This window comes from Streptomyces sp. SCSIO 75703 (assembly GCF_036607905.1).
In the GTDB taxonomy this organism is placed as follows: Bacteria; Actinomycetota; Actinomycetes; order Streptomycetales; family Streptomycetaceae; genus Streptomyces.
This window is the reverse complement of record NZ_CP144555.1, coordinates 6,292,621-6,407,963: the sequence shown is the minus strand read 5'-3', so window position 1 is coordinate 6,407,963 and position 115,343 is coordinate 6,292,621. Positions and strand designations below refer to the sequence as shown.

General features: G+C 74.9%; 78 protein-coding genes and 1 pseudogene (2 of these 79 only partly in view). 32 read left to right on the top strand and 47 right to left on the bottom strand.

From position 1 onward, the window contains the following. Positions 1–60 carry the 5' portion of an NAD(P)/FAD-dependent oxidoreductase gene (locus VM636_RS28170; RefSeq protein ID WP_338485960.1) on the bottom strand. The gene continues 1,503 nt to the left of window position 1, outside the view, so the window shows 60 of its 1,563 coding nt (coding positions 1–60); it begins with the start codon at positions 58–60; the stop codon falls past the left edge of the window. Between the two features lie 129 nt (positions 61–189). After that, positions 190–564: a four-helix bundle copper-binding protein gene (locus tag VM636_RS28165; protein WP_338485959.1), complete on the bottom strand. Its 375-nt coding sequence runs from the start codon at positions 562–564 to the stop codon at positions 190–192. Between the two features lie 152 nt (positions 565–716). On the opposite strand from VM636_RS28165, the gene VM636_RS28160 reads away from it, so the two are divergent. Next, on the top strand, positions 717–1,073 hold the full coding sequence (locus VM636_RS28160) for a DUF6479 family protein (protein WP_338485958.1): 357 nt from the start codon (positions 717–719) through the stop codon (positions 1,071–1,073). Between the two features lie 138 nt (positions 1,074–1,211). Next, the gene (locus VM636_RS28155) at positions 1,212–2,843 is read left to right on the top strand and encodes a ubiquinol-cytochrome c reductase cytochrome b subunit (protein ID WP_053913107.1); all 1,632 of its coding nucleotides are present in this window, start codon (positions 1,212–1,214) and stop codon (positions 2,841–2,843) included. Here the strand turns inward: VM636_RS28155 and VM636_RS28150 are convergent. Together VM636_RS28150 and ctaD are read right to left on the bottom strand one after the other, a co-directional pair. After that, positions 2,756–3,229, bottom strand: a complete 474-nt coding sequence (locus VM636_RS28150) for a cytochrome c oxidase subunit 4 (protein ID WP_030419172.1) — start codon at positions 3,227–3,229, stop codon at positions 2,756–2,758. The genes VM636_RS28155 and VM636_RS28150 overlap by 88 nt on opposite strands. Further along, positions 3,226–4,905 (bottom strand): cytochrome c oxidase subunit I, encoded by a 1,680-nt coding sequence (gene ctaD / locus VM636_RS28145; RefSeq protein ID WP_051821232.1) that lies wholly within the window; start codon positions 4,903–4,905, stop codon positions 3,226–3,228. The genes VM636_RS28150 and ctaD overlap by 4 nt, the downstream gene beginning before the upstream one ends. A 174-nt stretch (positions 4,906–5,079) precedes the next feature. Between ctaD and VM636_RS28140 the strand changes: the two genes are divergently transcribed. From VM636_RS28140 to VM636_RS28120, 5 genes are all read left to right on the top strand, one after another. Continuing rightward, positions 5,080–5,475 carry a helix-turn-helix transcriptional regulator gene (locus tag VM636_RS28140; RefSeq protein ID WP_030419170.1) on the top strand — a complete coding sequence of 132 codons (396 nt, stop codon included), beginning with the start codon at positions 5,080–5,082 and terminating at the stop codon, positions 5,473–5,475. 541 nt (positions 5,476–6,016) lie between these two features. Next, a complete protein-coding gene (gene modA, locus VM636_RS28135; RefSeq protein WP_053913109.1) occupies positions 6,017–6,847 on the top strand; it encodes a molybdate ABC transporter substrate-binding protein in 831 nt (276 codons plus the stop codon). 65 nt (positions 6,848–6,912) lie between these two features. Further along, positions 6,913–7,698, top strand: coding sequence for an ABC transporter permease (locus VM636_RS28130; protein ID WP_199809350.1), 786 nt, complete (start codon positions 6,913–6,915; stop codon positions 7,696–7,698). Continuing rightward, entirely contained in the window at positions 7,695–8,789 is a 1,095-nt protein-coding gene (locus VM636_RS28125; protein WP_053913110.1) for an ABC transporter ATP-binding protein, read from the top strand. The genes VM636_RS28130 and VM636_RS28125 overlap by 4 nt, the downstream gene beginning before the upstream one ends. A 146-nt stretch (positions 8,790–8,935) precedes the next feature. Then, on the top strand, positions 8,936–10,066 hold the full coding sequence (locus VM636_RS28120) for an alpha/beta hydrolase-fold protein (RefSeq protein WP_338485957.1): 1,131 nt from the start codon (positions 8,936–8,938) through the stop codon (positions 10,064–10,066). A gap of 37 nt (positions 10,067–10,103) precedes the next feature. Here VM636_RS28120 and VM636_RS28115 read toward each other — a convergent pair whose 3' ends face one another. From VM636_RS28115 to VM636_RS28065, 11 genes are all read right to left on the bottom strand, one after another. After that, positions 10,104–11,804: an ABC transporter ATP-binding protein gene (locus tag VM636_RS28115; protein ID WP_053913112.1), complete on the bottom strand. Its 1,701-nt coding sequence runs from the start codon at positions 11,802–11,804 to the stop codon at positions 10,104–10,106. After that, complete coding sequence (locus VM636_RS28110) at positions 11,791–22,746, bottom strand: amino acid adenylation domain-containing protein (RefSeq protein ID WP_338485956.1); 10,956 nt, start codon at positions 22,744–22,746, stop codon at positions 11,791–11,793. The genes VM636_RS28115 and VM636_RS28110 overlap by 14 nt, the downstream gene beginning before the upstream one ends. A gap of 58 nt (positions 22,747–22,804) precedes the next feature. After that, positions 22,805–24,601: an ABC transporter ATP-binding protein gene (locus tag VM636_RS28105; protein WP_338485955.1), complete on the bottom strand. Its 1,797-nt coding sequence runs from the start codon at positions 24,599–24,601 to the stop codon at positions 22,805–22,807. Continuing rightward, the gene (locus tag VM636_RS28100) at positions 24,598–25,653 is read right to left on the bottom strand and encodes an iron-siderophore ABC transporter substrate-binding protein (RefSeq protein ID WP_338485954.1); all 1,056 of its coding nucleotides are present in this window, start codon (positions 25,651–25,653) and stop codon (positions 24,598–24,600) included. Before VM636_RS28100 ends, VM636_RS28105 begins: the two co-directional genes overlap by 4 nt. Positions 25,654–25,751: 98 nt before the next feature. Beyond that, complete coding sequence (locus tag VM636_RS28095; protein ID WP_338485953.1) at positions 25,752–26,645, bottom strand: ABC transporter ATP-binding protein; 894 nt, start codon at positions 26,643–26,645, stop codon at positions 25,752–25,754. 50 nt (positions 26,646–26,695) lie between these two features. After that, on the bottom strand, positions 26,696–27,760 hold the full coding sequence (locus VM636_RS28090) for an iron ABC transporter permease (RefSeq protein WP_338485952.1): 1,065 nt from the start codon (positions 27,758–27,760) through the stop codon (positions 26,696–26,698). Then, positions 27,757–28,812, bottom strand: coding sequence for an iron ABC transporter permease (locus VM636_RS28085; protein WP_338486473.1), 1,056 nt, complete (start codon positions 28,810–28,812; stop codon positions 27,757–27,759). Before VM636_RS28085 ends, VM636_RS28090 begins: the two co-directional genes overlap by 4 nt. A 105-nt stretch (positions 28,813–28,917) precedes the next feature. Further along, positions 28,918–30,270: a lysine N(6)-hydroxylase/L-ornithine N(5)-oxygenase family protein gene (locus VM636_RS28080; RefSeq protein WP_078855792.1), complete on the bottom strand. Its 1,353-nt coding sequence runs from the start codon at positions 30,268–30,270 to the stop codon at positions 28,918–28,920. Between the two features lie 426 nt (positions 30,271–30,696). Further along, positions 30,697–32,127, bottom strand: coding sequence for an amino acid permease (locus tag VM636_RS28075; RefSeq protein WP_078855791.1), 1,431 nt, complete (start codon positions 32,125–32,127; stop codon positions 30,697–30,699). A gap of 104 nt (positions 32,128–32,231) precedes the next feature. After that, the gene (locus VM636_RS28070) at positions 32,232–33,377 is read right to left on the bottom strand and encodes a M20/M25/M40 family metallo-hydrolase (protein ID WP_030419156.1); all 1,146 of its coding nucleotides are present in this window, start codon (positions 33,375–33,377) and stop codon (positions 32,232–32,234) included. 94 nt (positions 33,378–33,471) lie between these two features. Further along, positions 33,472–34,398, bottom strand: a complete 927-nt coding sequence (locus VM636_RS28065; protein WP_159042103.1) for a LysR family transcriptional regulator — start codon at positions 34,396–34,398, stop codon at positions 33,472–33,474. 350 nt (positions 34,399–34,748) lie between these two features. Between VM636_RS28065 and VM636_RS28060 the strand changes: the two genes are divergently transcribed. From VM636_RS28060 to VM636_RS28040, 5 genes are read left to right on the top strand one after another with little or no spacing between them, the layout of a single operon-like run. After that, on the top strand, positions 34,749–35,348 hold the full coding sequence (locus VM636_RS28060; RefSeq protein ID WP_030419154.1) for a flavin reductase family protein: 600 nt from the start codon (positions 34,749–34,751) through the stop codon (positions 35,346–35,348). Next, positions 35,345–36,802: a 4-hydroxyphenylacetate 3-hydroxylase family protein gene (locus VM636_RS28055; protein WP_030419153.1), complete on the top strand. Its 1,458-nt coding sequence runs from the start codon at positions 35,345–35,347 to the stop codon at positions 36,800–36,802. Before VM636_RS28060 ends, VM636_RS28055 begins: the two co-directional genes overlap by 4 nt. A gap of 35 nt (positions 36,803–36,837) precedes the next feature. Continuing rightward, positions 36,838–37,515 carry a DUF1028 domain-containing protein gene (locus VM636_RS28050; RefSeq protein ID WP_030419152.1) on the top strand — a complete coding sequence of 226 codons (678 nt, stop codon included), beginning with the start codon at positions 36,838–36,840 and terminating at the stop codon, positions 37,513–37,515. Further along, on the top strand, positions 37,512–38,681 hold the full coding sequence (locus tag VM636_RS28045) for a M20 family metallopeptidase (RefSeq protein ID WP_338485951.1): 1,170 nt from the start codon (positions 37,512–37,514) through the stop codon (positions 38,679–38,681). Before VM636_RS28050 ends, VM636_RS28045 begins: the two co-directional genes overlap by 4 nt. Then, a complete protein-coding gene (locus VM636_RS28040) occupies positions 38,678–40,090 on the top strand; it encodes an aspartate ammonia-lyase (protein WP_030419150.1) in 1,413 nt (470 codons plus the stop codon). The genes VM636_RS28045 and VM636_RS28040 overlap by 4 nt, the downstream gene beginning before the upstream one ends. Before the next feature lie 100 nt (positions 40,091–40,190). Here the strand turns inward: VM636_RS28040 and VM636_RS28035 are convergent, their stop codons facing one another. Next, positions 40,191–40,754, bottom strand: a complete 564-nt coding sequence (locus VM636_RS28035) for an EF-hand domain-containing protein (RefSeq protein WP_030419149.1) — start codon at positions 40,752–40,754, stop codon at positions 40,191–40,193. Between the two features lie 61 nt (positions 40,755–40,815). Beyond that, complete coding sequence (locus VM636_RS28030; protein WP_234340383.1) at positions 40,816–42,531, bottom strand: aldehyde dehydrogenase family protein; 1,716 nt, start codon at positions 42,529–42,531, stop codon at positions 40,816–40,818. A 304-nt stretch (positions 42,532–42,835) separates the two neighbouring features. Here VM636_RS28030 and VM636_RS28025 point away from each other — a divergent pair, with 304 nt between their 5' ends. Next, complete coding sequence (locus tag VM636_RS28025; protein WP_053913119.1) at positions 42,836–43,624, top strand: aminoglycoside adenylyltransferase family protein; 789 nt, start codon at positions 42,836–42,838, stop codon at positions 43,622–43,624. 66 nt (positions 43,625–43,690) lie between these two features. Here the strand turns inward: VM636_RS28025 and VM636_RS28020 are convergent, their stop codons facing one another. The 4 genes from VM636_RS28020 to VM636_RS28005 all read right to left on the bottom strand — a co-directional run bounded on the left by VM636_RS28020 (position 43,691) and on the right by VM636_RS28005 (position 48,363). Next, on the bottom strand, positions 43,691–44,269 hold the full coding sequence (locus tag VM636_RS28020) for a helix-turn-helix transcriptional regulator (RefSeq protein ID WP_053913120.1): 579 nt from the start codon (positions 44,267–44,269) through the stop codon (positions 43,691–43,693). Between the two features lie 11 nt (positions 44,270–44,280). After that, positions 44,281–45,366, bottom strand: coding sequence for an arginase family protein (locus VM636_RS28015; RefSeq protein ID WP_158786388.1), 1,086 nt, complete (start codon positions 45,364–45,366; stop codon positions 44,281–44,283). Positions 45,367–45,395: 29 nt separating this feature from the next. Next, positions 45,396–46,790: an FAD-dependent oxidoreductase gene (locus tag VM636_RS28010; RefSeq protein WP_030419144.1), complete on the bottom strand. Its 1,395-nt coding sequence runs from the start codon at positions 46,788–46,790 to the stop codon at positions 45,396–45,398. A 97-nt stretch (positions 46,791–46,887) separates the two neighbouring features. After that, positions 46,888–48,363 (bottom strand): sodium:solute symporter family protein, encoded by a 1,476-nt coding sequence (locus tag VM636_RS28005; RefSeq protein WP_030419143.1) that lies wholly within the window; start codon positions 48,361–48,363, stop codon positions 46,888–46,890. A 723-nt stretch (positions 48,364–49,086) separates the two neighbouring features. Here VM636_RS28005 and VM636_RS28000 point away from each other — a divergent pair. After that, positions 49,087–49,667: pseudogene (locus VM636_RS28000) on the top strand (DNA polymerase III); the annotation flags it as partial. Positions 49,668–49,967: 300 nt separating this feature from the next. On the opposite strand, the gene VM636_RS27995 reads toward VM636_RS28000, so the two are convergent. After that, positions 49,968–50,210: a DUF5302 domain-containing protein gene (locus VM636_RS27995; RefSeq protein WP_030419142.1), complete on the bottom strand. Its 243-nt coding sequence runs from the start codon at positions 50,208–50,210 to the stop codon at positions 49,968–49,970. Positions 50,211–50,698: 488 nt separating this feature from the next. On the opposite strand from VM636_RS27995, the gene dhaK reads away from it, so the two are divergent. Genes dhaK through VM636_RS27980 form a run of 3 tightly spaced genes read left to right on the top strand, consistent with a single transcriptional unit; the run spans position 50,699 to position 52,744 of the window. Continuing rightward, the gene (gene dhaK / locus VM636_RS27990; RefSeq protein ID WP_053913121.1) at positions 50,699–51,691 is read left to right on the top strand and encodes a dihydroxyacetone kinase subunit DhaK; all 993 of its coding nucleotides are present in this window, start codon (positions 50,699–50,701) and stop codon (positions 51,689–51,691) included. 50 nt (positions 51,692–51,741) lie between these two features. Next, positions 51,742–52,341: a dihydroxyacetone kinase subunit DhaL gene (gene dhaL, locus VM636_RS27985; protein ID WP_030419140.1), complete on the top strand. Its 600-nt coding sequence runs from the start codon at positions 51,742–51,744 to the stop codon at positions 52,339–52,341. Further along, positions 52,334–52,744 carry a PTS fructose transporter subunit IIA gene (locus VM636_RS27980; RefSeq protein WP_053913122.1) on the top strand — a complete coding sequence of 137 codons (411 nt, stop codon included), beginning with the start codon at positions 52,334–52,336 and terminating at the stop codon, positions 52,742–52,744. Before dhaL ends, VM636_RS27980 begins: the two co-directional genes overlap by 8 nt. A 19-nt stretch (positions 52,745–52,763) precedes the next feature. Here the strand turns inward: VM636_RS27980 and VM636_RS27975 are convergent, their stop codons facing one another. After that, positions 52,764–53,615 carry a glycoside hydrolase family 75 protein gene (locus VM636_RS27975; protein ID WP_053913342.1) on the bottom strand — a complete coding sequence of 284 codons (852 nt, stop codon included), beginning with the start codon at positions 53,613–53,615 and terminating at the stop codon, positions 52,764–52,766. A 446-nt stretch (positions 53,616–54,061) separates the two neighbouring features. Here VM636_RS27975 and VM636_RS27970 point away from each other — a divergent pair, with 446 nt between their 5' ends. Next, complete coding sequence (locus VM636_RS27970; protein ID WP_030419137.1) at positions 54,062–55,021, top strand: fibronectin type III domain-containing protein; 960 nt, start codon at positions 54,062–54,064, stop codon at positions 55,019–55,021. Between the two features lie 159 nt (positions 55,022–55,180). Then, complete coding sequence (locus tag VM636_RS27965; RefSeq protein WP_030419136.1) at positions 55,181–55,738, top strand: hypothetical protein; 558 nt, start codon at positions 55,181–55,183, stop codon at positions 55,736–55,738. Positions 55,739–55,821: 83 nt separating this feature from the next. On the opposite strand, the gene VM636_RS27960 is transcribed toward VM636_RS27965, so the two are convergent. From VM636_RS27960 to VM636_RS27945, 4 genes are all read right to left on the bottom strand, one after another. Continuing rightward, positions 55,822–56,463 (bottom strand): PadR family transcriptional regulator, encoded by a 642-nt coding sequence (locus VM636_RS27960; RefSeq protein WP_078855788.1) that lies wholly within the window; start codon positions 56,461–56,463, stop codon positions 55,822–55,824. 113 nt (positions 56,464–56,576) lie between these two features. Beyond that, the gene (locus VM636_RS27955; protein ID WP_030419134.1) at positions 56,577–58,592 is read right to left on the bottom strand and encodes an NADPH-dependent 2,4-dienoyl-CoA reductase; all 2,016 of its coding nucleotides are present in this window, start codon (positions 58,590–58,592) and stop codon (positions 56,577–56,579) included. 110 nt (positions 58,593–58,702) lie between these two features. Next, entirely contained in the window at positions 58,703–59,074 is a 372-nt protein-coding gene (locus VM636_RS27950) for a hypothetical protein (RefSeq protein WP_030419133.1), read from the bottom strand. A 126-nt stretch (positions 59,075–59,200) separates the two neighbouring features. Then, complete coding sequence (locus VM636_RS27945) at positions 59,201–60,085, bottom strand: hypothetical protein (RefSeq protein WP_030419132.1); 885 nt, start codon at positions 60,083–60,085, stop codon at positions 59,201–59,203. Between the two features lie 253 nt (positions 60,086–60,338). Here VM636_RS27945 and VM636_RS27940 point away from each other — a divergent pair, with 253 nt between their 5' ends. Then, the gene (locus VM636_RS27940; protein ID WP_234340405.1) at positions 60,339–62,393 is read left to right on the top strand and encodes a SpoIIE family protein phosphatase; all 2,055 of its coding nucleotides are present in this window, start codon (positions 60,339–60,341) and stop codon (positions 62,391–62,393) included. A gap of 24 nt (positions 62,394–62,417) precedes the next feature. On the opposite strand, the gene VM636_RS27935 is transcribed toward VM636_RS27940, so the two are convergent. Next, complete coding sequence (locus VM636_RS27935; protein ID WP_030419130.1) at positions 62,418–63,221, bottom strand: putative protein N(5)-glutamine methyltransferase; 804 nt, start codon at positions 63,219–63,221, stop codon at positions 62,418–62,420. 417 nt (positions 63,222–63,638) lie between these two features. Here VM636_RS27935 and VM636_RS27930 point away from each other — a divergent pair, with 417 nt between their 5' ends. Together VM636_RS27930 and VM636_RS27925 are read left to right on the top strand one after the other, a co-directional pair. Then, positions 63,639–64,220, top strand: a complete 582-nt coding sequence (locus VM636_RS27930) for a hypothetical protein (RefSeq protein ID WP_030419129.1) — start codon at positions 63,639–63,641, stop codon at positions 64,218–64,220. 129 nt (positions 64,221–64,349) lie between these two features. Then, positions 64,350–65,318, top strand: coding sequence for an acetylxylan esterase (locus VM636_RS27925; RefSeq protein WP_030419128.1), 969 nt, complete (start codon positions 64,350–64,352; stop codon positions 65,316–65,318). Positions 65,319–65,343: 25 nt separating this feature from the next. On the opposite strand, the gene VM636_RS27920 is transcribed toward VM636_RS27925, so the two are convergent. Further along, the gene (locus VM636_RS27920; RefSeq protein WP_030419127.1) at positions 65,344–66,069 is read right to left on the bottom strand and encodes a class I SAM-dependent methyltransferase; all 726 of its coding nucleotides are present in this window, start codon (positions 66,067–66,069) and stop codon (positions 65,344–65,346) included. A 115-nt stretch (positions 66,070–66,184) separates the two neighbouring features. Between VM636_RS27920 and VM636_RS27915 the strand changes: the two genes are divergently transcribed. From VM636_RS27915 to VM636_RS27905, 3 genes are all read left to right on the top strand, one after another. Then, a complete protein-coding gene (locus VM636_RS27915) occupies positions 66,185–67,141 on the top strand; it encodes an IS481 family transposase (RefSeq protein ID WP_338482875.1) in 957 nt (318 codons plus the stop codon). Positions 67,142–67,491: 350 nt separating this feature from the next. Next, positions 67,492–68,622 carry a transcription termination factor Rho gene (gene rho, locus VM636_RS27910; RefSeq protein ID WP_030423000.1) on the top strand — a complete coding sequence of 377 codons (1,131 nt, stop codon included), beginning with the start codon at positions 67,492–67,494 and terminating at the stop codon, positions 68,620–68,622. Positions 68,623–68,737: 115 nt separating this feature from the next. After that, positions 68,738–70,039 (top strand): D-alanyl-D-alanine carboxypeptidase, encoded by a 1,302-nt coding sequence (locus VM636_RS27905; protein ID WP_053913123.1) that lies wholly within the window; start codon positions 68,738–68,740, stop codon positions 70,037–70,039. Between the two features lie 10 nt (positions 70,040–70,049). On the opposite strand, the gene VM636_RS27900 is transcribed toward VM636_RS27905, so the two are convergent. The 4 genes from VM636_RS27900 to VM636_RS27885 form a co-directional block, all read right to left on the bottom strand. Next, the gene (locus VM636_RS27900; protein ID WP_030423002.1) at positions 70,050–70,982 is read right to left on the bottom strand and encodes a glutaminase; all 933 of its coding nucleotides are present in this window, start codon (positions 70,980–70,982) and stop codon (positions 70,050–70,052) included. A 103-nt stretch (positions 70,983–71,085) separates the two neighbouring features. Next, the gene (gene crcB, locus VM636_RS27895) at positions 71,086–71,460 is read right to left on the bottom strand and encodes a fluoride efflux transporter CrcB (RefSeq protein WP_053913344.1); all 375 of its coding nucleotides are present in this window, start codon (positions 71,458–71,460) and stop codon (positions 71,086–71,088) included. Then, on the bottom strand, positions 71,457–71,843 hold the full coding sequence (locus tag VM636_RS27890) for a DUF190 domain-containing protein (RefSeq protein WP_030423004.1): 387 nt from the start codon (positions 71,841–71,843) through the stop codon (positions 71,457–71,459). The genes crcB and VM636_RS27890 overlap by 4 nt, the downstream gene beginning before the upstream one ends. After that, positions 71,840–72,301 carry a CrcB family protein gene (locus VM636_RS27885; RefSeq protein ID WP_053913124.1) on the bottom strand — a complete coding sequence of 154 codons (462 nt, stop codon included), beginning with the start codon at positions 72,299–72,301 and terminating at the stop codon, positions 71,840–71,842. Before VM636_RS27885 ends, VM636_RS27890 begins: the two co-directional genes overlap by 4 nt. A 279-nt stretch (positions 72,302–72,580) precedes the next feature. Between VM636_RS27885 and VM636_RS27880 the strand changes: the two genes are divergently transcribed. Beyond that, positions 72,581–72,973, top strand: coding sequence for a MarR family transcriptional regulator (locus VM636_RS27880; protein WP_030423006.1), 393 nt, complete (start codon positions 72,581–72,583; stop codon positions 72,971–72,973). Positions 72,974–72,985: 12 nt separating this feature from the next. Here the strand turns inward: VM636_RS27880 and VM636_RS27875 are convergent, their stop codons facing one another. Next, positions 72,986–73,387: an SseB family protein gene (locus VM636_RS27875; protein ID WP_030423007.1), complete on the bottom strand. Its 402-nt coding sequence runs from the start codon at positions 73,385–73,387 to the stop codon at positions 72,986–72,988. 426 nt (positions 73,388–73,813) lie between these two features. On the opposite strand from VM636_RS27875, the gene VM636_RS27870 reads away from it, so the two are divergent. Beyond that, complete coding sequence (locus tag VM636_RS27870; RefSeq protein WP_030423008.1) at positions 73,814–75,259, top strand: glyceraldehyde-3-phosphate dehydrogenase; 1,446 nt, start codon at positions 73,814–73,816, stop codon at positions 75,257–75,259. 73 nt (positions 75,260–75,332) lie between these two features. On the opposite strand, the gene VM636_RS27865 is transcribed toward VM636_RS27870, so the two are convergent. The 6 genes from VM636_RS27865 to VM636_RS27840 all read right to left on the bottom strand — a co-directional run bounded on the left by VM636_RS27865 (position 75,333) and on the right by VM636_RS27840 (position 81,518). Next, positions 75,333–76,013 carry a putative N-acetylmannosamine-6-phosphate 2-epimerase gene (locus VM636_RS27865; protein WP_030423009.1) on the bottom strand — a complete coding sequence of 227 codons (681 nt, stop codon included), beginning with the start codon at positions 76,011–76,013 and terminating at the stop codon, positions 75,333–75,335. Continuing rightward, positions 76,010–76,957, bottom strand: a complete 948-nt coding sequence (locus VM636_RS27860) for an ROK family protein (protein WP_030423010.1) — start codon at positions 76,955–76,957, stop codon at positions 76,010–76,012. The genes VM636_RS27865 and VM636_RS27860 overlap by 4 nt, the downstream gene beginning before the upstream one ends. Further along, complete coding sequence (locus tag VM636_RS27855; RefSeq protein ID WP_030423011.1) at positions 76,954–77,913, bottom strand: dihydrodipicolinate synthase family protein; 960 nt, start codon at positions 77,911–77,913, stop codon at positions 76,954–76,956. Before VM636_RS27855 ends, VM636_RS27860 begins: the two co-directional genes overlap by 4 nt. Before the next feature lie 95 nt (positions 77,914–78,008). Beyond that, a complete protein-coding gene (locus VM636_RS27850; RefSeq protein ID WP_053913125.1) occupies positions 78,009–79,505 on the bottom strand; it encodes an exo-alpha-sialidase in 1,497 nt (498 codons plus the stop codon). 26 nt (positions 79,506–79,531) lie between these two features. After that, the gene (locus VM636_RS27845) at positions 79,532–80,548 is read right to left on the bottom strand and encodes an acetylxylan esterase (protein WP_030423013.1); all 1,017 of its coding nucleotides are present in this window, start codon (positions 80,546–80,548) and stop codon (positions 79,532–79,534) included. 223 nt (positions 80,549–80,771) lie between these two features. Further along, a complete protein-coding gene (locus tag VM636_RS27840; RefSeq protein ID WP_234312813.1) occupies positions 80,772–81,518 on the bottom strand; it encodes a FadR/GntR family transcriptional regulator in 747 nt (248 codons plus the stop codon). 181 nt (positions 81,519–81,699) lie between these two features. Here VM636_RS27840 and VM636_RS27835 point away from each other — a divergent pair, with 181 nt between their 5' ends. From VM636_RS27835 to VM636_RS27815, 5 genes are all read left to right on the top strand, one after another. Then, positions 81,700–83,253, top strand: coding sequence for an ABC transporter substrate-binding protein (locus VM636_RS27835; RefSeq protein WP_051821571.1), 1,554 nt, complete (start codon positions 81,700–81,702; stop codon positions 83,251–83,253). Between the two features lie 82 nt (positions 83,254–83,335). Then, entirely contained in the window at positions 83,336–84,286 is a 951-nt protein-coding gene (locus tag VM636_RS27830) for an ABC transporter permease (protein ID WP_030423016.1), read from the top strand. Continuing rightward, entirely contained in the window at positions 84,286–86,253 is a 1,968-nt protein-coding gene (locus tag VM636_RS27825) for a dipeptide/oligopeptide/nickel ABC transporter permease/ATP-binding protein (RefSeq protein ID WP_053913126.1), read from the top strand. The genes VM636_RS27830 and VM636_RS27825 overlap by 1 nt, the downstream gene beginning before the upstream one ends. Further along, positions 86,250–87,293, top strand: coding sequence for an ABC transporter ATP-binding protein (locus VM636_RS27820; protein WP_030423018.1), 1,044 nt, complete (start codon positions 86,250–86,252; stop codon positions 87,291–87,293). The genes VM636_RS27825 and VM636_RS27820 overlap by 4 nt, the downstream gene beginning before the upstream one ends. Positions 87,294–87,350: 57 nt before the next feature. Further along, entirely contained in the window at positions 87,351–89,579 is a 2,229-nt protein-coding gene (locus VM636_RS27815; protein WP_053913127.1) for a PI-PLC domain-containing protein, read from the top strand. 31 nt (positions 89,580–89,610) lie between these two features. On the opposite strand, the gene VM636_RS27810 is transcribed toward VM636_RS27815, so the two are convergent. The 7 genes from VM636_RS27810 to VM636_RS27780 form a co-directional block, all read right to left on the bottom strand. Continuing rightward, a complete protein-coding gene (locus tag VM636_RS27810; protein ID WP_030423020.1) occupies positions 89,611–89,802 on the bottom strand; it encodes an acyl-CoA carboxylase subunit epsilon in 192 nt (63 codons plus the stop codon). Between the two features lie 13 nt (positions 89,803–89,815). Then, positions 89,816–91,405, bottom strand: a complete 1,590-nt coding sequence (locus VM636_RS27805; protein WP_053913128.1) for an acyl-CoA carboxylase subunit beta — start codon at positions 91,403–91,405, stop codon at positions 89,816–89,818. 64 nt (positions 91,406–91,469) lie between these two features. Further along, the gene (locus tag VM636_RS27800; RefSeq protein WP_030417535.1) at positions 91,470–92,177 is read right to left on the bottom strand and encodes a hypothetical protein; all 708 of its coding nucleotides are present in this window, start codon (positions 92,175–92,177) and stop codon (positions 91,470–91,472) included. Further along, positions 92,174–92,923 (bottom strand): ABC transporter permease, encoded by a 750-nt coding sequence (locus tag VM636_RS27795; protein ID WP_030417536.1) that lies wholly within the window; start codon positions 92,921–92,923, stop codon positions 92,174–92,176. The genes VM636_RS27800 and VM636_RS27795 overlap by 4 nt, the downstream gene beginning before the upstream one ends. Then, the gene (locus tag VM636_RS27790; RefSeq protein WP_053913129.1) at positions 92,920–93,771 is read right to left on the bottom strand and encodes an ABC transporter ATP-binding protein; all 852 of its coding nucleotides are present in this window, start codon (positions 93,769–93,771) and stop codon (positions 92,920–92,922) included. Before VM636_RS27790 ends, VM636_RS27795 begins: the two co-directional genes overlap by 4 nt. Positions 93,772–93,866: 95 nt before the next feature. Beyond that, the gene (locus VM636_RS27785; protein ID WP_053913130.1) at positions 93,867–105,479 is read right to left on the bottom strand and encodes an SDR family NAD(P)-dependent oxidoreductase; all 11,613 of its coding nucleotides are present in this window, start codon (positions 105,477–105,479) and stop codon (positions 93,867–93,869) included. Continuing rightward, positions 105,476–115,343, bottom strand: the 3' portion of a protein-coding gene (locus tag VM636_RS27780; RefSeq protein WP_053913131.1) for an SDR family NAD(P)-dependent oxidoreductase. 3,560 nt of this gene lie beyond the right edge of the window; only the last 9,868 of its 13,428 coding nucleotides appear in the window; its start codon lies off the right edge, out of view; its stop codon occupies positions 105,476–105,478. Before VM636_RS27780 ends, VM636_RS27785 begins: the two co-directional genes overlap by 4 nt.

Genomic DNA, 115,343 nt, shown 5'->3' with positions numbered 1-115,343 from the left:
GTTGTGCCCGCCTCCGACGACGACGGCGTCATGGCTGCGCGATACCCGCGGTGCGCTCATGGCTCTTGGTAGCACGGGGGCGCCGTCCCGGGCCAGGGCGCGGGGCGTGCGCGGTCGGGGGCGAGGAGGTCCGGGCAGGGCGGGCGGCCCGGGGCGGGCCACCGGGGGCCCGGGGCGCGCGGGGGCCGCTCAGCGCAGGGTGGCCAGGAAGGCGCCGCAGGCACGGGCGCAGTCCCGGCAGGCCCGCGCGCTGTCCTCGGCCCCCGGGTGGGCGTCGAAGACGTGCGCGCTCTCCAGGCAGACGCCCCTGCACCATTCGAGCTGGGCGCGGATCACGTCCTCGTCCACCTGGTTCTGGTCGGACAGCACCCGGCACGTGGCGTCGCACACCTCGGCGCACGTGATGCCCTGGTGCCGGGCGTGGTCCCGGCTCTCCGTCCCGTCCGGGTCCACCAGACTGGCCCGCAGCGCACTGGTCCTGGCGCACTCGCCGCACGCCTGGGCGCAGGCGAACCGGTCCTCCAGGAAACGGAAGAGGTCCTGCTGGGAAGTCGTCGGGTTCACACCGGGCGGGTTGCCGGGAGCCCCGCCGGGTAAACCCGGCGCGGGCCGCGCGCCCGCGGCCGGGGTGCGCGCGGCCGGCGGCGGCCGGCCGGGCCGGCCCGGTGTGGGCCGGGGGCGGGTTGGCCGCGGTCGCGGAGGGTACCCGCGCCCCCATGAACGAGGCATGGAGGGATCTCGCGGCAGGGTCCGGCGCGGCGAGCGTGGGGCTGGTGGTGGCGGCCGTCGTGGTGGTGGCCGTGCTGATCGGGGCCTTCGCGTTCGGTATCCGCCTCAAGCGGAGGGAGCCGCCGCCGCCGTCGCCCGCTGAGCAGCCACGCCTGCCCGACGAGGGGCCGGTCGGGGAGGTCCGGGAGCGGCGCGAGCCGGACGAGGTGCCCCGCGACGACGACCGGACGCTCCCGCACGAACTGCGGCACCAGGGCAGCCGGACCGCCTCCGCGCAGGAGCGGCGCCGCTGGGACGAGGGCAGCAGCGGCTCGTTCGGCAGCGGCGGTCCGGGCGGGCGCTGACCCGGCGTCGGGGTCCCGGCCGGGGGACGCGCCGGAGGGGCGCCGGCGGGGCCGGAGGAGGACCCGGCGCGCGGGCCGGGTACTCCAGCCGGGGTGGGGGCGTAGTTTCCCACGGTGGGGTGCGGGAACCCATGCGCCGTGGTGTTGAAGAGGAGGAGGGCCCGTGCCGGCGCGCGGGCCCGTCGCACGGCCGAGCGCACCGTCACCTGGGCCGACGGCCGCCTCCCCGTGTCCGAGGGCGGGGTGCTGCTGCGCAAGGCGTTCCCCGAGCACTGGTCGTTCCTGCTGGGCGAGATCGCCCTGTACAGCTTCGTGGTCCTGCTGCTGACCGGCGTGTGGCTCACCCTGTTCTTCCACCCGTCGATGACGGACGTGGTCTACGACGGCTCGTACCGGCCGCTGGTCGGGGTGACCATGTCGGAGGCGTACCGGTCGACGGTGGACATCAGTTTCGACGTGCGCGGCGGGCTGCTGATCCGTCAGGTGCACCACTGGGCGGCGCTGGTGTTCCTGTCCGCCATCGGGGTGCACCTGCTGCGGATCTTCTTCACCGGGGCGTTCCGCCGTCCGCGTGAGGTCAACTGGATGATCGGCGTGACGCTGTTCCTGCTGGCCCTCGCCGAGGGGTTCGCCGGGTACTCGCTCCCCGACGACCTGCTGTCCGGGACGGGGCTGCGCATCGCGCAGGGCATCATGCTCTCGATCCCGGTCGTGGGGACGTACCTCAGCATGTTCGTGTTCGGCGGGCAGTACCCGGGGCACGATCTGGTGCCCCGGCTGTACTCGCTGCACATCCTGCTCATCCCGGGCCTGCTGCTGGCGCTGGTCACCGTCCACCTGATCCTCGTCTTCTACCTGAAGCACACCCAGTGGGCGGGCCGGGGCCGCACCCGGCACAACGTGGTGGGCAAACCGCTGTTCCCGCAGTTCGCGGCGGGTTCCACGGGCCTGTTCTTCATGGTGTTCGGGGTCCTCACGGTGTTCGCCGCGCTGGCGCAGATCAACCCGATCTGGGTGTACGGCCCCTACCGGCCCGACACCGTCTCCGCGGGGTCGCAGCCGGACTGGTACGTCGGCTTCCTGGAGGGCGCGCTGCGGCTGATGCCGCCGTTCGAGACGTCGCTGGCCGGGCACACCCTGATGTGGAACGTGCTGGTTCCGGCGGTGCTGCTGCCCGGGGCCCTGTTCACGGTGCTGTACGCGTACCCGTTCTTCGAGCGGTGGGTGACGGGTGACCGGGAGGAGCACCACCTGTGCGACCGGCCCCGGGACGCGCCGGTGCGGACCGGGCTGGGGGTGGCCGCGATCTGCTTCTACGCGGTGCTCACCGCGGCCGGCGGCAACGACGTCCTCGCCCGGACCTTCGGCCTCTCGCTGAACCTGCTGACGTGGGTGTTCCGGGTCTGCCTGGTGGTGCTGCCGCCGCTCGCCCTCATGGTGACCAAGCGGGTCTGCCTGGCGTTGCAGGAGCGCGAGCGGGAACGGCTGGAGCACGGTGAGGAGACCGGCGAGCTGCGCCAGACGCTGACCGGCGGCTACGTGGAGAGCAGTACGCCCCTGGACGGGGAGGAGCGGCACGTGCTGCGCTCGCGCCGTGAGCCGCTGCCCCTGGCGCCCGCCCCGGCGGCGGGCGAGGAGTCGCCCGAGGTGGGACGGCTGCGGGCGACGCTGAGCGAGTGGTACTACGGAGACCGGGTGGACCCGGAGGACTCGGCGGGCGCGGAGGCGGCGGAGCCGGGCGAGGCGCCGGCGGCCGGTCCCGAGCGCTGAGCGCCCCGGTCGGCGTACTGGAAGACCAGCCCGCAGACGGCGAAGGCGAGCAGGCCGAAGCCCATCAGGACGAGCCAGAGGCCGAAGACGATGCCGTTGGCGAGGACGATGGCGCCGAGGGCGACGGTGATGGGCCACGGGCTGTGCGGTGCGAAGAACCCCAGCGGGCCGACGGCGTCGGCGACCTCGGCGTCGCCCCGGTCCTGCGCGCGCGATCCCCGCTTGCGGTACTGCACCCGCAGGAAGAAGGAGACCAGGGAGGCCATCAGGCAGGCGAGCGCGAGGGCGACGGTGCCCGCGGGCTCGGCGGAGAACCAGCCGTAGCCGGTCGCGGTGGTGGCGAAGAAGGCGGCGACTCCGGCGAACAGACGGGATTCGGTCCTCACTGGTCCTGCCTCTGGTCGGTCCGGCTGACGGCGGGGTGGTGCAGGTCGAAGGCCGGGGATTCGGAACGGACGCGGGGCAGCGAGGTGAAGTTGTGGCGCGGGGGCGGGCAGCTCGTGGCCCATTCGAGGGAACGGCCGTAGCCCCAGGGGTCGTCGCGCTCCACCCGCCGGCCGTACTGGTGGGTGTGCCACACGTTGTAGAGGAAGGGCAGGGTGGACACGCCGAGGAGGAAGGCGCCGGCGGAGCTGACGGTGTTCAGGGCGGTGAAACCGTCCGAGGGCAGGTAGTCGGCGTACCGGCGGGGCATACCGCCCTCGCCGAGCCAGTGCTGCACGAGGAAGGTGGTCTGGAAGCCGGCGAACAGCGTCCAGAAGTGGATCTTCCCGAGGCGTTCGCCGAGCATCTTCCCGGTGAACTTCGGCCACCAGAAGTAGAAGCCGGCGAACATGGCGAAGACCACCGTGCCGAACAGCACGTAGTGCAGGTGGGCGACGATGAAGTACGAGTCCGTCAGGTGGAAGTCGAGCGGCGGCGAGGCGATGAGGACACCGCTCATGCCACCGAGCAGGAAGGTCACCAGGAAGCCGCAGGACCACAGCATGGGCGTCTCGAAGGAGAGCGAGCCGTGCAGCATGGTGCCGATCCAGTTGAAGAACTTCACCCCGGTCGGCACGGCGATGAGGAACGACATCATCGAGAAGAACGGGAGCAGCACCGCGCCGGTGGCGAACATGTGGTGGGCCCAGACCACCGCGGAGAGCATGGTGATGGCGATGGTGGCGCCGACCAGGCTGACGTAGCCGAAGATCGGTTTGCGGCTGAAGACGGGGATGATCTCGGAGACGATGCCGAAGAACGGCAGCGCGACGATGTACACCTCGGGATGGCCGAAGAACCAGAACAGGTGCTGCCACAGCAGCGCCCCGCCGTTCGCCGGGTCGAGGATGTGCGCGCCGAACTTGCGGTCGGCCTCCAGCGCCAGCAGCAGCGCGGTGAGCACCGGGAACGCGGGCAGCACCAGGATCGAGGTGAACAGCACGTTCCAGGTGAAGATCGGCATCCGGAACATGGTCATGCCGGGGGCGCGCAGGCACAGGATGGTGGTGATGAAGTTGACCGCGCCGAGCGTGGTCGACAGGCCGGCCACCACCAGCCCCATGGTCCACAGGTCGCCGCCGGGCCCCGGGCTGAAGACGGCGCTGTTCAGCGGGGCGTAGGCGAACCAGCCGAAGGCCGCCGCTCCCCCGGGCGTCAGGAACCCGGACAGGACCATCAGCCCGCCGAAGAGGTACAGCCAGTACGACAGGGCGTTCAGCCGGGGGAAGGCCACGTCGGGGGCGCCGATCTGCAACGGCATGACCGCGTTGGAGAAGCCGGCGAAGAGCGGGGTGGCGAACAGCAGCATCATGATGGTGCCGTGCACGGTGAAGAGCTGGTTGTACTGGATCGCCGTGAACAACTGGAGCCCGGGGCGGGCGAGTTCGGCGCGCATCAGCAGGGCGAGGATGCCGCCGGCGAGGAAGAAGCCGAAGGACGTCGTCATGTAGAGGTTGCCGATCACCTTGTGATCGGTCGTCGTCGTCCACCGCACCAGGGCCCGCCCGAGCGTGCGCCCCGTCCGCTGCCGCGCCGGCGCGCGGCGCGGCGGCTCCTCGGTCCTGCTGTCCACCGCCATGCGGCGGAGGCTACCCACGCCCCCCACCCCGGTCCGGGGGCCACGCCGCCCGCTCCGCCACCTGGCGGTCACGTGCCGATGCGTCGGGACGGGGCCGGGGCGCCGGGAGGGGCCGGGGCGCCGGGAGGGGCCGGGGCGCCGGGGCGGGGCCGGGGATCGCCTATCTTGGCGGGCATGCAGTCGTACACGATCGGCCAGGCCGCCCGGCTCCTCGGCGTCAGTCCGGACACCGCGCGCCGGTGGGCGGACGCCGGGCGGGTGGCGACCCACCGGGACCAGGGCGGGCGCCGCCTCATCGACGGGCGGGCCCTGGCCGCGTTCTCGGTGGAGCTGGCCCAGGGCGGCGGCGCCGAGGAGGACGCGTCCTACACCTCGGTGCGCAACGCGTTCCCCGGCATCGTCACCGCCGTGAAGCTCGGGGACGTCGCCGCCCAGGTGGAGATCCAGGCGGGCCCGCACCGGCTGGTGTCGCTGCTGACCCGGGAGGCCGTGGAGGAACTGGGGCTGGAGGTCGGCATGGAGGCCACCGCCCGGGTGAAGTCGACCAACGTGCACATCGACCGCGCCTGAGCGCGCTCGGGGACCGGGGCGCGCCGCGCGGGCCGGGAAGCGGCCCGGGGCGCCCTCGTGAGGACGGGGCCCGGCAGCCCGCGGCGCGGACCACGGGCGGGGCTCGGCGAGGAGGCTGCCGGGGCCGGCAGCGGCCGTGGCGGGCGGCGCGTTCGGCGCGGCCGGAGGGAGGGGAGAAGGTGACCCGCGCCCCGGCCGGGAGAGCGGCGCGGCGACGGGCGGGCGGGCGGGCCGGGCGGCGCAGGTCGCCGGTGGGGGCGACCGCGGCCGGCGCACCGGGGGCCGTGGGTGAGCGGCGCACGGCCACCACCTCCCGGGGGCGTTGCCCAGCGGCACTCCGTGTTCCGCACATGCGAAGGCCGTCGGTCACAGACCGTGCCCATGCAAGGTGACGGGTGTCTTTCTCCTGGCATCTGCGGCATCATCGTCAGCGCGTACGCGGCCTCCGGGCCCGCCCGGCGCCGGCCGTGGTCCGGCCGGGCCCAGCCGGCGCGCGACCGTGGACGTGTGTGCCCGTCAGGACCCGTAGGAGTGAGCCGTGATGACCCGAACCGCGCGCAGGACCCGACGGACGGCGCGGAGGGCGGGCATCGGCGCCGCCGCGCTGCTGGCCCTGAGCGCCTGTTCCTCGTCCGGTGACTCCTCCGACGCCGACGCGGACTCCCCGCGCTCCGGCTCCTCCTCCGCCGGGCGGCTCTCCGGGACGGTGACCGTGTTCGCCGCCGCCTCCCTCACCGAGAGCTTCACCACGCTCGGCGAGGAGTTCGAGAAGGCGCACCCCGGCACCGAGGTCACCTTCAACTTCGGCGGCAGCGACAGCCTCGCCGCGGGCATCAACAGCGGTGCCCCGGCGGATGTGTTCGCCGCCGCCAGCACCACGACGATGAAGCTGGTCACGGACGCGGGGGCCGCCGCCGGCGAGCCCGTCACCTTCGTCCGCAACCGACTCGAGATCGCCACCCTGCCCGGCAACCCGGACAAGGTCACGGCGCTCGCGGACCTCGCCGGGCCGGATCTGAAGGTCGTCCTGTGCGACAAGCGGGTGCCGTGCGGGGCCGCCACCCAGAAGATCCTGGAGGCGACCGGTCTGGAGGTGACGCCGGTCTCCTACGAGCAGGACGTCAAGGGCGCCCTGACCAAGGTCGAGCTGAAGGAGGCCGACGCCGCGCTGGTCTACAAGACCGATGTGCACGCGGCCGGTGACAGGGTGGAGGGCGTGGAGTTCCCCGAGGCGTCCGGGGCCGTCAACGACTACCCGATCGTCCTGCTCGGGGACGCGCCGAACGCCGACGCCGCGAAGGCGTTCATCGACCTGGTCCGCTCCGAGACCGGCCGCAAGGTCCTGTCCGGAGCCGGCTTCCTGACGCCGTGACGGCCGGACCGACGGCCGCCCCGCCCGCGGGCCGCAAGCGTCATGAGCGGACGCGGACGTGGGCGGTGGGCGGCCGGGGCGTGCCGCTGCCGCTGCTGCTGCCCGCCCTGCTCGGACTGGCGTTCCTGCTCGTGCCGTTGCTCGCGCTGCTGGTGCGGGCGCCGTGGAGCGGGCTGCCCGAGCAGCTCACCAGCGCCGAGGTGTGGCAGGCGCTGCGGCTCTCCCTGGTCTGCGCGACGGCGGCCACCGCGGTGAGCCTGGTCGTCGGCGTGCCGCTGGCCTGGGTGCTGGCCCGGGTGGAGTTCCCCGGGCGCGGGCTGGTGCGGGCGCTGGTGACGCTGCCCCTGGTGCTGCCGCCGGTGGTCGGCGGTGTGGCCCTGCTGACGGCCCTGGGCCGCAACGGCGTCGTCGGCCGGTGGCTGGACTCCTGGTTCGGCGTCACCCTGCCCTTCACCACCGCCGGGGTGGTGCTCGCGGAGGCGTTCGTGGCGATGCCCTTCCTCGTCATCAGCGTCGAGGGCACCCTGCGCGCCGCCGACCGCCGTTTCGAGGAGGCCGCGGCGACGCTCGGCGCCTCCCGCTTCACCGCGTTCCGCCGGGTCACGCTGCCGCTGATCGCCCCGGGCATCGCGGCGGGCGCGGTGCTGGCCTGGGCGCGGGCGCTGGGCGAGTTCGGCGCGACGATCACCTTCGCCGGGAACTTCCCCGGCCGCACCCAGACCATGCCCCTGGCGGTCTACCTCGCCCTGCAGAGCGACCCGGAGGCCGCCATCGCCCTCAGCCTGGTCCTGCTCACCGTGTCCATCGCGGTCCTCGCCGGCCTGCGCGACCGCTGGATGACCGCCTCATGACGACCCGTGACCGCACCGATGCCCCCGCCCCCGCCCCCGGGACCACGGCCGGGGCGGGCCTGGACGCGCGGCTCGTCGTGGACCGCGGCTCCTTCCGGCTGGACGTGGCGCTGACCGCCGCGCCCGGTGACGTGGTCGCCCTGCTCGGCCCCAACGGCGCGGGCAAGACCACGGCGCTGCGCGCCCTGGCCGGCCTGGTGCCGCTGGACGGCGGCCATCTGCGGCTGGACGGCACCCCGCTGGACCGCACCCCGCCGGAGGGCCGTCCGGTCGGCGTGGTCTTCCAGGACTACCTGCTCTTCCCGCACCTGACGGCGCTCGACAACGTGGCCTTCGGGCCGCGCTGCCAGGGGCTGGCCAAGGCGGAGGCCCGCGCGCGGGCGGCCGAGTGGCTGGACCGGATGGGCCTCGCCGCGCACGCGGGTGCCCGGCCCCGCCGGCTCTCCGGCGGGCAGGCGCAGCGGGTCGCCCTGGCCCGCGCGCTGGCCACCCGGCCCCGGCTGCTCCTGCTGGACGAGCCGCTGGCCGCGCTGGACGCCCGGACCCGGCTGGAGGTGCGCGCCCGGCTCCGGCGCCACCTGGCCGGCTTCGAGGCGGTCGCGGTGCTGGTCACGCACGATCCGCTGGACGCCATGGTGCTGGCGGACCGCCTGGTCGTGGTGGAGGGCGGCCGGGTGGTGCAGGAGGGAACGCCCTCGGACGTCGCGCGCCGCCCCCGCACGGACTACATCGCCCGGCTGGTCGGCCTGAACCTCTACCGGGGCCGGGCCGAGGGGCACGCGGTGCGGCTGGACGGGGGGCCGTCGGTCACGACCACCGAGGAGCTGTCCGGGCCGGTCTTCGTGGCGTTCGCGCCGAGCGCCGTCACCCTGCACCGGGAGCGGCCGACCGGGTCCAGCGCCCGCAACCTGTGGCACTGCGAGGTCGCCGGGCTGGAGACCCACGGCGACCGGATCCGCGCGGACCTGGACGGGGACCTCCCGCTCGCCGCCGACCTCACCACGGCCGCCGCCGCCGAGCTGGACCTGTTCCCCGGCACGGAGGTCTGGGCGAGCGTCAAGGCGGTGCAGACGCACGCCTATCCGGCCTGAGTAGGCGGCCGGGGGCGTGCGCCCGGCCCGCCGGCGGGCGCCCGGCGGGCCGGGCTTCACCCCACGCCCCCGCGGTGACATGATGAGGTGAGGCTCACCTTACCTGTGGGCCGTCCGTGTGTGCCGTGTGCCGCGAGGAGACGTCCGTGCGCCTGGAGGGGAGAACCGCGTTCGCCGCGTTCGGGCTGTCCGGTGCGCCGGGCACCGACGCCTTCTGGGCCGCCGCGGGCGGACCCGTGTCGGTGCCCGCCGAGGGGGGCGGCTGGACGACGCTGTTCCTGTGGCGGGGCTCCCCGGCGACCCTGGAGTTCGAGAGCTGGTCGGGGCCGGTGCCGCTGCGCCGCTTCGGGGAAACCGACTGCTGGTACGCGCGGGTGCGCATGCCGGCCCGGCTGCGGGTGACCTACCGGTTCCTGGCGGGGGACGCGGGGCACGCCGACCCGTTCAACCCGGCCGGCGCCGGCGGTGACCGGTCCGTCGCCGCGACCCCGGACGCGCCGGCCCAGCCGCACTGGCCGGACCTCGGCCCGGACGCCGTCCTGCCGCTGCCGCGGACCCGGCTGCGCTGGACGGGCGGGCGGCTCGGCGGGCGGCGTACCGTACGGGTCCATCCGGTGGGCGGCGGCGGGCCGGTGGTGCTGCTGCTCGACGGGGACGACTGGCTGTACCTGCATCCGGCGGCCACCGCCTTCGACGCGGCCCACGCGGCGGGCGAGATGCCGCCGGTGACCCTCGTCCTCCTCCCGGCCCGGGACCGCGAGGCCGAGTTCGCCGGCCGGCCGGAGCTGTGGGAGGCGGTCCGCGACGAACTGCTGCCGCTGGTGGCCGCGTCCGGCGTGCCCGCCGACCCGGGCCGGCTCGTCGTCGCCGGGCAGAGCCTCGGCGGGCTCAGCGCCCTGTACGCGGCCCTGGAGTTCCCCGCGCTCGTGACGCGGGTCGCCTGCCAGTCGGGCTCCTTCTGGTGGGCGCCCGGTGCCGGACGGGCGGCGGACCCGCTGGGCGGCCCGCCCGGCGGCGCCCTCGCCGGGCGGCTGCGCGCGGGCGCGGACCTCTCCGGGCTGCGGATCGCCTTCGACGTCGGGGAACACGAGCGGCGGATGCTGCCGCACTGCGAGCTGGTCGAGACGCTGACCGAATGGGCCGGCGCGACGGTACGGGTCTCACGCTCGGCCTCGGACCACGACCGGGCGGGGTGGCGCCAGGCCCTGCTGCGGGACGTCGCCTGGACCCTCGCCGCGCCGGACGGGCCGGACGCGCCGCCCGCGCCGGGCCGCTGACCGGACACCGGCCCCGACGGCGCGGCCGGGCCCGACGCTACCGGGCCACGGCGCGGCGGTAGGCGTCGTCGCGGGCCAAGAGGTCGCGGTGGGTGCCCTCGGCGGTGATCGTGCCCTCGTCCAGGACCAGGACCCGGTCGGCGGCGTCCAGGAGCGCGGGGCTGCTCGTGAGGACGAGGGTGGTGCGGCCCCGGCGCAGCTTGGCCACGTTCCGGGCGATCAACTGCTCGGTCACCGCGTCGACGGCGGTCGTCGGGTCGTGCAGCACGAGGACGTCGGTGTCGGCGGCCAGGGCGCGGGCCAGCGAGAGCCGCTGGCGCTGGCCGCCGGAGAGGTTGGCGCCCCGGTCGCGCACCTCGTGGTCGAGCCCCGCCCGGTGCAGGGCCACGACGTCGGTCAGCAGGGACGCCTCGACCGCCTCGGGCACCGAACCGCTGGTGCCCGAGGGGTCGATGTTGGAGCGCAGGGTGCCCGCGAAGATCTCCCCGTCGTACGGGTTGACCAGCAGGTGCTCGCGGACGCCCGCCACCGACAGGCCGGCCAGTTCCCGCCCGCCGACCCGCACCGCTCCCCCGTACGCCTTTGGCGGCACGCGCAGCGCGAGCACCGCCGCGAGGTCGGCCGCCGCACGCGGCTGGTGGGCGGCGACGGCGACGAACTCGCCCGCGCGCACCCGGAACGTCAGGTCGCGCAGGGCGCCGTGGCGGACTCGGTCCAGTTCCAGGTCCCCGCCCTCGGGGGGCCTGCCGGTGCCGGGGACGGTGACGGGCGGGGCGGCCAGCACCAGCGCCATCCGGTCGGCGGAGGCGCGCGCGGTCATCACGTACTTGGGCATCTCCGAGAAGAGCTTCAGCGGTTCGATGATGAACTGGGCGAGTCCGACGGCCATGACGAGTTCGCCGAGGGTGATGTCGCCGCGGAAGGCGAGCCGGCCCGCGGTCAGCGTGACGGCGGCGGCCAGGGCGGCGTTGAGGGCGAGCGCGGTGCCCGCGTACACCCCGTTCACCCCGGCGACGGTCACCGCCTGCCGCCTCGCCTCCGTGCTGACCCGGCGGTAGGAGCGGAACGCCGCGTGGTTGCCGCCGAAGCCGTGCAGCGGGCGCAGCCCCGTGATCAGGTCGGCGACCTTGGCGCCCGCCCTGGCCACCCGCGCCTGCTGCTCGCGGGTGCTGTCGCCGATGCGCCGTGACATGACGCTCAGGACCGACAGGATGGCCACGGTGCCCACGATGACCAGCAGCCCGAGGTGGACGCTGGCCAGGCCGAGGGCGACCGCGGCGACCGCCACCGCGACGAGCGAGCTGATGAGCAGCGGCACCACCTCGATGATGTCGGCGGTCTGGTCGGCGTCCTCGGTGGCGATGGTCAGCACCTCGCCGGACTTAAGGCCGGTGTCCCGGGCGACCGGCTGGAGGGAGGCGGAGGCGACCCGCACCCGCCAGCGGTGCGCCTCCGTGGTGTTGGCCTTCTGCAGGACGCGCATGCCGAACCGCCAGGAGTACGAGACCGTCGTGATGATCACCGCCAGGGCGGCGATCGACAGGCCGAGGGAGCGGGGGCCGCGGTCCCGCATCGTGTGCTCCACGATCAGGCCCAGGGCGATGGGGAAGGCCGTCTCCCCCGCCTGGTACAGGCCCATGAGGAACGTGCCCCCGGCCATGGCCTTGATGTTGCGGCGCAGCGCGGTGCGCAGGATGTGGGCCCCCCGGAGGGGGCGCTGGGTGTCAGGCGTGGTCATCGAGATGGCGGGCAATCGCTTCCGGGGTTCGCAGGGTCAGCAGGTCGCGGATGGTGATCACGGGTCCGTACGCGCGGCGGAGCAGGCCGGTCAGCCGCACCGCCAGCATGGAGTGCCCTCCGAGGGCGACGAAGTCGCCGACCGCGCTCACCTCGTCGTCGTCGAGGTCCAGCGCCTCGGCGAAACACTCGCACACCCGGCGTTCGGTGGGGGTGCGCGGTCCGCGCTCGCCGTCGGTGGACAGCGCGCCGAGCGGCCGGGCCGGCGGCAGCGCCCCGGTGTCGGCCTTGCCGTTGACGGTGAGCGGGATCGCCTCCACCTCGGCGTAGAGGCTCGGGCGCAGGAAGTCGGGCAGGGCGGCGCAGACCTCGGCGGCGACCGTGGCCAGGTCGGCGCCGTCCAGCACCAGGTACGCGGCGAGCCGGAGGGTGCCCTCGGCGTCCGGGTCGGGCCGGGCGACCGCGGCGGCGAAGCGCACCGCCGGGTGCGCGGCGAACGCGGCCTCCACCTCGCCGGGTTCGACCCGGTGCCCGCGGATCTTGACCTGCCGGTCGGTGCGGCCGAGGTACGTCAGGTGTCCGTCGGGGCGGCGGACGACGAGGTCGCCGGTGCGGTACACCCGCGCGCCGGGCGGGCCGAAGGGGGCGGCGACGAAGCGCTCCGCGGTCAGCCCCGGGCGGCCGAGGTAGCCGCGGGCGAGGCCGGCGCCGGCCACGTACAGCTCCCCCGCCACGCCGTCCGGCACGGGACGCAGCCAGGGGTCGAGGACGTACGCGTCGGTGTTGTCGATGGGCACGCCCACCACCGGGTCGGCGCACTCGAAGGTGCCGGCGCCGAGGGCGTTGATCGTGTACTCGGTGGGTCCGTACAGGTTGTAGCCCGCCGTGCCCTCGGTCTCCGCGAGCCGCCGCCACAGCGCCGGGGTGACGGCCTCGCCGCCGAGCAGGACGAGCGCCGGCCGCCGGTCCGGGTCGTCGAGGAGCCCCTCGGCGACGAGCTGCTGGGCGTAGGTCGGGGTCACGTTGACGACGTCGATGGCGTGTTCACGGCAGTAGGCGACCAGCCGCGGGGCGTCCCGGCGCAGTTCCTCGTCGCAGATGTGCACCTCGTGGCCGTCGGCCAGCCACAGCAGTTCCTCCCAGGACATGTCGAAGGCGAACGAGACGGTGTGGGCGATCCGGAAGACCCGGTGTCCGTGGTCGGCGAGCACCGGTGCGAAGATCCGGCGCTGGTGGTTGACGAGCATGTTGGTGAGCCCGGCGTACTCGGTGACGACGCCCTTGGGCCGGCCGGTGGAGCCGGAGGTGTAGAGGGTGTACGCGGGGTGGCGCAACCGGTCCGGGTCGTCGGGGGCGAAGGTCGTGTACGGCTCGGCCGCGGGCAGCGGCCGGTCCAGTTCGACGAGGTCCCCGGTCAGCCGGGGCGCCACCCCGGAGACCGTCAGGACGACCTCGGGACGGGCGTCGTCGACGATCGCGGCGATCCGCTCGTCGGGGTGGTCGAGTTCCAGCGGTACGTAGGCGGCGCCGACCCTCAGCACGGCGAAGAGCGCCACGATCGAGTCGAGGGAGCGGGGGACGGCGAGGCCGACGGTGGTCTCGGGGCCGATGCCGCGCCCGGCGAGGACCCCGGCCAGCTCCCGGCTGCGGTCGCGCAGTCCGGCGAACGTGAGGGTGGCCCCGTGGGCGACGAGGGCGGTGCGGTCGGGGGCGCGGTCGGCGGCCCGGTCGAAGCGGTCCACGACGGTGTCCGTGCCGAAGTCGGTGCGCGGCGCGGGCTCGGGCCGGGGGGCGGGACCGGGCAGGGTGCCGAGCGGGCCGTCCCGGTGGGCCAGGTCGTCCAGGACGCGGAGGTAGTCGTCGAGGAGGCGGCGGGCCGCGGCGTCGTCGCCGTCGCGGTGCTCCAGCTTGACGACGAGCCGTTCGCCGGGGGTGACGACCCAGGTGAAGGGGTAGTGGGTGGAGTCGTCGGCCGTCACCGAGGTGATGCCGTGCCGGGTGTTCATCGCGTCGAACGCGTCGTGGTCGAGGAAGTTCTGGTACACGAACAGGTTGTCGAAGAGGGTGTCGTGGCCGCCGGCGCGCTGGATCTCGCCGAGCCCGAGGTGTTCGTGGTCCATCGCCTCGACGCGGGCGGCCTGCACCTCGGCGAGGTACGTGCCGGGGGTGGCGTCGGGCCGGGCCCGGGTCCACTGGGGCACGGTGTTCAGGAGGACGCCGACGAGGCCGGACAGGCCCTCGCCCTCACGGCCGGAGACGGTCACGCCGAACACGGCGTCGGCGCGGCCGGTACGGGCGGCCAGCAGCAGACCGAAGGCGCCGGTCAGGAGGGTGTTGAGGGTGACGCCGTGGGCGCGGGCGGCCTCTCGCAGCCGGTCCGACCGCCGGGCGTCGAGGGTGCGGACGTGGGCGTGCGGGGGACCCTCGTCGAGGGTGGGCGCGGGTCCGGCGAGCAGGGTCGGGCCGGGCAGCCCGGCCAGGTGCCGGGCCCAGAACCGCTCGGCGGGGCCGGTGTCGCGGGCGGCGAGGTCCCGCGCGTACTCCTCGAAACCGGGCGTGGCCGGGCCGGGCCGCGGGGGCCGCCCGTCGAGGACGTCCTGGTAGGCGTCGAAGAGGTCCCGCAGCACGATCTCGCGGGACCAGCCGTCCCACAGCAGCAGGTGGTGGCTGAGGAGCAGTCCGTCGCGGCCGTCGGGCCGGCGGACCACGGTCAGCCGCAGCAGCGGCGGCTCGCCCGCGTCGAAGCCGGTGTCCCGGTCCCGGGCGCGCAACTCCTCGACCTCGGCGTCGGCGGCGAGGTCGACGGTGCGCACGGGGACCCGGAGGCCGGCGCGGAGGACCTGGACCGGGTCGCCGTCGTCGCCGGTGGTGAAGCCGGCGCCGACGACGGGGTGCCGGGCGGTCAGCCGGGCCGCCGCCTCGGCGAGCGCGTCGGGGTCCAGGCGCCGGTCGAAGGCGAAGTAGCTCTGGGCCACGTACTGCGCGGCCCGGCCGGTCATCTGGGCCTGGAAGTACAGGCCGCGCTGGAGCGGGGTGACCGGTGCGGTGCGCACGGCGGTCGCGGCGGCCGCCGCGAGCCGTTCCAGGGCGTGCAGCCAGTGGCCGGTGATCTCGTCGGGAACGCCCTCGGCGAGGGTGAAGGAGGCGTGCAGGCCGCCCGTCCCGGTGTCGGTCCAGGCGTTGACCTCGACGGCGTACGGGCTCTCCTGGCCGGCTCCCGCGAGGTGCAGGGCGCGGTCCTCGGTGGCCCGGCCGAGGTAGTTGAGGAGCACCTGGGGGCGGGCGGTGAGCAGCGGCGCGGTCTGCGGGTCGAGGTACCTGAGGCGGCCGTAGCCGGCGTGTGCGCGCTCGTCGGGCATGCGGTCGGCGGCCTCGCGCGCGGCGGCGACGGGGTCGGTGTGCGCGGTCAGGCGCAGGGGGGCGATGGCGGTGAACCAGCCGACGGTGCGCGTGTAGTCGTGGTCGGGCCGGGCCGGGACGCGGCCGTGCCGTTCCAGGTCGACGGCGAGGTCGGTGGGGTCGGGCTGGATGCGGGTGAGGGCGGTGCGCAGGGCTCCGCAGAGCAGTTCGGTCACGCCGAGGCCGAGCGCGGCGGGCGCGGTGCGGATGACGGTGTGGGCGGCCGGGGGCGGAAGGACGACGGTGGTCTCGCGCAGCCCCCGGGCCGGGGGCAGCGGGGCGGGCGCGGCGAGGGTGGTGATCCAGCGCCCGAGGTCGGCGACGGGGTGGCCGGCCGGGTCGGCGAGGGCGGCGGCGTAGGCGGCGTACGGGGTGGTGGCCGGGGGCGGGGCGGCGCCGTCGAGGGCGGCGGCGAGGTCGTCGAGGAGGATCACCCAGGACACCGCGTCGACGGCGAGGTGGTGGACGGTGACCACGAGGGTACGGCTCCCGGGGAGCCAGGTGAAGGCGGCGGTGTGCCCGGTGGTGGGGTCGAGGCGGTCGGCGGCCTCCTCGGCGGCGCTCTGCGGGTCGGCGGTGTCGTCGTGGACGACGGTGGCGGGGCCGGCCGGATCGGTGCGCAGGGTCCACACGCCGTGGTCGGTGGCCAGCCGCAGCCGGAGCGCGGGGTGGGCGGCGAGGAGGGCGTCGGCCGCGCGCCGGACGTCGGCGAGTGCGGTGCCCTCGGGGGTGGTGAGGGTGCGGGCCTGGGCGAAGCGGGCCAGGGGGCCGCCGAGTTCGCGCCGGCGCAGGATGATCGGCGTCGGGGCGAGGGGGCCGTCCCCGGCGGGGGCGGACGCCCGCGGTGCGGGGGCCGGGGCGCTGCGGGCCAGGTGGGCGGCGAGGGCGCGCGGGGTGCGGTGCAGGAAGACGTCGCGGGGGGCGATGGGCAGGCCGAGGGCGCGGGCCCGGTTGATCAGGCCGATGGCGACGATGCTGTCGCCGCCGGCGGCGAAGAAGTCGGTGCCGGGGCCGACGTCGGTGCCGGGCAGCGCGGCGGCGAAGACGCCGACCAGGGCGTCGAGGGCATCGGCGCCGGGGGCGGCGGACGGCGCGTCGGCGGCGGTGGTGCGGGGGGTGTCGGCGGCGGCGCGTTCGGTGAGTGCCCGGCGGTCGAGTTTGCCGTTGACGGTGAGCGGCAGGGCGTCGGCGGGCAGGACGCGGGCGGGCACCATGTGCCGGGGCAGCTTGGCGGTGAGCCGGTCGGTGAGGTCGCCGGGGACGCGTCCGACGACGTGCGCGACGAGGTGGTCGCCGCTGCCGGCGACCACGACGGCCGCGTCGGCCACGCCGTCGACCTGCCGGATCGCGGTCTCCACCTCGCCGAGTTCGACGCGGAAGCCGTGCAGTTGCACCTGGTCGTCGGCGCGGCGGGTGAACTCCAGCTCGCCGTCGAGGGTGCGGCGGGCGAGGTCGCCCGTGTGGTACATGCGGGAGCCGTCGCCGGCGAAGGGGTCGGCGACGAACCGGGAGGCGGTCAGTCCGGGCCGGGCCAGGTAGCCGAGGGCGACCTGGTCGCCGGAGACGTAGATGGCGCCCTCGCGGCCCGGCGGCACCGGCCGCAGCCGCTCGTCGAGCAGGTGGGTGACGAGGCCGGGGAGGGGCCCGCCGATGGGGCTGGCCGCGCCGCCGGAGGCGAAGTCCTCGTCGGTCAGGACGCGGTGGGTGACGTGGACGGTGGTCTCGGTGATGCCGTACATGTTCACCAGCTCGGGCGAGCGGGTGCCGTGCCGTTCCACCCAGCCGCGCAGCCGCCGCGGGTCCAGCGGTTCCCCGCCGAAGATGATCCGGCGCAGGGCGCGGGCCGGGCCGGGGGCGAGCCGGTCGGCCTCGGCGAACTGGTGGAAGGCGGACGGGGTCTGGTTGAGGACGGTGACGCCGCGGTCGCGGACCAGGCGGTGGAAGTCGGCCGGGGAGCGGGTCAGCGCGTACTCGGGGACGAGGAGTTCGGCGCCGTGCAGCAGGGCGCCCCACAGTTCCCAGACGGCGAAGTCGAAGGACGCGGAGTGGAACTGCACCCACACGTCCCGCGGCCCGAAGTCCATCACGGGCCGGGTCCGCTCCAGCAGGGTCACGACGCTGGAGTGCGGGACGACGACGCCCTTGGGGCGGCCGGTCGAACCGGAGGTGTAGATGACGTAGGCGGCGTCCCGCGGGCCGGCCTCGCGCGCCGGTGCGGGCGGGGCGGCGGCGCCGTCCGGGGCCTCGCCGTCGGGGCCCTCGCCGGGGACGAGGAGGCGGGCGGGCGATCCGGCGCGGGCCAGGAGCCCGGCGAAGCGGTCGCGGTGGGCCGGGTCGACGAGGACGACCCGCGGCGCGGCGTCGGTGAGGACGTACTCCAGCCGCTCGTCGGGGTAGGCGAGGTCCAGCGGCAGGTAGGCGCCGCCCGCGCCGACGACGGCGACCAGGGCGACGACCTGTTCCAGCGAGCGCGGGAGGGCGACGGCGACCCGCTCGCCGGGGCCGGTGCCGGCCGCGGCGAGGGCCCGGACCAGGCGGTCCCTCTCCGCCGCCAGCTCGCCGTAGGTCAGGGAGCGGGTGGTGCCGTCGAGGGCGCACTGGGTGACGGCGGTGGCCTGCGGGTCGCGGCGGGCGGCGGCGTCGAACAGCGTGCCCAGGGTGGCCGGCGCGGTCCGCGCGGGTGCCGGGGTCTCCTCGTCGCGGGCCGCCTCGGCGGCGGGGCCGCCGGGCCGGGCGAGCAGCCCGGTGAGGGTGCGGGTGAAGGTGCGCAGCAGGGCGCGGGCGCCGCTCTCGCGCAGCAGGGCGGCGTCGTGGATGAGCCGGAAGCGGGGGCGGCCCTCGGGGGTGCGTTCCACGACGAGGGTGAGCGGGTAGTGGGGGGCGCCCTCGTTGGCGATGTGGGTGATGGCCAGGGTGTCGCCGGGTGCGCGGAGGGTGGCCGGGTCGGTGGCGACGTCGAAGACGACGAGCGTGTCGAAGAGGGGCCCGCCGCCGGCCAGCCGGCCGACGCGGGCGAGGGAGACGTGCTGGTGGGCGAGGACGGCGCGCTGGTGCTCGCGTACCGAGGCGAGCAGGTCGCCCGCGGTGGTCGTGGCGGTCCAGCGGACGCGGACGGGAAGGGTGTTGATGAAGAGTCCGACCATGTCCTCGATGCCGGGCACGTCGGCGTCGCGGCCGGAGACGGTGGAGCCGAAGACGACGTCCGTGCGGTGCAGGATGCCGCCCAGGGTGAGGGCCCAGGCGCCGTGCACGGCGGCGCTGAGCGGTACGCCGGCCGAGCGGGCGGCGGCGTCGATGTCGGTATCGTCCCCGGCCGTCTCCTCCCCCGCCTCGACGGTGACGTCGGCGAACCGGTCGCAGGGGGTGTGGTCCTCGGCCACCAGACAGGGGCCGGGCAGGCCGGCCAGCCGTCCGCGCCAGAAGCGGTCGCTCTCGGCGTCGTCGGCGAGGGCGAGCCGGCGCGCGTGCGCGGCGAAGCCCCCGTCGGGCAGGGTGCTGCCGGGGGCGTGGTACTCGGCCAGCAGGGTGCGCAGCATGGGCGGTACGGACCAGCCGTCGGCGACGATGTGGTGGACGGTCTGGACGAGGACGTGGCGGCCGGAGCCGGCCCGGACCAGGGTGTAGCGCATGAGGGGGCCGACGGCGGGGTCGAAGCCGGCCCGCCGGTCGCGTTCGGCGAGTTCGCGCAGTTCTGCGTCGGTGATGCCGGGACGGTCCAGGACGGTGAAGGGCGCCTCGGCGCCGTCCTCCAGGACGGAGACCACCCGGCCGTCGGCGAGCGGGACGAAGCGGGCGGCGAGGCCGGGGTGGACGGTGAGCAGGCGGGTGGCCGCCGCGGCGAGGCGCCCGGCGTCCGGTTCGCCCTCCAGGGTGAGGAGTTGCTGTTCGACGTAGCTGCCGGTGGCGTCGCCGTCGTACACCGAGTGGAAGTACAGGCCCTCCTGGAGGGGTGTCAGCGGCAGGATGTCGCGCAGGGCGGGTCCGTCGAGGGCGTCGACGTCGGCCTGCGTGAGGCGGACGGCGGGGAAGTCGCTGGGGGTGTGGCCGCCGCCGTCGAGGGCGGCGAGTCCGGTGAGGGCCTGGTGGTAGGAGCCGGTGAGGGCGGTGATGTCCTCCTCGGTGAAGAGGCCGTCGGGCCAGGAGACGGTGGTGACCAGCTCGTAGCCGCCGCCGGGGGCGGGTTCGGCGATCGCGTTGAACTCCAGGGCGCGCGGCAGGCGCATCCGGGGGTCGCGGCGCTCGCCCAGGTGGCGGGTGCTGCCGGCGGGGCGCCACTCCTCCGTGCCGCCGGCGTCGTGGCGGCCGAGGTAGTTGAAGAGGACCTGGGGTGCGGGGGTGTCGAAGGCGACGCCGTGCACGTGGCGCAGGACGCCGTAGGGCAGGCCGTTGCCCGGTACCGCGGCGAGGTCCTCCTTGACCGCCTTGAGGGCGGCGGCCAGGTGGGCGGGCTCGGTGGGGTCGGTGGCCGTACCGGGGTCCACGGTCACCGGGAACAGCGTGGTGAACCAGCCGACGGTGCGGGAGAGGTCGGGTGCGAAGCCGGCGCCGGGGGCGACGAGCTGGGGCTCGCGGCCGTGGCCCTCCAGTTCGATGTGGGCGTGGGTCTGGTCCTGGCCGAGGTCGCGGCGCAGCCGGGCGAGGGCCACGGCGAGCGCGGTCAGCAGGACGTCGTTGACCCGGGCGTGGAAGCGGGCCGGGACCTCCCCGAGCAGCGCGGCCGTCGCGGCGGGAGCGACGCGCACGGTGCGCAGCCGTTCCCGGGCGACGGTGTCGGAGGCGGCGAGGGGGCGGCGGCCCAGGAGGGCGTCCGGCAGGTGCCGGGAGCGGCGGAAGGCATCGGCGTGCGCGTCCAGGGGCGTGCGGGCCAGGAGCTGGGTCCAGCGGCGGAACGAGGTGCCCACCGGGGGCGGGGAGACCGGCGAGCCGGAGACGAACTGCCGCCAGGCGGTGGCCAGATCGTCGGTGAGGATGTGCCAGGAGACGCCGTCGACGACCACGTGGTGGGCGACGAGGACGAGTTGGCGGGCGGCGGGGCGCCAGACGGCGCGCAGCATCACGCCGGCGTCGGGGTCCAGCGCCTCGGTGGCGAGGGCGACGCAGGTGTCGAGGGGGGCGTCGCTCTCCTGCCACAGCGGACCGGGGGGCGTCCCCTTCTCGGGCACGTGGAATCCCCAGTGCTCGCCGCGCACCAGGCGGGCGCGGAGCATGTCGTGGCGGGCGACGACGGCGGCCAGGACGGTGTCGAGGGCGCCGGCGGTGAGTCCGGCGGGGGTGTTGAGCACCAGGGACTGGACGAAGCCGTCGACGGCGTCGGTGGTCTCGCCGAGCCAGCGCACGACGGCCGAGCCGGTGATCTCGCCGGCGGGGACGTCGCCGGGGTCGCCGGGGGCGACCTCCTCGCGGCTCGCCACCGCCGCCAGTTCGCGGACCACGGTGTGGGTGAGGATCTGCCGTACGGTGACGTGCAGTCCGGCCGCGCGCAGGGCGCCGAGCAGGGAGATGGCGAGGATGCTGTCGCCGCCGAGGCGGAAGAAGTCCTGGTCGGCGCCGACCCGGTCGAGGCGCAGCACCGCGGCGACCGCCTCGCACACCAGGCGCTCCTCCTCGGTGGCGGGCGGGGCCGCGGCCTCGTCGGCGGCCACCGGTTCGGGGAGCGCGGCGCGGTCCAGCTTGCCGTGGGCGGTGAGCGGGAAGGCGTCCATCACGACGATGTGGGCGGGCACCATGTACGCGACCATGTGCCCGGCGGCCCAGTCGGTGACGTCCTCGGCGCGCAGCCCCTCGGCGCCGGACGCCGGGATGACGTAGCCCACGAGGTAGGTGCCGCCGGCGGTGTTCGTCCGGGCGACGACGCAGGCGTGCCGGACGCCGGGGTGTTCGGTCAGGCCCGACTCGACGTCCTCGATCTCCAGCCGCATGCCGCGGATCTTGACCTGGTTGTCGGCCCGGCCGAGGAAGTCCAGCGAGCCGTCCGGGGCCCAGCGGGCGAGGTCGCCGGTGCGGTAGAGGCGGGAGCCGTCGGCGGCGAAGGGGTCGGCGACGAAGCGGGCGGCGGTGAGGGCGGGCGCGTTGACGTAGCCGCGGCCGAGCAGGAAGCCGCCCGCGTACAGTTCGCCGCCGACGCCGACGGGGACGGGGCGCAGTTCGTCGTCGAGGACGTAGAGCCGGGTGTTGGGGTTGGCGCGGCCGATGGAGGTCGACAGGCGTTCGGCCGCGCCCCGGTAGACGACGTGGGAGACGCCGATGGTCGTCTCGGCGGGGCCGTAGCCGTGGTAGAGGGGGATGCCGAGCCGGGCGCGGAAGCGTGCGTACAGCTCGGGGGTGAGCACCTCGCCGCCGCACCACACGTGGCGCAGGCTGTCCAGGCGCCCGGTGTCGCCGACGAGTTCGAGCAGGACGTCGAGCATGGAGGAGACGAGGTAGGTGAAGGTGACGCGGTGCTCGGCGATGACGCCGAGCAGGTGGTGCGGGTCGCGTTCGCCGCCGGGGCGCAGGACGACCAGGCGTCCGCCGCGCACCAGGGGCAGGAAGATCTCGTTGACGGAGATGTCGAAGGACAGGGGCGCCTTGAAGAGGGAGGCGTCGTCGGGGCCGAAGCGCAGGATCTCCCCGGCCTGCCACAGCAGGCGTTCGCTGATCGCCTCGTGGCGGATCATGGCGCCCTTGGGCCGGCCGGTGGAGCCGGAGGTGAAGATGACGTAGGCGAGCGCGGCGCCGGGGATCGGGAGGCCGGGGCCTTCGGCGGGCCGGTCGGCGTAGCGCCAGTCGGCGAGGTCGACGGCGGCGGCCTCGGGCTCGTCCGGGGCGTGGTCGCCGGTGGCGTTGAGCTGGAGGACGACGCGGGCGTCCTCGATGACGGCGGCCCGGCGGGCGGCGGGCCAGCACGGGTCGAGCGGGACGAATGCGCCGCCCGCGCGGAGCACCGCGAGCAGGCCGATCACCAGGTCGGCGCTGCGGTCCAGGGAGACGCCGACGACCTGTTCGGGGCGGAGCCCGCGGGCGAGCAGGTGGTGGGCGAGCTGGGCGGAGAGGGTGTCCGTCTCGCGGTAGGTCAGGGTGCGGTGCTCGTCGACGAGGGCGACGGCGTCGGGCCGCGCCTCGGCCTGGGCGCGGAACATCTCGACGAGGGTGGGGCGTTCGCGCTCGGCGTCGGTGTCGTTCCAGGCGGCGAGGTCGGCGAGCCGCCGGGCCGCGTCGCAGGGGGCGATGGTGCCGAGGGGCCGGTCGGGGAAGTCGGCGAGGTCGTCCAGGGCGAGCTGGGCCTCGGCGGGGTCGACGCCCTCGGGCACGGGGATGTCGAGGCCGTCGCCGCCGGTGTCCGGGGCGTGGTCCGCGCCGCCGTGGTGGGCCCAGCCGAGGACGTCGGCGAACAGGGTGCCGGGGGTGAGGTCGATGCCCTCGGGGCTGTCGCCGTGCGCCCAGTGGGCGAGCGCGGCGGCGCAGGCCCGGGTGATGGTCCGGTCGTCGTAGTCGCCGGCCCGGCGGCGGACGCCGTCCAGGCGGGCGGGTGAAAGCCGTACGTGTCGGTCGGTCGGTTGCCTCATGGGAGACTCCACACCCCTCCGGGGCCGGGGTGTCCGGCCCCCTCTCACGGCGGTTCGCCTAACTTCCCTCGCGCCACGCCCGCCACAGCCGGGCGTACCGGCCGCCGAGGGCGACCAGTTCGTCGTGGGTTCCCTCCTCCACGACCCGCCCCGCGTCGAGCACGGCGATCCGGTCGGCCGCCATCGCCTGGGTGAGCCGGTGGGCCACGAAGAGGGTGGTCCGGCCGGCGCAGGCGGCCCGTACGGCACGTTCCAGCCCGGCGGCGCCTTCGCTGCCGGCCTCCGCGGTCGACTCGTCGAGCACCACCACCGGGGTCCGGCCGAGTACCAGCCGGGCCAGGGCGATACGGGCGACGGTCGTGGTGTCCAGCCGCTCCCCGCCCTCGCCGACCCCGGTGGCGAGTCCGTCGGGAAAGGCGTCGAGCCATTCGCCGGCGCCGACCGTGCGCAGGGCCGCGGTCAGTTCGGCGTCGGTGGCCCGCGGCGCGGCCAGCCGCAGGTCGTCGGCGAGCGGTCCGGAGAACACGTGGGTCTCCTGGGTGAGGATGCTCACCAGGGCGCGTGCGCCGGCCTCGTCGACGTCGGCGAGGTCGGTGGTGCCGATGCGCACCGAGCCGGCCTCGGGGGTGCCGAGGCCCGCGATCAGGGCGGCCAGGGTGGTCTTGCCCGCGCCGGTGGCGCCGACCAGGGCGAGGGAGCCGCCCGCCGGGATGGTCAGGTCGACGTCGCGCAGCACCGGTTCCTCGGCGCCGGGGTAGCGGAAGGTCAGCCCCCGGACGGTCACCGGGTGGGGCTCCGGCCGGGCGGGGGCGACGGCCGCGTCGCCCACCAGGCGCTCCTGCGCGGGCTCCGCCAGGACGCCGACCAGCCGGACGAGGCCGGCGCCGGACTTCTGGGCCTCGTCGAAGGTGAACATGATGGAGCCGAGCGGGGTGAAGAGCCGGTGGAAGAGGAGCGGGGCCGCCGAGACCTCGCCGAGGGTCGCGGCGTCGGCCTCCAGCAGGGCGTACCCCACGAGGATGATGAGGACGAGGCCGATGAACTCGGCGCGGTTCTCCCGGCCGACGAACCGGCCGAAGAAGCGGAAGACCTCGACGCCGAGGTCGCGTACCCGCCAGGACTCCTCGGTGACCCGGGTGCGGAAGGCGTCCTCCAGGCGGTAGGCGCGGACGGTGTCGACGCCGTCGAGCCCGCTGATCAGGGCTTGCGCGCGGTCGGCCTGGGCGGCGCGCTGGCGCCGGTAGAGCGGGGCGGAGCGCGGCAGGTACCAGCGCAGGGCCAGGGCGTAGGCGGGCAGCGCGCCGGCGCCGGCCAGGCCGAGCCGCCAGTCCAGTCCGAACATGCCGGCCGTGGCGATGAGGACCAGCACCCCGGCGGAGAACACGGTGGGCACGGCCGTGCGGATGCCCTTGGAGAGCACGGCGACGTCGTCCCCGACCCGGGAGAGCACGTCCCCGCGGCCGACCTGCTCGATCCGGGCGCTCGGCATGCCGAGGACGGCGCGTACGGCGCCCTCGCGCAGCCGGGCGAGGAGATCGGCGCCGAGACGGCCCACGAGGCAGGCGGAGGCCGCCGTCGCCGCCGCGCCGAGCACCGCCGAGGCGACGAGGAGCGCGCCGACGGTGACGAGGACCGAGCGGTCCTCGCCCGCGACGACGGCGTCGACGACCCGGCCGAGCAGGAGGACGGGGAGCACCTGGAGCGCCGCGCCGGCCACCGTGGTGAGCACGGTGGCCGCCGTCAGCCAGGGCACCCGGCGGCAGTGGGCGGCGACCCAGCGCACGCCCTCGCGGGCGGTGGCGGTGCGCAGCGTGGCGGGCGGGGCGGGCGCTGCCCGCGTCTCGGTGGCCGTCACATCCGCCCGGCCGACTCGACGAGCTGGTCGATGGCGTACGGCAGGGAGAGCAGGGTGCTCTGGGACATGGCCGCGCCGACCGCCGGGCCCTCGCTGTCGAGGAGGTAGGCGACCTTGCCGTCCTTGACGGCCGACAGGTTGGTGAACAGCGGGAACTTCTCGAGCGCTTCCTGGTCGGCGCGGTCGCCGATGACGAAGATGCGGTCGACGTCGACGAGGTCGACGCGTTCGGGCGAGAGCACGGTGTAGAAGCTGCCGTCGGCGATCTCGTCGATCTCGGTCCGTCCCTCGTAGCCGATGCCGGTCAGGAGCCGGCCGCGCACGTCGGTGGTGGTGAAGGGTGCCACGGAGTCCTTGTACCAGGAGAGCGCGACGGCGGTCTTGCCGGCGAACTCGGGGTGGTCGCGCCGGGCCGCGTCGAGCTTGGCCTGGACGGCCTGGACCTGCCGCTCGCCCTCGTCGGCCTTGCCGAGGGCCTTGGCGATCTGGAGCGCGTTGTCCTGCCAGGGGGCGCTGAAGGGTTCCTTCTCGGCCTTGGTGCGGCCCACGGTCGGGGCGATGCGGGTGAGCTTGTCGTAGGCGGCCTGGTCGATCTCGGAGTAGACCGCGATGATCAGGTCGGGCCGCAGGGTGGCGATCTTCTCGTAGTTGGGGCCGGAGTCGCCGTTGCTCATGACGACCTCGGGGCGGGTGTCGCCCCACTTGTCCTTGACCCAGGGCCACTGGGTGTTGATGTCGGGGCTCCGGCCCGACGGGTTCGGGTACTGGTCGACCATGCCGACCGGCTTGACGCCGAGGGCGAGGACGGCCTGGTCGTCGGTGTAGCCGACGGAGACGACGCGCTGGGGGGCCTTGTCGACGCGGGTGGTGCCGAAGGCGTGCTCCACGCTGACCGGGAAGGTGCCCGCGGCGGCGGTGGACCTCGCGTCGTCCGTGTCGTCCGCGGAGCCGGACCCGCATCCGGCCAGGAGGCCGGCGCCGAGGGCCGTGGCGGCCAGCACGGCCGCCGTCCGCCGCCAGGACTTCACGAGCGTCGTTCTCTGAAGGAGCATCCCGCAATCCCTTGTTCGCGCAGGTCCGTCGCGCCCCCGTGCCGGGGGCAGGCACACCATATCCAGGTCAAGTAAGGCTAGGCTAGCCTTACTTGACGTTATCTTGATCCCGTTTGGCCCGACCGGACGTGCGTACGGCCAATGGGGACGACCAACGGCCGCTCCCCCACCGGGTCGTCGAGCACCGCGGCCCGCAGACCGAACGCCTCGTACAGCACATCGGCGGTGATCACGTCCCGGGGATGGCCCTGGGCGAGGATCGCGCCGTCCCGCATCACGATGAGGTGGTCGCTGTAGCGCGCGGCCAGGTTGAGGTCGTGCAGCACCATCACCACGGCGCACCCCGACTCGTGCAGGTCGTCGACGAGGTCCAGCACGTCGACCGCGTGCGCGAGGTCGAGGTAGGTCGTCGGCTCGTCCAGCAGCAGCAGGTCGGTCCCCTGGGCCAGCGTCATCGAGATCCACACCCGCTGGCGCTGGCCGCCGGAGAGCGAGTCGACGGGGCGGTCGGCGAGGTCGGCCACCCCGGTCAGGGCCAGGGCGCGTTCGACCACGGCGGCGTCGTCCGAGGACCACTGCCGCAGCCAGCTCTGGTGCGGGTGCCGGCCCCGGGCGACCAGGTCGGCGACGGTCAGCCCGTCCGGCGCGACCGGCGCCTGCGGCAGCATCCCGAGCCTCCTCGCCACGTCCCGGGTGCGGAGGGTGGCGATGTCCTCGCCGTCCAGCACGACGGTGCCCTCGGTGGGTCTCAGCAGCCGGGCCAGGGTCCTCAACAGCGTCGACTTCCCACAGCCGTTGGGGCCGATGATGGTCGTGACCACCCCCGGCGGGATCTCGGCGTCGAGGCCGTCCAGCACGGTCCGGCCGCCGTAGCCGACGGTGACGCCCCGGGCCCGGAGCCGGGCGGCCCCGGCGGTCCCGGCGGCCGGGGTCCCGGCGGCCGGGGTCCCGGCGGCCGGGGTCCCGGCGGTGGTGAGGAACTCGGCGACCACGTGGCCCCCTTCGTCGAGTGGTGTCCGGACGGCTCCGTCCCCGTCCCGTCTCATCGGAGATTGGCCCGGACGAGCAGGTACACGAGGAACGGCCCGCCGATCGCGGCGGTGACCACGCCGACCGGCAGGGTGACGGGCAGCGCGGTGCGCGCGATCAGGTCGGAGCCGGTCAGCAGCACCGCGCCCACCAGGCCGGAGGCGGGCAGCGGTGGTGTCGGGCACCGCGCCAGCCGCATCGCCACCTGCGGCGCGACCAGCGCGACGAACGGCACCGGACCGGCGGCGCTCACCGCCACCCCGGCCAGCAGCACCGCGCAGAGCAGCAGCACCGCCCGGACGCGCGTGTGGCGGACGCCGAGCCCCGCGGCGACCTCGTCGCCCAGGTGCAGCGGCTTGAGCGGGAAGGCGGCGCAGACGACGACGGCCAGCAGCCCCAGGGCGCACCAGGCCGCGATGCCCACCTCGCCCCAGGACCGGTTGTCCAGCGAGCCGACGAGCCACGCCTGGGCGCGGGCCACGTCCCGGATGTCGGCGGTGACCAGCAGCCAGGTCGTGATCGCCTCGGTCACGGCGCTCACCGAGACCCCGATGAGGATGAGCCGGAAGCCGTCGACGCCGCGACGCCAGGCCAGGAAGTACACCAGCAGTCCGGTGCCGAGCCCGCCGGCGAGGGCCGCCGCGGAGACGCCCAGGGCGCCGTTGACCGCCGCGGCCGTCCCGCCGGAGACCGTCACGAGGAAGACCGCGACCATGCCGGCGCCGCCGGTGATCCCGAGGACGTCCGGACTGGCCAGCGGGTTGCGGGCGAGGGACTGGGTGAGGGCGCCGGAGACGCCCAGGGCGCAGCCCACGACGAGTCCGGCCAGGGCGCGCGGCATCCGCAGGTCCATGATGACGAACTCGTCGACCCGCTCTCCGGCGCCGAACACCGTGGCGACGACGCGGGGCAGTGCGATGGGGAAGTCCCCCGCGCCGATGGAGAGGCAGAAGACCAGGAAGGCCGCCCCCGCGAGCAGCAGCGTGACCAGGACGGGCCAGGGCCGCCAGACGAAGGACACCGTCCCGAGCCGTACGCCGGAGGGCGTCACCGAGCGCTTCACGTCCGTCGCGTTCATGCCTTCCCGAGCTTTCCGCGCCACACGAGCACCGCGAAGAAGGGGGCGCCCAGCAGGGCGACGACCACACCCGCGTCCAGTTCGCCCGGCCGTACCACGAGCCGCCCGGCGATGTCGCAGACCAGCAGGACGGCGGCGCCGAGCAGCCCCGCGTACGGCACCAGCCAGCGGTAGTCCGGGCCGGTCAGGTACCGGGCCACGTGGGCCACCATCAGGCCGAGGAAGGCGATCGGGCCGCAGGCGGCCGTGGCGGCGCCGGCCAGCACGGTGACGGCGACGACGCCGGCGGTCCGGCTCCGGGCGATGTCGACGCCGAGCGCGCGGGCCACGTCGTCGCCGAGGTTGAGGAGGTTGACGGAGGGCAGCACGGCCAGGGCGACCACCAGGGCCGGCGCGACACAGACCGCGACCGGCCCGATCACGTCGAAGCCGGTGCCGGCGACCGAGCCGGCGTTCCAGAACCGCAGCGCGTTCAGCGCCGTCTGGTCGAAGAGCGCGATGGCCGTGGTCATCGCGGCGAGGAAGACCGCGATGCCCTGTCCGGCCAGCACCAGGGTCAGCGGGTTCCCGGCTCCCCGCCCGATGCTGGCCAGCCCGAAGACCACCGCCCCGGCGGCGCCCGCGCCGAGGAAGGCGAACCAGACGTACTGCAGGGGGTCGGTGAGCCCGAACAGGGTGATCGCCGACACGACGGCGAACGAGGCGCCGGAGTTGACGCCGAGCAGGCCGGTGTCGGCGACCGGGTTGCGCGTGTACCCCTGGATCAGCGCCCCGGCGACCCCGAGGGCGGTGCCGGCCACGACCGCGAGGGCCGTGCGGGGGACGCGGACGGTCCGCACGATGAGCCTGATCTCGGTCAGGCGCCGGTCCGGGTCGGGCGGCGCGAACAGCCCGTCCCACACCTCGCCGGGGCCGAGCGCGCGGGCGCCGACGGCGAGCGACGCCGTGACCGCGGCCAGCAGGACCAGCACGAGCGTCACCAGTCCCACGACCCGGCGGCGCCGGACCGCGGCGGCGGGAGGTGCCGGACGCTCCACCCCAGTCGTGCTCATCTCGTCGTACGTCATCCCTTCGCTCCGCCGGGGCGGCGGAGGGTGGCGGACGGGTGCGGGCGGAGTGAACCGCCCGGTGGCGGGGGGCCGTTGCACGGTGCGCGCCTAGCGGCCGGGAACGGTGTGGCCGCCGACGGCGCCGGCCTCGTCGGCGGCTTCCTTGAGCGTGCGGTCCAGCAGCGAGTCGAGGATGTCGCCGACGCGGATCGCGGTGTTGGAGAGCAGGGACGAGGTGATCCCGTGGGTGTGCTCGGTGCCGCCCTGGAGGTAGATGCCGCAGCGCAGTTCGGGGTCGGTGGTGACCCGGTAGTCGCGTTCGACGCGGACGCGGCCCTCGGCGTCGCGCAGGCAGTGGGCGGCGAGCGGGCCGAGCAGCGGGAGGGGGTCGGCGGGTTCGTATCCGGTGGCGAAGACGACGGCGTCGGCGTCCAGCGGGGTCTCCTCGCCGGTGGCGAGGGAGGTCACGGTGGTGTGGACGGTGTCCGGGGTCTCGGTGACGCGGGTGAGCCGGGAGACGTTGAGGAAGCGCAGGCGCGGGGTGCCGAGGACCTTCTCCTGGTAGCTCTGCCGGTAGAGCTGGTCGATGAGGTCGATGTCCACCACGGAGTAGTTGGTGTTGGCGTGGTAGTCCATCAGCCGGCGTTTGACCGGCTCGGGCGCGGAGTAGTACGTGTCGACGGCCTCGGGGTCGAAGATGCGGTTGGCGAAGCCGCTGTCGTCGGCGGGGCTGTAGCCGTAGCGGGAGAACACCGCGCAGACCTCGGCGCCGGGGAAGCGGCGGTGCAGGTAGGCGACGTTCTCGGCGGCGCTCTGGCCGGCGCCCACGACGATGAACCGGCCGGTCCCGGCGGGGTCCAGCGTCTCGGCCCTGGTGAGCAGTTCGCAGGTGTGCCAGACCCGGTCGCCGCGGTCGACGCCCTCGGGCATCCGCGGGCGCATCCCGGTGCCGAGGACCAGGTTGCGGGTGCGGTGGACGGCGAGGCCCCGGGCGGAGCGGACGGTCACGTCCAGGTACCGCACGGCGCCGTCGTCGGTGACCGGGGTGACGCCGACGACCTCGTGCCCGTAGGAGACCAGGTCGTCGACCTGGCCCGCGGCCCATTCGAGGTAGTCGTGGAACTCCGCGCGCAGCGGGAAGAGGTTCTTGTGGTTGATGAAGTCGATCAGGCGGCCGCGGCTCTTGAGGTAGCACAGGAAGCTGAAGCGGCTGGCGGGGTTCCGCAGCGTCACCAGGTCCTTGAGGAAGGACACCTGCATGGTGGCGTCGTCGATGAGCATGCCGCGGTGCCAGCCGAATCGGGGCTGCCGCTCGAAGAAGTGGGCGGTGAGGCTCTCCCGTTCTCCGGCGCGTGCCCGGTGCTCGCTGAGCGCGAGCGCCATGGCCACGTTGGACGGGCCGAAACCGACCCCTATGAGGTCGTGGACCGTTGGTACGTCGCCGGGTAGGGCCTGTGCCATGTCACTCCCATCGTGCGGTGTGATCCGCCGTGCGCGGCGGGCGTGCTTCGGCCGGTGCGGGGTGGGGCATGCCGAGGAACCACCGACTGGACTTAGGTAAGGCTAAGCTCATATTGCGCGCGCTGTCGACAGGCAAAACGGACGCCCCGGGAGCTGAGTGTCCGTCACCACAAGTGTGCGGAAGCCGCGTTGACACCAGGCCGGGGGCGCATCGGGTGTCGCCGTCGCATGCCGAAGGGGCGGTGCAGGCGTCACCGCGACGCCTGCACCGCCTCTGACAGCCGCCCCCGGCGGCCCTTCGCCCCTCCCCCTCGTCTGCCCTCGTCTCCTTCCCCCGCCCTCGTCGGCCTCGCCCCCTCGCGGGCCTCGCCGGCCCCGTTCGGCGCGGTCCCCGGCCGGCCGTCCCCACGGCCGGGGACCGCGGTCTCACCCGGCGTCCGCCCGCCGCCGGCCCCGCACCCGGTAGGCGTAGGCGGCCAGCACCACGGCGAGGCTGAGGAAGCTCATGCCCACCTGGGCCCGCGTCTCCGGCATGACGACCATCACGATCAGCACCCCGGCCATCCACGCGATGGTCACGTACGACAGGTACGGGAAGCCCCACATCTTCAGCTTGATCGGCTCGCTGCCCTCGCGCTCCACCCGCTTGCGCTGCCGGATCTGCGCCGTGACCAGGACGATGTAGTAGATGAGCTGGATCGCGCCGGAGGAGTTGATGAGGAAGAGGAACACCTCCTCGGGGAAGAAGTAGTTGGCGACCACCGCGAGGTACCCCATCGACGTGCCCGCGAGGATCGCCCGGACCGGGACGCCGCGCTGGTTGACCTTGGCCAGGAAGGCGGGCGCCTCCCGCTGCTCGGCCAGTGTCAGCAGCATCCGCGAGGTGATGTACAGGCAGGAGTTGAGCGAGCTGAGCACCGCGGTCAACACGACCACCTGCATCATCTGCCCCGTGTAGGGGATGCCCGCGGTGTCCAGGGCGACCGCGAAGGGACTCTTGATGATCTTCCCGGAGAAGGAGAAGTCCCACGGCACGACGCAGACGATGAGCAGCACCGAGAGCACGTAGAAGGTGAAGACCCGGTACATCACCTGCTTCGTCGCCTTGGCCGCGTACTCGGCCGGCTTCTCCGACTCGGCGGCGGCGATGGTGGCGATCTCCGCGCCGCCCATGGAGAACAGCACCGTCACACTGCCGACCACGGCGGCCATGATGCCGAGCGGGAAGAAGCCGCCCGCGTCGAACAGGTGGTTCAGCCCGGGGCTCGGCCGGCCGGTGCCGCCGAGCAGGAAGACCACCGCCACGCAGGCGAAGAAGATGATGGCCACGATCTTGACGGAGGCGAGCCAGAACTCCGACTCCCCGTACGCTTTGACCGAGAGCAGGTTGATCGCGGTCATCACCAGCATCAGGCCCAGACAGAGCGCCCAGGTGGGCACCGTGGGCAGGTAGTTGGCCAGGATGCCGGCGCCCGCCACCGCCTCGATGGCGGCGACGACCACCCAGAAGTACCAGTAGAGCCAGCCGATGGTGAACCCGGCCCAGTCGCCGAGTCCGTGCCGGGCGAAGTTGGCCACCGAGCCGGCCGCCGGCCGCAGCACCGCCATCTCGCCGATGGCCCGCATCACGAAGATCATCAGGACACCGCTGGCCGCGTAGCTCAGCACCGCGGCCGGGCCGGTCCTGTTGATCACCGCACCGGAGCCGACGAAGAGTCCGGCGCCGATGATGCCACCCAGCGCGATCATCGTCAGATGGCGGTTCTTCAGGGATTTCTTCAGTTGTCCGCCGGGCGCGGGAGCCTGCCGGGACTCGGGTTCAACGGTCGAAGCGGGTCGATCACTGGTCGTTGCCATGGTGGACCTCGTTCTTCTGCGAAGAGGACGAAGAAGGGGGATAAGTGGGAGCCGTCCCGGGGGGCGCCCCGGTCGGGGGCGCCTCGCGTCGCGCGGACCACGGCTCAGGCGCACCACGCGTCGGCGGCTGCCGCGTAGATCTCGACGATCTCCAGGTACTTGCTCGTCTCGACCCATTCGTTCGCCCAGCTGTAGGGGGGCGTGCCCGGACCGATGTTGACGGCGTCGATACCGGCCTGCTTCAGGGGGACCATGTCGGTCCAGAACTGGATGCCGCGGAAGGCGGGCTCGCCGCCGGCGGTGCGCACCGCGTCGGCCACCGTGCGGGCGATGGGCGCGTCGGTGCCGATCTCGTAGGGCAGCCGGGGCCCGCTCAGCCAGTGCGGGCTGAACTCGACCGTCGCCTTGATGCGGGGATCGTCGGCGCTCAACTTGTCGATCATGGCGATGACCTGGCGCCGGACCTCGTAGGGGTCCTGGGAGGGCAGCAGCCTGAGGTCCAGGGAGATGGTGCAGCGGTCGGGGACCTGGTTGTGCTTGGTGCCGCCGCGGATGGTGCCGATGTTGAGGATCGGGCCGCCCGGCAGCTCCGGGTGCGGCTCGTAGGGCAGGGTGCCCTCCAGCTCGCGCAGGGCCGCGAGGATCGGCTCCATCGTCTCGATCGCGTTGAGCCCGAGGTGCTTGCCCGCGGTGTGGGCCTGCCTGCCGTGGGTGGTGATCTCCAGGTAGGCCGCGCCCCGGTGGACCGCGCCGATGGTGTTGTCGGTCGGCTCGCCGCAGATCGCCGCGTCGGCGGTGAAGCCGGCGTCCAGCAGGGACCGGGTGCCGACCCCGCCCTCGAAGTGGCAGGACACGCCCTGGAAGACGAGGTCGCCGCGGGGCCGGGTACCGGATTCCAGCACCCGGCGCATGACGGCGAGGGAGGCCGTGGTGGCGGCCTTCATGTCGGCGATGCCGGCGCCGTACACGCGGCCGTCGGCGACGAAGGGGGCGAAGGGGTCGGTGTCCCAGTCGTCGGAGACCTCGTAGATGTCCAGGTGGCCGTTGAGGATGAGGGACCTGCCGCCGCCGGTGCCCCTGATGCGGGCGCCCACGCTGGGCCGGCCGGGCATGGACTCCACGAGGCCGACCTCGTCCGCGCCCCATTCGCGGAGCCGGTCGGCGAGGAACTCGGCGAGTTCCCGCTCCCGGCCCCAGGTGGAATCGATGGCAAGGGTCTGCATCAGAAGGTCGAGATCGCGCTGCGACATGGACTCGCTTCTCCGTCCGGGCTGAGGTGGTGGGCTGGAGTGCAGGTCATTCAGCCAGGAAACACGGAGTTAGAACAAACAGAATTATTCGAAGTCACCCATGGAAGGAATCGATGGCTGCGCCGAGGGTGCGGGCGCACTGCTCGGCGAAGGCGACGGCCCGCCGGCTGGGCGTGAGATCGGCCAGCCGCACCAGTCCCACGGGGAGCCCGGGACGGCGCGGCGCGAGCGGCAGGGTGACCAGTTCCAGCCCGTCGTAGCTGATCGGGATGGTGGGGCGCTGGGTCAGTACGGCGTAGCCGAGGCCGTGGGCGACCAGGGAGCGGACCATCTCGAAGTTGGTCGACCGGTAGCGCACGTCCGGCGTCAGGCCCGCCTCCTTGAAGAGGGACAGGAAGTAGGTGGCGCCCGGCGGCAGGTCGAAGAGGATCATCGGCTCGGCGGCCAGGTCGGCGACGCCGACGGCGTCCCGCTCCGCCAGCGGATGGTGCCGCGCGAGCAGGACGTACGGTTCGGCGGCGTACAGGGCGGTCATCCGCAGGTCCTTGGCCAGCCGCAACTCGTCCGCCTCGTACATCAGGGCGAGATCGCAGCCGACGCCCCGCAGTTGGCTCACGAGGTACTGGCCCGAGCCCTCGATGAAGCCGAGGTCCACGTCCGGGTACCGGGCGACGAAGTCGGCGATCACCCGGGGCAGCAGCACGGCGGCCAGGGTGCTGTAGCAGCCCACGACGAGGCTGCCGGAGAGGGCGGACTGCACCTCCCTCGCGGAGTCGCGCAGTTCGTCCACGCCGGAGAGCAGCCGCCGGGCGTCGGCCAGCGCCTGGCGCCCCGGGGTGGTCAGTTTCAGGCCACGGGCGTGCCGCAGGAAGAGCTGCACGCCGAGGTTGTCCTCCAGTTCGGACAGGGCCGTGGAGACCGCGGACTGGGTCAGGTGCACCTTCGCGGCGGCGGCGGTGACGCTGCCGGTCTCGGCGGCGGCGACGAAGTACTCGAGCTGTCTGAAACTGATCTCGTTCATGCCCACAGGGCGTTTCCCCTCTCGTCCGGCACTCGGCACGGACCTCGTCCGGCATGCGTGGCGGGTCCCGTCCCGGCACGCGCGGCGACTCGTGGCGGGCCCCGTCCCGGCACGCGCGGCATTCGCGGACGGCCCGCCTCCCCCGCGTCCGGGTCGGGCCCACCACGTTCACGGCGAAGCGCGGGCCGGCGCGCGTTCCCGCCCGCGTCCCGGCCCGGCCGCTTCCCGCCCGGTGAAGGTATAAGCGAAATCGAAGGCTGTCCACAGAAACTTCTGTTGGTCCTATGGCTGCGCCCGCTCACATACTTCTCGGCAAGTCAGCACGGCACTTCCCCGAAGGAGTCGACGTCGTGACCATTCCCGAGGCAGACGTGCGGAGCACCACCGCCCCGCCGGTCCCCAAGGACCGGTTCCGGGCGGCCATGGGAGCCGCGGCCACCGGTGTCACCGTGGTCGCCACCGGCGGCCCGCTGGGCCGGTTCGCGCAGACCGTCAGCGCGATGTGCTCCGTATCCGAGGAACCCCCGACCCTCCTGGTCTGCGTCAACCGGCGCAGCCCGCTGAACGAGGCGATCCGGGCACACGGCACGTTCGCGGTCAGCGTGCTCGGCAGACAGCACGACCACGTCGCGGACACCTTCGCGGGCCGCCCCTGGCCCGGCAAGGAACGCTGGGACTTCACCTGCGGCGAGTGGACGCACGCCCCCTCCGGGGCGCCGCGGCTCGCGGACGCCGTCGCGTCCTTCGACTGCGCCGTGGACACCCGGCTCACCGTCGGGACCCATCACATCTACGTCGGGCTCATCCACGAGGTGACCGCGGACGGCGGCACGCCGCTGGTCTACAGCGACCGCCGCTACGCGCGCCCCGAGGCGGTCGCGCCCTCGACGTTCCCCGCCTTCCCCGGGGCCGGACCGGCCCACCGAGACCAGCAGAGGATGCCACGATGATCCGTACAGGCGACGAGTACCGCGAGTCCATCCGGGACGGCCGGCAGGTCTGGGTGGACGGGGAGAAGGTCGACGACGTCACCCGGCACCCCATGTTCAAGCCGATCGTCGACGTCCGCGCCCGCATCCACGACCTGGCCCACGAGGAGGCCACCCGGGAGCGGATGACCTACCGGGACGAGGAGACCGGCGAGCTCAACGCGATCGCCAACCGGCTGCCCCGCACCCGCGAGGACTGGCAGGACAAGCGGACCGCGGTCGACCTGGTGCAGCGCGCCGCGGGCGGGGTCGCCACCCGCGTCGGCGACGAGACCATCGGCGAGATGTGGTCCCTCTACGACGGCCAGGACGTGCTCAACGAGGTCGACCCGCGCTTCTCCGAGAACATCCGCCGGCACCTGGCGAAGGCCATCACCGCGGACCCCTTCCACGTCTCGGCCAACACCGACCCCAAGGGCGACCGGTCCAAGGCGCCCAAGGACCAGGACCCGGACATGCTCCTGCACGTGGTGCGGGAGACCGACAACGGCATCGTGGTCCGCGGCGCCAAGTACGAGACGGCGGCGGCCTACGCCAACCAGGCGTTCACCAAGCCGACCATCGCCAACTGGGGCAACGACACGATGTCCGACTACGCGGTCGGCTTCGTGCTGGACATGGGCTCCCCGGGCCTGAGGTTCGTCTGCCGCAACGGCTTCGCCGGCCGCGCCCCGGCGAGCGACTACCCGCTGGCCAACCGGGTCGACGAGGTCGAGTCCCTGGTCATCTTCGACGACGTCGAGATCCCCTGGGAGGACGTCCTCTTCTACCAGCACACCCGCGCCGCCTCCTTCATCCGCGCCACCCTCCACCGTTACAGCGCCTTCCCCTTCGTGCAGCGCACCCTGCACCTGGCCGACCTGATGATCGGCTCGGCGCTGTGGAACGTGAAGCAGACCGGGCTGGAGAAGCAGCCTGCCGTGCAGGAGAAGCTGGCCCAGCTCGCCTGCTACCGCGAGACGGTCAACGCCCACCTGACCGCCGCCATCGCCATGGCCGAGCCGAGCCCCGGCGGGCTGCTGATGCCCAACCAGTCACTGCTCTACACCGGCCGCGTGGTGGCGCTCTCCCAGCTCCCGACGATGATGCACACCGCCCGCGAGCTGTGCGGCGGCCAGATCTGCATCACCCCGGACGCGGCGACGTTCGCGGACCCGGAGGTCGCGCCGTGGCTGGAGAAGTACTACACGGTCAACGAGAACTGGGTCGCCGAGGACCGGCGCCGGCTGCTCGCCTTCGCCCGCGACCTGCTCAACAGCGACTACGCCGGGCACCGGCTGACCTTCCAGCTCTTCGCCCAGTCCCCGCCCTTCGCCCAGCTCGGCGCGGTGTACCGCACCTTCGACTTCGACGGGCCGCTGGACCTGGTCAAGGCGGCGGCGGACCTGTCCGACAAGGTCGACGGCTCGCGCTGACCGGCGCCCGGCACCCCGCACAGTGAGGATCAACAATGACGTTTTCCCTGATCGCCCGAGACGCGGCGACCGGCGCCTTCGGAGTCGTGGTCACCTCGTCGAGCCCCGCGGTCGCCGCGCGGTGCGCGCACGTCCGTAGCGGCGTCGGCGTCGCCGCCTCGCAGAACGTCACCCTGCCGGCGCTCGGCCCGCGACTGCTCGGGCTGCTCGCCGAGGGCGTGGACGCGGCCCGCGCGCTCGCCGCCGTCACCGCCTCCGAGGAGCACATCCGCTACCGCCAGCTCGCGGTGGTGGACGCGCGCGGCCGGACCGCTGCCTTCTCCGGCGAGGGCACGCTCGGCACCCACCGCACCGTCGAGGGCGACGGCGTGGTCGCCGCCGGCAACCTGCTGTCCGACCCGGGCGTCGTCGACGCCATGCTCGCCGCCTACGAGCGGTCCGCCGGCGCCGAGTTCGAGGAACGGCTGCTGGCCGGGCTCCTCGCCGGCCGGGACGCCGGCGGCGAGGAGGGGCCGGAGCACTCGGCGGGCCTCGTCGTCGTGGACGAGGTGAGCTGGCCCGTCACCGACCTGCGCGTCGACTGGGCCGACGACGACCCGATGGGCGAGCTGGAGCGGTTGTGGCTGCGGTGGTCCAAGGAGAAGCGGGACTACCTCTCGCGGGCGGTGAACCCGGCCGCGGCACCGAGCTACGGCGTGCCGGGCGACCTGTGAGCACGCTCAAGGACCGGGCGGCGGCGCGGCTGCCCGGCCTCTCCCCCCTCCTGCTCGGTCTCTCCCACCGGCTGCACGCCCACCCGGAGACGGCCTGGGAGGAGCACCGCGCGGCCCGCTGGACCGGCGAGGCGCTGGAAGGGCTCGGCTTCACCGTCGAGCCCGGGTACTGCGCGCTGCCGACCGCGTTCCGGGCCCGTGTCGTCAACGGCCCGCTCAACGTGGCGATCTGCGCCGAGTACGACGCGCTGCCGGGCCTCGGCCACGCCTGCGGCCACAACATCATCGCCGCGGCGGCGGTGGGCGCGGCCGGGCTGCTCGCCCCCCTCGCCGACGAGGCGGGGCTGACCGTCACGGTGCTCGGCACCCCGGCCGAGGAGGGCGGCGGCGGCAAGATCCTGCTGCTGGACCGGGGCGCCTTCGACGACGTGCACGCCGCCATGATGATCCACCCCGGCCCGCTGGACGTGGCCCGCGCCGAGCCGTTCGCCGTGGCCCACAACAAGATCCGCTACCACGGCCGGGCCACCCACGCGGCGGCCTACCCCGAGCGGGGGCGCAACGCCGCCGACGCCTTCACCGTCGCGCAGACGGCGATCGGGCTGCTGCGCCAGCACCTGGACGCCGGGACCCGGGTGCACGGCATCGTCACCCGGGGCGGCGAGGCGCCCAACGCGGTCCCGGAACTGACCGAGGGCCGCTGGTACGTCCGGGCCGGGAACCTGGACGAGCTCACGGAACTGGAGACCAGGGTGAACCGATGCTTCGAGGCCGGGGCGCTCGCCACCGGCTGCCGGCTGGAGATCGAGCCGGAGAGCCCGCCCTACGCCGACTTCGTCACCGACGAGGACCTGCTCGCGCTCTACCTCGGCAACGCCACCGCGCTGGGCCGAGAGTTCCCCGAGCCGAGCGAGGCGTCCCGGATGAACCGCGCCTCCACGGACATGGGCAACGTCTCGCACCGGGTGCCCGCCATCCACCCCTACCTGGGCATCGACTCGCTGCCCGCGGTCAACCACCAGAAGGAGTTCGCCGCGCACTGCGCCGGACCGGCCGCCGACCGGGCGGTCCTGGACGGGGCCCTCGCCATGGCCTGGACCTGCCTGGACCTCGCCGCCCGCGACGACCTGCGCACCCGGCTGCTGGGCGGCGGTGAGGCGGCGTGAGCGGGGACGTCACGACGGTGCGCACCGAACGCGACCTGATCGGCTCGCTGCCGATACCGGCGGACGCGTACTGGGGCGTCCACACCGCCCGCGCGCTGGAGAACTTCCCGGTCTCCGGCACCCCGGTCTCCCGGCACCCGCACCTGGTGGCCGCGCTCGCGGCGGTGAAGCAGGCGGCGGCGCTCGCCAACCGGGACCTCGGTCTGCTCGACGGGGAGCGGGCGGGGGCGATCGCCGACGCCTGCGAGGAGATCCGCCAGGGCAAGCTGCACGAGGAGTTCGTGGTCGACCTGGTGCAGGGCGGCGCGGGCACCTCGACCAACATGAACGCCAACGAGGTGATCGCCAACCGGGCGCTGGAGATCCTCGGACGGCCGCGCGGCGACTACGGCCACCTCGATCCGCACGCCCACGTGAACCTGGGCCAGAGCACCAACGACGCCTATCCGACGGCGCTGCGGGTGGGCCTCGGGGACGCCGCGGACGGCCTGTCGGCCGCGCTGTCCCTGCTGGAGGACGCCTTCCGGGGCAAGGCGGCGGAGTTCGCCGGGTTCCTGAAGACGGGCCGCACCCAGTTGCAGGACGCGGTGCCGATGACGCTCGGCCAGGAGTTCGGCGCGTTCGCGGCGATGCAGGCCGAGGACCGGGAGAGGCTGCGGGAGGCGCAGGCGCTGCTGCTGGAGGTGAACCTCGGCGGCACCGCGATCGGCACCGGTCTCAACGCCCATCCCGACTACGCCCGGCTCGCCACCCGGCACCTGGCCGTGCTGACCGGCCGGCCGCTGGTGCCGGCGGCGGACCTGGTGGCGGCCACCCAGGACGTGGGGGCGCTGGTGCAGCTCTCCGGCGTGCTCAAGGGGATCGCGGTCAGGCTGTCCAAGACCGCCAGTGATCTGCGTCTGCTCTCCTCGGGCCCGCGGTCGGGACTGGGCGAGATCGCCCTGCCCGCCGTGCAGGCCGGGTCGAGCATCATGCCGGGCAAGGTCAACCCGGTGATGGCGGAGATGGTGAACCAGGTCGCCTTCTCCGTGGTCGGCAACGACGTCACGGTGTCGCTGGCCGCCGAGGGGGGCCAGCTCCAGTTGAACGCCTTCGAACCGGTCATCGCCCGCTGCCTCTTCCAGGGGCTGGCGGAGCTGACGGCGGCCTGCACGCTGCTGGCCACTCGGTGCGTGCACGGCATTTCCGCCGACCGGGAGCGGCTGCGGGCCGGCGTGGAGCGGTCGGTGGGGCTGGTCACCGCGCTCGTGCCGCACCTGGGGTACCACCGGTCGACGGAGGTCGCGCAGGCGGCCCTGCGCAACGGGACGGGGGTGGTCGAGGAGATCCGGGTGCGGGGGCTGATGGACGACGCGTCCCTGCTCGATCTGCTCGGCGACCCGGCCCGGCTGGTGGGCCCCGGCGCCTGACCCGCCCGGCAGCCGGGGTCACGGCGCCCGTGCGGGGGCGCCACGGAGGGCGGGTCCGCCGAGGACCCGCCCTCCGCCCGTGTCCGTGTCCGTGTCCGTGTCAGGCGACGGGTCCGTAGAGCCAGTTGCCGGCCGCGCCGGCGTCCGGACTGACGTAGAACTCCCGGACGGCGGTGAGGAGTTCGTCGACGGTGAGGCTGCCACTGCCGTCGGTGTCGAGCCGCTGGAAGGCGGCGGCCCGGTCCTCGGGCGCGGTGCGGAAGACCTCCTGCCAGGCCCGGAACTCCCCCTCGTCCACCTCGCCGTCGCCGTCGGTGTCGAGCAGGGTCACGACCGCCTCGGCCAGTGGCCGGAAGGAGGTCTCGAAGCCGTCGGGCGAGGTGACGAACGCGCCGGTCATGCACGCCCGGTACTCCTCGCGGGAGAGTACGCCGTCGCCGTTCTCGTCGGCGACGGCCACGAGGGCGTCCCAGAAGCGCGCCATGCCGTCCATCAGGGCGGTGCCCTTCGGGGAGGTGACGGGCTCGCCGAACCGGGAGAGCAGGTGGGCGCCGAGGGTGAGCAGGTCCTCGCGGTCGATCACGCCGTTGTCGTCGGTGTCGAAGTGGCGGAAGCAGAGGTCGATCTTGTGGTGCAGCAGGTCGGTTCCGGACAGCGTGGTCATGGTCGTTGCCTCTCTGGTGGGCGTCGTGGTGAGGAAGGGGGCCGGGCCGCCGACACCCGGCCTACGGGTGCCGGGCCGGCCCGGCGGTGGCGAGGTGGTCGAAGTGGTCCGGACGGCCGGTGCCGATGCTGATGCCCTGGAGCCGGGTGGTCCGCAGGAAGGGCACGTTGGCCTCGCCGAACACCCCGCCGGACAGTCCGGTGCCACCGATGACGGGCAGGACGGGGAGCGTCCCGATGTGACTGTCGTTGACCTTGAGGACTCCCCCGTTGGTGACCTCGTCCGTGAACCGGTCGACGACGTACGGGTCGCGCGCCCACAGGGAGTTGCGCAGCCCGTAGCGGTTGGCGTTGACGAAGGCGAGGACGGTGTCCAGCAGGGCCCGGTCCGCGTCCGGCGGGCCGGCGGTGTCCCCGACGGGGGTGTCCGGTGCGCCGGAGGTGTCCGTGGCGGGGGTGTGCGGTGCGCCGGCCGGGGCGTCGTCCGGGACGATCACGCACATCAGCGGGAAGAAGGTCTCCTCGGCGACGGCCCGCATCCGTGCCGCCGCGTCCAGGCCGCGTACGCGCAGCAGCACCGGCCGGACGAACGGCCCCCGGGGCGAGGGGGCGCCGTGCACGTCGACCGGTTCGCCGCCGCAGAGCAGTTCGGCCCCGTGGGAGAGGGCGTCGTCGAGGACGTCCTGGCACTGGGAGCGCTTGACCACGGGGGTGAGCACGACGTCCGGGTCCTCGGGCGGGCCCACCCGCAGCGCCGCGACCCGCTCGCGGAGCAGGTCCGTGAACGCGTCGGCCACCGCCGGGTGGACGACGGCGAACTTGGGCGCGAGGCAGAGCTGTCCCGAGCCGTGGTAGCGCTCCAGCGCGGCGTCGACCGCGCCGGTGAGGACGGCGTCCCGCCAGACCACCAGGGCGTCGTTGCCGGCCATCTCCATGACGGGCTTCTTGCCGTGTTCCAGGCAGGAGCGGGTGAGTTCGGCGCCCTCGCGGGAGCCGCCGAAGAAGAACACGTCGTCGCAGTCGGGCGAGGCGAGCCAGGCGCGCAGCACGGGCCGGGCCGGTGCGCAGAGCACGCTGAGGGTGCCGGGCGGCGCCCCGTGTTCCGCGAGCAGCGGGGCGACCACGGTGTGGAAGACGTGGACCGTGCCGAGCGGCACAGAGGGCGGGGCGTTGACGACGAGCGCGTTGCCCGCGGCCAGGGTGGGGACGCCCGCGAGGGCGGTGAGCAGGGGCGCGTTGCGCGCGGGGTCGAGGCAGACCACGCCGTCGGGTTTGCGGACGAGGCGTATCCGGCGGCCGGCCTGCTCGCCCTCCCAGCGCAGGAGCGAGCGGGCGTGGTCGAGGGTGTCGGGGTGGGTGAGGTCGAGGGCGGCCGACAGGGCCCACTCGGCGACGCGTAAGGGGTGCCCCTCGGCGACGAGGATGCCGGTGAAGTCGTCCGCCCGTTCGCGCAGCCGCCGGTGGACGGCGTGGACGAAGCCGAGGCGTCGCTCCAGCGGGACCCGGGCCCAGGCGGGCTGGGCCGCGCGGGCGGCGGCGAGGGCGGCGGTGACCTGCTCGGGCGTGGAGCGGGCCACCTTGCCGGCCAGGCGGGGATCGGTCGCGTCCCCGGGGGCGGCGCGGCCGTGGTCGAGGCGGGCCTTGAGCGCGAGCACGTCGTAGGTGTCGTGGAGCATGGCGCTGCCGCGGGGCCAGTGGACCCAGCCCTGACCGGGCACGGGAACACCCCCCAGCAGAACGGGATAGGTCGGCGGCGGTGCGCCGGCGGGACGGGTCACGGCAGGATTCTTCGTCCGGTACGACCGATTCACCCGTCCGCACCCGCTGAATCGCTGGAAAGGGGTAAATAATCGGGCTCCCGGTTCATCGAGTTGACGCGGGCGGGGCCCCGTTCGGGCGCACGGCGGGACGCCCGGCCCACCGGGTACGGCGTACCGGGGGGACGCCGCGTGGCGGGGACCCGGTCGGCCGGCGCCCGGAGCACGGGACGGCGCCGCCCGCACCCCGGCCCCGGCCCCGGCCCCGGCCCCGGCCCGCCGATAATGCGGTGCGTCCGCGCGGCGCGGAGGCGAGGCTGGTGCCGTGGACCAGATACGGGAGATCCTGCGGCTGACCGACGGTGTGCTGGGGCGGGACGTCATCGGCACCTACCTCCACGGGTCGGCGGTGCTCGGCGGGCTCAGGCCCGCCAGCGACCTGGACGTCCTGGTCGTGTCCCGGCGGCGGACGGACGAGGAGCGCCGGCGGGCGCTGCTGCGCGGCCTGCTCGGCATCTCCGGCCTCGACGGCGGGCTGCGTCCGGTCGAACTGACGGTCGTCGTCCAGCACGAGGTCCGTCCCTGGCGCTATCCGCCGACGGGCGACTTCCTGTACGGGGAGTGGCTGCGCGCCACGTACGAGGCGGGCGAGGTGCCCCGGCCGGGTCCGATGCCGGACCTGGCGCTGGTGCTCGCCGTGGCCCTGGCCGGCGACCGGGCCCTGACCGGGCCGCCCCCGGCACGGGTCCTCGATCCGGTCCCGCGGGGCGATCTGGTCCGGGCGAGCCTCGCCGGCCTCCCGGACCTGCTCGACGAGGTGGACGGCGACACCCGCAACGTCGTGCTGACCCTCGCCCGCGTCTGGTCGACGCTGGCCACCGGCCGGATCAGGCCGAAGGACGCCGCCGCCGACTGGGCCCTGCCCCGCCTCGCGCCCGAGCACCGCCCGGTCCTGGAGCACGCCCGGCGCCTGTACCTCGGCAGCCACTACGCCGAGGAGACCTGGACCGACGCCCTGCGCGCCCGCGTCCGCCCCCACGTGCGCCACGTCCTCGCGGAGATCGACCGGGCGGCGGGGCGCCCCGCGGGTCCCGAGGACGCGCCCCGCCCGTGACCGGCGCCTCCGGAGCGGGCGCCGTCGCGCGAGTCCCGCCGGTCCGGCGGGACCGGCGGGACCGTCTCAGTGCGGGGGGTGGGCGGCGGGCGTGTCGAGGACCTGGAACACGCGCACCGGCTCGGTCCCCGCGATCTCCCACGAGTGGGGCAGTTCCCCCGGGTAGGACATGGTGTCGCCGACGCCGAGCGACACCGGGTCGTGACCGCTGAGGGTCACGACCAGGCTGCCCTGCGCCACGTAGATCACCTCGTAGCCGCTGTGGCTGAAGTCGCCGGTGAGGTCGTCGCCGGGCGAGGCGACGAACTCCGACATCGACAGGGGGCCCTGGCGCAGGACAGCCCGGAAGTGGACGTCGCCGGTCGTGTCGCTGACCGGGTAGACGTCGGCGGCCTCGCCTGCCCGGACCACGACGATCTCGTCCTCCTGCACGGAGGGGCGCAGCAGGCCGGCCGGGGTCATCCCGAGTTGTTCCGCGAGCGCGAAGAGGGTGGTGAGGCTCGGTGACGCCTTGCCGGTCTCGATCTCGCTGAGGTAGGACTGCGAGATCCCGGCACGCTTCCCGAGTTGCACCATCGTGATACCCCGCTGGATGCGCAGCGACCTGATCGTCCTCCCGACCGCGGACGGATCGTTGTGGTCCATGCGTTCAGACCTCAGCCCTTCCGGCCCGCCGCCAAGGCCGCGAGCACCTCGATGTAGCACCGCCCTGCCACAGCCGCGCCGTGGTACTGGTGATCGTAGGCGGGCCCCAGGCAGGAGAAGTCGAACCCGGCCAGCTCGCGCCCGTCACCGAGCACGGTGCGCAGGGAACGCAGCATCTCACGGGCGGTCAGCCCGCCCACCTCCGGGTACTTCTGGGCCGGCAGCGCCGCCGGGTCGAACACGTCGACGTCGATGGAGACGTAGAGCGCGTCGCAGCCGCTCAGGGCCCGTTCCCGCGCCTCGACGCTCACGTCCTCGACGCCCCGTCGCTCGATGTCGTCGATGGTCAGCACCGTGGTGCCCAGTTCGGCCGCCGCGGCGTGCCAGAAGTGGGAGTTGCGCACCCCCCGGATGCCGAGGTGGACGAGGTTGGCCGGTTCGAGGGCGCCCAGTTCCATCGCCCGCGCCCACTGCGAGCCCGCCCAGTACCTCGGGTACCACGACAGGTCGTAGTGCGCGTCGTAGGTGACCACCCCGAGCTTCTTGCCGGTCGCCGCGAAGATGCCGGCGATGGTCGGCAGCGACACGCTGTGGTCACCGCCGAAGATCAGCGGTACGGCCCCGGCCCGGGTGATCTCGCCGATGTGCCCGGGAAGCCACTCCAGGATCTCCTCGGGGCTCTGCTCCCCGATCGGGGCGTCACCGAGATCGCCCGCCCTCAGGTGGTCGCCCACCACGAGGCCGCGCTCCGGCAGCAGCCAGTTCGAGTGGTCGATCGAGTAGAACAGGGACGCCTTCCGGATCGCCGTGGGCGCCTCGTACGCGCCCGGACGCGAGTAGACGTCGTGGCCCGGCGCGGGAGCCGTGCCCTGCGGGTAGAAGTTGCGCGGGTCCTTCACCACGAAGCCCTCGAACGGTATGCCGTAGAAGACGGCATCGTAGTCCCGCAGCCCGTCGAGGCGGACCCGGTCGACCTCGGCGAAGGTCGGCACTCCCGGCCGCAGCAGGGCCTCGGCCCGCCGCTCGACCCGCTTCCCGGACCGCTCCGCGATGACCGTGGCGCGGTCGAACATGGCTTCGATCTGATCGTTTCGCACTGGTTCCTTCACTCCTTCTTCGGCGTGCCTCAACGGCCCGAAATGGCGTCCGCGACCCGGGCGAGCCGCGAGGTGTCCGGCCGGTGGCGTTCGTTGTGGTCCGCGCGCCGGTACAGGGCGTAGAGGGCCTGGACCCCGATCCAGCGCAGCGGTTCCGGTTCCCAGCTGCGCACCGCGCGGCCCACGCAGGGCAGCGAGGTGAGGTCGCTGTCGCGCCGCAGCACGAGGTCGCGCAGGGCCCGGCCCGCGAGGTTGGCCATCGCCAGGCCGTGTCCGGCGTAGCCGCCGGCGATCCCGATGCCGCTTCGGTGGTCCAGCCGGACCGTGGCGCACCAGTCGCGCGCCACCCCCAGCGCCCCGCACCAGGCGTGGGCGACCGCGGAGCCGCGCACGTCGGGGAACATCGCGGTCAGGCTGGACCAGAGGGCGTCGACGTCCCCGGGCCGGGCGGTGGCGTCGACGTCGGTGCGGGAGCCGAACCGGTACGGGTTGCCGCGTCCGCCGATCGCGATCCGGCCGTCGGCGGTGCGCTGCGCGTACAGGAAGGCGTGACCCTGGGTGCCCAGCAGTTCGAAGCCGTCCCAGCCGATGCGCTGCCAGGTCCGCTCGGACAGCGGTTCCGTGGCGATCATGACGCTGTTCATCGGCAGCCACTGCCGCCGCGCTCCGGGCAGGCCCGCGGTGAACCCCTCGGTGGCGCGCAGCACGTAGTCGGCGCTCACCACACCGTGCGGGGTGCGCGCCGTGCGCGGTTCGACGGCGAGCACGGGCGTCCGCTCGTGGATGCGCACCCCGAGGCGCTCCACCGCGTCCGCCAGTCCGGTCACCAGTGCGAACGGGTGGATGCGGGCGCCGTGCGGACTGAACGCCATCGCCCGGACGCCGGACACGGTGATCCTCGACCGGATCTCGTCCTCGGTGAGCAGGCGGAAGTCCTCTTCGGAGTACCCCCACGAGCGTTTGTAGTCGACCGTCTTCGCCAGCCTGCCGCGCTGGCTCTCCGTCAGCGCCGTGTAGAGGAGCCCGTTGCGGGTGATGCCGGCGTCGATTCCTTCGGCCGCCGCGACGTCGATCACCTCGTCGATGCTGTCGACGACCGCCCGTTGCATGCGGATCACGGCGTCGCGGGAGGACTCGGCGGCGTACCGCTCCCGCGAGCCGCCCAGTTCGCCGGAGAGCCAGCCGCCGTTGCGGCCGGAGGCGCCGAAGCCGACGTGGCGGGCCTCCAGGACGGCGATGCGCAGGTCGGGGCGGGCCTTCTTGAGGTAGTAGGCCGTCCACAGGCCGGTGTAGCCGGCGCCGACGATGGCCACGTCGACTTGGAGGTCACCCTCCAGCGGCGGTCGGGCGGGCAGGTCCCCGGCGGTGTTGCGCCAGAACGAGACCTGCCCGTTCCGGAAGTCGGCACTCAGTGGCGCGCCCATGATGGTTCCTTGTCTGCGGCAGGCGAACACGGATGAGAGGAGAGGGAGAGGGGGAAGGAGAGGGAAGTGAGAGGAGGGGAGAGCGGAAGTCGGCGCATCAGGCCGTGGCCGTGGGTTCCCGATCGTCCGCCCGGTCGAGTTCGTCGAGGACGTGCGCGGGCGGGGGCGCCGTGAGGAGGCTGCCGGCGATCAGGGCGGTCAACGAGATGCAGAACGCGATGAGCAGGGAGTAGGGCTCGCCCGGCCAGGGCACGGAGACCCCCAGCTCGCGCAGGGCGAAGTCGAGGATCACGAACCCGCTGCCGGACAGGGCGCTCCAGGACGCGCCGTACCCGTTGGCGCGCCTCCAGTAGAACGCGGCGACGATCGGGACGAGCATGCCGGCGAAGGCGATGGAGAACGCGAGGTAGAGCGCGCCGAGGATGAAGTCGAAGACGGTGGCGAAGAGCAGGGCCACCAGGCCGACGAGGACCGTGGAGACGCGGCCGACGGCGACGGTGCGGGAGGGGGAGGCCCGGTCCCCGGTCACGCGCAGGTAGATGTCCTTGGTCACGTTCAGCGCGCAGGAGTTGATGGTGGTGGTGAGCGTGGACAGGATCGCCGCCGTCACGGCCAGGAAGAGGAAGGCCGAGACCCACGGTGAGTACATGGTCTTCGCCGTCCACGAGACGAGTGATTCGGCGGGCAGGGCGTCGTGGCCCTCGCGCGGCAGCCACACGGTCGCGGCGAGGCCGGCGACCACGGGGAACAGGTAGAGCGGGATGAAGATCACCAGGGCGAAGAGCCCGCCGCGCACGGCATGGCCCGCGTCCTTGGCGCTGGCGAACCGCTGGAGGATGTCCTGCTGGGGCACGAGCGCGAGGCCGAAGGCCGCGACGTAGGCCATCGCGATGCCGGGGGTGATGGACGGGGAGAACAGGTCGAGGTGTCCGGGGCTCTCCGCGGCCAGGGTGTCGACGATGCCGGACCAGCCGCCCGCCCACCGCACCCCGCTCACCGCGAGGACGCCGACGCCGATGGCGAGGATGACGCACATGATGCCGTCGGTGATGACGACGCCGAGGAAGCCGGACGCGCCGGCCAGCACCAGGCCCACGAGCAGGGTGGCGCCCATCGCGGGCAGCAGGGGCAGGCCGGTGAAGCCGTTGATGAAGATGCCGAGGGCGAGGAGCTGCGAGGTGGTGAATCCGACGTAGAAGAAGATGGTGACGATGGTGAAGACGGTGCGGGTGCCTTCGCCGTAGCGCAGGGCGACGATGTCCGGGACGGACGCGACGCCTCTGAGTCTTCGGACTTTCCGTGCGAAGAACACGGTGGCCACGAAGGCGCCGATCCACGACGGCACGGCCAGGATCCAGATCGCGCTCACGCCGTAGCTCATCGAGTTGCCGGCCACGACGAGCATGGACGTACCGCCGAAGAGACCTGCCGCGATGGTGGGCCCGATCCCCCACCAGGGCATGCGACGCCCCGCCAGGTAGAAGTCCTCGCCGGATTTCACGTAGCGGCGTGAGAAGAGGCTCGCTGCCGCGAGGAGCAGCGCGAAGGCGCTTACAACGATGACGAGAGCCATGGAGCATCCCTTCGGAAGGGCTGGGGAAAGACGCTGGGGGCGTGGCCCTGCTTCCCGCGGTCGGCGACCGCGGTGCGGCGAACCTCGAAACTCGTCGCGTATCGCTCAGGGCGATATCGGTGACGGCGATATTAGGAGGCGGTGAATCCGCCTGTCAACGATGCGGCGCACGGCGGGTGAGGGCGACCGCCGCCGTGCGCGGCGCCCCGGAAGGCGGTGGAGCGCGGGGATTGCGCCTGCCCGGGGCAAGGGGTCACAGCGAGGGCGTCGGCGAGAACGTGAGCACCGTCGGGGCATTCCTCGCCGGGACGGGCTCGGCCGCAAGGCCCCGCGGCTCCACGGAGACCGCGGCCCGCCCGCCGCCCGCCCGTGTCGATCCGCGCGCCGGGGCCCCGCCTCTTCGGCCTGGCCTACGCGAACGCGCCCGCCGCGTCGCGCTGTTGCGGACCGGGGGCCTGCCGCCGGTCCGGATCGCGGAGATGGCCGACGCGGGCGACGGCCGCCGGACTCGCCGGGACCGCGCGGGTGAGACCCCGTCAGCCCGGGGCGGGTGTGCACGCGGCCCCGCGGTCCCGTGCCGCACGCCGTAGCCGCTCGTCACCGGCAGGGGGCGCGCCGGCGCCGTGCCGCACGTCGGCCCAGGCTCGCCGCCGGAACGGGCAGCGGGCAGCCCCTTCTCGCCTTCCGCCCCCAGGACGGGGCGCGCCGCCTCCCCTCGGCCCGGTGCGCCCCGCATCCGCCCTGCTGAACGTCGTCGGTGTGGAAGCCACCCTGCCCGGGACGGGCAGCCACCGCCCGGCTCCGCCAGCGAGATCGTCGAGATCGGTCTCACCGTCGTGGACCTGTCGGCCCGGCGTCGCGTGTCCCGGCACCGCCTCCTGGTCCGCCCGGCGCGGTCGCGGTCAGCGGCTCCGCACCGAGCCGACCGGCCTCACGCGAGCCGGGGTGGCACGGGGTGTCCCCTTCGCCGAGGCGTGCCGCGCCCTCGCCGAGGAGTACGAGGCCGGACGACGCCCGTGGGCCGGGCTGGGGAGTACGGCCGTCGGCGATTCGCCCGGCGGTGTCGGGCCGACCGGATCGCCTGCCCCTTCGGCCCGCCCACGGAACGTACGCACACCCACGCCAATGCCGTCTTCACCGCGGCGTAAGGGCCGCGCCGGCATCCCGGTATGGAGCACCTCGTCAGCCGGGTCGCTCTCCGGATCGCCGGGCTGCCGCTCGGAGGACGTCATCACCGTGGCGAGGACGACGCGTGGAACACCGCGGCCCTCGTCCTCGACCTGGCCGACCGCGGCACGTGGCCCCCACGGCGCCCATCGCCCCGGGACCGGGGCCGGGACCGGCCCGGCCCCGGAGGCGCGCTGCGTGACCCGCTTCCGCCGGCGGGCCGGGGCGAGCACGGTGGCGGCGATCCCTTGGGAGAGGCCCCGGGCGAGGGCACGGCGCCGGACCGCGAGACGACGGACGCGGTTCTCCGCACGCCCCGTTCCGCCCGGAGGACGAGACCGGCGGCGCGCCTCCCCTGGCTCGGGAGGCACGCCGCCGGTCCTCGTTCACGCCGCGGCCGGGGCCGGCCGTGCGGCCGGACGGCGGGGCCGGTCGGCTCAGCCGCCGCTCTTGCGCCGGAACGACCGCTGGCTCGCGGCCGGTCCGTGCGCCGCACGCACCTTCGACCCGTCCGGGTTGGCGGCGCCCTCGGCGGCGCCGGCCTGCGCACCGCGCTTGCGCTCCAGCGCCTCGCGGAACTTGCGCTTGAGGTCGTGGTTGCCGTCGTCGTCCGGCGTCACAGGGGGCGTCGCGGCGGCGGCCTGCTCCGAACCTTCCGTGGACACGGGCTCTGCGGTCATGGTGACCTCCTGGGGTTCGGGGGGTTGGGCAAGCACAGCTTGTCATGCCGCGAGCGGTACGCGGACGCCGGTGGCGTCATTGCGCTCCGTTCCGGCGGGCGACGACCGCCGGCCGTCGCGGCGCACGGGGGCGGTCTTGCCGGACGTGCCGCGTCCGGGCCTCGTCCGGCAGGCCCCGCCCGCGCGCGGGGCCGGACGGACGCATGGGTCCACGACTCCCGGGGGCACCCGGTTCCCGTTCACCTGGGCGGCCGTCACAGGTGACCGTCGGTGCCGCAAGGCCGATACTGCTAGGAGTGCTACGGATTTCCGAGAGTCCACCCTTCCGAGTTACCCGATGACCGTCAGGGAAGTCAGTGTGGGAGCGGCGCCGGCGTCGTCCGGCACCGCGTCCCACCGTCGTGAACCGCCGAGATCAAGAACCGCCGCCACCCGTCCTGCCCCGCGAGGACACGCGGCCATCCTGTTCCGATCGCCAGGAGGTACTCATGAAGATGCTCATCAACGTCGCCGAGACCGTCGTCGCGGACGCCCTGCGGGGTATGGCGGCGGCCCACCCCGAGCTGACCGTGGACGTCGAGAACCGGGTCATCGTGCGCCGGGACGCGCCCGTGGCCGGGAAGGTCGCGCTGGTCTCCGGCGGCGGTTCCGGGCACGAGCCGCTGCACGGCGGTTTCGTGGGGCCCGGGATGCTGTCGGCGGCCTGTCCCGGGGAGGTGTTCACCTCACCGGTGCCCGACCAGATGGCGCGGGCCGCGGCGGCCGTGGACAGCGGCGCCGGGGTGCTGTTCGTGGTCAAGAACTACACCGGGGACGTGCTCAACTTCGACATGGCCGCCGAGCTGGCCGAGGACGAGGGGATCCGCGTCGCCAAGGTGCTGGTCGACGACGACGTGGCGGTCACCGACAGCCTCTACACGGCCGGCCGGCGCGGTACGGGGGCCACCCTGTTCGTGGAGAAGATCGCGGGCGCCGCGGCGCAGGAGGGCCGGCCGCTGGAGCAGGTCGAGGCCGTCGCCCGCCGGGTCGACGAGAGCTCCCGCAGCTTCGGCGTGGCGCTCGCCGCCTGCACCACCCCCGCCAAGGGCTCCCCGACCTTCGACCTGCCGCCCGGCGAGCTGGAACTCGGCATCGGCATCCACGGCGAGCCGGGCCGGGAGCGGCGGCCGATGATGACCTCGGGCGAGATCGCCGACTTCGCCGTCGACGCCCTGCTCACCGACCTGCCGCCCCGCAACCCGGTGCTCGTGCTGGTCAACGGTATGGGCGCGACACCGCTGCTGGAGCTGTACGGCTTCAACGCCGAGGTGCAGCGGGTGCTCGCCGAGCGCGGGGTGGCCGTCGCCCGCACCCTGGTCGGCAACTACGTCACCTCGCTCGACATGGCGGGCGCCTCGGTCACCCTGTGCCAGGTCGACGAGGAGCTGCTCTCCCTGTGGGACGCGCCGGTGAGCACGCCCGCCCTGAGGTGGGGCATGTGAGCGCGGACGGCGCACCCATGGCACCCCCACCCGAGAGGCAAGGAGATCCCGTGCTCGACGCCGACTTCTTCCGCCGCTGGATGACGGCGGCCGCCGCCTCGGTCGAACGCGAGGCGGACCGGCTGACCGCCCTCGACTCGCCCATCGGCGACGCCGACCACGGCACCAACCTCCAGCGCGGTTTCCGGGCGGTGACGGCGGCGCTGGAGAAGGAGGCGGTCACCACCCCCGGCGCGGTGCTGACGCTGGCCGGGCGGCAGCTCATCTCCTCGGTCGGCGGCGCCTCGGGGCCCCTGTACGGGACGCTGCTGCGCCGTACCGGCAAGGCGCTGGGCGACGCGGCCGAGGTGAGCGGGGAACAGTTGGCGGCGGCGCTGGGCGCGGGGGTGGACGCGGTCCGGGCCCTCGGCGGGGCCAAGCCCGGCGACAAGACCATGGTCGACGCCCTGGTGCCCGCGGTGGACACCCTCGGCACCTCCTTCGCCGCGGCGAAGGCCGCCGCCGACGAGGGTGCCGTCGCCACGACCCCGATGCGGGCCCGCAAGGGCAGGGCGAGCTATCTGGGCGAGCGCAGCGTCGGGCACCAGGACCCGGGGGCGACGTCGGCGGCGCTGATCGTCGCCGCGCTGGAGGAGGCGCGCGGTGAGTGACGGGAAGCTGGTCGGCGTCGTCCTCGTGTCGCACAGCGCCGAGGTGGCCGCGTCGGTGGCCGACCTCGCCAAGGGTCTGGCCGGGGGTGAGGTGGCCGTGCCCGTCGCTCCGGCGGGGGGTACCGCGGCCGGCGGGTTCGGGACCAGTTCGGAGCTGGTGTCGGCCGCCGCGGCCTCGGCCGACCGGGGCGCGGGGGTCGCGGTCCTCGCCGACCTCGGCAGCGCGGTCCTCACGGTGAAGGCGCTCCTCGCCGAGGGCGACGAACTGCCGGAGGGGACGCGCCTGGTGGACGCGCCCTTCCTCGAGGGGGCGGTGGCCGCGGTGGTGACCGCCGCGACCGGCGCCGACCTCGACGCCGTGGAGGCCGCGGCGGCGGAGGCGTACGCCTACCGGAAGGTGTAGGGCGCGCCCGCGGGGGCCGTCAGCCGCCGGACACGAACCTGCGGGCCAGTTCCTCCCCCGTCCGTTCGGCCGCGGCCCGGTCCTCGATGGGCCGTACCTCGCTGTCCTTGAAGACGATGTACGTGACGTCCGAGGCCGCCCCGCCCGAGCGCGGGTCGGCCGGGATGCCGAGGCCCTCGGCGGTGGCGTAGGACGCCTCGCCGATGACGTCGCGGGGGCCGACGTCGCCGACGACGGCGTACCGCACCCGGTCGCCGTGGACGACGGCGGCGACGGACCCGCCGTGGACGCCGTGCTCGCGGTGGTCCCAGATGCCGCTCGGCTCGGGGACCACGATGTAGGGCAGCCTCTCGGCGTCCAGCGGTCCGCCGCCGGAGGCGGAGTAGGCGGTGGCGGGGCTGAAGTGGGGATCGGTGCCGAGGTTGCAGCGGGCTCCGGGCCTGCCGTCGCAGTCGATGTCCAGGTCGGCCTTCCAGAAGACGGCGTCGGGGGTGCCGCAGACCGGGATGTCGGCGGGCCGTCCGGCGTCGCTGCGGTAGAGGCCGTTCGAGACGGGCTCGCACGCGCCCACCCGGGCCAGCAGGTCGGCGGCGGTGACGGCCCGGTCCTCGTCCGCCCGCGGTCGCTCCGGTCGCGGCGGGTGCGCCGACGGGCCGGGTCCCGCGGCACCGGGGCGCGGGACCGGGGGGCGAGGGCGTCCGCCGCGGCCGGGGCGGAGCCGGTCCCCGTCGGCGCGGGGGCCGGTCTCGGCCACCACCGGGTGCGGGGTCCGTGGTGCGCCGGACCGGGGCGCCGCCGAGGCGCCGGGGAGGGACGTGGGGGCGAGCAGGGCGGCGCCGGCCGCGATCAGCGTCACCGAGTGGACACGCAGAACACGCACGTCGTGGGGCCTCTCCTGGGGGGACAGGGTCGAACACTCGGCCCCATCTGTGCCCCGGAATACTCCGCGTCGTCACCCCCACAGGGCCAGACGGTGCACGCGCGGGGAGCAACGGGGCGGTGCGGGACGGGGGCGGGCGGGCCGGAGCCGGCCTCGGTCCCGGCCCGCCCGACCGCCCGCGCCGGCGCGGCACGGCGACGACAGCGGTCCGCGCTACGGCCGAACTCCCCTGCACGTCACGGGAGTTCGACCGCCGGTTCGCTCAGCATACGTAACCCTTCCGGGTGGGCACCAACGGCGACCCTCTTGATGTGATCGCGTCACGCCGTCATATTGGTCCGGACCATTCCCGTCTGGCTGTCCCGGGAGGCATAGCCGTGCGAGGCGTCCCCGAACCCGCTGCCCCGTCCGCCGACCCGGCACCGCGCCGCCGCGCCGTGCTCCGGACCGCCCTGATCGGCGGTGTCCTGGCCCTGGTCACCTCCTGCGGCTGGGGCACGTCCGGGGAGGACGGCGGCCGGCTCCCCGCGGCCCCGACCGGCGTCACCGCCGAGGCCGGCAGCGCGACGAGCGTGCACGTCATGTGGAACGCGATCGAGGGCGCCGAGGTCTACGAGGTCTACCGCGGCACCACCAAGGCCGTGGAGGTGCCGGCCTCCGACCGGATGGTCGACGTGACCCGCCTCGCCCCCGCCACCGGCTACGTCTTCTCGGTACGGGCGCGCGACGCCGACGGCCGGCTCGGCCCGCCCAGCGCGGAGGTGCGGGCGACCACGCCCGCCGCCGTCGCCGAGGACCGCTCGGCGCCCGCCCGCCCGGAGCGGGCAGAGGGCCGTGCGGCGGGCAGCCGCGCGGTCCAGCTCTCCTGGTCCGCCGCCGACGACGACCAGGGAGTGGTCTCCTACGACGTCCACCAGGGCGGTACGAAGATCCACAGCGTGGGCGGGAGCCAGACGGCGACCGTCGTCACGGGCCTGCGGCCGGGCACTTCGTACGAGTTCACCGTCCGGGCCCGGGACGCCGCCGGCAACGTCTCCCCCGACAGCCCGCCCGTCCGCCTCACCACCCCCGGCTCCGACGACGGCCGGGCCACCGCCCCCACCGGGCTGCGCGCCACGACGCACCGGGAGGACGGGGCGTACCAGATCGACCTCTCCTGGGTCCCGCCGCGGACCGACGGCGTGATCACCGAGTACGAGATCCAGCTCGACGGACGCACGGCCACCTCCCTCGTCTACGGCGGCGACGCGCCGCGCGAGAAGGCCGAGTACAGCTTCTACGCGGGCACCGAGGCCGGTGTCACGCACCGGGTGCGGCTGCGGGCCAAGCTGCCCGACGGCACCTGGGGCGGGTTCTCCGCGGAGCGCACGGTGACGACGGGCGAGAAGGCCGGCTGACCGGCCCGCGACGGGCGGCCGGGACGCGTCACCTGGGCGGTGGCGCTCGGCATGCGGGCCCGGCCGCCGCCCTGTTGGCTTCCGTTGAGGCGGTACGGGCTCCCCGTCCTCGGCGGCGCCAGGGATGTGCCGCCGCCGTGCCGCCGGAGGGCAGTCCCCATGCGCATCTCCTCGTCCCTTCTCCGCTCGTGCCCGGCCGCGGCAGCCGTGGCGCTGACCCTGGCCCCGGCCGCCCCGGCCGCGGCGGACCCGGGGATCACCGTGAGCACCACCGGCTCCGCCGTCTCGGTCACCACCACCGCCTGCGCCCAGCTCAGCGGCAGTTGGGGCACCGCCTCGCTGCTCGGCGAGGGTCAGACGGACTTCGCCCAGGGCCGCCAGGTGGCGCTGTCGGGCACCGCCTCGGACCAGTCGGCGGCCTGGTCCGGCATCACCCCGGGCACCTACACCGTGGTCGTCCTGTGCTCCGACAACAGCACCGCCGGCACCCAGACCGTCATCGTCTCCGCGCCCCCGGCACCCTCGCCCCCGGCCTCCGCGCCCGCGGTACCCGCGCCGTCGGCGTCGGCGTCGCCGCGCGGTGTGCTGGGCGGGATGGGCGGCGCCGTCAAGGACTACGGCACGGCGACCCTGGCGGCGGGCGGCGCGCTGGTCGGCGCCGGGGTCATCGCCGCCGCCTGGTTCCTGCGCCGGCGGGCCAAGCCGTACCGCTTCTGAACCCGGGGCGCCGAGGGCCGCGCCGGGCGGGCGCGCGGGTGCCGGGCGGGCCGCGACACGCGGGCGGGGCGGGCCGGGGATCGTCAGGCGTCCGGTGCGGCGGCCGGGCCGGGCCGGGCGCCGGGGGCGGCGGGGCGCTCCTCGGCCGGCCCGGCCGCCCCGGTGCCGGGTTCACGGGCGGGCGGGCCGGCCGGGAGTTCGGCGAACTCCGCGAGGGCGTGCCGGAGCCAGCCGGTCCAGAAGGTCTCCAGGTCGATGCCGGCCCGCAGCACCAGATGGCGCAGCCGGTCCCCGGGGCCGTCCTTGCCGGGCGGGAAGTCCCTCCGCTCGATCTCCTCGTATTCGGCCAACTGCCGTGCGTGCAGCTCCAGATGGCGCCTGAGATCGGCCTCGACGCCGGTGGTGCCGACGACCGCGGCGGCCCGCAGCCGCAGCAGCATCGCGTCCCGCAGGGGCCTCGGGTCCTGGGGCTCGGCGGTCCAGCGGGCCAGTTCGGCCCGGCCCGCGGGCAGCACCTCGTAGCTCTTCTTCTGCCCGCGCGCGGGCTGTTCGGCGGGCAGCGCGCGGATCAGGCCCTCGGACTCCAGCCTGCCCAGCTCACGGTAGATCTGCTGGTGGGTCGCGGACCAGAAGTACCCGATCGACCGGTCGAAGCGGCGGGTCAGCTCCAGCCCCGACGACGGCTTTTCGACCAGGGCGGTGAGGATCGCGTGCGGGAGTGACATGGGGCTCATCCTAGGGACCGCCCCGTGCGCGCCCCCGCGCCCGCGCACGGCCCCGGGGCGGAGCCGGACCCGTCGGGGCGGCGACCACCCTCCCCCGTTCGCGGACCCGCCCGCTACAGCCTCGCCGCCACTTCGGTGCCCTGCTGCACGGCGCGCTTCGCGTCGAGTTCGGCGGCCACGTCGGCGCCGCCGATGAGGTGCGCCGTGCGCCCGCGGGCGAGGAGTTCCTCGTGGAGGGTGCGCCGGGGCTCCTGACCGGTGCAGAGCACGATGGTGTCCACCTCCAGGACGGTGCCGCGGCCGTCGACGGTCAGGTGCAGTCCGGCGTCGTCGATGCGGTCGTAGGTGACGCCCGGGATCATGGTGACGCCGCGGTGGCGCAGTTCGGTGCGGTGGATCCAGCCCGTGGTGGTGCCGAGTCCGGCGCCGACCTTGGTGGGCTTGCGCTGGAGCAGGTGGACGGTGCGCGGCGGAGCGGACCGCCGGGGCGCGGCCAGTCCGCCGGGGGCGCGGTAGTCGGTGTCGACGCCCCAGCGGCGGAAGTACGCGGCCGGGTCCTCGTGCGCCCGGTCGCCGTCGTCGGTGAGGTAGGCGGCGACGTCGAAGCCGATGCCGCCGGCGCCGAGGACGGCGACCCGGTCGCCGACGGGGGCGCCGTCGCGCAGGACGTCCAGGTAGCCGAGGACGCTCGGGTGGTCGACACCGGGGATGTCGGGGACGCGCGGGGTGACGCCGGTGGCGACGACGACCTCGTCGTAGCCGTCCAGGTCGTCGGCGGTGACGGTGGTGTCCAGGCGGACGTCGACGCCGAGTTCGGCGAGGCGGGTGCGGAAGTAGCGCAGGGTCTCGTCGAACTCCTGCTTGCCCGGGACCGCGCGGGCCACGTTGAGCTGGCCGCCGATCTCGCTCGCGGCGTCGTAGAGGGTGACCCGGTGGCCGCGTTCGGCGGCGGAGACGGCGCAGGCCAGCCCGGCCGGCCCGGCGCCGGCCACCGCGACGTGCCGGCTCCGGCGGACCGGGGAGAGCACCAGTTCCGTCTCGTGGCAGGCGCGCGGGTTGACCAGGCAGGAGGTGATGCGGCCGCTGAAGGTGTGGTCCAGGCACGCCTGGTTGCAGCCGATGCAGGTGTTGATGGCCTCGGGCCGGCCGGCGGCGGCCTTGGCGACGAAGTCCGGGTCGGCGAGGAAGGGGCGGGCCATCGACACCATGTCGGCGGTGCCGTCGGCGAGCAGCCGCTCGGCGAGTTCGGGGGTGTTGATGCGGTTGGTCGTGACGAGCGGGACGGAGACCTCGCCCATCAGCCGCCGGGTGACCCAGGTGTAGGCGCCGCGCGGCACGGTGGTGGCGATGGTGGGGACGCGGGCCTCGTGCCAGCCGATGCCGGTGTTGATGAGGGTGGCTCCGGCGGCCTCGACGGCGCGGGCGAGCGTGATCACCTCGTCGAGGGTGGAGCCGTCCGGGACCAGGTCGAGCATCGAGAGCCGGTAGATCAGGATGAAGTCCTCGCCGACCGCCTCGCGGACCCGGCGGACGATCTCCAGCGGGAAGCGCATGCGGTTCTCGTACGAGCCGCCCCAGCGGTCGGTGCGGTGGTTGGTCCGGGCGACGAGGAACTCGTTGACGAGGTAGCCCTCGGAGCCCATGATCTCGACGCCGTCGTACCCGGCCTCGCGGGCGAGGCGGGCGGCGCGGACGTAGTCCTCGACGGTCCGCTCGACCTCGGCGTCGGTCAGTTCGCGGGGGACGTGCGGGCTGATCGGCGCCTGGAGGGGGCTCGGCGCGACCAGGCCGGCGTGGTAGGCGTAGCGGCCGAAGTGGAGGATCTGGAGGGCGATCCGGCCGCCCTCGCGGTGCACGGCGTCGGTGACGACGCGGTGCCGTTGGGCCTCCTCGGGGGTGGTCAGCTTTGCCCCGCCCTCGTAGGGGCGGCCCTCGTCGTTGGGGGCGATGCCGCCGGTGACGATGAGCCCCGCTCCCCCGCGCGCCCTGGCGGCGTAGAAGGCGGCCATGCGCGCGAAGCCGCCCTCGGCCTCCTCCAGGCCGACGTGCATGGAGCCCATCAGGACCCGGTTGGGCAGCGTGGTGAAGCCCAGGTCCAGCGGGCTCAGCAGGTGCGGGTAACGGCTCATCGGGCCCTCCGTGCGCGGTGTGGTGCCTCTGTTGTAGAGGACGCCCACCTCCTTTTGCAACTAGTTGCAAAAGGAGGTGGGCCACACCGCGGCGCGCACGGGCCTCCGCGTCAGCGGCTTTCTAGCCGGACGTGCAGTTCCCGCTCCTGGTCGCCCGAGGCCGTGCTCAGGTCGCGCACGGCGAACAGGGAGTCCAGCGTGAGGCGGACCCGCTCGACGGCCCAGCAGCCGCCCTGCACGTCCGCGTCGACGGAGTGCCGCAGGCGGGCGGGTCCGCGCTCGCCCTCGTGCGTGTCGGCCACGTCGAAGGTGCCGAGCCAGACGGTCGGGCGCACCTCGTGGTACTCCCGGGGCGTCTCGCCCGCGCGCCGGTCGGAGGCGTAGCGGGCGCACAGGGCGTCGAACACGGTGCGGGCGTCCTCCGCGCCGCACCCGCTCAGTTCCACGGAGACGGATTCGGGATGTGTCCGGCCGGTGTCCATGGCGATCGCTCCTCTCGTGACCGCGGCCCGGCGTCCCGCCGCACCGCGCCGCCGCGACCCCCTCGTACCCCCAGAAAAGCACCACGGGCAGGGGAACACCAGCGGCACGGACAGGCCCGCGCGGGCTCAGCCGCGGGTGAAGCGGTACGTCTTGCTGTCGGTCAGCACGCAGAAGCCGGGCGAGACGACGATGACGCGCAGGGTGCCGGTGCGCCGGTCGTAGTCGACGCCTTCCACCTCGAAGCTCCCCGAACAGGCGCTGCGCAGCGGTAGCCGGCGCAGGGCGGTGACGTGGCCGGTGACGTCCCCGGCACCGGTGGGAGCGGCGGACAGGTCGACCCGGAGCAGCGGCTTGGTGATGCCGAAGAGGCCGCCCTCGGGATCGTCGGAGGAGCACAGCAGGGTCGTCGCGTCGGAGAAGTCGCAGCCCTGGACGTCACGGACGGGCCGGTCGAGGCGGACGGTGGCGACCCGCGGGAGGTCGGCGGAGGGCGAGGTGACCGGGTTGGCGCCGGGGGTGGGGAAGACCAGCAGGCGGTCCATCGTGCCCCACTCGCCGGCCAGCATCCACCGGCTGTCCGGCGAGATGGCGACCCAGGAGTTGTTCCGCGCCTCGCCGGGGGCGAGCGTGTGCACGTACTCCGACCAGCGGCCGTCGGGGGTCTGGAGGCGGAACATCTTCGTGTCGCCGTCGTCGCGCTGGTAGGGCTCGACGTAGTGGCCCTCGTAGGAGGCGTCGGGGTCGCCGACGTGGTTCCAGCCCCGGGCGGCGAGGCCGAGGGGGATGGTGCCGATGCCGGTGTAGCGGTTGGGGCTGCCGGCGGGGACCTCGACGGATGCCAGCCCCTGGCTCTCGGTCAGCGGGTCGGCCCGGTCGGAGCCGACCTCGTTCCAGACGTCGGCGGCGGTGGCGGCCACGGCGGGCTGCGCGACGCAGAGGGCGGCGGCGGTGGCGAGGGCCGCGAGTGCGGTCAGGGCGCTGTGACAACGTTGCCGGGCGCGCAGGGGCATGGGGGCTCCTCAGGGGGGTGGCCGGGCGGTACCGCCGGTCGGGTACGCGCCCGGCGCACAGTGTGGCCGCCCCATGAGGTCATGTACAGACCAAGCGCGCGGCGGTGTCTCCTCCCGTGGGCGTTCCGCGCCGTGCCGGGAGATGCTGGAGGCAGGGCGGGCCGCGCGGCGGCGTGCCCGCGGGACGAGCGGCAGGACGAGAGGTCGTCGACAGGAGGGCGTGCCTGATGGAACGGCGAAGGCGAAGCCGGGGATGAGCCGTCCGGACGAGTCGCAGGAGGAGGCGGCGCTGCACGGACCCATGCAGCCCGGCGGTCTCCTGGACGTGCTCAACGTGGCGGCGGTCGTACTGGACGCCCAGGGCCGGATCGTGCTGTGGAGCCCGTGGGCCGAGTCCCTCTTCGGGTACCGGGCGGCCGAGGTGCTCGGACAGCCGGCCGACCGGTTCATGGTGCACGAGCGCCACCTCGACCAGGCGATGGAACTCTTCGGGGACGTCATGCGCACGGGCCAGGGCTGGGCGGGCACCTTCCCGATCCGGCGCAAGGACGGCACCACCCGGGTCGTGGAATTCCGCAACGCCCGTCTCCTGGACGAGCGAGGCGAGGTCTACGGGCTCGGGCTCGCCGTCGACCGGGTGACGGTGCGCCGGCTGGAACGGAAGATGGCCCTGTCCGACCGGGTCATCTCACAGTCCCCGATCGGGCTCGCCGTGCTCGACACCGGTCTGCGGTACGTCTCGGTCAACCCGGCCCTGGAGCGGATCAACGGCATCCCGGCAGCGGAGCACCTGGGCCGCACGGTGCGCGAGGTGCTGCCGCTGGTGAACATCGACGAGATGGAGGCGGCCGCCCGCCGGGTGCTGGAGACCGGGGAACCCCTGGTGGACCAGTCCGCGCGCGGGCACACCCCGGCCGACCCGCAGGAGGAGCACGCCTGGTCGGTCTCGCTGCACCGGCTGGAGGACACCTTCGGCGCGGTGCTCGGCGTGGCCGTCTCGATCACCGACGTCACCGCGCAGTACCGGGCGAGCGTGGAGGCGGAGACGGCACGGCGCCGGCTGACCACGATCGCCGACGCCACCGCCCGGATCGGCAGCACCCTGGAGCTGGACCGCACGGCGCACGAGCTGGCCTCGGTGGCCGCGCCGGGCCTGGCCGACCTGGCCTCCGTGGACCTGCTGGAGGCGGTGGTCGACGGCCGGCGCACCACGCTCGGCCCGGACGAGCCCGCCGTGCTGCGGACCCTGGCCGTCCAGGCGGACGGCGACACCGAGGAGCTGTTGGCGGCCGATCCCTCGGGGGGCATCGCCCCCTGGCACCCCGGGCAACTGGTCGCCCAGTGCGTCCGCACCGCCCGGCCGGTGATGGTGCCGCGGATGTCGTGGGCGGACCCGGACCTCGTCGCCCACGCCCCGGAGACCAACGGGGTGCACTCGTACCTGGCGGTCCCGCTGATCGCGAACGGGGAGGTGCTGGGCGCCCTGGCCCTCAGACGGATCCGCAACCCGCAGCCGTTCGGGGAGGACGACCTGCTGCTCGCCCGGGAACTGGCCTCCCGGGCGGCTGTGCAGATCGACAACGCCCGCTGGTACCAGCGGGCCCGGGACGCGGCGCTCACCCTCCAGCGGAGCATGCTGCCGCGCCATCCCCCGGTCACCGGTGCCCTGGAGGTCGCCTCGCGCTACCAGCCGGCGGAGTCCACCAGCGAGGTCGGCGGCGACTGGTTCGACGTGATCCCGCTGGAGGGCTGCCGGACCGCGCTGGTGGTCGGGGACGTGATGGGCAGCGGCATCGCGGCCGCCGCGTCCATGGGCCGGCTGCGCACGGCGACGAACACCCTGGCGGCGCTCAACCTGGACCCGGCGCTGCTGCTGGAGCACCTCGACCGGACCGCGGCCGGCCTGGACCAGGCCATCGCCACCTGCCTGTACGCGGTCCACGACCCGTACCGCCGCCAGTGCCTCATCGCCAACGCCGGGCACCTGCCGCCGGTGCGGCTGCGCGCGGGGCGCGCGCCGGAGTTGCTGGACCTGCCGACGGGGGTGCCGCTCGGCGTGGGCGGCGTCGGCTTCGCCACCACCACCGTCGACGTGGAGCCCGGCGACCGGCTGGTCTTCTACACCGACGGCCTCGTCGAGACCCGGCAGGACCCCCTCGACCTGCGGCTCGCCACGCTGCTGACACTGCTGGAGGGACCGGACCGGCCGCTGGAGGAGGTCTGCGACCTGCTGCTGGGCACCCTGCACCAGCCGGAGAACCCCGACGACGTGGCCCTGCTGATCGCCCGCGCCACGCCGCCCGCGTGAGGGCGGCGGACGGGACGGGCCCGGTCAGTCGCGCACGCCGACGACCACGTGGGCGTGGAGTTCCTCGCTCACCGCGAGCCGGGCGGTGAGCCCGCCCCGGGCGAGGGCGTCGAGGGCCGCGGGCACCTGGGCGCGGCCGGTCTCGGTGAGCAGGGCGCCGCCGGGGGCCAGCCAGTCGCGGGCCCCGGCGGCGACCCGGCGCAGCACGTCGAGCCCGTCGGCGCCGCCGTCGAGGGCGGCCGGCGGCTCGTGCTCGCGGGCCTCGGCGGGCAGCAGGGGCACCTCTCCGGTCGGCACGTACGGCACGTTGGCCGCCAGGAGGTCGACCCGGCCGCGCAGCGTGGCCGGGAGCGCGTCGAAGAGGTCCCCGGTGTGCACCCGGCCGCCGAAGGCGGCGAGGTTGCCGCGGGCGCAGCGCACGGCGGCGGGGTCGATGTCGGCGGCGTGCACCTCGGGCCGGTCCAGGGCGGCGGCGAGCGCGGCGCCGACGGCTCCCGAGCCGCAGCACAGGTCCACCACGACGGCGGCGCCGGGGGCGTGGGCGAGGGCCTGGTCGACGAGGTACTCGGTACGGCGCCGGGGGACGAAGACGCCCTGGGCGACGGCGACCCGCAGGCCGTGGAAGCGGGCCCAGCCGAGGACGAGTTCGAGGGGCAGTCCCCCGGCACGTCGTGCGACGAGGGCGCGCAGTTCGTCCGGGGTGCGGGCGGCGGCGAGGAGGAGGTCCGCCTCGTCCTCGGCGAAGACGCAGCCGGCGGCGCGCAGGAGGGCGGCGACGGCGTCACGGGAGGTCGAGGGGGCGGGCGGGGGCGCGGAGGATGCGGTCATGCGGCCGGAGGGCCTTTCGGGGACCGGAGGGCGCTCTCGCGGTCAGCCCGCGGCGGGGACCGCGGTGCCGGGGAGGGAGAGCACCCGGGACGGTACGGCGGCGATCGTTCCCACCTCCCTCGTCACGGCGGCCGGGACGGTCCGCGGCCGCCGCACACTTTACCGCAGCGACCCTGGTCCGCACGGAGTGCGGGGCGGTCCGTCCGCACTGGCCGGGGCGTGTTTCCCCGGGGACGTGCCGGGCACCTGGGCGGTGGCGCGCGAGCGCGGTGCTCCGGCGTGGGCGCAGGCCGCCGGGCCGGGGTATCACACCTGTGCGGGCAGTCGCACGCGTGGCGCGATGCGGAGTCGGCGCCGGCCCGCCCCCCGCGGCGGTCCGTCCGGCCCTCCGGTCGCGACGAACGCGAGGAGGTCGACATGCGAACCCGGGTGCGCGGCTGGCGCTGGCGGCGCAATCCGCTGCGGCGCCGGTCGGATGTGGTCGAGGCGTGGACGGTACTCGTCGTCGCCCTCCTGTTGTTCATCGGGGTCCCCCTCGTCGGGGTGTACGCGGCGGCGCGCGCCCACGACCAGGCCGAGGGACTCGCCGCCGCGCAGCGGGCCCAGCGGCACCGGGTCACGGCCACCGTGGTCCGTACCGATCCGAGCGGTCTGCCCTCGGAGCAGACCGACGGGCACGCCTCCCGGGCGACGGTGCGCTGGCAGGCCCCCGACGGGGGCACGCGGACGGCCGGGACCGAGGTGCCCTCCGGCACCCGGCGGGGCGACGTGATCGGCCTGTGGCTGGACGGGAAGGGCCGGACCGTGGCCCCGCCCGCCGACGGCACCGCGGTCTGGCAGCACACGGTGACCGTCGGCACCTGCACCACACTGGGCGCCGGGCTGACCGTCCTGGTCGTGCACGGGGCCGCGTACCGGCTGCTCCAGCGGCACCGGCTGACCTGCTGGGAACGCGAGTGGGAGCGTACGGAACCGCGGTGGAGCCACCGCCGCGCCTGACCGCGCGCCGCCGCCGGCGCCGCGGGGCAGTCACCGGCGCGGGCGGCCGGGCGGGCGTTCTGGCGGGCCGGGCTGCGAGCCCCTACCGTGTGACCGCCCGCGTCGCCCCTCCCGCAAAGGCGGTCCCCGATGGCCCTGTTCGACCTGCCGCCCGACGAACTACGCGCCCACCGCAGCACGTCGGTGGAACCGGACGACTTCGACGCGTTCTGGGGCAAGACCCTCCAGGAGGCCCGGGAACACGACCTGGACGCCCGTTTCACCCCGGTCGACGCGGGCCTCGCCACCGTGCGGGTGTACGACGTGACGTTCGCCGGGTTCGGCGGGCACCCGGTCAAGGGCTGGCTGGTCCTGCCCGCCGCCGCGACCGGACCGCTGCCCCTGGTCGTCGAGTTCGTCGGCTACGGCGGCGGGCGGGGGCTGCCCCACGAGCACCTGCTGTGGGCCTCCTCGGGCCGGGCGCACTTCGTGATGGACACCCGGGGCCAGGGCAGCGCCTGGGGCGGCGGGGGCGGGACGCCGGACCCGGTCGGCGGGGCGCCCGCGTACCCCGGGTTCATGACCCGCGGCATCGACGCGCCCGAGCACTACTACTACCGCCGTGTCTTCACCGACGCCGTCCGCGCCGTCGAGGCGGCCCGCTCCCACCCGCTGGCCGACGCGGCGCGCACCGTGGCCCTCGGCACCAGCCAGGGCGGCGGCATCGCCCTGGCCGTCGGCGCGCTGGTGCCGGACCTGGCCGGGGTCGCGCCGGACGTGCCCTTCCTCTGCGACTTCCCCCGTGCCGTCACGCTCACCGACCGGCACCCCTACCGGGAGATCGGGCTGTACCTGCGCACGCACCGGGGGCACCGCGAGGGCGCGCTGCGGACGCTGTCCTACTTCGACGGCGTGCACTTCGCGGCGCGCGGCCGGGCCCCGGCGCTGTTCTCGACGGCACTGGAGGACCAGACCTGCCCGCCGTCGACGGTCTTCGCGGCGTTCAACGCCTGGGCGCACGACGACAAGGCGATCGAGGTGTACGACTTCAACGACCACGAGGGCGGCGGCCCCCACCAGGAGGCCGCCCGGCTGCGCTGGCTGGGTGCCCGCGCCTGAGCCGGGTACCGCCCGGCGGCGCCGCTCAGGGCAGCCGCCGGGCGACGACCAGCCGGGCGCGGGGGCTCCCGTCGGGGCGGTGGCCGAGGCCGGGCAGGGCGTACAGGCCGGCGGCGAAGCCCGCCCGCGCCAGTTCCCGGCCCACGTCGCCGAGGCGGAACGTGCGGTAGTACATGACGAACGGCGGCCGCCACAGGGCGTTGCGCACCCGCATCGCCGCGTCGAAGCCCAGCAGCGTCCAGTACGCCGGTGAGCCGGGGCGGGGCGGGGCGCCGACGGGGAACGCGAACCGGCCGCCCGGCCTCAGCACGGAGCGCACCTGCGCGAACAGGCCCGGCAGTTCGCGGGGCAGGAAGTGCCCGAAGGCGCCGAAGCTCACCACCAGGTCGAAGGCCGCACCGAAGGGCAGCGCGCGGGCGTCCGCGCGCACCCAGGTGGCCTCCGGACCGGCGGGTGCGGGGCGGGCGCGGGCGACGGAGAGCATGCCGGCGCTGAAGTCGACCCCGGTGACCCCGTCCCGGCAGAGACGGGTGAGGACGCCCACGCCCGCGCCGGTCCCGCAGCACAGGTCGAGCCCCCGGCCGAACGGCCCGAGCGGGGCCAGCCGCGAGGCGACGGCGTCGAGCACCCGGTCCGGGGTGCGGTACGGGGTGTGGTCGAACTTCGGGGCGAGCAGGTCGTAGCCGCGCTCGACGGAGGACAACGCCTGGACGGCGAGTTCGCGCAGGGTGGGGCCTTCCGGGCTGAACATCCGGCCAGCCTAGGTGTATTGATCACGAGCGTTGTTGACACTGCTGGATCTTGAACATGGCGAAGACCTCCGGTGTGGTGGGAGCTGTCTAGGAACTCACCGCACGGAGGTCTTCGTGCCCCACCGTAATGCCCGGCTGACCGTCTTCGGTAGAAGACTGCTGGTCGAACGTGTCTGCTCAGGCCGTCCGGTCGCTCACGTGGCCGCCGAGATGGGTATCTCCCGGGCCACGGCTCACAAATGGATCCGCAGGTGGCGGGCTGAAGGCGAGGCGGGCCTGCACGACCGGTCGAGCCGGCCTCACACGACGCCGCACCGGACCGCGGCCTCGGTCGAAACCCGCGTCTGCGACCTGCGACAGAGCCGCAAGCTCGGGCCGGCCAGGATCGGCCCGATCCTGGGCCTGCCCGCCTCGACCGTCCACCGGATCCTGACCCGCCACCGGCTCAACCGCCTGGCCTGGCTCGACCGCCCCACCGGCACGCTGATCCGCCGCTACGAACGCGAGCGTCCCGGGGAACTCATCCACGTCGACGTGAAGAAACTCGGCCGGATCCCCGACGGCGGCGGTCACAAAGCGCTGGGCCGCCAGGCCGGCCGGGCCACCCGCAACAACATGGGCTTCGACTACGTCCACTCCGCCGTCGACGACCACACCCGCCTCGCCTACAGCGAGATCCACGGCGACGAGAAGACCGCGACCTGCGCGGGCTTCCTCACCCGCGCGGCCACGTTCTTCCACAGCCAGGGCATCACCCGGATCGAGCGGGTGCTGACCGACAACGCCTGGGCCTACCGCAAGGGCCTGGCCTGGAAGGCAGTCCTGGCCGAGCTCGGCGCGACCGGCAAGCTGACCCGGGCCTACCGGCCGCAGACCAACGGCAAGGTCGAACGCTTCAACCGCACCCTGCTCGACGAATGGGCCTACCTGCGGCCCTACACCTCAAACACCGAACGGACCGAAGCCCTGGCAGACTTCCTCCACACCTACAACCACCACCGCTGCCACACCGCACTGGACGGACACCCGCCCATCAGCCGTGTCAACAACGCTGCGGGTCAATACACCTAGGGCGTGGGCGGCCGGGCGGGGCGCCGGGACGGAGGCCGGCGCACCACGGAAGCGGAAAATCCGTCGCCGGACCCTGTTGCCGGCCGTCCGGGCGTGGTACGGTCGCGTTTGGCACTCGTGCACGCCCTCTCCTGGGCGCCGGTGCCGGTCGCTCCGCGTCACGCCGGCACACCCGTCCGTTCCGGACCGGAGTGCCTTCGTTTCCTTCCCAGCACGGCCTCGTGAGCGGGTTCTCCCGCGCTTTCCGAGGTGCTGTTCCCCGCCGTCCGGGCGTGACCTCCGTCCGCCCTCGTGCACGGCATCTCCCCTCCCCACGCTTTCCCGTGCCCGCGTCCGTGAAAGGACCGCCCATGACCACCACCCTCGACCACACCCCCGTACGGCGCTCGCCCGCCGAGATCGCCTCCGGTGTCCTCGACATCGACCCGGGCGGCCGGGGCCGCCTGCGCTCGCCGGACCTGCTGCCGCTGCCGTCCGATCCGTCCCTCTCCCCCGCGCTGATCCGCCGCCACGCCCTGCGCGCGGGCGACCTGATCGAGGCCGTGCGCGGCGAACGCCACGCCGTCACCGACGTGATCCGGGTCGACGGCCGCGCCCCGGCGGCGGACCGCCGCCGCTTCGCGGACCTGACTCCGCTTCACCCGTACGAGCGGCTGCGCCTGGAGCACCCTGGCTCCGGGCTCGCCGGGCGGCTCGTCGACCTGATGGCGCCGGTCGGCAAGGGACAGCGCGGCCTCGTCGTCGCGCCGCCCAAGACCGGCAAGACCGTCCTGCTCCAGCAACTGGCCGCCGCGGTCGCCGGCAACCACCCCGAGTGCCGGCTGATGGTCGTGCTCCTGGACGAACGCCCCGAGGAGGTCACCGACATGCGCCGCTCGGTGCGCGGCGACGTCTACGCCTCCACCTTCGACCAGGGGCCCCGGCAGCACATCGCCCTCGCCGAGCTGGTGATCGAGCGGGCCAAGCGGCTCGTCGAGGCCGGTGAGGACGTCGTGGTGCTGCTCGACTCCCTCACCCGGCTCTGCCGCGCCCACAACCACGCCGCGGCCCCGACCGGACGCACCCTCAGCGGCGGGGTCGACGCCGGGGCGCTGCTCGGGCCCAAGCGGCTGTTCGGCGCGGCCCGTGCCGCCGAGGAGGGCGGCTCCCTCACGCTGCTGGCCACCGCCCTGGTGGAGACCGGTTCCCGCGCCGACGACTTCTTCTTCGAGGAGCTGAAGGGCACCGGCAACATGGAACTGCGGCTCGGCCGCGACCTCGCCAACCGCCGGGTCTTCCCCGCCGTGGACCTGCCCCGCTCCGGCACCCGGCGCGAGGAACTGCTGCTGTCCCCGGCCGAGGCGGCAGCCGCGCGGGGGCTGCGCCGGGCGCTGGACGGCCGCGACGGGCAGGGTCTGGAGACGCTGCTCGACCGGCTGCGCCGGACCCCGGACAACGCGTCCTTCCTCCGGTTGGTCCAGCCGACCCTGCCCGCCGCCTGAACGCCACCCCGGGCGGTCCGTCGGAACCCCGCGGGAAACGGCCATACGGGTGTCCGTGTGCGCCAGTCGGACCGGCCCGTATGGCGCTTGCGGGTCCCCTTCCTACGTTTGCGGTATGACTATCGGATTCTCATCCCGGGCGGCTCGGTCCACGTGTCTGCTGTGCGTGGCGGGGCTGCTGACCGTGATGCCCGCCGCCGCGGTCGCGCGTACGGAGCCCCCGGCCCCCGGCGCGCCCGGCGGGCCGGGCCCGGCCGCACCCCGGGAGTCCGGACCGGCCACAGGCGCGGCCCCTGCCCCGGGACCGGCCGCAGGGGCGACTCCTGCCCCGGGACCGGCCGCAGGGGCGGCCCCTACCCCGGGACCGGCCGCAGGGGCGGCCGGGTCCCTGTTGCACCGGCCCGGCACGCAGGTCCGGCCCCGCGCCGGGGCACCGCGGCTCCCCGAGGTCTCCGCGCTGTCCTGGGTGGTGGCGGACGCCGGGAGCGGCGAGGTGCTCGCCGGTCACGACGCCCACCGCGGACTGCCGCCCGCCAGCACCCTCAAGACGCTGTTCGCCCTCACGATGCTCCCCGTCCTGCCGGGCGGGACCCGGCACCGGGTCGACGCGGCCGAACTGTCGGACGTCGGCCCCGGCAGCAGCCTCGTCGGGGTCGTCGAGGGCGGCACGTACCGGGTCTCCGACCTGTGGAACGGGGTCTTCCTCAACTCCGGCAACGACGCGGTGCACGTGCTGACCGCGCTCGGCGGCGGCTGGAGCGAGACGGTCGCCCGGATGCAGGCGCGGGCCCGGGCGCTCGGCGCGCTGGACACGCACGTGCTCTCGCCCGACGGGTACGACGCGCCGGGGCAGGTCTCCTCCGCCTACGACCTCGCGGTGTTCGGCCGGGAAGGGCTGCGCGACCCGGACTTCGCCCGGTACTGCGCCAAGGTGGACGCCTACTTCCCGGACGGGGGCGGCTCCTCCTTCGGCATCCGCAACACCAACCGGCTGCTGACCGGCGAGGACGGCGTGGAGGCGTACCCGGGGCTGATCGGCGTCAAGAACGGCTACACCAGCAACGCGGGCAACACCCTGGTCACCGCGGCCCGCCGGGACGGGCGCACCCTCGTGGTGACGGTGATGAACCCTCAGGAGGGCGGCGGGTACGCCGTCTACGAGGAAGCACGCGCCCTGCTCGACTGGGGCTTCGAGGCGGCCGGGCGCGTCGACCCGGTCGGCTCGCTCGACCCGGGAGGCGTACCCGGCGGCTCCCCGCGGCAGGGACCGACGGCCGTGCCCCCCACCGTGGCGGCGCCGGAGCACCACACCGGCACCGGCTGGACGCGGGCCGGGATGGTGACGGGGGCCGCCGGGATCGGCGCGGGCGCCCTGGCACTGGCCCGGCGGCGCCGTCAGGACGGCGACGGCGCCTGATCCGGCGGCGTCAGAACACGGAGAGGCCGGTGAGCGTGGTGAAGCGGTCCAGCGCCGCCACCCCGGCCACCGAGTTGCCGCGTTCGTCCAGGCCGGGGCTCCACACGCAGAGCGTGCAGCGGCCCGGCACGACCGCGATGATGCCGCCGCCGACGCCGCTCTTGCCGGGCAGCCCCACCCGGTACGCGAAGTCGCCGGCCGCGTCGTAGGTGCCGCAGGTCAGCATCACGGCGTTCACCTGCTTGGCCTGACGGCTGCTCAGCAGGCGGCTGCCGTCGGCGCGGACGCCGTGCCGGGCCAGGAAGCCGGCCGCCAGCGCGAGGTCGGCGCAGGACGCGATGACCGAGCACTGGCGGAAGTACTGCTCCAGCAGGTCCGGCACCGGGTTGTCGATGTTGCCGTAGGAGGCCATGAAGTGGGCGAGGGCCGCGTTGCGGTCGCCGTGCGCCGCCTCGGAGGCGGCGACCTCCTCGTCGAAGGTCAGCTCCGGGTTGCCGCTCTCGGCGCGCAGGAAGTCCAGCAGCTCCCCCGCCGCGTCGCCGGTACGGGTGTGCAGCCGGTCGGTGACGACGAGGGCACCCGCGTTGACGAAGGGGTTGCGGGGGATGCCGTGCTCGTACTCCAGTTGCACCAGGGAGTTGAACGGGTTGCCGGAGGGCTCGCGGCCGACGTGCTCCCAGAGGGTGTCGCCCTCGCGGGCCAGGTCGAGGGCGAGGGTGAAGACCTTGGTGACGGACTGCGCGGAGAAGGGCTGCCGCCAGTCCCCCACGCCGTACACGGTGCCGTCCGGCTCGGCGACCGCCATGCCGAAGCGGCGCGGGTCGAGGGCGGCGAGCGCCGGGATGTAGTCGGCGGGCCGTCCGCGTCCGGGGGTCCGCTCGATCTCCTCGGCGACGCGCTCCAGGACCTCCTGGTAGTCCGTGGTGGTGGTCATGGCCGCCATTCTGCACGGACCGGCCGGACGCCGCCCCGCGCCCCCGGACCCGCCGGCCCCGCGCCCCGGCCCGGCCCGCGCTCACGCCCACGGCGCCCCGGCCCTGCCCCGCTCACGCCCACAGCGCCCCGGCCAGGGCCACGCCCGCGAACGCCGCGCCGAGACCCGCCGCCACGCTCGCGGCGACGTTGGCGGCGGCGTGCAGCCGGGCGCCCGTCTCGGCCAGCCGCAGCGTCTCGTAGGAGAAGGTCGAGTACGTCGTCAGGGCGCCGCACAGGCCGGTGCCGAGGAGAAGCTGGAGGCGGGAGCCCGCCGCCCCGGCGAGGGCCGCGCCGGTGAGCACGCCGAGGACCAGGGAGCCGGCGACGTTGACGGTGAAGGTGCCCCAGGGGAAGACCGAGTCGTGCCGGCGCTGCACGGCGCGGTCGGTGAGGTAGCGCAGCGGGGCGCCGACCATGGCGCCCGCGACGACCAGCAGCCAGTTCACCACGGGCGGCCGTCCCCCGCCGTCGCGCCGCCGGCCCCGGGCTCCGCCTCCCGGCCGGCGTACCGGATGACCTGGCAGTCGTCGAGGACCACCAGGCCCTCGGTGACCAGTTCGTCCAGTTGCGGCAGGAAGGCGCGGACGCGTTCGCCGGTGTCGACGATGACGACGGCCACCGGCAGGTCCTCGCTGAGGGAGAGCAGCCGGGTGGTGTGGATCAGGGAGGAGGCGCCGAAGCCCTCGATGCCCCGGAAGACGCTCGCGCCGGCGAGTCCGGCGGCGTGGGCGCGGTGCACGATCTCGGCGTAGACCGGTTTGTGGTGCCAGGTGTCGTTCTCCCCGACGAAGACGGTCACGCGCAGGGCGTTGCCGGTGAGTCGCGTCATGGCTGTCTCCACTTCAGGACGCGGCGGGCGGCCCAGGCGGCGAGCCACACCGCGGTGAGGGCCGCGACGGGCGTCGCGGCGAGGTAGGGCAGGGCGGTACGGGGCTCGCCGGCGGCGAGGAGGCCGCGGCCGTCGACGGCGTAGGTCGAGAAGGTCGTGAAGCCGCCGAGGACACCGGTGCCGAAGAAGGGCCGCACCAGGCGGTGGGCGGCCCACACGTCGGTGATGAGCACCATGAAGACGCCGATGACGGCGCAGCCCGCGATGTTGACCCAGAAGACCGTCCAGGGGAAGCCGCCGGGGGGCGTCGGCCACCACAGGGAGGCCGCGTGGCGGGCGGAGGCGCCGACGGCCCCGCCGAGCGCCACGACGGCGACGACAGGCGTTTGGGTGCGCCAGGCGCGCCGCCGCCGGGTCGCGGCGCGGGCCGCGGGCCGTCGGGTCCTCGGGGCTGTCACGGTCGTGCGTCTCCTACTCGCCGGGCGGGAAGGGCCACCGCGCGCAAGGAGGGACCGTCGGCGGCGCCGGTGCCGCGGTTCGGGTACGGCGAGCCCCACCGCCGTGCCGCGGACGCGTGGACCGCGGCTTCCCCGGCAGCTTAGCGCCCGGTGGGGCCGGGTCACCTCGCGCCTGCGGGGCGAGGGGCCGGCCGGGGTGCCGCGGAGGGCCGGTTCGCCTTCGTACCAGGGGCCGTTCGACCACTCGGCGGGCGGTTTTCCCGGTGCTACCGTGCGGGTATGGCAGCCAAGACGGCCGGTGGGCGGCTCGAGGAGCGCTGGCGCGACATCCTCTCGGTGCACGCGCGCACACTGTGCGAGATCGACCGCGCGCTGCATCCGCACGGACTGATCGCGAGCGATTTCGAGGTGCTGGACCTGCTGGTCTCCGAGGCGCCCGGGGAGGGCGCCCAGTGCCGCGTGCAGAACCTGGCCGGCCGGGTCCACCTGAGCCAGAGCGCGCTGTCCCGTCTGATCGCCCGGCTGGAGCGGGACGGGCTGGTGGAGCGCTCCATGTGCGTGGAGGACCGGCGCGGCGTGCGGGTCGCCCTCACCCGCAAGGGGCGTGAGCTGCACGCCGAGGTGCTGCCCCTGCAGCGGGCCGCGCTGGCCCGCGTGCTGGGCGACGGCTGAGCCCGGTACCCGTCAGGGGCGGGCCAGCAGGGTGCGCACCCCGTCCGAGGTGAGCGTGAGCCGGTGTTCCGAGCCGGCGTCGATGGAGAGCGAGAGGTCGTCCGCCGGCCACTGGGCGGCGAGCGCGCCGAGCGGTACCAGACGGTAGCGGGAAACGTACGGCAACAGGTCGGCCATCTCCACCTCCGAGGTGAACACGGGCACCACTTGGCGCCCGCCCTGCTGCTCCAGTACGGGCAGGGCCAGCATGCCGGGGTCGGCGGCGTCCTTGTCGTCGGCGTCGTCCGGCACCGGGACGAGGACGTCGCTGCCGGCCAGTGTGTCCAGCGCGGCGGTGTCCTCGGTGTTCCGGGCGAGGGTGTCCAGTGCCCGCCGGGCGGGCGAGACGGAGTTGTCGTTGGCAGGTGTGTCCATGGCAGATTCCCTGGTGGCCGGGGGTGTGGGGAGGGCGCCCGGACGGTCGGCACGGGCGCGTCCAGGCTCGCGTACCCGAACGCCGGGGGCGCAATCCTGTCCGGTCCCCGGGTCCGGGACGTCCCTGAACGGCAGGTCCTCGGCGCTCCCGGTGACACCCGCGCGGTGCGGTGACCCCCGCCGCCGCGCAGGCCGGGCGGCCGGTCGAGCGCCACGCGGGTGCCGCCTCGTCGGGGGCCCGCCGGCGGGCCCGCCCCGGGCCGGGCGGCATCCGGCGGACGGCCGCCCGCTCCCCCGCGCAGCGTCCGGGACGGGCCCGCGCCCGCCTTCTTGAGTGATCATCTGATCGCATGGGGGCCCACTTGATCGATCAGCCAGGGTCCCGGGTTAGCATATGAGCGCCGCCTAGCTCGAAAGATAAGAGACGTGACTGTCAACGACGACTCGTTCACTCATTGGAAGAACCGCGAACAGATCGCGGAATCGATGATCCCGATGATCGGGAAGCTCCACCGGGAGCGGGACGTCACGGTCCTGCTGCACAGCCGTTCCTTGGTGAACAAGTCGGTGGTCAGCATCCTGAAGACGCACCGTTTCGCCCGGCAGATCGCCGGCGCGGAGCTGTCCGTCACCGAGACCCTCCCCTTCCTCCAGGCCCTCACCACGCTCGACCTGGGCCCCTCCCAGATCGACCTCGGCATGCTCGCCGCGACCTACCGCGAGGACGACCGCGGACTGTCGGTCGAGGACTTCACCGCCGAGGCCGTGGCCGGCGCCATGGGCGAGAACAAGATCGAGCGCCGCGAGCCGCGCGACGTCGTCCTCTACGGCTTCGGCCGCATCGGCCGCCTCCTCGCCCGCCTGCTCATCGAGAAGACCGGGTCCGGCAACGGCCTGCGGCTGCGCGCCATCGTCGTCCGCGACAGCGGCGGCGGCGACCTGGTCAAGCGCGCCTCGCTGCTGCGCCGCGACTCCATCCACGGGCAGTTCCAGGGCACCATCACCGTGGATGAGGAAGCCCGCACGATCGTCGCCAACGGCAACGAGATCAAGGTCATCTACTCCGACGACCCGACGAAGGTCGACTACACGGAGTACGGCATCTCCCAGGCCATCCTCATCGACAACACCGGCCGGTGGCGCGACCGCGAGGGGCTCTCCAAGCACCTGCGGCCCGGCATCGACAAGGTCGTCCTGACGGCTCCGGGCAAGGGCGACGTCCCCAACATCGTCCACGGCGTCAACCATGACACCATCAAGCCGGACGAGCAGATCCTGTCCTGCGCCTCCTGCACCACCAACGCGATCGTGCCGCCGCTGAAGGCCATGGCCGACGAGTACGGCGTGCTGCGCGGTCACGTGGAGACGGTCCACTCCTTCACCAACGACCAGAACCTGCTGGACAACTACCACAAGTCCGACCGCCGCGGCCGGTCCGCGCCGCTGAACATGGTGATCACGGAGACCGGCGCCGCCTCCGCGGTCGCCAAGGCCCTCCCGGACCTGAAGGCCCGCATCACCGGCAGCTCCATCCGGGTGCCGGTGCCGAACGTGTCGATAGCGATCCTCAACCTCCAGCTCGCCCGGGAGACCACCCGCGAGGACGTCCTCGACCACCTGCGCGACGTGTCGCTGACCTCGCCGCTCAAGCGCCAGATCGACTTCATCAGCGCGCCCGACGCGGTCTCCAGCGACTTCATCGGCTCGCGCCACGCCTCCATCGTGGACGCGGGCGCGCTCAAGGTGGAGGGCGACAACGCCATCCTCTACCTCTGGTACGACAACGAGTTCGGCTACTCCTGCCAGGTCGTGCGCGTGGTCCAGCACGTCTCGGGGGTGGAGTACCCGACGTACCCGGCCCCGGCGGTCTGATCCGCGAAGCGCACCGGTACGCGCGGGAGGGGCGGTGGGAGCGGGACTCCCACCGCCCCTCCCGCGTCTCCCCTCAGGCGGTGAGCCGGCGCGCGAACAGACGGGTCAGCGCGGTCGGCGCGGTGATGGCGGTGCCCACGACGACGCTGTGCGCGCCGGCGGCGAGCGCCCGGGCCGCCTGGTCCGGCGTGGCGATCCGGCCCTCGGCGATCACCGGTGTGGCGACGGCGGCGGCGAGGTCCGCGACGAGCGCCAGGTCCGGTCCGGTCCCCGCCGGGGACCCGGGCACGTAACCGGACAGGGTGGTCCCGACGAAGTCGGCGCCCTGCCGCGCGGCCTCGCGCCCCTCGTCGAGAGTGGAGACGTCGGCCATGACCAGGGCGCCCTCCGCGTGGACCGCCTCCACGAGCTGGGCGAAGGTGCTGCCGTCGGGGCGCGGGCGCGCGGTGGCGTCGGCCGCCACGACGGCGGCGCCGGCCGCCACGAGGGCTAGCGCGTGGCGCACGGTCGGGGTGATGAAGACGCCGTCGTCGCCGTCCTTCCAGAGGCCGATCACCGGCAGGCCGACGGTGGCGACCGCCGCCGCGACCACCTCCGGGTCGTTGACGCGCACGGCCGCCGCGCCGCCGGAGCGCGCCGCGAGGGCCATGCGGACCAGGGTGCCGGTGTCGCGCATCGGGTCGCCGGGCGGTGCCTGGCAGGACACGATCAGGCGGCCGGCGAGGGCGTCGGCCAAGGGCTGGGCCGAGGTCATGAGGGGGCTCCCGTGGGGTGGGGGTGGTGCAGGGGCAGGGTCCGGGTCAGCGAGGCCGCCCCGAGGACCGCGGCGTCGGCGCCGCCGCGCGGCGGTACGGGCCGCAGCGCGCGCAGCGGCGGCATCAGTTCGGCGGCGAAGGCCGCGCACAGGGCGTCCCAGTACAGGACACCGATCCGCGGCACGCCGCCGGCGACGACGACCCGGTGCGGGCCGAGCGCGTTGGCGAGGCCGCCCAGGGCGCGCCCGGCCGCGCGGGCGCCGAGGGTGATGGCCGCCGTGGCGTGCGGGTCGCCGTCGGCGGCGCGCCGGGCGACGGTCTCCAGCCGCGGGGCGGGCTCGCCGCCGAGCCTCGCGCAGAGGGCGGTGATGGCGGGTCCGGCCGCGACGGCCTCCAGGTGGCCGGTGGCGCCGCAGGTGCAGGGCAGTCCGTCGGCCTCGGGGCTGGGCAGGTGCCCGAGGTGCCCGGCGATCCCCGCGGCCCCGTGCAGCATGCGTCCCGCGGCGGCGACGGCGCCGCCGACGCCGGTGCCGACGGCGGCGTAGACCAGGGTGGCGTCTTCGTCCAGGGCGGCCAGTTCCAGGCCTGCGGCGGCGCGTACGTCGTTGTCGCAGGCCACGGGGGTACCGGTGCGGGCGGCGAGGCCGCGGGCAAGGGCGGTGCCGGCCCAGCCGCGGATCGTGTCGGTGGCGCTGGTGACGGTCCCGGTGGCGGGGTCGATCACGCCGGCCGCGGCGACGCCGATCGCGGCGGCGGCCGGCGTCCGCACCGCGTGGGCGGCCTCGGCGAGGGCGTCCAGCACCGCCTCCGCACCCCGGTCGGCCGGGGTGGGCCGGGTATGCCGGGCGACGACGGCGCCGTCGGCCGTGACGAGGGCGGCGGCGATCTTGGTGCCGCCCAGGTCGAGGCCGATCACCGGCGCGCCGGGGTGGGGGGCGGTCATCGGACCGGGAGGAGCCCGGCGCCGCGCAGGTGCCGTTCGACGTGGGCGACGCAGGCGTCGTCGAGCGGGATCTGCGGGGCGGCGGTGGTGCCGTGGTCGAGGACGCCGAGCAGCCTGAGGGCGTGCTTGAAGGCGCCGATGGCGGAGGAGTTGCGGCCCATCTCCGCCTCGGGTCCGGCATCGACCATGCCGAACAGCGCGACGAGCCGTTCCTGTTCGCGCACCGCGCGGTCCAGGTCACCGGCGCGCACCGCGTCGTGGAGGCGGACGTATCCGGCGGGGTCCACGTTGCCGAGTCCGGGCACGACCCCGTCGGCTCCGGCCAGCAGGGCGGCGTCGACGGTGAGTTCGGAGCCGGTGAGGATGCTGAAGGCGGGCGCGGGGCCGTCCGCCCGGCCGTGCCGGCCGCCGAGGGCGACGAGGAGCCGGCGCAGCGAGCCCTCGTCGCCGCTGCTGTCCTTGAGGCCGGCCAGCGTGCCGTCCTCGGCCAGTTCGCGCACCAGGGCGGTGGAGAGCTTGCTGTGCACGGAGACGGGCAGGTCGTAGCCGTACAGCGGCAGGTCGACCCGGGAGCGGACGGTGCGGAAGTGCGCGGCGATCTCGCGGGGGTGGGTGCGGGCGTAGAAGGGGGCGGTCGCCACCAGGGCGTCGGCGCCCGCCCGGCGGGCCTCCTCGGCGTGGACGAGGACCCGGGGGGTGGTGGTGTCGATGACGCCGGCGAGGACGGGGACGCGTCCGGCGGCGGCCTCGACCACGGTCTCCAGGGCCAGGGCCCGCTGCCGGTCGGTGAGGAAGGCGACCTCGCCGCTGGAGCCCAGGGCGAACAGCCCGTGCACTCCCCCGCCGACGAGGTGCTCGACGAGCCGGGCGAGCGAGGCGGTGTCGACCTCGCCCGACGCGTCCAGGGGCGTGCAGACGGGCGGTACGACACCGCGGAGCGGCTGGGACGTGGACATGGTGACTCCTGGGCTGGGCGAAGGGTGGTACGGGTGGTGACGGGCCGCCCGCCCGGTGCCGGTTTCCGGCGGCGGACGGGCGGCCCGTGGCCGGGCTACGGCACGGTGACGGTGAGCGTCGCGTCGCCGTAGGAGTGCTGGTCGCCGCGGACCTGGTAGGCCGCGGTCGCCGTCACGGCACCCGCGCCGGTCTCGGCGGGGACGGTGACGGGGATCGTGACGTCGGCGCCCTGTCCGGGCCGGAGCGCGGGGACGGCGACGGCGGGGGCGCTCCAGCCGGCCGGGAGCGCCAGGGAGACCTCGCCGGCGGGGAGCGGCACGTCGTTCTGGCTGACGACGCGGACGGTGACCTCGGTGGTCTTCCCCGCGGGCAGCGCGGCGGGCGGCGTGAGGGTGACGGGGGCGCAGACGCCGCCGAGCCACTTGAGGTCGAACGACGAGTAGGTGATGTGCCGGTAGTCGGCGCGCTCCCACAGCAGTCCCACCCGGGAGTTGGGCAGGGTGCCGTCGTCGAGCGGGGTGAGGGTGGAGTACGCGGCCGAGCCGGCCTCGACGGTCTTGCGGACGGGCCAGTTGTCCCCGTTGTCGCAGGAGAGGCGGACGGTGAGGTTGCTGCGCCCGCCGGTGGTCGCCGTGTTGCTGAACAGCAGCCAGGAGGAGCGGGGGTGGGTGGCGTCCACGCCGGGCGCGAAGCGCGCGATGGAGCCGTTGTTGGCCGGGTCGGGCAGCTCGGTGTCCTGCCGGAACGGGGTGTAGGTGACGCCGCCGTCGGTGGAGTGGGCGACGGTGCGGTAGGGCGCGGAGCGGTTGTTGAGCATGACGCGGCCGTCGGACAGCTCGACGGTCTTGTTCTCGTCGCCGCCGGGCCCGACCGGTGTGCCCATGCGCCACGTGGCGCCGTGGTCGTCGCTGTAGGCGCTCACCGCGTAGTTGGCTCCGTCGCGGCGAATGGCGTACTGCTGGATCAGGCGGCCCTTGTGGGGGCCGTGGCGCAGTTGGATGCCCTCGCCGGAGGCGGCGAACATGCCCGCCCAGGCGGGGTCCTTGATCTGGGCGGTGATCCGCCGGTGCGTCCAGGTGAGGCCGTCGTCGTCGGAGTAGCTGTAGTCGGCCTGGAGGACGTCCGGGTCGTTCTCGTCGTTTCCGGTCGCCGAGCCGAAGAAGCCCTGGTTCACGGAGGCCGCGTAGAAGACGAAGACGCGGCCGGTCTCGCGGTCGACGAGGAGGCTGGGGTCGCCGTAGCCCTTGGGGGCGGCGTCCTTGCGGACCACCTGCTGGGCCTGCCAGGTGGTGCCGCCGTCGGTGCTGCGGCGCAGCACGACGCCGAGGTTGCCGGGCAGGTCGCCGAGGGTGGGGCGGGCGTCGTAGGCGGCGAGCAGGGTGCCCTTGGTGGTGCGGGTCAGGGCGGGGATGCGGTAGTAGGGGGAGCCGGTGCCGGCGGTGGCGATGTCCTGGGAGGTGAGGGTGGACGGGCCGGCGGCGGCCGGGCGGGGGGCGGTGCGGGGGCCGTCGGCGGCCTGGGCGGCGGGGGCCGTGGCGGCCAGGGCGGTGAGGATCGCGGTGACGGTGACCAGGGAGACGCTTCGCTGCATGGACGGGCCTCTTCTCGAAGGTGGGGTCAGGCGAGTTGGCGGTCGTTCCGGTCGGGGAGGGCGTGGGGGGCGCCTGGCTCGGCGAACAGTTCCCGCAGCCAGGCGAGTTGTTCACGCCGGTGGTGTCCGCCGCCGCCCTCGTGGCCGTTGAACTCGTAGACGCGCAGGTCCTTCGGACCGCCGTAGCGGTGGTAGGCGGCGAAGCACGTCGAGGGCGGGCAGACCTCGTCCATCATGGCGATGGAGAAGAGCGAGGGGGCGGTGGCACGCGCGGCCAGCAGGGCGGCGTCCAGGTAGGACAGGGTGGTGAAGACGGTCCCGGCCCGGTCGCGGTGCAGGCGCAGGTACTCCGCGACCTCGGTGTAGGGCGGCAGGCCGGCGATGCGCGCGGCCCGCCGGAAGTCGCACAGGAAGGGCACGTCGGGCATGGCTCCCGCGAGCCCCGGCACGAGACCGGCCACGGCGAGCGCGATGCCGCCGCCCTGGCTGAGGCCGGTCACCACGGTCCGCCGCGGGTCGATCGCCGGGTGCGCGCGGACGGCGTCCACACAGCGGACGGCGTCGGTGAACACCCGCCGGTAGTAGTGGTCGTGGGGGCTCTCGACGCCGCGGGTGAGGAAGCCGGGGACGGTGCCGTTCAGCGCCGCGGTGTCGGGAGTGTCCCCGCCCGCGGTGGACCAGCCCTGGCCGCGGGTGTCCATGACGAAGTGCGCGTACCCGGCGGTGGCCCAGAGCACCTGCTCGTGCGCCAGGCCCCGGCCGCGTCCGTAGCCGAGGAACTCCACGACGCAGCCGAGCGGGGCGCTCGCCCCGGCGGGCAGGTGCAGCCAGCCCCGGACGGGCTCGCCGGCGAACCCCGGCACGGTCGCGTCGTACGTCGTCACCTGGGTCAGTCCGGTGTCCACCGGGGTGAAGCGGGCGGGCGTCCGGTGCGACCGGGCCTCGCGCAGGGTGCGGCCCCAGAAGGCGTCGAGGTCGGCGGGTTCGTCGAGGTCGGGCCGCAGTGCGAGGCACTCGGCGAGGGTGAGGTCCGTCAGTGGCATGAGGGGGCCCGGGGGTGAGGCGCGCGTCCGGCGCGGCGCGGGGTGGGGAAGGGGCCGGCGGGACCGACCCGAAAGGCGTAAGGGCAGACGTCTGATGTCTGCTGTCCTGGGACCCTAGAGATCGTGTCGTCGGCCGTCAAGTACCCCTGCGCCGCCCCTCCCGGGACGCGGACACACCGCAGGCGCCCCGGGCAAGGGGGCGCCTGCGGCGGGCGGGGCGGGATCAGCGGCGGGCGCGGGCCTCCGCGATCCGCCGGCGCACGGGGGCGTAGTGGTCGGCGAGCGCCGCGGCGAACTCGGCCGGGTCGCGGTCGCGCACGGCGTCCACGATGCGCTGGTGGTTGGCGATCGTGGCGGCCTCGTGCTCGTGCGTGAAGACGTCCAGGTGCGGCGCGACGATCACGTAGACGTCCCAGAAGGCCGTGGAGAGCTGGCCGATGAGGTCGTTGCCGAGGGGCGCGAGGAGCAGGGTGTGGAAGGCGCGGTCGGTCTCGACGAAGCCGTCGCCCCCGCCGGAGCCGCCCGCGCGCATCTCGTCGACGAGGCCCTGGAGCCGCTCGATCTGGTCCTCGCCGAGGGAGGCGACGAGCCGGTCGGCCATCCCCCGCTCGAACAGCTCGCGCACCTCGACCAGGTCGGAGAGGACCTGGAAGTCGTCGTCGGGACTGAGCAGCCCCCGGAAGGCCAGGCTCTCCACCAGGGCGGACAGGCTCAGCCGCCCCACGTAGGTGCCGTGGCCGTGCCGCACCTCGACGATGTCGAGGGCCGTGAGGATCCTGATCGCCTCCCGCACGCTGGAGCGGCTGGCGCCGAGCGCCTCGCACAGCGCGGGCTCGGTCGGCAGCGGATCCCCCGGGCGCAGCTTGTTGCGCAGGATGTACGCCTTGATGCCGTCCACCACCTCCTGGCGCAGCGGTTGACGCGCCGCCTTGGGCTCCGGCACCACAGGCCGGACGGCCCCCTGTCCCAACGCCACCTCTTGACCCCTCTCACTCGCCCAGCTACGTTCCCACGTTATCAAGCATCAGACATCAGACGTCTGATGCGCACGAGGCCCCCACTCGCCTCCCTCCGCTCGACCATCCGTCATCTCCCGCCTGGAGGACTCCTTGTCCGCGCGCAGTGCAGCCGGCGTCGATCGCCGCACCTTCATGAGATACACGAGTGCCATCGGTGTGGCGACCGCGGTCACCACGGGCCTCACGGCCTGCGGGGGCCCGGCCTCCAGCGGAGACGGTACCGGCGACTCGGGCGGCGGCGGCGACACCATCGAGGCGGGCATCTCCTACCCGCTGTCCACGGGCTTCGACCCGATGATCACCTCGGGTGCCACCCCGTACGCGGCCAACATGCACATCTTCGAGGGACTGGTCGACCTCGACCCGGCCACGCTCGTGGCACGCCCCGCGCTGGCCACCGAGATGCCCAAGAAGATCAACGCGACCACCTACCGGGCCACCCTGCGCCCGGGCGCGACCTTCCACGACGGCTCTCCGGTCACCGCGGACGACGTGGTGTTCAGCTTCGAGCGCGTCCTGGACGAGAAGAACGCCTCGCTGATGGCGCAGTTCGTGCCGTTCGTCGACCAGGTCACCGCCGTCGACGCCTCGACGGTCGAGTTCAAGCTGAAGTACGCCTTCGCGCTCTTCCCGTCGCGCGTCTCGGTGGTCCGGATCGTGCCGAAGAAGATCGCCGGCGCGGACGCCAAGTCCTTCGACTCCCGTCCGGTCGGCTCGGGCCCCTACCGGTTCGTCTCGGCGGTCCGCGAGGACAAGATCGTCATGGAGGCGTACGACAAGTACAACGGCCCGCACCCCGCCAAGGCCAAGCGGATGGTCTGGCGCCTGATCTCCGACCCCTCGGCACGCGTCAGCGCGCTCAAGTCCGGCCGGGTGCAGGCCATCGAGGACGTGCCCTACATCGACGTCAAGGGCTTCACCGGCAAGGACAAGGTCGAGTCCGTCCAGTCGTTCGGACTGCTCTTCCTGATGTTCAACTGCGCCGACGCGCGGTTCCGGGACAAGCGGGTGCGGCAGGCCCTGCACTACGCCCTCGACACCGAGAAGATCATCTCCACGGCGCTGCTCGGCAACGCCGAGGCGGCCACCGGATACGTGCCGGCCACCCACCCCGACCACCACCAGGCCGCCACCGTCTACACCCACGACCCGGCCAGGGCGCGCAAGCTGCTCGCCGAGGCGGGCGCGGACCGGCTCTCCTTCACACTCATGCTCACCGACAACGGCTGGGTCAAGGACATCGCGCCGCTGATCAAGGAGAGCTGGGCGGCCGTCGGCGTCGAGGCCAAGCTCGACATCCAGCAGTCCGCCGCGCAGTACGCCAAGATCGACAAGGGCGACTTCCACGCCCTGGCCGCGCCGGGCGACCCGTCCGTGTTCGGCAACGACGCCGACCTGCTGCTGCGCTGGTTCTACTACGGGTTCTGGCCGGAGAACCGTTACGGCTGGGCCGGTTCCGCCGCCTACCGGCAGACGAAGTCGCTGCTCGACAAGGCCGCGGCCGAGCCCGACGAGACGAAGCGCAAGGAGCTGTGGGGCCGGGTGACCGACCTGGTCGCCGACGAGGCCGCCCTGTACCCGGTGCTGCACCGCAAGCTGCCCACGGCGTGGCGCGAGGGAACGCTGACCGGGTTCCGGCCGCTGCCCACCACCGGGCTGTCCTTCGTCGACGTCGGCCGGGCCTGACCGCGCACCACCCGGCCGCCGGGCCGCCGCCACGCCCCCGGGGCCGCGGCGGCCCCCGACCCCGATCACTAGGAACCCCACGATGGTTGCATTCCTCCGGCTCGCGCTGCGCCGCGTCGCGATGATGCCGGTGATGGTCCTCGGCATCGCGCTGCTGGTCTTCGTGGTCCTCCGGTTCTCGCCGACCGACCCCGCGTACAACGCGCTCGGCGAGTCGGCGAGCCCCGAGGCCCGCGCGGCGTTCGCCGAGGCGAACGGCCTCGACGACCCCCTGCCCGTGCGCTACCTCGCCTTCCTCGGCGACCTGCTGCGCGGGGACCTCGGCGTCACCATGTCGCCCAGCCAGCCCGTCACCGACCGGATCGCCACCGCCTTCCCGCTCACGCTGCAACTGACCCTGCTCGGTCTCGCGCTCGCCGTCGTGCTGGCGCTCGTCTTCGGCGTCACCAGCGCCGTCCACCGGGACCGCTGGCCGGACCAGGTCTTCCGGGTGCTGTCGATGGCCGGCATCGCCCTGCCCTCCTTCTGGCTCGGTGTCCTGCTCATCCAGCAGTTCTCGCTGAACCTGCCGCTCTTCCCGACCGGCGGCTACGTCAATCCGGCCGACTCCCTCTCCGGCTGGCTGGAGAGCATGACGCTGCCCGCGCTCTCCCTCGCCCTCCCCGTCGCCTCGTCGCTGGCCCGTCTGGTCCGCACCTCGATGGTCGCCGAACTCGACCGCGACTACGTGCGCACCGCCCGCGGCAGCGGCCTCCCGCCCTTCCTGATCATCCGGTCGGTACTGCGCAACGCCCTGGTCACCCCGCTGACCGTGCTCGGCGTCAAGGTCGGCTACATGCTCAGCGGCGCGGTCGTCATCGAGGCGATCTTCGACCTGCCGGGCATGGGCAAGCTGATCCTCGAAGGCGTCACCGGCGGCGACGTCGGTCTGGTCCAGGGCACCGTGCTCACCATCGCGGTCGCCTTCCTCGTGGTCAACGTCGTCGTCGACCTGCTCTACCTGCTCGTCAACCCGCGCATCAGGACGGTGTGATGTTCGCTCCACGCTCCCTCGCCGGGCGGACCGCGCCGGGCACCCGCCTGCGCCGCCTGCCCGTGCCCTCCCGGATCGCCCTCGGCGTCCTCCTCCTGGTCGCCCTCGGCGCGGTGTTCGCCCCACTGCTCACCCAGGACCCGCTGGCCACCGGCGTCCCGGCCCAGGCTCCGGGCGCCGACCACTGGTTCGGCACCGACCGGGCCGGCCGCGACGTGTTCGCGCGGGTCGTGCACGGGGCGCGCTACTCGCTCGTCATCGGCCTCGGCGCCACCCTGCTCGCGCTGGTCGCCGGGTCCGCGCTGGGCGCGCTCGCGGCCACCGCCCGCCGGTTCGCCGACGAGTCGGTGATGCGCACCCTCGACGTCGTGATGTCCTTCCCCCCGATCGCGCTGGCCGCCGTCCTCGTCGCCGTCTTCGGACCCAGCGTCCCGGTCATCATCGTCACCATCGCCGTCGTCTACGCGCCCTCGCTCGCCCGCGTGGTGCGGGCCAACGTGCTGGAGCAGTACGGCGAGGACTACGTCGCCGCGGAACAGGTGATCGGCGCCCGCCGCGGCCACATCGTGGCCCGGCACGTCGCCGTCAACTGCGCGGCGCCGGTGCTGGTGTTCGCCACCGTCATGGTGGCCGACTCGATCATCTTCGAGGCGAGCCTGTCCTTCATCGGCGCCGGTGTGCAGGACCCCGACCCGAGCTGGGGCAGCGTCCTGGCCTACGGGCGGCAGATCCTGCTGTCGGGCGGCTGGTGGGCGACCCTCTTCCCCGGCCTGTGCGTGCTGCTCACGGTGCTCGCGCTGAACGTCCTCTCCGAGGGCATGACCGACACCGCCGCCTCCCCGGACACCTCCCGCTCCGGCGGCACGGCCTCCGACGAGGAGAACGCCTCCGCCGCCGCGCCGGACGCCGGGGCCGCCGAGGTGGACGCCGCGCTCGACGCGCTCGCCGCCCGCCTCGCCGTACGGGAGCCGGCCGTGCCGCCGCTGCCCGAGGACAGCGCCGACCTCCTCGTGGTCCGCGACCTGACGATCCGCTTCCCCGACCGCTACGGCGACACCCGTGTCGTCGACGGCATCTCCTTCACCGTCCGCGAGGGCGAGACACTCGGCCTGGTGGGCGAGTCCGGCTGCGGCAAGTCGATCACCAGCCTCGCCGTCATGGGCCTGCTCGCCCGCAACGCCGAGGCCACCGGCGAGATCCTCTACCGGGGCCGCGACCTGCTCAGGCTCTCCCCGAAGGAGCGCCGCGCCCTCATGGGCCCGGAGATCGCCATGGTCTACCAGGACGCCATGTCGTCGCTGAACCCGTCCGTCCTGGTCGGCACCCAGCTCCGCCGGCTCACCTCCCGCGGCGGCACCCGCACCCCGGCCGAACTCCTCGAACTGGTCGGCCTCTCCCCCGAGCGCACCCTGCGCAGCTACCCCCACGAGCTCTCCGGCGGCCAGCGCCAGCGCGTGCTGATCGCGATGGCGCTCTCCCGCAGCCCCCGGCTACTCATCGCCGACGAGCCGACCACCGCCCTCGACGTCACCGTGCAGGCCCAGATCGTCGAACTGCTGGTCCGGCTGCGCGACGAACTCGGCTTCGCCATGGTCCTCGTCTCCCACGACCTGGCCCTGGTCGGCGACCTCGCCCACCGGGTCGCGGTGATGTACGCGGGACAGGTCGCCGAGGCCGGGTCGACCCGGGCGCTGCTCACCGACCCGGCGCACCACTACAGCCGCGGGCTGCTCGGTTCCGTCGTCTCCCTGGAGACCGGCGCGCGCCGGCTGCACCAGATCCGCGGCGTGGTGCCCGCGCCCAGGGCGTTCGGCCCCGGCTGCCGCTTCGCCTCCCGCTGCTCCGCCGCCACCGAGCGGTGCCGCACCAGCCCGCCGGCCCCCACCGGCCGCGAGGGCTCACCGGACCACCGCGTCGCCTGCCACCACCCGGCGCCCGCCGGCCGGCCGCTGGAGGGCGCCCGATGACCGCCTCGAAGGACACGCCCATGGACCCCCTCATCCGCCTCGACCGCGTCCACGTACGGCACCGGGCCCGCAGCGGCGGCCTCCTGCGCCGGGACACGGTGCACGCCCTGACCGACGCCTCCCTCGAAGTCCGGCCCGGCGAGATCCTCGGCCTGGTCGGGGAGTCGGGCTGCGGCAAGTCCACCCTGGCCCGCGTGGTCACCGGGCTCCAGCGGCCCACCGAGGGCCGGGTGCACTTCCGGGGGCAGGACCTGTGGACCATGAGCGCGGCCGAACGGCGCGGCCGGTTCGGGGCCGCGGTCGGCGTCGTCTTCCAGGACCCCTCGACCGCGCTGAACCCGAGGCTGCCGGTGAGCCGCATCCTGCGCGATCCGCTGGACGTGCACGAGCGGGGCACCCGGGCCGAACGCGAGCGGCGGGTGCGGGACCTGCTCGGCCTCGTGGGGCTGCCCGCGCACACCCTGGACGCGCTGCCCGGCCGGCTCTCCGGCGGCCAGCGCCAGCGGGTGGCGATCGCCCGCGCGCTCGCCCTGGAGCCGGAGCTGATCGTGGCCGACGAGCCGACCAGCGCCCTGGACGTGTCGGTGCGCGCCCAGATCCTCAACCTGCTGGTGGACCTGCGGGAGCGGCTGGGGCTGGGCATGGTCTTCATCTCCCACGACGTGCAGACGGTGCGGTACCTGGCGGACCGGATCGCGGTGCTCTACCTGGGCCGGGTGGTCGAGGAGGGCCGGTCCGCGCGGGTCACGGGCGACTCCCGCCACCCGTACACCGAGGCGCTGCTCTCGGCGACGCCGAGCCTGCTGGAGCGGCCGGAGCGGATCGTGCTGCACGGTCCCGTCCCCTCGGCCACGCACCCGCCGTCGGGCTGCCCGTTCCGCACCCGCTGCTGGAAGGCGGACGACGCGTGCGCGGGCGCCTTCCCGGCGGCCTCCGAAGGGGTCGAGGGGCACCGCTGGCACTGCGTCCACCCCCAGCCGGGCACCGCCGCGCCGGCCGCCGGCGGACCGGGCCCGGGAGCCGCCGCCGTCGGGGCCTGAGGGGCGGCCCGTCCGGGGGTGGGCGGGGTAACGCGGCCGAGGCCGGACAATGGGTTCATGGACGGACTGGCTCGGCGCTCGCCGCGGGTCAGGGTGCTCGTCTGGATCGTGGCGGTGCTGAGCCTGACCGTGCTGGCGGCCGCCGCGGTCGTGCGCAGCACCCTGCTCGACCCCGGCTTCTACGGACAGGTACTGGAGGACGAACGCGCCTACCAGCGGATCTACGACGAGGTCCTGGTCGACCCGCGCGGTGCGCCGGCCACCCAGGAACTGCTGGACCGGCTGCCCGTGCCCCAGTCCACCGTCACCTCCAACCTCAAGGTGGTGATCCCGCCGGAGACGCTGCGGGCCATGGGCGACCGGCAGATCGCCGAGGTGGTCCGGTACCTGGAGGGCGACGGCGACCGGCTGCGGCTGACGGTCGACCTCGGGCCCGTCGTCGCCAACGTGCAACGGCTGAGCGAGGCGTACTTCGGGGACGCGGTGGCCGCGCTCCAGCAGCGCTCCGAGCCGGACTTCCAGGCGTTCGTGCAGCGGCTCTCCGAGATCGCCGCACAGGTCGTGGCGGGCGAGGCGCCGCTGGAGGGACTGCCATCCCTGCCGCTCTCGCACGAGCAGGCCCTCGCCGCGACGGACGCGCTGCTGCGCCTGGTGCCGCGCGACGGGCGGGCGGAGCTGCGGCCCACCGTGCAGGCGGCGCTGGACCGGGGCAACGTGACCGCCGCGCTGGCCGCCGTCGCGCCGGCCGCGGTGACCGACCAGGTCCGCTCGGCGGTGACGGAACTGGTGCGGGAGGCGCGCGACGGCACCTGGGTGCTCACCGTCGACCTCGACGCGTCCCGGGAGGTGGCGGAGCAGGCGCGGCACGCCCGCGCGGTGACCCGGCTCTTCCAGGAGGTGGTGGAACCGGCCGCCGCGGTGCTCTGCGCCGGTGCGCTGACCCTGCTGTGGTTCTCCTCTCCCCCGCCGACCGCGCGCCGGCTGATGCCGCTGGGCTGGGTGCCCGCCGCGGCGGCGGTGCTGACCGGGCTGGCCGTGCTGCTGCTGCGGGTGGCGCTCGGCGAGCTGCCGTTCCGGCCGCCGCCCGAGTGGCCGCCGGCGGCGACCCGGCTCTTCGACGACGTGCAGGCCGCCGCCGTGCAGCGGGTGCTGACGACGGCCACGGTCGTCGCCGTGATCCTGCTCGCCGCGAGCGCCCTGCTGATCACCGTCTCCTGGGTCTGGCAGACCCGGCCCAGTCTGCCCCGGCTCACCGACCCCCGGCACGCGCCGCTGCTGACCGCTGCCGTCTCGGCCTGCGCGCTGCTCGGCACGATGATCGCGCCGGTGGCGCTGACCGGCCCGTCGCCGCGCATCTGCCAGGGCAGCGCCGAACTGTGCGACGCCCGGTACGACGAGATCGCCCAGCTCGCCTCGCACAACGCGATGGCGACGACCGCGGACCGGTTCATCGGCCCCCTCCAGGACCCGGACATGGTGGGCCAGCTCGACGCCGGGGTGCGGGTCCTGCTGCTGGACACACACCGCTGGGAGCGGCCGGAGGAGGTCGCCGGCCGGCTGAGCACCTCCGAGTTCTCGCCGGAGCTGCGCGACCGGCTCACCCGGGTGCTGGAGCGGGTCAACCCGCCCCATCCGGGCCTGTGGCTGTGCCACTCGGTGTGCGGCGCCGGGGCGCTCGAACTGACGGCGTCGCTGCGCCAGACGGGCGACTGGCTGCGCGCGAACCCGACCGAGGTCGTGACGCTGATCGTGCAGGACGGCATCGACGGCGAGGACACCCGCCGCGTGTTCGAACGGGCCGGGCTGGCCGACCTGCTCTACGTGCCGGACGCGGACCCCGACAAGCCGTGGCCGAAGCTCAAGGACATGATCGACAGCGGCCGGCGGCTGGTCGTCTTCGCGGAGAAGGCGGACGGCCCCGCCCCGTGGTACCGGAACTTCTACCGGTACGGCATGGAGACACCGTTCGCCTTCCGCAGCCCCTCGGAGATGAGCTGCGTACCGAACCGGGGCGGCACGGACAAGCGGCTCTTCCTGATGAACCACTTCGTCACGGCGGGCGGCGGGCGGCGGCTGGACGCGGGCACGGTCAACTCCCGCGACCGGGTGCTGGAGCGGGCCCGCGCGTGCGAGCGGGAGCGGGGCCGGCCGGTGAACTTCGTCGCCGTCGACTACGCGACGATCGGCGACGCGCTCGGCGCGGTCCAGCAGCTCAACACGGAGCGGCTGCACGGGAACGCCGGCCGGCCGGGCGCGGCGCCCGCGCGCCCGGCCCCGGGCGGCTGAGCCCGCCGTACGGCGTCCGGGGCCGTACCGCTCAGTGCCAGCTGTGCGGGGCGAGGAAGCCGGCGGCCCGTTCGGGCCGGGCCCAGCCGGGGCGCGGGGCGTCGCCGGCCGGGCCGGGGTCCGCCGGGGCGGCGGTGGCGCGGGCCAGCAGGACCGCGGTGACGGCGGCGAGTTCCTCGGGGCCGGCGTGGCCCTTCTCGACGCGCAGGTGGCTGGTGCTCACGCGGGGCTCCTTGTCACTGGGGCGGGTTGCCGTGCTTGCGGAAGGGCAGGTCGGCGTGTTTGGCGCGCAGCATGGCGAGCGAGCGGGCCAGGACCTCGCGCGTCTCGGCGGGGTCGACGACGTCGTCGACGAGGCCGCGCTCGGCCGCGTGGTAGGGGTGCATCAGCTCGGCCCGGTAGGCGTCGACCAGGCGGGCGCGTACGGCCTCGGGGTCCTCGGCGCCCGCGATCTGGCGGCGGAAGATGACGTTGGCGGCGCCCTCGGCGCCCATCACGGCGATCTCGTTGGTGGGCCAGGCGTAGGTGAGGTCGGCGCCGATGGACTGGCTGTCCATGACGATGTAGGCGCCGCCGTACGCCTTGCGCAGGATGAGGGAGATCCGCGGGACGGTCGCGTTGCAGTAGGCGTAGAGCAGCTTGGCGCCGTGGCGGATGATGCCGCCGTGCTCCTGGTCGACACCCGGCAGGAAACCGGGCACGTCCAGCAGCGTGACGATCGGGATGTTGAACGCGTCGCACATCTGGACGAAGCGCGCCGCCTTCTCGCTCGCCTCGATGTCCAGCACCCCGGCGAGGACCCGCGGCTGGTTCGCCACCAGGCCGACCACCCGGCCGTCCAGGCGGGCCAGGGCGCAGACCACGTTGCGGGCCCAGTGCTCGTGGACCTCCATGACCTCGCCGTCGTCGACGAGCGCGGTGAGGACGCGGTGCATGTCGTACGGGCGGTTGGCGTCCACGGGGACCAGGTCGAGGAGGTCGGGGGTGCGGCGGTCGGGCGGATCGTCCGAGGCCACGACCGGGGGGTGCTCCCGGTTGTTCTGCGGCAGCATCGACAGCAGGTAGCGCACCTCGGCGAGGCACGTCTCCTCGTCGTCGTAGGCGAAGTGGCACACGCCGCTGGTCCCGGCGTGCACGTCGGCGCCGCCCAGGCCGTTCTGGGTGATCTCCTCGCCGGTGACGGCCTTGACGACGTCCGGGCCGGTGATGAACATCTGCGAGGTCTCGCGGACCATGAACACGAAGTCCGTCAGCGCCGGACTGTAGGCCGCCCCGCCCGCGCACGGGCCGAGCATCACGCTGATCTGCGGGATGACACCCGACGCCCTGGTGTTGCGCTGGAAGATGCCGCCGTACCCGGCGAGCGCGGAGACACCCTCCTGGATACGCGCACCGGCCCCGTCGTTCAGGGAGACCAGGGGAGCACCGGCCGCGATGGCCATGTCCATGATCTTGTGGATCTTGGTCGCGTGGGCCTCGCCCAGCGCACCGCCGAAGATCCGGAAGTCGTGCGCGTACACGAACACCGTCCGGCCCTCGACCGTGCCCCACCCGGTGACCACACCGTCCGTGTACGGCCGCTTCGCCTCCAGACCGAAGCCGCTCGCCCGGTGCCGGCGGAGCTGCTGCACCTCGTGGAAGGAGCCGGGGTCGAACAGCAGCTCGATCCGCTCCCGCACGGTCAGCTTGCCCCGGGCGTGCTGTGCCTCGGTCGCCCGTTCGCCCGGTCCGGCGAGGGCCCGCGCGCGCACCGCGCGCAGGTCCTCCGCCCTCCCCCGGGTGTCCGCCGGGGCCGGGTCCTCGGTCCTGTCCTGCACCATGCTCATGTCGGGCGCTCCTCGTCCATGGGGGCGGCCCCCGGCCCGTCGGTCCGGGCGGCCACGCGTCGGGTCAGAAGAAGTTCCGGCGGAACAGCCGGTGGAAGATGCCCACGACGATGCCGTACAGCAGCGCCGCGACCGCGGAGGCGCTCAGGAACGCGCCCGTGCCGCCCGCGGCGAACGCTCCGAAGACCCAGTAGGCGGGCAGGACGCCGGGCAGTGCGTTGACGCCGGAGAAGTCGCCGAGCGCGCCCGTGACGCCGATCGCGGCCAGCACGAAGAGCGCCTTGAAGGCGGTGAGGCACTCGATCTTGTTCTTGGCGAGGGAGACCGCGACCAGCAGCGCCGCGGCCCCGCCCGCCGCGCACAGCGCCGCGAGCACCAGCGCCCGGCCCGCGCCGTACCCGCCGAGGCCGGAGGCGGACAGGAGCAGCAGCGGGTACAGCAGGCCCAGCAGGCCCGCCATCGCCAGGCGGGCGCCGAGGAACCGGGCCGGGGAGAGCGGCAGCACCCGGAACGCCGACACGAGTCCCTGGTCCCGTTCGTCCACCATCAGCAGCGCCGTCATGAACGCCGGGAACATGCCGACGATCACACAGAAGAGGCCCAGCAGCTCGGCGTGGTGGCCGCCCACCGCGGGCCAGCGGCGTTCCAGCAGCGGCACCCCGGCCCGCAGCAGGACCAGGAAGACCAGCGGGACGACGAGCAGCCCGCCCACCGTCCGGTCGCGGACCACGCTCCGCAGGTCGTTCGCCCAGATGACCCTCGCCGTCCTCACGCCGCCCCCACCCGGCCCCGTACCCGCGCGTCGAAGGAGCGCACGGCCCACACGAACGCGGCGGCGCCCGCGACCGCGAGGAGTCCCACGGCGTAGAAGACCTCCCACAGCGGACGGGGGGCGAGCGAGCGTTCGATGAGGAGCAGGGACGCCTGGGTGGGCAGGACGTGGTACGCCGCGCGACCGCCGATGCCGAGGAAGCCGAGCAGCGGCAGGTACAGCGGCACCAGGAAGACCGGCACGATCAGCAGGTACTCGTTGAGCGACCGCACCCGCACCACGGCCGCGACGCCGACGCAGACGAAGAGCGCCGAGGTCAGGACGACCGCCGTGAGCAGCGGCACCGGCCGGAATCCGGTGCCGTGCGCCGTGACCGTCATGGTGAGCGCGCACACCACCGACACCGCCGTCAGCGACAGCGCCTTGGCGCCCACGTACAGCGCCGGGGTGAGCGGGGTCACCGCGACCGCGTGCAGGGTGCCCGCGCCCCGCTCGAAGAGCATGAGGGCGCCCACGAAGAGGAAGCCGATCATCGTGGGGTCGGAGAGGACCAGCAGCACCGTCACGTCCGCCCGCCACTGCTCCGGGAGCAGCCGCAGTCCGATCCCGTACGCGGCGGTGACCAGGACGGCGACGGTGACGATCTGGTAGCGCAGTTGGAGCCGCAGGTCCCACACGACCGCGCGGGCCAGGGTGCGCAGCGTGTCGCGGGAGCCGCGCGGCACCGGGGCGTCGAGGACGGTCATGTCAGTTTCCGTCCGGTCGCGGCGACGAACACGTCCTCCAGGGAGCGTTCCCGGGAGTGCACCGACACCAGTTCGTGCCGGCGCAGCACGTCGAGGAACGCCTCGTCGGTGCCGAGCCGGTCCAGCGGGAACTCCTTGACGGCGAGGACGCCGTCCTGCCGGTACTCGACGACGACGTGCCGCCGCGAGTCCTGGGCGCACAGCTCCTTGGGGGCGCCGGTGCGGCGGACGGTCCCGTCGACGAAGAACGCCACCCGGTCGCACAGTTCCTCGGCGTCGTGCATGTTGTGCGTGGTGAGGAAGACCGCCTTCCCGCGCCGGCGCTGCTCCTGGACCATGTCCTTGAGCAGCCGGGCGTTGACCGGGTCGAGTCCGCTGGTGGGCTCGTCGAGGAAGAGGACCCGCGGGTCGTGCAGGAGCGCGCGGACGAAGCACAGGCGCATCTTCATGCCCTTGGAGTAGTCCTCGACCCTGCGGTCGGCGTGCTCGTCGAGGCCGACGCGGGCCAGCAGTCCGGTGAGGTCCGCCGTGGAGCGGTAGAAGGAGGCGAAGAAGCGCAGGTTCTCCCGGCCGGTCAGTTTCATGAAGAGGTTGGGGAGTTCGAAGCCGACCCCGATCTCCTCGTAGTAGTCGGCGCCGCGGCCGGCCACGTCCCGGCCCAGGACGCGCACGGTGCCCTCGAAGGGCTCCAGGCGGCCGGTGAGGATCTTCTGCACGGTGCTCTTGCCGGCCCCGCTCGGCCCGAGGAACCCGAAGACCTCGCCGGGGCCCACCCTGAAGGAGACGTCCCGCACGGTGGGCCGCGACCCGCCGCGATAGGTGTAGGACAGTCCGTCGACTTCGATCACTACCGCTTCTTCCTTCGCTGTTCCGGGCCCGCCGAACCGGCCCGCTCCGGTGCGCGGGCCGGTTCCCGTGGCCCGCCGGGCGGGCCGGCGGGGGGTCACGGGGCGGGTGCCGCCTTGGCGACGATCACGCACTGGGCCTGATCGTCCTCGTCCTGTCCCGCGATGCCGTGGATCTCCGTCTCCTCGAACCCGGCGCGGCGCAGTGCCCGCCGCCAGCCCCGGGCGTCGAGCAGGGGCGATCCCTGGACGCGCTGGTCCTCGTCCTCGAACAGCCACCAGCCGGGCGTCAGTCCGAAGGTCAGTGTGTTGTAGTCGAGCCGGTGGGTGAGTTCGTTGACCACCAGGATGCCGCCCGGCTTGAGCAGGTCCCGGCAGTGCGCCAGGGTCGTGTCGATGTCCCGGGTGGTGTGCAGCACGTTGCCGGCCACCACGACGTCCATGGTGCGCGGTTCGTACCCCTGGGCCGCCGGGGGCCGTTCGACGTCGTACGGGGCGAACTCGACGTGCGGCCGGCCGGGCCCGAACCGCTGCTCGGCGACGCGCAGGAAGGCCGCGCCGACGTCCGTGTAGTGGTAGCGGAGCCGGTCGCCGAGGTGGTGCAGGGCGTCGAGGACGAAGACGCTGGTGCCGCCGGTGCCGGCGCCGACCTCGAAGACCTGCGGCCGGGCGCGCGGGTAGCGGCGGGCGAAGTGCCGCGTGTGCTCCTCGACCGCGTCGGCGACCAGGCGGTTGTAGAACTCGCTCTGGACGCTGCCCCGGTAGATCTCGGCGACCAGTTCCATGGAGCCCCCGGGGAAGATGACGTCCGTGGCGTCGCGGTGGCCGGCCATCACGTCGGGCAGGGCGCCCTGGCAGGTGGTGAGCAGCGGCAGGTACGCGGCGACCGAGGGGTGCGCGGCGGCCAGCTCGGCGGCCTTCGCGGCGATCTCCCGCTCGCCGCCGGGGAAGACGGCCTGGGCCATCTTGCGGGTCGTGGTCAGGGCCCCGCCGTCCCGTTCCAGCGCGTAGCCCTCGCGGACGAGGATGTCGCAGCAGGCGTCGAACAGCCGCCGGTAGCCGGGCCGGACGGCGAGCCGGTCGCGCAGCTCGGCCCGGTCGGCGGGTGCGCCGTCGCCGGGAAACGCGCCGGTGCCGCGGAGGACGTGGGCCAGCAGCCGGTTGCCGAGGGCGGTGAGCGCGTCGAAGCCCTCGCGGAAGGCGGCGTAGGCGTCGGTGTCGACCCGCGGGGGCTGCTTGAGCAGCGCCTCGATGCGCCGGGCGGCGGGGGTCAGGGTGGGCTCTTCGAGCTGGTTGAGGTGGTCGTTGTCCAGTGCGACGACCTGGAAGTCACCCTTGACGACCTCCCGCCACGGGGTCTCGTAGTCGTAGCCGTCCAGGATGCGCGTGGGCTGCCAGTACAGGGCGCTGGCGCGGCCGGTGAAACCGTCGGTGGCCTTGAAGAACAGCACGTCGGAGGCGGTGTAGTCCCTCATGTCGTACACCTGGTAGATGCCCTCGGCCTGCTCGGAGCAGGTCAGTCCGCCCTTGAGGTAGCGGTAGACGTCGTCGGCGGCGAGGCGGCGTCCGCCGCGTTCCTTGGCCAGCCGGGCGAGTTCGCCCACCTGGAGCGCGGCGGGCAGGTGGGCCACGTCCTCCTTGCGGACGGCGCGTTCGGGGTGCTCGTCCAGGCGGAGGAAGTAGTTGGTCAGGTAGAGCTGGAGGAAGTCCCGGTCGTACATGCCGTGGTGCCGGTCGAACACCTCCTGGGTGGCCGGGTAGGTGTCGAACATGACGAGGTGGCGGATCTCCTCGCCCTCGTCGTGCAGCCGCTGGGCCATGCGCATGGCGACGAGGCCGCCGAAGGAGTAGCCGCCGAGGACGTACGGACCCTCGGGCTGCACCTGGCGGACGCAGTCGACGTAGTGGTCGACCATCTCGTCGAGGCTCTGCGGCATGGAGGAACCGTCGGTGCCCCGGGCCTGGAAGGCGTAGAGCGGGTAGTCGGGGCCGAGGGCCTGGGAGAGGTTCTGGAACCAGGTGGAGTAGCCGGTGGCGCCGTGCACCCAGAAGGAGGGCTGTCCCTCGCCGCCGATGTTGATGGGGAGCAGTTCGGCGGGGAGCCGGTTCTGCCGTGCGTCCGGGTCCGACGCCGCGGCGTGGCCGGCGACGACGCCGCCGATCTCCCGGTCGGCGAAGAACTCCTCGTGGACGTAGGCGGCGAGGGAGCGCAGCGTGGGGTGGTCGACGAGGGCGGTCAGCGGCACCTGGACGTCGAACACCTCCTGCACCACCTGCATGATCATGGCGCTGAGCATGGAGTCGACGCCGAAGTCCTTGAGGTCGCGGTCCTCGTCGAGTTCGTCGTCGGCCAGTTTCAGCTTCTCCAGCAGGATGTCCCGCAGCGCGGCGCGGACGTACGCCTCCCCGGTGAGCGCCGCCCCGTCCCGCGCCGGGTCCGGCGCGGCGGCGGCGTCGGCGCCGCGGGCGGCGGGCAGGGCGGCCGGGGCCGGCCCGCCGGGCGGCGCGGTGAACCAGTACCGCTTCTCCTCGAACGGGTAGGCGGGCAGCGAGGTCCGCCGTGGTGCCCCGCCCGCGGAGGGCAGCGCCGTCCAGTCCACTCGGGCGCCGTTCACCCAGGCGGCGGCCAGCCGGTCCGGGCCGGCCGTCGTGCCGGGGGGCGGGGCGGCGGGGCGGGCCGGTTCGTCGCCGGAATCCGGGGCGCGGCCCCGGTGGACGCCCGGGGCGCCGGTGTCGCCGGCGGCCACCTCGGTCAGCCGGGCGCGCAAGGCGTCCAGGGAGGGGGCGAGGACGGCGAGCCGTTCCCGCATCTCCTCGCGGCCCTCGCGGAGGGTGAAGGCGACGGCGTCCGCGCCGGGGCGGGAGCCGGGGTCGCGCTCCCATGCGGCGAGCCGGTCGACGAGGCGGACGACGGCCCGGCCGAGGGCGGCCTCGTCCCGCGCGGAGAGCAGGAAGACGTGCTCGCCCCCCGCGGTGCCGCCCGCGCGGGGCGGCCGGGCCGGCGGTTCCTCGACGAGGACGTGGGAGTTGACCCCGCCGAAGCCGAAGGAGCTGACCCCGGCCCGCAGCGGCAGCCGCCCTCCGTCGGGCCCGGTGAGGGGTTCCCAGGGGACGGTGCCGTCGACGATGCGGAACGGGCTGCCGGCCAGGTCCACGTACGGGTTGACCTCGTCGAGGTGGGCCATGCCGGGCAGCGCGCGGTGCCGCAGCGCCAGGATGACCTTCATCAGCCCGGCGATTCCGGAGGCCGGCTCCAGGTGCCCGATGTTGGTCTTCACCGAGCCGATGCCGCAGTAGGGGGCGGCGGGCAGTTCCGTGCCGCGTTCCCGGGCGAGCCGGCGGAAGGCGAGCTTGATGCCGTTGACCTCGACGGGGTCGCCCAGTTCGGTGCCGGTGCCGTGGAGTTCGAGGTAGCCGATGGTCTCCGGGCCGGCGTCGGCCTCGCGGGCCGCGGCGCACAGCAGGGCCGCCTGTGCCTCGGCGTTGGGGGCGGTGAGGGAGGCGGCGCGTCCGCCGTGGTTGACGGCGGTGCCGCGGATGACGGCGTGCACCTGGTCGCCGTCGGCGAGGGCCCGGTCGAGGGGCTTGAGGACCAGCATGCCGACGCCCTCGCCCTTGACGTAGCCGTTGGCGGCGGCGTCCAGCGTCTTGCACCGGCCGTCCGGGGAGAGCAGGCCCATCATGCCCGCCGCCACGGTGGAGTGCGGGGAGAGGTTGAGCGAGATGCCGCCCGCGACGGCGAGTTCGCATTCGCCCTGGCGCAGGGAGCGCACGGCCCGGTGCACGGCGACCAGGGAACTGGAGCAGGCGGTGTTGACGGGCTCGCTCGGCCCGCGCAGGTCGAGCAGGTACGAGATCCGGTTCACCGAGATGGAGTGCTCGTTGCCCAGGCCGGACTGGGCGCTCATGACGCCGGCCTCGTGCATGAGGTGCTGGTAGTCGCTGAACTGGATGCCGGAGAAGAGGCCGACCGGGCGTCCGGCCAGCGCGGAGGGCCGGTACCCGGCGTCCTCGACGGCGGACCACACCGTCTGGAGCAGCATGCGCTGCTGGGGGTCCATCATCTCGGCCTCGGCCGGGGAGATGCCGAAGAACAGCGGGTCGAAGGTGTCCGCGCCCTCCACGAAGCCGCCCCAGCGGTACGGGGTGCGCCGCTCGGGCGGCAGTTCCTCGCTGTCCAGGGCCCGCCAGTCCCACCGGTCGGCGGGGACCTCCGTGATCAGGTCCCGCCGGTGGTAGAGGTTGTCCCAGTAGCGGTCGAGGTCGCGGGAGCCGGGGAAGCGCCCGCTCATGCCGATCACGGCGACGGGAGCGGGGGTGCCGTCTGCCGGGGCGCCGGTGGCGGGCCGTGCGGGGGCGGTCGTGCGGGTGTTCGCCGGGGCCGTGACGAGGCCGGCGGGGCCGGCGGGGCCGGTGGACGACTTCGCGGGGGCGGTGACGGGCTGCGCGGGGCCGGTGGTGGCCTGGGCGCGCGCGGCGGCGAGGCGGTCGCCGTGCTCCTCGACGAGCCAGTCCACGGCCCCGGCGATGCCGCGCCGCTCGTAGAACAGGGTGGGTGAGAAGGCGACCCCGAGCCGGGTGGAGATGCGGTCGGCCAGCGCCTTGAGGGAGACCGACTCGAAGCCGTAGTCGCCGAGCGGGGTGCGCCGGTTGACGCGGGCCGGGTCGAGTCCGATGGCCTCGCCGGCGAACTCGGTCAGGGTCCGCTCCAGCCGGGCGCGCAGGTCCTCGGTGGCCGGGGGCCGGTGTGCGGTGTCCGCCGTGCTGTCCATGGTGGCCTCCGGGTCGTCCGGCGCGGGGGGTGCGGATGCGGGTGCGGTCGCCGGGGGCGGCGCGGTGTCGAGCCAGTGGCGTTCCCGGGCGAAGGGGTAGCCGACCAGGGGGACGGTGCGGCGGGGGCGGCCGGTGTGCGGGGCCCGCCAGTCGACGGGGGCGCCGCGCACCCACCGCGCCGCCCGCGCCTCGGGGCCGTCTCCGCCGTGCGCGTCGGGGGCCGGCGCGTCGGGGCCGTCGGTCACGCTGCCGGTGAAGACACCGGGGGCGCCGGTGCGGCCCTCGGCGTAGGCCCTGAGCCCCCGGACGGCCTCCCGGAGGTCGTCCGCGACGACGGCGAGGCGCTCGTCCATCGCCTCCCGGCCGGTCTGGAGGGTGTGCGCGACATCGGCGAGCCGGGGGGCCGGGCCCGGCGGAGCCGACCCGGCGGGCGCCGCGAAGTATGCGCGCAGGGCCCTTTCCTGATGACACATCAGGTGTCGGACGAGGTCGCTTACGGTGTGCGCGGAGGCGGGCAGTTCGTCGCCGGGCAGACCGCACTCCTCGGCCACGGCGGCGCCCAGCCGGGCCCGCGTCACCCCGTCGAAGCCGCAGTCGGCCAGATCGTCGTCCTCCCCCAGGTCCCCGGGGCGCAGCCCGAGCAGCTCCGCGAGCCGCGTCAGCAGGTACCCGCGCAGCCGCTCGGGCAGGGCGTCCCGCGCGACCCACCCCTCCAGCCGTCCGGCGAGCCGGGCGGCCAGCTCGGCCAGCCGGTCCGAGGTCTTCGCGGAGACCACCACGATCTGCCGGCCGTCCCTGTCGTCGTCCTCCCCCGCCGGGGTGTCCGGCTCGGGCGCCTCCAGGATCACGTGGGCGTTGGAGCCGCCGGCGCCGAAGGAGCTGACGCCCGCGATCAGGCGGGGCCGGTCCGTGCCGCGCGGCGCCCAGGCGGCGGGGCCGCGCTGCACCCGGAAGGGCGAGGAGTCCAGTGCGGCGTGGGGATTGAGGTCCTCGGCGTGCAGGGACGGCACCAGCGTCCGGTGCCGCATCTGGAGGATCACCTTGGTCACCGCGGCGACACCGGCCGCCGACTCCAGGTGGCCGATACCCGACTTCACCGAGCCGATCGGGATGCGGGACGGGTCGTCGGGGCCGGCCGGCGGCTCGGCCGGCACGGCGCCCGGCACGGCGCCCGGCACGGCGTCCGGGGTGGCCTCCGGCGCGGCGCCCGGGGTGGCCTCCGGGGTGCCGAACACCTCGGTGAGGGCGGCCACTTCGATGGGGTCGCCGAGGGCGGTGCCGGTGCCGTGCGCCTCGACGTAGCCGACGTCCCCGGGACGCACCCGCGCCCGGCGCAGCGCCTCGCGGATCGCCGCGCTCTGGGCGCGGGTGCCGGGGACGGTGTAGCCGTTGGTGCGCCCGCCGTGGTTGACGGCGCTGCCCCGGATCACCGCGTGCACGGTGTCGCCGTCCGCCCGTGCCGCCGCCAGCGGCTTGAGCAGCAGCGCCCCGGCGCCCTCGCCGGGCACGTAGCCGTCGCCGCCGGCGCCGAAGCTGCGGCAGCGGCCGTCGGTGGACAGGAACCGGGCGAGGCTGAGCTGCCGGTACTTGTCGGGGTGGGTGCTGAGGTTGACCCCGCCGGCGACGGCCGTGTCGCACTCGCCCCGGCGCAGGCTCTCGCAGGCCAGGTGGAGCGCGGTGAGCGAGGAGGAGCACATGGTGTCCAGGGCCATGCTGGGCCCGCGGAAGTCGAAGAAGTACGACACCCGGTTGGCGATGGAGGCGTAGGACGAGACGCCCATGCGGCCGTCCGGGGCGGGCCCGTACCGCTGGTAGTCGCCGTACATCACGCCGACGAAGACGCCAGTCGTGCCCCGGCGCAGGTCGGCGCGGGTGCGGCCGGAGTCCTCCAGGGCGTGCCAGACGGTCTCCAGGAAAACGCGCTCCTGGGGGTCCATCATGTCGGCGTCGCGCGGGGCGATGCCGAAGAACAGCGGGTCGAACCGGTCGATCCCGTCGAGGAATCCGCCCCATTTGCCGTAGCTGCGGCCGGGGCCGCCCTCCGGGTCGTAGAAGCCGTCCAGGGGCCAGCGGTCCTCGGGGATGGTGGTGACGCAGTCGCGTCCCCCGACGAGGTTCCGCCAGAACTCCTCCAGGTCGCCGGCCCCCGGGTAGCGGCCGGCGAGGCCGATCACGGCGATGCCCCCGTCTCCGTCGCCGTCGGCCGCGTCCCGCGACACCGGCCCGGCGGCCGGCACCGGGGCCGAGGCGGAGGCGGAGGCGGAGGCGGAGGCACGGGTGGTCGCGGACGCGGAGGCGGGGATCGCCTCGGGGACGGGGGTGGTGTCGGGGACGGGGGTGGCGTCGGCTCGGGGGAGCCTGGCCTCCAGCGCGGAGCGGTGGCGGCGGACGAGGTGGCCGGCGATCCCGGCGAGGTCGGCGTACTGGAAGAACAGGGTCTTGGGCAGCGGCCCGAAGGTGCGTTCCAGCCGCTCCGAGAGGCTCATCACCATGACCGAGTCGATGCCGTAGTGCTCGAACGGTGCCCCGGGGTCGATGCGTTCGGCGGGGACGCGCAGTTCCTCGGCGAGGACGTCGGTCAGCAGGCCGACGGCGAGCCGACGCAGACCGGCGTGCTCGCCGCCCCCCGTGTCCGCGGCGTCCGCGGTGCTCGCGGTGGTGTTCGCGGTGCTCGCTGCGTTCGCGGCGTTCGCGCCGTCGGCCGTGGCGGGCGCGTCGGCCGGGGTGGGGCGGCCGGGGCGGTCCGTCAGGGCACCGGCGGCGGACGGGGGGAGCAGGACGAGGTAGGTGCCGGGGAACGCGAGGGCCCGTTCGAAGGCCGCCACACCCTCCGCGACACCGAGGGCGTCGTCGGTGGCGAGCGGGCCGGCCATGCCTCCGCCGCTCCAGGCCGGCCAGGCGATCGACAGGGTCCGGCCGTGCCGCCGGCCCGCGGCGCGTTCCGCCTCGCGGGTGCCGGCGAACGCGTCGAGGAAGCCGTTGGCGTAGGCGTAGTCGCTCTGACCGGGGTTGCCGACGGCGGCGACCACGGAGGAGAACAGGACCAGGAACTCCAGCGGATCGTCGCGGGTGAGGTCGTCCAGCCACACCGCCCCGTCGCACTTGGCCGCGAGGACCTCGCGCGCCTCCTGCGGGGTCTTGCGCACCAGGAGCGCGTCGCGGACGGCGCCCGCCGCGTGGACGACGCCGTGCAGCGGGCCGAAGCGGCGCCGGATCTCCCGCATCGCCCGGTCCAGGGCGGCCCGGTCGGCGACGTCGGCGCGTTCGTGGACGACCTCGGCGCCGCCCTCGCGCAGCGCGCGCAGCGTCTCGCGGACCTCGGGGCCGGGCGCGGAGCGGCTGATGAGCACGGTCCGGACGCCGAGGGCGGCGAGACGGGCCGTCAGGGCGAGGCCGAGGTGTCCGGTCCCGCCGGTGATCACCCACGTGTGTCCGGGGCGGACCGGCGGGCCGGGGCTCTGCGGCAGGTCCGGGACCGCCTCCAGCACCCGCCGCTCGACGGTGCCGTCGGCGGTGATCCGGATCTCCGTCGGCTCGCCGGGCGACGGCTCGCCGAGCAGGGCCGTCCAGGCGGCGTCGGGCAGGCTCCCGTCGTCGGGGCCGGCGGGCAGGCCGACGGTCTGGACGCACAGGTCGGGGTTCTCCAGCCGGGCCGTGCGGGCGAAGGCGCCCAGCGCGGCGAGGCCGGGCCGCGTTCCCGCACGGCCGGCGGGACGGGCCACGCGGACGCCGACGGGGCCGGGCAGCGGCCGGGCGCACAGGGCCCGGGACAGCGCCAGCAGCGCGTCGAAACCGAGGGTCCGGTCGGTTTCCCGGCCGGAGCGTGCCGCCCACAGGACCAGGACGCGGGGCGGGCGGGCCGTGCCGGGCAGCGCGGCGAGGAGGCGGCCGTGGTCCTCCGCGGAGCCGGGCCGGATCTCGTACCACTCCGCGGTCACCCGCCGGAAGGCGTCGCCGGGGGTGGCCAGGACGACGGTGCCGCCGGGGTTCCGCTCCCGCAGCCGGTCGGCGGCCCTCCGGTCGGTGTCGAGGACGAGCAGCGGCCCGCCGGACGGGGCGGGCGGTTCCGTCTCCCGCCATCCGGTCGTGCACGGCGTGACGCCCGCCGGGACCGTCCCCCCGCCGGCCGCGAGGACCTCCAGGCCCTCCAAGGTCACCAGGACCGTGCCCGTGTCGTCGGCGATGCGGACGTCCAGCACGCCGTCGCCGCGGCGTACGAGGTGGGCGTGGCAGGCGTCCCCGAGCGGGCCGTGCACCGTCAGGGCGCGCAGCGCGCAGGGGACGCGGCGGACGCGGTCGTCGTCGTGGCCGAGGGCGACGAGGGCCTGGAGCGCGCCGTCGAGCAGCGTGGGCCGCGGCCCGTCCGGCTCTGCGGGGGCGTCGTGCCCCGCGGGCAGGCGGAGACGGGCGAGCACCTCGTCGGGGGCGGACCGCAGTTCGCGGACGACGCGGAAGGCGGGCCCGTAGGCGAAGCCGAGCCGCGCGAAGCGGGCGTAGCACTCCTCGTGTCCGAGGACCGTGGCGCAGCGGGCGCGGACCGCGGGCAGGTCGAGGACCGGGCCGGCCGGGGCGGCCCCGGCGGGGTCGAGCCGGCCGGTGGCGGCGGGGTCGCCGGCGGTGGTCCCCACGGTGAAGCGGACGGTGCCGTCCTCGTCCGGGGTGAGCCCGATCAGCACCCCGTCCTCGGCGGGGACGAGGGGGCGGTGCCAGACGACGCGGCTGATCCGCCGCGTCGGGCCGAGGCCCGCCCGCGCGGCGGCGGCGCGGACGAGGTCCAGGGTGACCATGCCCGCGACGACGGGCCGGCCGTCGATGACGTGGTCGGCGAGGAGCGGGTCGGCGGGGCGCGGAAGGAACCGGAACAGCGTCCCGCCGTCCGGCGAGGGCAGCCGCTGCCAGCCGGGGGCCGTGCCCCGCCCGGCAGGGGCGGGTTCGGCGCTCTGGGCGACGGGGGCCGTCGGGGCGGCCGTCGCGGCATGCCAGTACCGGTCCCGTTCGAAGGGGTACGGAGGCAGGGGGACGCGACGTCCGCCGTCGGGATGGAGCAGCGCAGTGGGCAGGGCGCCGCCGCGCTCGTACAGGGCCGCGGCGGTCTCCAGGGCGCGCGGGTGGGCGGTGTCGTCGTGGGCCGCGTCCGCGAGGTGCCCGCGGAGGGCTTCCCGCAGCCGGGCCTCCTCGGCGCCGTTCGGGCGGGCGGCCGGCGGCCGGTCGCCGCCGGGGGCGTCGAGCCGGTCCCGGATCGCCCGGCGCAGCCCCTCCGCGGTGGCGGCCACCAGGGCGGCACGGGCGTCGAGGTGCCTGCGTCCGTCGTGCAGGGTGAACGCGATGTCGCCGAGCCGGGGCGGCTCCCCCGCCGCGCCGAGCCACGTCTCCAGGTCCGCCAGGCGGCGGCGCAGCGCCCGCCCGGTCTTGGCGGAGACGAGGAAGAGCCGGGGCCGGTCGCCCTCCTCGGGGGCGGGGGCGGCGGCCGGGGGTTCCTCGACCACCAGGTGGGCGTTGGTGCCGCTGTAGCCGAAGGAACTCACCGCGGCCCGCCGGGGCACGCCCGCGCGCCGGGGCCACGGCGACGGCGCGGTGACCGGCCGGAAGGGGGTGGCCGCGAAGTCGATGCGGTCGTTGGGGACGGAGTAGTGCAGCGTCGGCGGGATCTCCTCGTGGGCGAAGGCCAGCAGACACTTGATCAGCCCGGCCACGCCCGCCGCCTGCCCGGTGTGGCCCAGGTTGGTCTTGACCGATCCGATGGCGCAGAACTGCCGTTCGTCGGTGTACCGCGCGAAGGACCGGGTCAGCGCCTCGATCTCGATCGGGTCGCCGAGGGCGGTGCCCGTGCCGTGCGCCTCCACCAGGGACAGGGTGCGGGGGCTGACGCCGGCCCGCGCGTACGCCTGGAGCTGGACGTCGGTCTGGGCGCGGGCGCGGGGCGCGGTGATGCCGTTGGACTTGCCGTCCTGGTTGACGGCCGAGCCGAGGATCACGCCGTGGATGTGGTCGCCGTCGCGCAGGGCGGCGTCCAGCGCCTTGAGGAGGACGACGCCGCAGCCCTCGCCGGGGACGAAGCCGTCGGCGTCCCGGTCGAAGGCGCTGCAGCGGCCCCGGGGCGAGAGCATGCCGCCCTTCCCGGCGGACAGGTAGAAGCCGGGGCCGACGAACAGGCACACGCCGCCGGCCAGTGCCGTGTCGCAGCGGCCGGCCCGGATGGCCTCGCAGGCCAGGTCGATGGCGACCAGGGAGGAGGAGCAGGCGGTGTTGAGGGCCACGCTGGGGCCGCGCAGGTCGAGCAGGTAGGAGATGCGGGCGGCCAGCAGGGAGGTGTCGTTGCCGAGCAGGACCTGCGCGTCCGCCTCCGGCCCGGAGCGCTGCTCCTCGCGGGGGTAGTCGCTGGCCGGGGCGCCGGCGAAGACCCCGCAGCGGGTGCCCGCGAGGGAGTCGCCCGCGTGGCCCGCGTTCTCCAGGGCGGTCCAGCAGCCCTCCAGGAAGAGCCGTTGCTGGGGGTCCATGCGTTCGGCCTCGTGGCCGGAGAGGTGGAAGAAGAGCGGGTCGAAGGCGGCGGCGTCCTCGATGAACGCGCCCCACCGCGAGGGCGTCTTGCCGGGGGCGCGCGGATCGGGGTCGTAGTACCGCCCGGCCGGCCAGCGGTCCGGCGGCACCTCGCGGACGGCGCACTCCCCCGCCGCGAGCAGGCGCCACAACGCCTCGGCCGAGGGGGCGTCGGCGTAGCGGGCGGAGAGGCCGATGACGGCGATCCTCCCGTCGGAGGGCGGGCCCTCCGACGCCGGCGGGGCGGCGGCCCGGCCGTCCGGCCGGGGGCGGTCCCCGGCTTCCCCGGCGGCGGGCCGGTCCCCGGCGGTGCCCAGGGCCGTCAGGCGGCGCCGGCCCTCCTCCGGGGAGATCTGCCGGGTCTCGACGAGTTCGAGCACCCTCTTCACGGCGCTGTTCATGCGGGTCCCCCGAGGTTCGTGTAGGCCTCTGCGACGGTCAGTTCGCCCGCGGCGAGCCGCCGCAGCATGTCCTCGACGTCCGTGGCCCGCTCCGGTCCGGCCCCGTCCGCGCCGGGCGGGGCGGCGGCGTGCCCGGCGTGCACGTGCTCGGCGAGCGCGTTCAGCGTCGGGTGGTCGAAGAGGGCGGTGGTGCCGAGGTCGGTGCCGAGTGCGGTGTTGAGGGTGTTCACCAGCTCGACGAGGATGATCGAGTCCACGCCGTACTCGGTGAACGGCCGCTCCGGGTCGAGGTCGGCCTCGGACCGGCCCAGGGTGGCGGCGATGTGGTCGGCCAGCCGGCGCCGGGTCCCGGCGAGGTCCGTCCCGTGCCGGGATGGGTCGGGCGGGTTCTCCGCCGGGTGCGGGACGGGTGTCCCGGAGCGGGGCCGGGGCGGCGCCGCCGGGTCCGGTGCGGCCCGGACGTCGGCGACGAGCACGCTCAGTCCGAGGTCGCGCGGCGCCCCGGGCACGGCGTCGAGCACGGTGGTCCGGGCGAATCCGCTCTCCGTCAGCAGGGCCCGCCAGGACGGCGGGTCGGCGAGCGGGGAGGCGGGGATCCGCCGGTCCGGGTCCTCGAACCGCCACCAGCCCTCCAGGAGCCCGAAGGTGAGGGTGGTGAACGCCGTGGAGGCGGTCGCCTCGCAGAGGACCAGCCGCCCGTCGTCGGCGAGGAGGCGCCGCACGTGGGCGAGGGTGCGGCCGAGGTCGCGGGTGGCGTGCAGGACGTTCGCCGCCACGACGACGTCGTACCCGCCCTCGTCGAGGCCCTGTCCGGTGGGCGGCAGCTCGATGTCCAGGCGGCGGAAGGCGACGAAGGGGTACCGCGCGGCGAACTCCTTCCGGCCGTGGCGGAGGAAGCCGCCGGAGACGTCGGTGTAGACGTACTCGACGCGGTCGGCGTACGGGCTCAGGGCGCGCAGCACGGAACCGGAGGTGCCGCCCGTGCCGGCGCCGACCTCCAGGACCCGCACGGGGCGCCGGCGGGCCGCGACGTGTGCGGCCACCTCGCGTGCGGCGGTCGCGTTGGCGCCGCCGGCGAGGGGGTCGCCCCGGTACACGTTCTCGACGAGCCGGGTGGAGGAGCCCGGGAACATCACCTCCGTGGGGTCGAGCCTCCCGGTCAGCAGCCGCGGGTACTCCGCCGCGCAGGCCACCAGGAGGTCGACGTGGGCGGCGACCTCCGGGTACCGCGCGGCCAGGTCGCGTGCCTCGGACGGCAGATCGCGGTCCGCGAGGCCGCTCACGGCGTCCGTCGCCCGGATCCGGCCGCCGTCGCGTTCCGCGTATCCGGCGGCGACCAGGATGTCCAGCACGGCGCCGGCCAGCCGGTGGTGGGCGGGCACGATGCCCAGTTCCCCGGCGGACGGCCAGGGTTCGCCGGGACGGCGGAAGGCACCCAGTTCGCGCAGGGCCCGCAGCGCCATCCGGGCGCCGAGGGCGTCCAGCGCGTCGTGCGCGTCCCGGAGGCGGACGCCGTCGGGCTCCGCGGCGGCGCCGGGCGTCTCGGCGTGTTCCTCCGGTACGACGCCGAGCCGGTCCAGGACGCGTTGCTCCGCCTTGATCGGCAGGGCCTGGACGAGCCGGTGGGCGAGGACCGTCTCCAGGGCGCGCATGCCCTCGTCGGGGGAGACGGAGTGGACGCCGAGGGCCCGCATGCGGCGCCGGTAGCCCGCCTTGGCCACCACCCCGACCTCGCCCCAGTACCCCCAGTTGACGACGTGCACCGGACGGCCCCCGGCCGCGAGCGCCGCGCCGAAGGCGTCCTGGAAGGCGGAGGCGGCGGCGTAGTGGGACTGACCGGCGTTGCCGCTGAAGGACTGCGCCGAGGAGTACAGCACCAGGAAGTCCAGCGGTTCCTCGCGCAGGGCCTCGGCGAGCAGCAGCGAGCCCCGCGTCTTCGGCGCGAGCACCGCCTCGAACGTGTCGTCCGCCATGTCGGCGAGGCGCGCGTCGGCGAGGACGAGCGCGGAGTGGAAGGCGCCGTGGACGGGCCCGAACCGGCGCTTCACCGTGTCGACGGCCGCCGCCAGGGAGCCGGCGTCGGTCGCGTCGGCCCGCACGTACAGGGCCTGTCCGCCGGCCGCCTCGACGGCCCGCAGTTCCTCCTCGACCTCGGGTGTGGCGGGGCGCCGGCCGAGCAGGGCGACGTTCGCCCCGGCCCGGCGGGCGAGGTGCCGGGCGGTGACCGCGCCGATGCCTCCGGCGCCGCCGAGGATCAGGTAGGTGCCGCCGGTGCGGAACGGGGGTGCCCCGGGCGGGGCGGCGCCGGTGGCCCGCAGGGCCCGGCGCAGCCGCCGTCCGTCCCGCAGGACGCTCTCGTCGCCGTCCGGATGACCGGGGTCCCCGGCGACGGCGCGGGCGACCGAGTCGGCGCGCGGTCCGGTCAGTTCGCGGCGGGCGGTGTCGACGCAGCCGACCCGCCAGCCGGGGTGTTCCTTGGCGAGCGAGCGGCACAGCCCGAACAGGGCCGCCGCCGCGGGCCGGGGCCGGTCCGCGGCGGCGGCGACGTGGCCGTCGGCCGGGGCGTGGCCGTCGGCGGTCACCGCGATCAGGTCGAGCGGCCGGTCGCCGCGGCCGTCCCGCAGCAGCGCCCTGACCAGGCGGACCAGGGAGCGGATGCCCAGGTCCAGGGCGTCCTCCAGGCCCTCGGGCGAGGTGGTGTCGTCGGCGTCCGTGCCGAGGGCTCCGAGGAAGTAGACCCGTTCGGGGGCGGGGAGGCCGGCGGTCGCCGTGGCCCACGCGCCGTCCCGGTCGAGGCGCAGGACGCGTACGTCGGCGTCGCGGTGGTGGGCGGCGAGGCGGTCGGCGAGACCGTGGTCCCGGGGCGGCGCGACCACCCACACGCACCGGGCGGGCACGGCGCGCGGCGCCTCGCCGGGGGCCGCCTCGCGCCAGACCGGTTCCAGGAGGCGCAGCGGGGCGGGGTCCCGCAACTCCCGGTAGGACAGCCCCTCGACGCTGACACAGGGGCGGCCCGCGGCGTCGACCACGGTGACGTCGCACTCCTGCTCGCCGGTCTGCCGCACGTGGGCCCAGCAGGCCGCCGGGACGGGCCGCAGCAGGCGTACCGCCGCCATGGAGAACGGCACCAGCGGACGCCGCCCCTCCCCTTCCGGCTGGATCGCGGCGACCGCCTGGACCGCCCCGTCCAGCACCCCGGCGGGCAGCCCCGGGCCGCTCTCCTCGTGGGCCAGGGCGACCAGGCCCTCCCGGTCCCCGGCGCGGATGCCGGTGACGGTGCGGAAGCGCGGTCCGTACCGGACGCCCACGCGGTCGAAGCGGGCGTAGTGCTCCGCCACCGACGCCGTGGCGGTGCAGCGGGCCCGTACGGCGTCCAGGTCGGTGCGGTCGTCGGGGCCGGCGCCGGTCCGCAGTCCGCCCCGGCTGAAGGTGCGCGGGGTGCCGTCGTCGTCCGGGCCGCGTACCTCGAAGGCGTATCCGCCGTCGTCGCCGGCCGTGAGGCACACCTCGGCGGTCAGTTCCCGGGTGACGTGGAAGGGGCGCAGCCAGACCGCGCGGGTCACGGTGACCGGCACGTCCCCCAGCAGGTCCAGGACCGCCCGGTGCAGCAGGGCCAGGTGTCCCGCGGCGGGCAGCAACGGCTTGCCGGCGACCGCGTGGTCGCGGACGAGGGACTGTCCGGGCGCCAGGGTGTGGGAGAAGACCTTCTCCCCGGCGACGGGCTCCGGGGCGGCCGGCCCGGGGGCGGGCCCCCCGGGCCGGGACGTGGGGGAAGGGGCGGGAGCGGCGGGGACCCAGTAGCTCTCCTGGGCGAAGGGGTACGTGGGCAGCGGGATCCGGCGGCCGTGGTCCCCGTCTGCGGCCCGCTCCCGGTCGACGCTGCCGCCGTTCACGAACTCCTCGGCCAGCCGTTCCAGTTCGGCGATCCGGCCCGCGCCCGGGAGGGTGGGCGCCGGGCCGCCCGCGCGCCGCCACGCCTCGATCCGCCCGCGCAGGTCGTCCGCGCCCCGGGCGACGAAGGCCGCCCGCACCGGGAAGGCGGACCGCCCCACGGCGAGGGTGTGCGCGATGTCGCGCCATTCGTGGTCCCGGCCGTGCCGTTCCAGCCACGCGGACAGGTCCGACAGCCGGGCCTCCAGCGCCGGGCCGCTCTTGGCGGACACCGGGACCAGCCGGGGCCGGCCCGGCTCCTCCGCCGGACGCGGCGGACCCGGCGGTGCCTCCCGCACCACCACGTGCACATTGGTGCCGCTGAACCCGAAGGAGCTCACCGCCGCGTACCGGGGCGAGCCCGGCTCGGCCGGCCAGTCGCGCAGCGCGTCGCTGACGTAGAACGGGCTCTCCTCGAAGGGGATGTGCCGGTTCGGCGTCCGGAAGTGCGCGGTCGGCGCGAGCCTGCCGTGTTTCACGGACAACAGGGCCTTGAGCAGGCCCGCCACACCGGAGGCGGTGAGGGTGTGGCCGAGGTTGGACTTGACGGAGCCGACCGCGCAGAAGCCCCGGCGCGCGGTGAAGGCCCGGAACGCCTCCGTGAGCGCCTCGATCTCGATGGGGTCGCCGAGCCGCGTGCCGGTGCCGTGGCACTCCACGTAGCCGATCCGGTCGGGGTCGATGCCGAACCGCTCGTAGACGGAGGTCAGCAGCGCGCTCTGCGCGGGGGCGCTGGGCGCCGTGATGCCGCTGGTCCGGCCGTCCTGGTTGGCCCCGGTGGCGGCGATGACGCCGTGGACGTGGTCGCCGTCGCGCAGGGCGCTGTCCAGCCGCTTGAGCAGCACCACGCCGACGCCCTCGCCGGGTACGAAACCGTCGGCGCCGTCGTCGAAGGGGCGGCAGCGTCCGCGCGGCGAGAGCATCCCCGCCTTGCTGGCCAGGACGTGCAGTTCGGGGGTGACCAGGGCGGCCACACCGCCGGCCAGGGCGAGTTCGCCCCGGCCCTCCCGGATCGCCTCACAGGCCAGGTGGACCGCCATGAGGGAGGAGGAGCACGAGGTGTCCACCGCGAGGCTCGCGCCCTTGAGGTTCAGGTGGTACGAGAGCCGCGAGGACAGCACCGCGGGGTGGGTGCCCATGAAGGTGTAGCCCTCGACGGGCACGCCCCGCTGGCGGAGCAGGTGGTGGTAGTCGCCCATCGACGTGCCGACGAAGACCGGGCACTCCAGTCCGTCGAGCGTCCGCTCGCCGTACCCGGCGTCCTCGATCGCCCGCCACGCCTCCATCAGGAACAGCCGCTGCTGGGGGTCCATCAGCCGGGCCTCACGCGGCGAGATGCCGAAGAAGTCGGGGTCGAAGCGGTCGATGCCGTCGAGTACCGACCCCCACTTGCCGTAGGTCTTGCCGGGTGCCGCCGGGTCGGGGTCCCAGTGCGCGCCGACGTCCCAGCGGTGCGGCGGGATCTCGCGGACGGAGTCGCGCCCGGCGGCCAGGTTGGCCCACAGCTCGTCCAGGTCGGCGGCGTCGGCGAAGCGGCCGGACATGCCGATGACGGCGACGTCGTGCGGACCGGCGGGGCCCGCCGGGGCCGCTGTGGGGGCCGGGACGGGCCGGTCGTCCGGGGCCCGCGGGGCCGACCGGAGCGCGGCGCGTGCCGGCTCGGGTGCGGGAGCGGGTGCGGGTGCGGGTGCGGGGGGAGGTGCCGTCGGTCGCGGTGCGGCGGGGGCCCCGTCGGGGTGGGGGCCGCCCGGCCCGCGGTCGCCGGCGGTCCGGCCGGTACCGGTCTTCTCCCCCACGTGCTCCGCCAGCTTGCGCAGGGTCGGGTAGTTGAAGAAGTCGGTGGGGCGGAGGTCGGTGTCCAGTTCCCGGTTGATCCGCTCGACGATCTCCACGGCGAGCACGGAGTCGACGCCGAAGTCGGAGTGCGGCACGTCGGGCTGGAACTCCTCGGCGGGCACCTCCAGCACGGTCGCCATCGCCCCGGCCACCACGGCGCGCACGGACGCGGGGTCCGGCCCCTCGGCGGGCGCCAGGCGCTCCGCCGCCGGCACGGTCACACTCACCTGAACCGGGACCGGGGCCGGGGCCGCGGCCGGAACCGCGACCGAGGCGGGACTCGGAGTCGGCGTGGGAGGCGGAGTCGGCGCGGGTGCCCGGGAGCCGGGCGTCCGGGAATCGGGCGTCCGGGAATCGGGCGTCCCGTGTGCGGGCGGGGTTCCCGGGTCGTCCTCGGCCGGTTCGGGCACCCAGTACCGCTCCCGGGCGAAGGGGTAGCCGGGCAGTGGCACGCGCCGGGCGTCGTGCCGGTCCTCGGGGACGCCCGCCGCGTCGAGGCCGGCCGCCCACAGCCGGGCGAGCCGGTCCAGGTCGCCGGCCCGCCGCAGGGACGCGAGGAAGGACGCGCCCTCCTGCCCGTCGAGGAGTTCGGCGAGGAGCCCGCCCTGTCCGCCGGCGGAGCCCCGGTACACCGCCGGGGGCTCCTCGCCCTGCGCGAACTCCTCCAGCAGGGCGGCGAGTTCCCCCACGTCGGTGACGACGAGGGCGAGCCGCTCGCTCTGCGGCTCGCGGCCGGCGGCGAGGGTGAACGCGATGTCCCGCAGCCGGTGCGGCGCCCGTGCCTCCCCTTCCGGGCCCCCCGGGCCGTCCGGTTGGGCGGCGAGATCGCGGAGCCGGTGGTGCCCGGCCGGCACGGGCGCGGTGGCCGACGCGCCGGGGGCGGCGCGGAGGCGGTCGCCGAGTGCGGCCAGGGTCACCGGGTCGAAGCCCAGGCTCTCCAGGTCCTCGTCCGGGTCGACGCTGTCCACGGGGACGCCGAGGACGTCGGCCACGGCGGAGAGCAGACCCGTCGGCGGCGTGGCCCCGGTGAGCGGGGCGGCCGGGGCGCGGCGCGGGCGGACCGCCTCGGCCAGGCTGCCGGCCAGGACCCGGAGCTGGGCTTCGGTCCGGGCCGAGAGCACGACGAGCGCGGCGTCCCGCGGCGCCTCCGGCGAGCCGGCCGGGGCCGCCGCGGGCGGGGGGACGTACTCCTGGAGGACGACGTGGGCGTTGGAGCCGCCCGCGCCGAAGGAGCTGACGGCGGCCAGGCGCGGCAGGTCGCGTCCGCCGGTACGGCGGGCCGGCCAGGGCGCGTGGACGCGCTGGACGCGGAAGGGACCCGCGCCGAAGTCGACGTGTGGGTTGGGCGGGTCGGCGTGCAAGGAGGGCACCAGGGCGCGGTGCCGGAACTGGAGGAGCACCTTGGTGAGCGCGGCGATCCCGGCGGCGGACTCCAGGTGGCCGATGTTGGACTTCACCGAGCCGATGGGGATGGGCTCCGTGTCCGTGCCGTCGGGCGCGGCGCTCCGGAAGGCCCGGCCGAGCCCGGCGATCTCGATCGGGTCGCCGAGGGCGGTGCCGGTGCCGTGCGCCTCGACGTACCCGATGTCGCCCGGTGCGACGCCGGAGCGGCGCAGCGCCTCGCCGATCACCTCGGCCTGGGCGGCGGGGGTGGGCACGGTGAAGCCGTTGCTGCGCCCGCCGTGGTTGACGGCCGTGCCGCGGATGACCGCGTGGACGTGGTCGCCGTCGGCCTCGGCCCGGCTCAGCGGCTTCACCAGCAGGGCGCCGACGCCCTCGCCGGGCACGTAGCCGTCGCCGCCCTCGCCGAAGCTGCGGCAGCGGCCGTCGCTCGACGCGAAGCGGGACTGGGCGAGTTGGAGGTAGCGGTTGGGGTGCAGGATGGCGTTGACCCCGCCGACCAGGGCGGCGTCGCAGTCGCCGAGGCGGATGCCGGCGCAGGCCAGGTGCAGTGCGGTCAGCGAGGCCGAGCACATGGTGTCCAGGGCGACGCTGGGTCCGGTGAGGCCGAGCGCGTGGGAGACCCGGTTGGCGACGGACGCCGAGAGGGAGCCCGGCACGAAACCGCGGCTCTGGAGGGCGGGATCGGCGCCGTAGAGCTGGTACTGGGCGTACATGACGCCGACGTAGACGCCGATCCGCCGGCCGCCGGGCGCGGAGCGGGCGTGTCCGGCGTCCTCCAGGGCGTGCCACGCGGCTTGGAGGAAGAGCCGCTCCTGGGGGTCCATCATCCGGGCCTCACGGGGCGGGATGGCGAAGAAGAGCGGGTCGAAGCGGTCGACGTCGTCGAGGAAGCCGCCCCACTTGGCGTAGGTGGTGCCGGGGCGGTCCGCGTCCGGGGCGAAGTAGCGGCCGTGGTCCCAGCGGGAGCGGGGCACCTCGGTGACGCAGTCCCGGCCCTCGCGCAGGTTGTGCCAGAACTCGTCCAGGGTGCCGGCCATCGGGTACCGCCCGCTGACACCGACGATGGCCAGCGGCTCGTCCCGCACGGCAAACGCCGGGGCGGTGACCGGGCAGGACGCCGGGGCGGGCCCCGTGGTGGTGGGGGCGGGCGCCGGGGTGGCGGGCGCGGGCCGGGGTGCCGGTGCCGCCGGCGCGAAGTGGGCGGCCACCCGCGCCGGATGGGTCTCGGCGAGGTGGCGGCAGAGGTCGGCCAGGCACCGGTGTTCGAAGAAGAGGGTCTTGGACAGGGGGCCGAAGACGTCCTCCAGGGCGCGGGTGACGTTCATGACCATCACGGATTCGAGCCCGTACCGCTCGAACGGGGTCCGCGGGTCCAGCCGGGACACCGGCGTCTTCAGCTCGTCCGCGACCAGCCGGGTGAGCCGGTCGAGCAGCCCGCGTTCGGCCGCGGCTCCCGGCCCGGCGGGGCGGGGAGCGTCCTGCGCCGCGGGTTCCGGCTCGGGTGTCCCGGCAGGCCCGTCGGCCACCGGTCCGAGGGCGCGGAGGATGGCCGGGCGGCGGCCGTGGAAGACGGCGGCCCGGGTACGGTCGCCGCCGAGCAGGGTGACGAAGTGCCGCAGGCCCGCGTCGAGGGGCAGCGGCACCCAGCCGAGGTTCTCCTCGATCCACCGCTTGGCCCGCTCGTCGACGTCCATGCCGCCCGCCTCCCAGAGCGGCCAGGCGACGGAGAGGGTGGCTCCCGCGCGCTCGCCGGCGCGGCGGCGCTCCTCCCGCCAGTCGGCGAAGGCGTCGAGGTAGGCGTTGGCGAACGCGTAGTCCGTCTGTCCGGCGACGCCCGTCACGCCGCTCGCGGAGGAGAAGAGCGCGAAGAAGTCGAGCGGGTCCCGGCGCGTGGCCCGGTCGAGGTGGTGGGCGCCCCAGACCTTGGGGGCGAGGACCGCGTCCGTGTCGCCGCGCGTCTTGGCGGCGACGAGTCCGTCGCGCAGGACCCCGGCGAGGTGCAGGACGCCGTCCAGCCGGCCGTACCGGGTCCGTGCCGCCTCGGCCAGGTGGCGGGCGCCGTCCTCGGTGGCGCAGTCGGCGGCCACGTACACGGCCCGGCCCCCGGCCTCCTCCAGCTCGCGCAGGAACGCCTCGGCGTCCGCGTCGAGCGGGGAGCGCCCGGCCAGGACGAGGCGGGCCCGCCGGTGCCGGGCGAGGTGGAGCGCGAGGGGGCGGCCGAGTCCGCCGAGCGCGCCGGTCATCAGGTACACGCCGTCGGTGCGCAGCCGGGGTGCGGCGGCCGGCGCGGGGCCGGCGGCCTCGGTGAGCCGGCGGGCCCGCCGGGTGCCGTCGGCGTCGTAGCGGATCTCCTGGCCGCCGGGCACGGGTGCGGTGAGTTCGGCGGCGATCCGCCGGACGTCCTCGGGGCGGGGGCCGTCGTCGGCGGGGCACCCGGGCAGGGTGAGCGTGGTGAAGGCGTAGGCGGGGTGCTCGGCGGCGACGGACCGGCAGAAGCCGCCCAGGGCGGCGGCGGCCGGTGCGCCGGCCGGGGCCAGGGAGACCAGGCGTACGGACGCGCCGGGGACCCTGCGGGCCAGGGCGGTGGTGAGCGCGCGCAGGGTGTGGAAGCCCCGCTCCAGGTCCCCGTCGGTCACGGCGGCTGCGGTGGCGGACGGCGCGGGGGTCCGGGCGTGGAGGACGGCGTCGTACGGC

Coding starts and splice junctions, on each gene's coding strand:
- VM636_RS28160 (WP_338485958.1), top strand. CDS start 717: ATGAACGAGGCATGGAGGGATCTCGCGGCAGGGTCCGGCGCGGCGAGC.
- ctaD (WP_051821232.1), bottom strand. CDS start 4,905: ATGGCGGTGGACAGCAGGACCGAGGAGCCGCCGCGCCGCGCGCCGGCG.
- VM636_RS28140 (WP_030419170.1), top strand. CDS start 5,080: ATGCAGTCGTACACGATCGGCCAGGCCGCCCGGCTCCTCGGCGTCAGT.
- modA (WP_053913109.1), top strand. CDS start 6,017: ATGACCCGAACCGCGCGCAGGACCCGACGGACGGCGCGGAGGGCGGGC.
- VM636_RS28125 (WP_053913110.1), top strand. CDS start 7,695: ATGACGACCCGTGACCGCACCGATGCCCCCGCCCCCGCCCCCGGGACC.
- VM636_RS28115 (WP_053913112.1), bottom strand. CDS start 11,804: ATGACCACGCCTGACACCCAGCGCCCCCTCCGGGGGGCCCACATCCTG.
- VM636_RS28110 (WP_338485956.1), bottom strand. CDS start 22,746: ATGAGGCAACCGACCGACCGACACGTACGGCTTTCACCCGCCCGCCTG.
- VM636_RS28100 (WP_338485954.1), bottom strand. CDS start 25,653: ATGCTCCTTCAGAGAACGACGCTCGTGAAGTCCTGGCGGCGGACGGCG.
- VM636_RS28090 (WP_338485952.1), bottom strand. CDS start 27,760: ATGAACGCGACGGACGTGAAGCGCTCGGTGACGCCCTCCGGCGTACGG.
- VM636_RS28085 (WP_338486473.1), bottom strand. CDS start 28,812: ATGAGCACGACTGGGGTGGAGCGTCCGGCACCTCCCGCCGCCGCGGTC.
- VM636_RS28080 (WP_078855792.1), bottom strand. CDS start 30,270: ATGGCACAGGCCCTACCCGGCGACGTACCAACGGTCCACGACCTCATA.
- VM636_RS28075 (WP_078855791.1), bottom strand. CDS start 32,127: ATGGCAACGACCAGTGATCGACCCGCTTCGACCGTTGAACCCGAGTCC.
- VM636_RS28070 (WP_030419156.1), bottom strand. CDS start 33,377: ATGTCGCAGCGCGATCTCGACCTTCTGATGCAGACCCTTGCCATCGAT.
- VM636_RS28065 (WP_159042103.1), bottom strand. CDS start 34,398: ATGAACGAGATCAGTTTCAGACAGCTCGAGTACTTCGTCGCCGCCGCC.
- VM636_RS28055 (WP_030419153.1), top strand. CDS start 35,345: ATGATCCGTACAGGCGACGAGTACCGCGAGTCCATCCGGGACGGCCGG.
- VM636_RS28050 (WP_030419152.1), top strand. CDS start 36,838: ATGACGTTTTCCCTGATCGCCCGAGACGCGGCGACCGGCGCCTTCGGA.
- VM636_RS28035 (WP_030419149.1), bottom strand. CDS start 40,754: ATGACCACGCTGTCCGGAACCGACCTGCTGCACCACAAGATCGACCTC.
- VM636_RS28020 (WP_053913120.1), bottom strand. CDS start 44,269: ATGGACCACAACGATCCGTCCGCGGTCGGGAGGACGATCAGGTCGCTG.
- VM636_RS28010 (WP_030419144.1), bottom strand. CDS start 46,790: ATGGGCGCGCCACTGAGTGCCGACTTCCGGAACGGGCAGGTCTCGTTC.
- VM636_RS28005 (WP_030419143.1), bottom strand. CDS start 48,363: ATGGCTCTCGTCATCGTTGTAAGCGCCTTCGCGCTGCTCCTCGCGGCA.
- VM636_RS27995 (WP_030419142.1), bottom strand. CDS start 50,210: ATGACCGCAGAGCCCGTGTCCACGGAAGGTTCGGAGCAGGCCGCCGCC.
- dhaK (WP_053913121.1), top strand. CDS start 50,699: ATGAAGATGCTCATCAACGTCGCCGAGACCGTCGTCGCGGACGCCCTG.
- VM636_RS27965 (WP_030419136.1), top strand. CDS start 55,181: ATGCGCATCTCCTCGTCCCTTCTCCGCTCGTGCCCGGCCGCGGCAGCC.
- VM636_RS27960 (WP_078855788.1), bottom strand. CDS start 56,463: ATGTCACTCCCGCACGCGATCCTCACCGCCCTGGTCGAAAAGCCGTCG.
- VM636_RS27955 (WP_030419134.1), bottom strand. CDS start 58,592: ATGAGCCGTTACCCGCACCTGCTGAGCCCGCTGGACCTGGGCTTCACC.
- VM636_RS27950 (WP_030419133.1), bottom strand. CDS start 59,074: ATGGACACCGGCCGGACACATCCCGAATCCGTCTCCGTGGAACTGAGC.
- VM636_RS27945 (WP_030419132.1), bottom strand. CDS start 60,085: ATGCCCCTGCGCGCCCGGCAACGTTGTCACAGCGCCCTGACCGCACTC.
- VM636_RS27940 (WP_234340405.1), top strand. CDS start 60,339: ATGAGCCGTCCGGACGAGTCGCAGGAGGAGGCGGCGCTGCACGGACCC.
- VM636_RS27935 (WP_030419130.1), bottom strand. CDS start 63,221: ATGACCGCATCCTCCGCGCCCCCGCCCGCCCCCTCGACCTCCCGTGAC.
- VM636_RS27930 (WP_030419129.1), top strand. CDS start 63,639: ATGCGAACCCGGGTGCGCGGCTGGCGCTGGCGGCGCAATCCGCTGCGG.
- VM636_RS27925 (WP_030419128.1), top strand. CDS start 64,350: ATGGCCCTGTTCGACCTGCCGCCCGACGAACTACGCGCCCACCGCAGC.
- VM636_RS27920 (WP_030419127.1), bottom strand. CDS start 66,069: ATGTTCAGCCCGGAAGGCCCCACCCTGCGCGAACTCGCCGTCCAGGCG.
- rho (WP_030423000.1), top strand. CDS start 67,492: ATGACCACCACCCTCGACCACACCCCCGTACGGCGCTCGCCCGCCGAG.
- VM636_RS27905 (WP_053913123.1), top strand. CDS start 68,738: ATGACTATCGGATTCTCATCCCGGGCGGCTCGGTCCACGTGTCTGCTG.
- VM636_RS27900 (WP_030423002.1), bottom strand. CDS start 70,982: ATGGCGGCCATGACCACCACCACGGACTACCAGGAGGTCCTGGAGCGC.
- VM636_RS27890 (WP_030423004.1), bottom strand. CDS start 71,843: ATGACGCGACTCACCGGCAACGCCCTGCGCGTGACCGTCTTCGTCGGG.
- VM636_RS27880 (WP_030423006.1), top strand. CDS start 72,581: ATGGCAGCCAAGACGGCCGGTGGGCGGCTCGAGGAGCGCTGGCGCGAC.
- VM636_RS27875 (WP_030423007.1), bottom strand. CDS start 73,387: ATGGACACACCTGCCAACGACAACTCCGTCTCGCCCGCCCGGCGGGCA.
- VM636_RS27865 (WP_030423009.1), bottom strand. CDS start 76,013: ATGACCTCGGCCCAGCCCTTGGCCGACGCCCTCGCCGGCCGCCTGATC.
- VM636_RS27860 (WP_030423010.1), bottom strand. CDS start 76,957: ATGACCGCCCCCCACCCCGGCGCGCCGGTGATCGGCCTCGACCTGGGC.
- VM636_RS27855 (WP_030423011.1), bottom strand. CDS start 77,913: ATGTCCACGTCCCAGCCGCTCCGCGGTGTCGTACCGCCCGTCTGCACG.
- VM636_RS27850 (WP_053913125.1), bottom strand. CDS start 79,505: ATGCAGCGAAGCGTCTCCCTGGTCACCGTCACCGCGATCCTCACCGCC.
- VM636_RS27845 (WP_030423013.1), bottom strand. CDS start 80,548: ATGCCACTGACGGACCTCACCCTCGCCGAGTGCCTCGCACTGCGGCCC.
- VM636_RS27835 (WP_051821571.1), top strand. CDS start 81,700: ATGAGATACACGAGTGCCATCGGTGTGGCGACCGCGGTCACCACGGGC.
- VM636_RS27830 (WP_030423016.1), top strand. CDS start 83,336: ATGGTTGCATTCCTCCGGCTCGCGCTGCGCCGCGTCGCGATGATGCCG.
- VM636_RS27825 (WP_053913126.1), top strand. CDS start 84,286: ATGTTCGCTCCACGCTCCCTCGCCGGGCGGACCGCGCCGGGCACCCGC.
- VM636_RS27820 (WP_030423018.1), top strand. CDS start 86,250: ATGACCGCCTCGAAGGACACGCCCATGGACCCCCTCATCCGCCTCGAC.
- VM636_RS27815 (WP_053913127.1), top strand. CDS start 87,351: ATGGACGGACTGGCTCGGCGCTCGCCGCGGGTCAGGGTGCTCGTCTGG.
- VM636_RS27805 (WP_053913128.1), bottom strand. CDS start 91,405: ATGAGCATGGTGCAGGACAGGACCGAGGACCCGGCCCCGGCGGACACC.
- VM636_RS27795 (WP_030417536.1), bottom strand. CDS start 92,923: ATGACCGTCCTCGACGCCCCGGTGCCGCGCGGCTCCCGCGACACGCTG.
- VM636_RS27785 (WP_053913130.1), bottom strand. CDS start 105,479: ATGAACAGCGCCGTGAAGAGGGTGCTCGAACTCGTCGAGACCCGGCAG.